This is a genomic window from Campylobacteraceae bacterium, from assembly GCA_013215945.1.
Lineage (GTDB): Bacteria > Campylobacterota > Campylobacteria > Campylobacterales > Arcobacteraceae > NORP36.
Window position 1 is genome coordinate 57,672 of record JABSOM010000005.1, and the last position, 115,343, is coordinate 173,014.

At 28.7% G+C, this 115,343-nt stretch carries 120 protein-coding genes (1 of these 120 only partly in view); 73 read left to right on the forward strand and 47 right to left on the reverse strand.

Translation table 11 applies throughout. The features are described 5' to 3' along the window. Positions 1-982 carry the 5' portion of a PQQ-dependent sugar dehydrogenase gene (locus tag HRT41_06530; GenBank protein NQY23671.1) on the reverse strand. 110 nt of this gene lie to the left of the window's left edge, so 982 of the gene's 1,092 nt are visible here — the first part of the coding sequence; it begins with the start codon at positions 980-982; the stop codon falls past the left edge of the window. A gap of 118 nt (positions 983-1,100) precedes the next feature. On the opposite strand from HRT41_06530, the gene HRT41_06535 reads away from it, so the two are divergent. Both HRT41_06535 and udk read left to right on the forward strand, forming a co-directional pair. Then, positions 1,101-1,286 (forward strand): hypothetical protein, encoded by a 186-nt coding sequence (locus tag HRT41_06535; GenBank protein NQY23672.1) that lies wholly within the window; start codon positions 1,101-1,103, stop codon positions 1,284-1,286. Positions 1,287-1,467: 181 nt separating this feature from the next. Further along, positions 1,468-2,103, forward strand: coding sequence for a uridine kinase (udk, locus tag HRT41_06540; GenBank protein ID NQY23673.1), 636 nt, complete (start codon positions 1,468-1,470; stop codon positions 2,101-2,103). Positions 2,104-2,124: 21 nt separating this feature from the next. Here the strand turns inward: udk and HRT41_06545 are convergent, their stop codons facing one another. Beyond that, positions 2,125-2,718, reverse strand: a complete 594-nt coding sequence (locus HRT41_06545) for an HD domain-containing protein (GenBank protein NQY23674.1) — start codon at positions 2,716-2,718, stop codon at positions 2,125-2,127. Positions 2,719-2,826: 108 nt separating this feature from the next. On the opposite strand from HRT41_06545, the gene mmuM reads away from it, so the two are divergent. Beyond that, positions 2,827-3,753 carry a homocysteine S-methyltransferase gene (gene mmuM, locus HRT41_06550; protein ID NQY23675.1) on the forward strand — a complete coding sequence of 309 codons (927 nt, stop codon included), beginning with the start codon at positions 2,827-2,829 and terminating at the stop codon, positions 3,751-3,753. Here mmuM and HRT41_06555 read toward each other — a convergent pair whose 3' ends face one another. Further along, positions 3,754-4,221: a hypothetical protein gene (locus tag HRT41_06555; protein NQY23676.1), complete on the reverse strand. Its 468-nt coding sequence runs from the start codon at positions 4,219-4,221 to the stop codon at positions 3,754-3,756. 249 nt (positions 4,222-4,470) lie between these two features. Continuing rightward, on the reverse strand, positions 4,471-5,883 hold the full coding sequence (locus HRT41_06560) for a DASS family sodium-coupled anion symporter (GenBank protein ID NQY23677.1): 1,413 nt from the start codon (positions 5,881-5,883) through the stop codon (positions 4,471-4,473). Between the two features lie 188 nt (positions 5,884-6,071). On the opposite strand from HRT41_06560, the gene HRT41_06565 reads away from it, so the two are divergent. Continuing rightward, positions 6,072-7,013: a malate dehydrogenase gene (locus HRT41_06565; protein ID NQY23678.1), complete on the forward strand. Its 942-nt coding sequence runs from the start codon at positions 6,072-6,074 to the stop codon at positions 7,011-7,013. A 147-nt stretch (positions 7,014-7,160) separates the two neighbouring features. On the opposite strand, the gene acs is transcribed toward HRT41_06565, so the two are convergent. The 5 genes from acs to HRT41_06590 form a co-directional block, all read right to left on the reverse strand. After that, positions 7,161-9,107 (reverse strand): acetate--CoA ligase, encoded by a 1,947-nt coding sequence (acs, locus tag HRT41_06570; GenBank protein ID NQY23679.1) that lies wholly within the window; start codon positions 9,105-9,107, stop codon positions 7,161-7,163. Positions 9,108-9,221: 114 nt separating this feature from the next. Next, positions 9,222-10,160 (reverse strand): 23S rRNA (adenine(1618)-N(6))-methyltransferase RlmF, encoded by a 939-nt coding sequence (rlmF, locus tag HRT41_06575; GenBank protein NQY23680.1) that lies wholly within the window; start codon positions 10,158-10,160, stop codon positions 9,222-9,224. Positions 10,161-10,195: 35 nt separating this feature from the next. Next, positions 10,196-11,968: an ABC transporter ATP-binding protein gene (locus HRT41_06580; GenBank protein ID NQY23681.1), complete on the reverse strand. Its 1,773-nt coding sequence runs from the start codon at positions 11,966-11,968 to the stop codon at positions 10,196-10,198. Between the two features lie 11 nt (positions 11,969-11,979). After that, a complete protein-coding gene (locus HRT41_06585) occupies positions 11,980-12,258 on the reverse strand; it encodes a hypothetical protein (GenBank protein ID NQY23682.1) in 279 nt (92 codons plus the stop codon). 98 nt (positions 12,259-12,356) lie between these two features. Continuing rightward, positions 12,357-12,587 (reverse strand): transcriptional regulator, encoded by a 231-nt coding sequence (locus HRT41_06590; GenBank protein ID NQY23683.1) that lies wholly within the window; start codon positions 12,585-12,587, stop codon positions 12,357-12,359. Between the two features lie 737 nt (positions 12,588-13,324). Here HRT41_06590 and HRT41_06595 point away from each other — a divergent pair. The 5 genes from HRT41_06595 to HRT41_06615 are packed head-to-tail and all read left to right on the forward strand — an operon-like array spanning position 13,325 to position 17,103. Then, positions 13,325-14,704 carry a dihydrolipoyl dehydrogenase gene (locus HRT41_06595; GenBank protein ID NQY23684.1) on the forward strand — a complete coding sequence of 460 codons (1,380 nt, stop codon included), beginning with the start codon at positions 13,325-13,327 and terminating at the stop codon, positions 14,702-14,704. 51 nt (positions 14,705-14,755) lie between these two features. Next, a complete protein-coding gene (locus HRT41_06600) occupies positions 14,756-14,965 on the forward strand; it encodes a DUF1104 domain-containing protein (GenBank protein ID NQY23685.1) in 210 nt (69 codons plus the stop codon). Further along, positions 14,965-15,636 carry a response regulator transcription factor gene (locus tag HRT41_06605; protein ID NQY23686.1) on the forward strand — a complete coding sequence of 224 codons (672 nt, stop codon included), beginning with the start codon at positions 14,965-14,967 and terminating at the stop codon, positions 15,634-15,636. Before HRT41_06600 ends, HRT41_06605 begins: the two co-directional genes overlap by 1 nt. Continuing rightward, positions 15,599-16,780: a HAMP domain-containing histidine kinase gene (locus tag HRT41_06610; GenBank protein NQY23687.1), complete on the forward strand. Its 1,182-nt coding sequence runs from the start codon at positions 15,599-15,601 to the stop codon at positions 16,778-16,780. The genes HRT41_06605 and HRT41_06610 overlap by 38 nt, the downstream gene beginning before the upstream one ends. Beyond that, positions 16,774-17,103 (forward strand): hypothetical protein, encoded by a 330-nt coding sequence (locus tag HRT41_06615; protein ID NQY23688.1) that lies wholly within the window; start codon positions 16,774-16,776, stop codon positions 17,101-17,103. The genes HRT41_06610 and HRT41_06615 overlap by 7 nt, the downstream gene beginning before the upstream one ends. Positions 17,104-17,119: 16 nt before the next feature. Here HRT41_06615 and HRT41_06620 read toward each other — a convergent pair whose 3' ends face one another. The 3 genes from HRT41_06620 to HRT41_06630 all read right to left on the reverse strand — a co-directional run bounded on the left by HRT41_06620 (position 17,120) and on the right by HRT41_06630 (position 19,149). Then, positions 17,120-17,950, reverse strand: a complete 831-nt coding sequence (locus tag HRT41_06620) for a flagellin (GenBank protein ID NQY23689.1) — start codon at positions 17,948-17,950, stop codon at positions 17,120-17,122. A gap of 226 nt (positions 17,951-18,176) precedes the next feature. After that, positions 18,177-18,458, reverse strand: a complete 282-nt coding sequence (locus tag HRT41_06625; GenBank protein NQY23690.1) for an HU family DNA-binding protein — start codon at positions 18,456-18,458, stop codon at positions 18,177-18,179. 115 nt (positions 18,459-18,573) lie between these two features. Further along, the gene (locus tag HRT41_06630; GenBank protein ID NQY23691.1) at positions 18,574-19,149 is read right to left on the reverse strand and encodes a class II aldolase/adducin family protein; all 576 of its coding nucleotides are present in this window, start codon (positions 19,147-19,149) and stop codon (positions 18,574-18,576) included. Between the two features lie 61 nt (positions 19,150-19,210). On the opposite strand from HRT41_06630, the gene rsmH reads away from it, so the two are divergent. The 3 genes from rsmH to HRT41_06645 are packed head-to-tail and all read left to right on the forward strand — an operon-like array spanning position 19,211 to position 23,437. Then, positions 19,211-20,113, forward strand: coding sequence for a 16S rRNA (cytosine(1402)-N(4))-methyltransferase RsmH (gene rsmH / locus HRT41_06635; GenBank protein ID NQY23692.1), 903 nt, complete (start codon positions 19,211-19,213; stop codon positions 20,111-20,113). Then, on the forward strand, positions 20,106-20,357 hold the full coding sequence (locus HRT41_06640; protein NQY23693.1) for a hypothetical protein: 252 nt from the start codon (positions 20,106-20,108) through the stop codon (positions 20,355-20,357). Before rsmH ends, HRT41_06640 begins: the two co-directional genes overlap by 8 nt. Continuing rightward, the gene (locus HRT41_06645) at positions 20,354-23,437 is read left to right on the forward strand and encodes an efflux RND transporter permease subunit (protein NQY23694.1); all 3,084 of its coding nucleotides are present in this window, start codon (positions 20,354-20,356) and stop codon (positions 23,435-23,437) included. The genes HRT41_06640 and HRT41_06645 overlap by 4 nt, the downstream gene beginning before the upstream one ends. A gap of 12 nt (positions 23,438-23,449) precedes the next feature. On the opposite strand, the gene HRT41_06650 is transcribed toward HRT41_06645, so the two are convergent. Beyond that, positions 23,450-24,766: an SH3 domain-containing protein gene (locus tag HRT41_06650; protein NQY23695.1), complete on the reverse strand. Its 1,317-nt coding sequence runs from the start codon at positions 24,764-24,766 to the stop codon at positions 23,450-23,452. A gap of 156 nt (positions 24,767-24,922) precedes the next feature. On the opposite strand from HRT41_06650, the gene HRT41_06655 reads away from it, so the two are divergent. Continuing rightward, entirely contained in the window at positions 24,923-25,765 is an 843-nt protein-coding gene (locus tag HRT41_06655; GenBank protein ID NQY23696.1) for a GGDEF domain-containing protein, read from the forward strand. Positions 25,766-25,792: 27 nt separating this feature from the next. Here the strand turns inward: HRT41_06655 and HRT41_06660 are convergent, their stop codons facing one another. After that, positions 25,793-26,071 (reverse strand): c-type cytochrome, encoded by a 279-nt coding sequence (locus HRT41_06660; protein NQY23697.1) that lies wholly within the window; start codon positions 26,069-26,071, stop codon positions 25,793-25,795. Between the two features lie 416 nt (positions 26,072-26,487). On the opposite strand from HRT41_06660, the gene ovoA reads away from it, so the two are divergent. Then, the gene (gene ovoA / locus HRT41_06665; protein ID NQY23698.1) at positions 26,488-28,578 is read left to right on the forward strand and encodes a 5-histidylcysteine sulfoxide synthase; all 2,091 of its coding nucleotides are present in this window, start codon (positions 26,488-26,490) and stop codon (positions 28,576-28,578) included. Between the two features lie 36 nt (positions 28,579-28,614). Beyond that, on the forward strand, positions 28,615-29,859 hold the full coding sequence (locus HRT41_06670) for a ComEC/Rec2 family competence protein (protein NQY23699.1): 1,245 nt from the start codon (positions 28,615-28,617) through the stop codon (positions 29,857-29,859). 47 nt (positions 29,860-29,906) lie between these two features. Here the strand turns inward: HRT41_06670 and HRT41_06675 are convergent, their stop codons facing one another. The 5 genes from HRT41_06675 to tatB are packed head-to-tail and all read right to left on the reverse strand — an operon-like array spanning position 29,907 to position 34,175. After that, positions 29,907-31,241, reverse strand: coding sequence for a sodium-dependent transporter (locus tag HRT41_06675; protein NQY23700.1), 1,335 nt, complete (start codon positions 31,239-31,241; stop codon positions 29,907-29,909). 8 nt (positions 31,242-31,249) lie between these two features. Further along, entirely contained in the window at positions 31,250-31,999 is a 750-nt protein-coding gene (locus tag HRT41_06680; protein ID NQY23701.1) for a 3'-5' exonuclease, read from the reverse strand. A 13-nt stretch (positions 32,000-32,012) separates the two neighbouring features. Beyond that, entirely contained in the window at positions 32,013-33,035 is a 1,023-nt protein-coding gene (gene queA / locus HRT41_06685) for a tRNA preQ1(34) S-adenosylmethionine ribosyltransferase-isomerase QueA (protein ID NQY23702.1), read from the reverse strand. A 1-nt stretch (position 33,036) separates the two neighbouring features. Next, positions 33,037-33,765 carry a twin-arginine translocase subunit TatC gene (gene tatC, locus HRT41_06690; GenBank protein NQY23703.1) on the reverse strand — a complete coding sequence of 243 codons (729 nt, stop codon included), beginning with the start codon at positions 33,763-33,765 and terminating at the stop codon, positions 33,037-33,039. Further along, on the reverse strand, positions 33,765-34,175 hold the full coding sequence (gene tatB / locus HRT41_06695) for a Sec-independent protein translocase subunit TatB (GenBank protein ID NQY23704.1): 411 nt from the start codon (positions 34,173-34,175) through the stop codon (positions 33,765-33,767). The genes tatC and tatB overlap by 1 nt, the downstream gene beginning before the upstream one ends. 142 nt (positions 34,176-34,317) lie before the next feature. Between tatB and HRT41_06700 the strand changes: the two genes are divergently transcribed. The 6 genes from HRT41_06700 to HRT41_06725 all read left to right on the forward strand — a co-directional run bounded on the left by HRT41_06700 (position 34,318) and on the right by HRT41_06725 (position 38,454). Further along, positions 34,318-35,070, forward strand: a complete 753-nt coding sequence (locus HRT41_06700) for a TerB family tellurite resistance protein (GenBank protein ID NQY23705.1) — start codon at positions 34,318-34,320, stop codon at positions 35,068-35,070. A gap of 62 nt (positions 35,071-35,132) precedes the next feature. Continuing rightward, positions 35,133-35,363 (forward strand): (2Fe-2S)-binding protein, encoded by a 231-nt coding sequence (locus HRT41_06705; GenBank protein NQY23706.1) that lies wholly within the window; start codon positions 35,133-35,135, stop codon positions 35,361-35,363. A gap of 7 nt (positions 35,364-35,370) precedes the next feature. Then, on the forward strand, positions 35,371-35,586 hold the full coding sequence (locus HRT41_06710; protein NQY23707.1) for a hypothetical protein: 216 nt from the start codon (positions 35,371-35,373) through the stop codon (positions 35,584-35,586). A 22-nt stretch (positions 35,587-35,608) separates the two neighbouring features. Beyond that, positions 35,609-36,367 carry an NAD+ synthase gene (locus HRT41_06715; protein NQY23708.1) on the forward strand — a complete coding sequence of 253 codons (759 nt, stop codon included), beginning with the start codon at positions 35,609-35,611 and terminating at the stop codon, positions 36,365-36,367. A gap of 1 nt (position 36,368) precedes the next feature. Continuing rightward, on the forward strand, positions 36,369-37,505 hold the full coding sequence (locus tag HRT41_06720) for a DegT/DnrJ/EryC1/StrS aminotransferase family protein (protein ID NQY23709.1): 1,137 nt from the start codon (positions 36,369-36,371) through the stop codon (positions 37,503-37,505). Position 37,506: 1 nt separating this feature from the next. Continuing rightward, positions 37,507-38,454 carry a tetraacyldisaccharide 4'-kinase gene (locus HRT41_06725; GenBank protein NQY23710.1) on the forward strand — a complete coding sequence of 316 codons (948 nt, stop codon included), beginning with the start codon at positions 37,507-37,509 and terminating at the stop codon, positions 38,452-38,454. 2 nt (positions 38,455-38,456) lie between these two features. On the opposite strand, the gene HRT41_06730 is transcribed toward HRT41_06725, so the two are convergent. From HRT41_06730 to HRT41_06745, 4 genes are all read right to left on the reverse strand, one after another. Continuing rightward, positions 38,457-41,231, reverse strand: a complete 2,775-nt coding sequence (locus tag HRT41_06730; protein NQY23711.1) for an EAL domain-containing protein — start codon at positions 41,229-41,231, stop codon at positions 38,457-38,459. A gap of 87 nt (positions 41,232-41,318) precedes the next feature. After that, positions 41,319-42,500, reverse strand: a complete 1,182-nt coding sequence (locus tag HRT41_06735) for a glutathionylspermidine synthase family protein (protein NQY23712.1) — start codon at positions 42,498-42,500, stop codon at positions 41,319-41,321. A 2-nt stretch (positions 42,501-42,502) separates the two neighbouring features. After that, positions 42,503-43,117, reverse strand: coding sequence for a hypothetical protein (locus tag HRT41_06740; GenBank protein ID NQY23713.1), 615 nt, complete (start codon positions 43,115-43,117; stop codon positions 42,503-42,505). Continuing rightward, positions 43,104-43,913: a shikimate dehydrogenase gene (locus tag HRT41_06745; protein NQY23714.1), complete on the reverse strand. Its 810-nt coding sequence runs from the start codon at positions 43,911-43,913 to the stop codon at positions 43,104-43,106. Before HRT41_06745 ends, HRT41_06740 begins: the two co-directional genes overlap by 14 nt. A gap of 83 nt (positions 43,914-43,996) precedes the next feature. Here HRT41_06745 and pgeF point away from each other — a divergent pair, with 83 nt between their 5' ends. The 6 genes from pgeF (at position 43,997) to HRT41_06775 (ending at position 49,057) form a co-directional block, all read left to right on the forward strand. Beyond that, complete coding sequence (pgeF, locus tag HRT41_06750; protein NQY23715.1) at positions 43,997-44,668, forward strand: peptidoglycan editing factor PgeF; 672 nt, start codon at positions 43,997-43,999, stop codon at positions 44,666-44,668. Between the two features lie 186 nt (positions 44,669-44,854). Further along, entirely contained in the window at positions 44,855-46,114 is a 1,260-nt protein-coding gene (locus tag HRT41_06755; protein ID NQY23716.1) for a malate dehydrogenase, read from the forward strand. 138 nt (positions 46,115-46,252) lie between these two features. Next, complete coding sequence (gene purU / locus HRT41_06760) at positions 46,253-47,086, forward strand: formyltetrahydrofolate deformylase (GenBank protein NQY23717.1); 834 nt, start codon at positions 46,253-46,255, stop codon at positions 47,084-47,086. Further along, positions 47,086-47,556, forward strand: coding sequence for a tRNA (cytidine(34)-2'-O)-methyltransferase (locus tag HRT41_06765; GenBank protein ID NQY23718.1), 471 nt, complete (start codon positions 47,086-47,088; stop codon positions 47,554-47,556). The genes purU and HRT41_06765 overlap by 1 nt, the downstream gene beginning before the upstream one ends. Next, positions 47,557-48,216 carry a response regulator transcription factor gene (locus HRT41_06770; GenBank protein ID NQY23719.1) on the forward strand — a complete coding sequence of 220 codons (660 nt, stop codon included), beginning with the start codon at positions 47,557-47,559 and terminating at the stop codon, positions 48,214-48,216. After that, on the forward strand, positions 48,206-49,057 hold the full coding sequence (locus HRT41_06775) for a HAMP domain-containing histidine kinase (GenBank protein ID NQY23720.1): 852 nt from the start codon (positions 48,206-48,208) through the stop codon (positions 49,055-49,057). Before HRT41_06770 ends, HRT41_06775 begins: the two co-directional genes overlap by 11 nt. Here HRT41_06775 and HRT41_06780 read toward each other — a convergent pair. Beyond that, entirely contained in the window at positions 49,017-49,835 is an 819-nt protein-coding gene (locus HRT41_06780; GenBank protein ID NQY23721.1) for a glycosyltransferase family 2 protein, read from the reverse strand. The genes HRT41_06775 and HRT41_06780 overlap by 41 nt on opposite strands. Positions 49,836-49,949: 114 nt before the next feature. On the opposite strand from HRT41_06780, the gene HRT41_06785 reads away from it, so the two are divergent. After that, a complete protein-coding gene (locus HRT41_06785; GenBank protein NQY23722.1) occupies positions 49,950-51,863 on the forward strand; it encodes a cache domain-containing protein in 1,914 nt (637 codons plus the stop codon). Between the two features lie 4 nt (positions 51,864-51,867). Here the strand turns inward: HRT41_06785 and HRT41_06790 are convergent, their stop codons facing one another. After that, the gene (locus HRT41_06790) at positions 51,868-52,494 is read right to left on the reverse strand and encodes an HAD family hydrolase (protein NQY23723.1); all 627 of its coding nucleotides are present in this window, start codon (positions 52,492-52,494) and stop codon (positions 51,868-51,870) included. 212 nt (positions 52,495-52,706) lie between these two features. Between HRT41_06790 and HRT41_06795 the strand changes: the two genes are divergently transcribed. The 7 genes from HRT41_06795 (at position 52,707) to HRT41_06825 (ending at position 59,356) form a co-directional block, all read left to right on the forward strand. Beyond that, positions 52,707-53,384, forward strand: coding sequence for a sulfite exporter TauE/SafE family protein (locus HRT41_06795; GenBank protein ID NQY23724.1), 678 nt, complete (start codon positions 52,707-52,709; stop codon positions 53,382-53,384). 85 nt (positions 53,385-53,469) lie between these two features. Next, positions 53,470-53,652, forward strand: a complete 183-nt coding sequence (locus HRT41_06800) for a hypothetical protein (GenBank protein ID NQY23725.1) — start codon at positions 53,470-53,472, stop codon at positions 53,650-53,652. 69 nt (positions 53,653-53,721) lie between these two features. Next, a complete protein-coding gene (locus HRT41_06805) occupies positions 53,722-55,623 on the forward strand; it encodes a TonB-dependent receptor (protein NQY23726.1) in 1,902 nt (633 codons plus the stop codon). Beyond that, positions 55,623-56,456: an ABC transporter substrate-binding protein gene (locus HRT41_06810; protein ID NQY23727.1), complete on the forward strand. Its 834-nt coding sequence runs from the start codon at positions 55,623-55,625 to the stop codon at positions 56,454-56,456. The genes HRT41_06805 and HRT41_06810 overlap by 1 nt, the downstream gene beginning before the upstream one ends. Beyond that, on the forward strand, positions 56,440-57,138 hold the full coding sequence (locus HRT41_06815) for an ABC transporter ATP-binding protein (protein NQY23728.1): 699 nt from the start codon (positions 56,440-56,442) through the stop codon (positions 57,136-57,138). Before HRT41_06810 ends, HRT41_06815 begins: the two co-directional genes overlap by 17 nt. Then, positions 57,135-58,091, forward strand: a complete 957-nt coding sequence (locus HRT41_06820; GenBank protein NQY23729.1) for an iron ABC transporter permease — start codon at positions 57,135-57,137, stop codon at positions 58,089-58,091. Before HRT41_06815 ends, HRT41_06820 begins: the two co-directional genes overlap by 4 nt. Further along, positions 58,091-59,356 (forward strand): cobyrinate a,c-diamide synthase, encoded by a 1,266-nt coding sequence (locus tag HRT41_06825; protein ID NQY23730.1) that lies wholly within the window; start codon positions 58,091-58,093, stop codon positions 59,354-59,356. The genes HRT41_06820 and HRT41_06825 overlap by 1 nt, the downstream gene beginning before the upstream one ends. Positions 59,357-59,372: 16 nt before the next feature. Here the strand turns inward: HRT41_06825 and HRT41_06830 are convergent, their stop codons facing one another. Next, positions 59,373-59,567, reverse strand: coding sequence for a malate dehydrogenase (locus HRT41_06830; GenBank protein ID NQY23731.1), 195 nt, complete (start codon positions 59,565-59,567; stop codon positions 59,373-59,375). 95 nt (positions 59,568-59,662) lie between these two features. Here HRT41_06830 and HRT41_06835 point away from each other — a divergent pair, with 95 nt between their 5' ends. From HRT41_06835 to HRT41_06875, 9 genes are all read left to right on the forward strand, one after another. After that, positions 59,663-60,682, forward strand: coding sequence for an aldo/keto reductase (locus HRT41_06835; protein ID NQY23732.1), 1,020 nt, complete (start codon positions 59,663-59,665; stop codon positions 60,680-60,682). 398 nt (positions 60,683-61,080) lie between these two features. Further along, the gene (locus HRT41_06840; protein NQY23733.1) at positions 61,081-61,221 is read left to right on the forward strand and encodes a hypothetical protein; all 141 of its coding nucleotides are present in this window, start codon (positions 61,081-61,083) and stop codon (positions 61,219-61,221) included. 48 nt (positions 61,222-61,269) lie between these two features. Continuing rightward, a complete protein-coding gene (locus tag HRT41_06845; GenBank protein NQY23734.1) occupies positions 61,270-62,043 on the forward strand; it encodes an SDR family NAD(P)-dependent oxidoreductase in 774 nt (257 codons plus the stop codon). A gap of 8 nt (positions 62,044-62,051) precedes the next feature. Further along, on the forward strand, positions 62,052-62,480 hold the full coding sequence (locus tag HRT41_06850) for a gamma-glutamylcyclotransferase (protein NQY23735.1): 429 nt from the start codon (positions 62,052-62,054) through the stop codon (positions 62,478-62,480). 2 nt (positions 62,481-62,482) lie between these two features. Beyond that, positions 62,483-63,214 carry an SDR family oxidoreductase gene (locus tag HRT41_06855; GenBank protein NQY23736.1) on the forward strand — a complete coding sequence of 244 codons (732 nt, stop codon included), beginning with the start codon at positions 62,483-62,485 and terminating at the stop codon, positions 63,212-63,214. A gap of 24 nt (positions 63,215-63,238) precedes the next feature. Next, entirely contained in the window at positions 63,239-63,673 is a 435-nt protein-coding gene (locus tag HRT41_06860) for a GNAT family N-acetyltransferase (protein NQY23737.1), read from the forward strand. 37 nt (positions 63,674-63,710) lie between these two features. After that, on the forward strand, positions 63,711-64,082 hold the full coding sequence (locus HRT41_06865) for an MmcQ/YjbR family DNA-binding protein (GenBank protein NQY23738.1): 372 nt from the start codon (positions 63,711-63,713) through the stop codon (positions 64,080-64,082). Then, positions 64,072-65,301 carry a DUF711 family protein gene (locus HRT41_06870; GenBank protein ID NQY23739.1) on the forward strand — a complete coding sequence of 410 codons (1,230 nt, stop codon included), beginning with the start codon at positions 64,072-64,074 and terminating at the stop codon, positions 65,299-65,301. The genes HRT41_06865 and HRT41_06870 overlap by 11 nt, the downstream gene beginning before the upstream one ends. Before the next feature lie 22 nt (positions 65,302-65,323). Further along, the gene (locus tag HRT41_06875; protein NQY23740.1) at positions 65,324-66,073 is read left to right on the forward strand and encodes a metallophosphoesterase family protein; all 750 of its coding nucleotides are present in this window, start codon (positions 65,324-65,326) and stop codon (positions 66,071-66,073) included. 16 nt (positions 66,074-66,089) lie between these two features. Here HRT41_06875 and HRT41_06880 read toward each other — a convergent pair whose 3' ends face one another. Then, positions 66,090-67,310 (reverse strand): molybdopterin molybdotransferase MoeA, encoded by a 1,221-nt coding sequence (locus tag HRT41_06880; protein ID NQY23741.1) that lies wholly within the window; start codon positions 67,308-67,310, stop codon positions 66,090-66,092. A 102-nt stretch (positions 67,311-67,412) separates the two neighbouring features. Continuing rightward, positions 67,413-67,658: a hypothetical protein gene (locus HRT41_06885; protein NQY23742.1), complete on the reverse strand. Its 246-nt coding sequence runs from the start codon at positions 67,656-67,658 to the stop codon at positions 67,413-67,415. A 249-nt stretch (positions 67,659-67,907) separates the two neighbouring features. Between HRT41_06885 and HRT41_06890 the strand changes: the two genes are divergently transcribed. Further along, the gene (locus HRT41_06890) at positions 67,908-68,849 is read left to right on the forward strand and encodes a hypothetical protein (protein NQY23743.1); all 942 of its coding nucleotides are present in this window, start codon (positions 67,908-67,910) and stop codon (positions 68,847-68,849) included. A gap of 22 nt (positions 68,850-68,871) precedes the next feature. On the opposite strand, the gene HRT41_06895 is transcribed toward HRT41_06890, so the two are convergent. Then, positions 68,872-69,720 (reverse strand): universal stress protein, encoded by an 849-nt coding sequence (locus tag HRT41_06895; GenBank protein NQY23744.1) that lies wholly within the window; start codon positions 69,718-69,720, stop codon positions 68,872-68,874. A 224-nt stretch (positions 69,721-69,944) separates the two neighbouring features. On the opposite strand from HRT41_06895, the gene HRT41_06900 reads away from it, so the two are divergent. Together HRT41_06900 and HRT41_06905 are read left to right on the forward strand one after the other, a co-directional pair. Continuing rightward, positions 69,945-70,850 (forward strand): DMT family transporter, encoded by a 906-nt coding sequence (locus HRT41_06900; GenBank protein ID NQY23745.1) that lies wholly within the window; start codon positions 69,945-69,947, stop codon positions 70,848-70,850. A 73-nt stretch (positions 70,851-70,923) separates the two neighbouring features. Continuing rightward, on the forward strand, positions 70,924-71,715 hold the full coding sequence (locus HRT41_06905; protein ID NQY23746.1) for an ATP-binding cassette domain-containing protein: 792 nt from the start codon (positions 70,924-70,926) through the stop codon (positions 71,713-71,715). Here HRT41_06905 and HRT41_06910 read toward each other — a convergent pair. Further along, the gene (locus HRT41_06910; protein NQY23747.1) at positions 71,710-72,591 is read right to left on the reverse strand and encodes a DMT family transporter; all 882 of its coding nucleotides are present in this window, start codon (positions 72,589-72,591) and stop codon (positions 71,710-71,712) included. The genes HRT41_06905 and HRT41_06910 overlap by 6 nt on opposite strands. Positions 72,592-72,911: 320 nt before the next feature. Between HRT41_06910 and HRT41_06915 the strand changes: the two genes are divergently transcribed. The 14 genes from HRT41_06915 to HRT41_06980 all read left to right on the forward strand — a co-directional run bounded on the left by HRT41_06915 (position 72,912) and on the right by HRT41_06980 (position 88,969). Beyond that, on the forward strand, positions 72,912-74,495 hold the full coding sequence (locus HRT41_06915; protein ID NQY23748.1) for an aldehyde dehydrogenase (NADP(+)): 1,584 nt from the start codon (positions 72,912-72,914) through the stop codon (positions 74,493-74,495). Further along, positions 74,492-75,436, forward strand: a complete 945-nt coding sequence (locus HRT41_06920; GenBank protein ID NQY23749.1) for an ornithine cyclodeaminase family protein — start codon at positions 74,492-74,494, stop codon at positions 75,434-75,436. Before HRT41_06915 ends, HRT41_06920 begins: the two co-directional genes overlap by 4 nt. A 26-nt stretch (positions 75,437-75,462) precedes the next feature. Beyond that, positions 75,463-76,467, forward strand: coding sequence for a 4-hydroxyproline epimerase (locus HRT41_06925; protein ID NQY23750.1), 1,005 nt, complete (start codon positions 75,463-75,465; stop codon positions 76,465-76,467). Between the two features lies 1 nt (position 76,468). Continuing rightward, entirely contained in the window at positions 76,469-77,716 is a 1,248-nt protein-coding gene (locus HRT41_06930) for an FAD-dependent oxidoreductase (protein NQY23751.1), read from the forward strand. Positions 77,717-77,957: 241 nt separating this feature from the next. Continuing rightward, positions 77,958-78,779 carry a transporter substrate-binding domain-containing protein gene (locus tag HRT41_06935; protein ID NQY23752.1) on the forward strand — a complete coding sequence of 274 codons (822 nt, stop codon included), beginning with the start codon at positions 77,958-77,960 and terminating at the stop codon, positions 78,777-78,779. A 47-nt stretch (positions 78,780-78,826) separates the two neighbouring features. Further along, the gene (locus HRT41_06940) at positions 78,827-79,501 is read left to right on the forward strand and encodes an amino acid ABC transporter permease (protein ID NQY23753.1); all 675 of its coding nucleotides are present in this window, start codon (positions 78,827-78,829) and stop codon (positions 79,499-79,501) included. Continuing rightward, positions 79,501-80,223: an amino acid ABC transporter permease gene (locus tag HRT41_06945; GenBank protein ID NQY23754.1), complete on the forward strand. Its 723-nt coding sequence runs from the start codon at positions 79,501-79,503 to the stop codon at positions 80,221-80,223. The genes HRT41_06940 and HRT41_06945 overlap by 1 nt, the downstream gene beginning before the upstream one ends. Continuing rightward, the gene (locus HRT41_06950) at positions 80,220-80,945 is read left to right on the forward strand and encodes an amino acid ABC transporter ATP-binding protein (GenBank protein NQY23755.1); all 726 of its coding nucleotides are present in this window, start codon (positions 80,220-80,222) and stop codon (positions 80,943-80,945) included. The genes HRT41_06945 and HRT41_06950 overlap by 4 nt, the downstream gene beginning before the upstream one ends. Positions 80,946-81,041: 96 nt before the next feature. Continuing rightward, on the forward strand, positions 81,042-82,148 hold the full coding sequence (locus tag HRT41_06955) for a mandelate racemase/muconate lactonizing enzyme family protein (protein NQY23756.1): 1,107 nt from the start codon (positions 81,042-81,044) through the stop codon (positions 82,146-82,148). Between the two features lie 153 nt (positions 82,149-82,301). Then, positions 82,302-83,348, forward strand: coding sequence for a proline racemase family protein (locus HRT41_06960; protein ID NQY23757.1), 1,047 nt, complete (start codon positions 82,302-82,304; stop codon positions 83,346-83,348). A gap of 9 nt (positions 83,349-83,357) precedes the next feature. Next, on the forward strand, positions 83,358-83,996 hold the full coding sequence (locus HRT41_06965) for a GntR family transcriptional regulator (GenBank protein NQY23758.1): 639 nt from the start codon (positions 83,358-83,360) through the stop codon (positions 83,994-83,996). Positions 83,997-84,166: 170 nt separating this feature from the next. Further along, positions 84,167-84,394 (forward strand): hypothetical protein, encoded by a 228-nt coding sequence (locus HRT41_06970; GenBank protein NQY23759.1) that lies wholly within the window; start codon positions 84,167-84,169, stop codon positions 84,392-84,394. Further along, a complete protein-coding gene (locus tag HRT41_06975) occupies positions 84,384-85,055 on the forward strand; it encodes a hypothetical protein (protein NQY23760.1) in 672 nt (223 codons plus the stop codon). Before HRT41_06970 ends, HRT41_06975 begins: the two co-directional genes overlap by 11 nt. Before the next feature lie 341 nt (positions 85,056-85,396). Next, positions 85,397-88,969, forward strand: a complete 3,573-nt coding sequence (locus tag HRT41_06980; GenBank protein NQY23761.1) for a bifunctional proline dehydrogenase/L-glutamate gamma-semialdehyde dehydrogenase — start codon at positions 85,397-85,399, stop codon at positions 88,967-88,969. A 90-nt stretch (positions 88,970-89,059) separates the two neighbouring features. On the opposite strand, the gene HRT41_06985 is transcribed toward HRT41_06980, so the two are convergent. Then, on the reverse strand, positions 89,060-89,248 hold the full coding sequence (locus tag HRT41_06985) for a hypothetical protein (protein ID NQY23762.1): 189 nt from the start codon (positions 89,246-89,248) through the stop codon (positions 89,060-89,062). Positions 89,249-89,349: 101 nt separating this feature from the next. Beyond that, a complete protein-coding gene (locus tag HRT41_06990; protein NQY23763.1) occupies positions 89,350-90,066 on the reverse strand; it encodes a DUF1223 domain-containing protein in 717 nt (238 codons plus the stop codon). 101 nt (positions 90,067-90,167) lie between these two features. Between HRT41_06990 and HRT41_06995 the strand changes: the two genes are divergently transcribed. Together HRT41_06995 and HRT41_07000 are read left to right on the forward strand one after the other, a co-directional pair. Beyond that, the gene (locus HRT41_06995) at positions 90,168-90,920 is read left to right on the forward strand and encodes a 7-cyano-7-deazaguanine synthase (protein ID NQY23764.1); all 753 of its coding nucleotides are present in this window, start codon (positions 90,168-90,170) and stop codon (positions 90,918-90,920) included. Beyond that, positions 90,920-91,381: a DUF523 domain-containing protein gene (locus HRT41_07000; protein NQY23765.1), complete on the forward strand. Its 462-nt coding sequence runs from the start codon at positions 90,920-90,922 to the stop codon at positions 91,379-91,381. The genes HRT41_06995 and HRT41_07000 overlap by 1 nt, the downstream gene beginning before the upstream one ends. On the opposite strand, the gene trxC is transcribed toward HRT41_07000, so the two are convergent. The 4 genes from trxC to HRT41_07020 all read right to left on the reverse strand — a co-directional run bounded on the left by trxC (position 91,356) and on the right by HRT41_07020 (position 93,956). Next, positions 91,356-91,787 (reverse strand): thioredoxin TrxC, encoded by a 432-nt coding sequence (gene trxC, locus HRT41_07005; protein NQY23766.1) that lies wholly within the window; start codon positions 91,785-91,787, stop codon positions 91,356-91,358. The genes HRT41_07000 and trxC overlap by 26 nt on opposite strands. A gap of 1 nt (position 91,788) precedes the next feature. Continuing rightward, positions 91,789-92,028 carry a hypothetical protein gene (locus HRT41_07010; protein NQY23767.1) on the reverse strand — a complete coding sequence of 80 codons (240 nt, stop codon included), beginning with the start codon at positions 92,026-92,028 and terminating at the stop codon, positions 91,789-91,791. A 2-nt stretch (positions 92,029-92,030) separates the two neighbouring features. Beyond that, on the reverse strand, positions 92,031-92,282 hold the full coding sequence (locus tag HRT41_07015; GenBank protein NQY23768.1) for a hypothetical protein: 252 nt from the start codon (positions 92,280-92,282) through the stop codon (positions 92,031-92,033). A 129-nt stretch (positions 92,283-92,411) separates the two neighbouring features. Continuing rightward, a complete protein-coding gene (locus HRT41_07020) occupies positions 92,412-93,956 on the reverse strand; it encodes a SulP family inorganic anion transporter (GenBank protein NQY23769.1) in 1,545 nt (514 codons plus the stop codon). A gap of 108 nt (positions 93,957-94,064) precedes the next feature. Here HRT41_07020 and HRT41_07025 point away from each other — a divergent pair, with 108 nt between their 5' ends. From HRT41_07025 to HRT41_07035, 3 genes are read left to right on the forward strand one after another with little or no spacing between them, the layout of a single operon-like run. Then, the gene (locus HRT41_07025; protein ID NQY23770.1) at positions 94,065-95,162 is read left to right on the forward strand and encodes a GGDEF domain-containing protein; all 1,098 of its coding nucleotides are present in this window, start codon (positions 94,065-94,067) and stop codon (positions 95,160-95,162) included. A gap of 10 nt (positions 95,163-95,172) precedes the next feature. Next, complete coding sequence (locus tag HRT41_07030) at positions 95,173-95,724, forward strand: CDP-alcohol phosphatidyltransferase family protein (GenBank protein NQY23771.1); 552 nt, start codon at positions 95,173-95,175, stop codon at positions 95,722-95,724. Further along, positions 95,724-96,638: an exopolyphosphatase gene (locus HRT41_07035; protein NQY23772.1), complete on the forward strand. Its 915-nt coding sequence runs from the start codon at positions 95,724-95,726 to the stop codon at positions 96,636-96,638. The genes HRT41_07030 and HRT41_07035 overlap by 1 nt, the downstream gene beginning before the upstream one ends. A 35-nt stretch (positions 96,639-96,673) precedes the next feature. On the opposite strand, the gene HRT41_07040 is transcribed toward HRT41_07035, so the two are convergent. The 7 genes from HRT41_07040 to HRT41_07070 all read right to left on the reverse strand — a co-directional run bounded on the left by HRT41_07040 (position 96,674) and on the right by HRT41_07070 (position 101,331). Beyond that, a complete protein-coding gene (locus tag HRT41_07040) occupies positions 96,674-97,720 on the reverse strand; it encodes a site-specific integrase (protein ID NQY23773.1) in 1,047 nt (348 codons plus the stop codon). Further along, positions 97,717-98,013, reverse strand: coding sequence for a hypothetical protein (locus HRT41_07045; protein ID NQY23774.1), 297 nt, complete (start codon positions 98,011-98,013; stop codon positions 97,717-97,719). Before HRT41_07045 ends, HRT41_07040 begins: the two co-directional genes overlap by 4 nt. Positions 98,014-98,167: 154 nt before the next feature. Further along, positions 98,168-98,968, reverse strand: a complete 801-nt coding sequence (locus HRT41_07050) for a hypothetical protein (protein NQY23775.1) — start codon at positions 98,966-98,968, stop codon at positions 98,168-98,170. 25 nt (positions 98,969-98,993) lie between these two features. Next, the gene (locus tag HRT41_07055; protein NQY23776.1) at positions 98,994-99,650 is read right to left on the reverse strand and encodes a hypothetical protein; all 657 of its coding nucleotides are present in this window, start codon (positions 99,648-99,650) and stop codon (positions 98,994-98,996) included. A gap of 23 nt (positions 99,651-99,673) precedes the next feature. After that, positions 99,674-100,276 carry a hypothetical protein gene (locus HRT41_07060; protein ID NQY23777.1) on the reverse strand — a complete coding sequence of 201 codons (603 nt, stop codon included), beginning with the start codon at positions 100,274-100,276 and terminating at the stop codon, positions 99,674-99,676. A gap of 367 nt (positions 100,277-100,643) precedes the next feature. After that, entirely contained in the window at positions 100,644-101,054 is a 411-nt protein-coding gene (locus HRT41_07065; GenBank protein ID NQY23778.1) for a hypothetical protein, read from the reverse strand. 70 nt (positions 101,055-101,124) lie between these two features. Next, complete coding sequence (locus HRT41_07070) at positions 101,125-101,331, reverse strand: hypothetical protein (protein NQY23779.1); 207 nt, start codon at positions 101,329-101,331, stop codon at positions 101,125-101,127. A 342-nt stretch (positions 101,332-101,673) separates the two neighbouring features. Here HRT41_07070 and HRT41_07075 point away from each other — a divergent pair, with 342 nt between their 5' ends. Together HRT41_07075 and HRT41_07080 are read left to right on the forward strand one after the other, a co-directional pair. Next, positions 101,674-102,636, forward strand: a complete 963-nt coding sequence (locus HRT41_07075) for a hypothetical protein (protein ID NQY23780.1) — start codon at positions 101,674-101,676, stop codon at positions 102,634-102,636. 99 nt (positions 102,637-102,735) lie between these two features. Beyond that, positions 102,736-103,755: a pentapeptide repeat-containing protein gene (locus tag HRT41_07080; GenBank protein NQY23781.1), complete on the forward strand. Its 1,020-nt coding sequence runs from the start codon at positions 102,736-102,738 to the stop codon at positions 103,753-103,755. Between the two features lie 43 nt (positions 103,756-103,798). Here the strand turns inward: HRT41_07080 and HRT41_07085 are convergent, their stop codons facing one another. Then, positions 103,799-104,875 (reverse strand): toll/interleukin-1 receptor domain-containing protein, encoded by a 1,077-nt coding sequence (locus tag HRT41_07085; protein ID NQY23782.1) that lies wholly within the window; start codon positions 104,873-104,875, stop codon positions 103,799-103,801. A gap of 2 nt (positions 104,876-104,877) precedes the next feature. Beyond that, a complete protein-coding gene (locus tag HRT41_07090) occupies positions 104,878-105,705 on the reverse strand; it encodes a hypothetical protein (protein NQY23783.1) in 828 nt (275 codons plus the stop codon). Positions 105,706-106,283: 578 nt separating this feature from the next. Between HRT41_07090 and HRT41_07095 the strand changes: the two genes are divergently transcribed. Next, positions 106,284-107,387 (forward strand): hypothetical protein, encoded by a 1,104-nt coding sequence (locus HRT41_07095; GenBank protein ID NQY23784.1) that lies wholly within the window; start codon positions 106,284-106,286, stop codon positions 107,385-107,387. A 248-nt stretch (positions 107,388-107,635) separates the two neighbouring features. Here the strand turns inward: HRT41_07095 and HRT41_07100 are convergent, their stop codons facing one another. Together HRT41_07100 and HRT41_07105 are read right to left on the reverse strand one after the other, a co-directional pair. Next, on the reverse strand, positions 107,636-107,812 hold the full coding sequence (locus HRT41_07100; GenBank protein NQY23785.1) for a hypothetical protein: 177 nt from the start codon (positions 107,810-107,812) through the stop codon (positions 107,636-107,638). Positions 107,813-108,891: 1,079 nt separating this feature from the next. Then, positions 108,892-109,674 carry a hypothetical protein gene (locus tag HRT41_07105; protein NQY23786.1) on the reverse strand — a complete coding sequence of 261 codons (783 nt, stop codon included), beginning with the start codon at positions 109,672-109,674 and terminating at the stop codon, positions 108,892-108,894. Between the two features lie 143 nt (positions 109,675-109,817). Between HRT41_07105 and HRT41_07110 the strand changes: the two genes are divergently transcribed. The 4 genes from HRT41_07110 to HRT41_07125 all read left to right on the forward strand — a co-directional run bounded on the left by HRT41_07110 (position 109,818) and on the right by HRT41_07125 (position 115,098). After that, positions 109,818-111,512 (forward strand): acetolactate synthase large subunit, encoded by a 1,695-nt coding sequence (locus HRT41_07110; protein ID NQY23787.1) that lies wholly within the window; start codon positions 109,818-109,820, stop codon positions 111,510-111,512. Next, positions 111,505-112,002: an acetolactate synthase small subunit gene (gene ilvN, locus HRT41_07115; GenBank protein ID NQY23788.1), complete on the forward strand. Its 498-nt coding sequence runs from the start codon at positions 111,505-111,507 to the stop codon at positions 112,000-112,002. Before HRT41_07110 ends, ilvN begins: the two co-directional genes overlap by 8 nt. Positions 112,003-112,011: 9 nt before the next feature. Continuing rightward, on the forward strand, positions 112,012-112,959 hold the full coding sequence (gene lpxD / locus HRT41_07120) for a UDP-3-O-(3-hydroxymyristoyl)glucosamine N-acyltransferase (GenBank protein NQY23789.1): 948 nt from the start codon (positions 112,012-112,014) through the stop codon (positions 112,957-112,959). A 78-nt stretch (positions 112,960-113,037) separates the two neighbouring features. Beyond that, positions 113,038-115,098, forward strand: coding sequence for a DNA translocase FtsK 4TM domain-containing protein (locus tag HRT41_07125; GenBank protein ID NQY23790.1), 2,061 nt, complete (start codon positions 113,038-113,040; stop codon positions 115,096-115,098). Positions 115,099-115,343: the final 245 nt, after the last annotated feature.

Here is a 115,343-nt window from a genome sequence, read left to right on the forward strand (position 1 = left end):
GTTCTTCTTGAAGAACTTTCATTTCTTTATTTAAAACAATACGGTTAATATGTTTTAAAACAAGCGCACTTGAAAATAAATTATTTTTCCATTCTTTGTATATTTTTCCAGAATAAAGTAATAAAGAAGAGGGTGCAATTGATGGGATATATACTTTGATTGCATCTTCCATGCCTTTTTTTCTTCTTGTTTCTCCTACAAAAGATAAAGAATAATATTCTTTTCCATACGAGACCAGAGGCCAGCCATAGTTTTTTGCTTTTTTTATTATATTAATTTCGTCTCCTCCTCTTGGCCCATGTTCATTTGAAAATAAGAGTTTTCTTTTTTTATCATAAAAAAGTCCTTGAGGGTTTCTGTGTCCATAAGAATAGATTTCATCTAAAACATTCTTGTTGTTTACAAAAGGATTATCAGAAGGAATACTTCCGTCTAAATTAAGACGAATAATACTTCCTGCATGATTTAATAAATTTTGTGCATTTTTTCTTTCTCCTCTGTCTCCTAAACTAATAAAAATATGATTGTTTTCATCAAAAGCGATACGTGAACCAAAATGTCTGTTTGTATTACTTTTTGTAGTGCTAATAAAAATATCATGAAAAATAAGAGGGCTGTTCTCTTTATATTTGGCTCTAGCAAGGCTTAAAAAAGAAGTATTTTTTTGCACATAAGTAAGATAAAGGTAAGAATCTTTTTTGAAAAAAGGAGATTTTTTCAAGTCCAAGAGTCCTCCTTGGCCCCTTGAATCAATTTGTAAATTATGTTTAATGTTTTTTCTTTTTTTTGTTTTTAAATCTACAAGTAACATTTCACCATTTTTTTGATTGATTAAAATTTTGTTCTTGGATATAAATACAAAAGACCAGGGTTTATTCAAAGAACTTATAATTAACTCAAGAGTGTAGTTTGTATTATTTTGGGCAAAAGAAGTGCTTGCAAATAAAAATAGTAAAAAAAGTGTTAAAAAAGTATTTTTCATAATAAAAGCCTTTGTTATAGTTTATTACAAAATGTTTTAAAGTAAAAACTAATTAAAAAAACACTTCTGTTTTTTTAAGAATTTTTGTTAAACTTAATAATGAATGAAAGGATATATTATGAAATATCTTTCTGATATAACACTGGCATATGTTTTTGTGCTTGCTTTAATGCTTCCCGTAATTGTGGTATTGTTTAATGCTTATGGTTTTTTTATTGCATTGTTTTTTGTGGTAATACCTCTTTTTTGGTTTGTAATGGATTCAGAAGTAAACCATTATGACGTGGATAAATATTTGTTATAAAGTATAAATTTAGAAGTCTGTTTATCTATACATGAAGGAATTCTTTTGTTTTTTTTCCGTATTTTTTAATAAATGTTACTGATTATTAAGAGCATGCTTATTATCTAATTTAGACTTAAGTTTTAAAAACAAACATATGTAATTTTAGATATAATGCGAAAAATACATATAAGGATAGAATATGAAAGACTGCATTTTTGTGGGTGTTGCTGGTGGAAGTGGCTCTGGAAAGACTACTGTTGCCCACAATTTAGTAAAAGCATTTAGAGGTGGAGATGCAGCTTTAGTAGAGCAGGATGCATATTATCAAGAACTAAAGAATACAACAATAAAACAAAGAGCTAAGGTGAATTTTGATCATCCTGATTCTATTGAGTTTTCTTTATTGGTTAAACATTTAAAAGCCTTAAAAAAAGGCAAGTCCATAAAAAGACCTATTTATGATTTTACGACACATTTAAGAAAAGAAGAAAGTGTTAGTATTTCTCCTAAAAAAATCATTATTATTGAGGGAATTTTAATTTTATCAATTCCTGAAGTAAGAGAACTCTTAGATGTAAAAATATTTGTTGATACAGATGCGGATGAGATGCTTTTAAGAAGAATTGAACGTGATATCAATGAAAGAGATAGAACCTTTGAATGTGTACGTGATCAGTACTTAACTACGGTTAAACCAATGTACTTAGAATTTTGCGAACCCTCTAAACGATATGCTGATATTATTATTCCACGTGGTGGGGAAAATAAAATAGCTGTTGATATGATAATTGCTAAATTAAAACGTTACTTAAAAAAAGGTACTTTAAATAAATAGATAAATAAATCTTTTAAAGATTTATTTATCTTCTAACCAGCTGTTTTTTACCGCTTCTTGTACTTCTTCTTGTACATAATCCCACAATTTAGGCGAAGCTTCTTTTAAATAAAGATTTCTTTTTAAGACCTGAGATTTAGAAATACGGTGTTTAACCCACGATCCTCCCTCATTTCTCATATTAATAAATAATGGTAAGATTCTATCAATGGCTTTTGCAAAACAGGCATCGGCGCTAATACAGTCTTCAAATTCAAACCATAAATCTTTAAATTCTTTTGCTTGATTTTGTGGCAGTAGAGAAAATAAACGCTCTGCTGCTTTTTTTTCTTTTATTTCTTGTTCTTCTTGATTTTTTTGATCTTCAAAAGCGAATAAATCTCCTGCATCTATTTCTATAACATCATGAATTAATAACATTTGAATAACACGTGAAATATCTATTGTTTTGCCTGCATATTCTTGAAGAATTATGGCTGCTAGTGCTATATGCCAAGAGTGTTCTGCTGAGTTTTCTTGTCTGTTATTATCTTCTTTTACCGTAGTTTGACGATAAACTGCTTTGAGTTTATCTATTTCCATTATAAAATTTATTTGTTGCGTTAAAGCCTTCATATTTGTCCTATACTTAAGTTCATTATTCTATAATTATAACCAAAGAAACTGTTTTAAACTAAGACTTTATATGCAGTTTAAAATAAATTTTAAAAAAGCGAATATTATATGAACCTACTTAAAACCCTCTTGGAAAAACAAAAAATTATAGTGCTTGATGGGGCATCTGGAACAGAACTTCAACGCAAGGGTTATGATGTAAACGATGAGCTTTGGGCTGCAATGTTTTTAATTTCTAATCCAAAAGCCATTAAAGAAGTACATGAGGATTATTTGCAAGCAGGGGCTAATTGTATAACAAGCTTAAGTTACCAAGCCACATATGAAGGATTTTATAAAAAAGGACTTAATGAAAACGAAGCTAAAAAAATGCTTTTATTATCTGTTTCTTTGGCTAAAGAAGCAAGAGATGAATACTTCAATAAAAACAGTGAACATACAAATAAAGCTCTTGTTGCTGCATCAATTGGTCCTTATGGTGCATTTTTAGCAGATGGTTCTGAGTTTAGGGGAGATTATTCTTTAAATCAAAAAGAACTGGAAGAATTTCATAAAAAAAGGCTGAATACTTTACTTGAAGCCAAACCTGACCTTCTTGCATTTGAAACCGTTCCTTGTTTAAAAGAAGCAAAAGCTTATGTTAATTTATTAAAAAACAAAAAGAATATAAATGCTTGGATTAGTTTTAGTGCTAAAGATTCTTTACATATAAACAGTGGAGAAACAATAAAAGAATGTGCACAATATCTTGAAGAATATTCTTTTATTACTGCTATTGGAATTAATTGTACCTCTCCTAAATATGCCCAATCCCTTATAAAAGAGATCAAAAAAGTCTCAAGTAAAATAATCCTTGTTTATGCAAACAGTGGAGATATTTACGATGCAAATGATAAATCATGGAAAGTAAGTAAAAATAGTCAAAGTTATGCCAAAATGTCAGATCTTTGGTATAAAGAAGGGGCTCGATTTATTGGAGGATGTTGTCAAACTACGCCAAAAGATATAAAAGAAATAGTTTCTATGTATAAATAACTATTTATATTCCAGACTTTTTATAAGCAGTTTTTTGTTTTTAAAAGGATCTATAATGGCTTCTATTTCATCAAAATTATATTTAAATCTAAAACCTATTTTCGAATTTGTAGCTGTGCTTTCTAGAATATAAAAAGCTTTTTTATTTACATAAAGCGCTTTTTTATTTTTAAGTTTATTTTTTAAATGTACAATAACAAAGATATGTTTGGGTACTAAAACAAAATACGCTTCATAGTTTTTTGCTTTTAGAAGTGAGATTAAAAGATTGCTTTTATCATCACAATCGCCATAATTTTGTTTGATAACATGTTTTGAACTTCTTGCAATACTTTCATTTATTTTATAAGGAATATTTGTAACTAAATCAAGAAAACTTTGTACTTCACATAATTCATTTTTTTTGCAGCCTTTGCTTAGATGAAAACTTAATCTTTTTGTATAATCATCCATTCTTACTTGATTCACATAAGTAGAATCTCCTAAATCAAGGAATTGGTTTTTAACTATAAAAAATGACAGATAAATCATATACAGCAAATAAGATATAAAGATAAAACAAAAAACAATTGAAAAATATTTTAGGAATTTGTTTTGTATTAACATGGTATTTCTTTATATATATAATTTAAATATTATTGCATAAGTAGCATTAATACTTAAAAAACATAAAAAAATAAACGAAAAGAGTTTTCTTTTCGTTTATTATAGACTTACTTAAAGAATGAAAAAACCTAAGGAAATTAAAGCACCTAAATAAATAGCTCCAAAGATTGCTCCTAATCTCCACCATGTTGCTTGTGGAATATAACCAGCCCCATACCAAATAGGAGAAGGTCCTGTTGCATAAGGTGTAATTATTCCCATAAGTCCAAGGGAACCTACAAATAAGATTGAAAGAGGTTGCAGCATCTCACTTGGTAATAAACTTGAAGCTACTGCTAAAAACAGTGGCAATAAAGCAACCGTATGTGCAGTAACACTTGCAAAAAAATAATGAAAGATAAAAAACAAAAATAATAAAATCAAAGCAATACTAAGCGGTTCAAAACCTTCAAGACCTGTAGAAATTAAGCCTGTTGCCCAAGCTAAAAAACCAACTTTTTTAAGTCCAGCTGCCATAGTAACTAAAGTAGCAAACCAAATGAATACATTAAAAGCATTTTTATTAGTAATGACATCATTCCAGGTAATTACATTTGTTAAAACCAATAAACACAAAACCAATAAAGCGGCCGTTGTTCCATTAATAGAGAATTGTTTACCAAAAATCCATAATACTAAAGCTAAGGTACCAAGACCTAACATTAAGAGTTCATTTTTAGTGATTTTTCCCATTTTATCTAACTCTTTAGCTGCCCATGCAGGAGCTTCGGGAGATTTTTTTTGTGTAGGAGGGTAGATTATATATGCCAACAAAGGTACAGCTAAAAACAAAGGAATCATAATGATTGCTAAAGTAGAAAACCACTCTCCCCATTCAATAATAATACCTGCATTTTTTTCAACTAAAGAAACGGCTAAAAGATTGGGTGCAAGTGCTGTTAAAAACATAGAACTGGTAACACAAGTAGCAGCTATTGCTACCCACGAGATATAAGCACCCAGTTTTCTTGGTTCATGCTCAGGTGTTGAATCAAACATTTGTGGAATATTAATAGCTATTGGGAAAATGGTTCCTGCACTTCTTGCTGTATTTGAAGGCATAAAAGGAGCTAAAATTCCATCTGCAAAGGCTACTGCATAACCAAGACCTAAAGATGTTTTTCCTAAAGCTTTAACCAATAAAAGAGAAATTCTTTTTCCTAAACCACTTTTTTGATAACCAAGGGCAAACATAAATGCTGCAAAAATCAGCCAAATTACACCATTTGAGAAACCACTTAAAGCCCAATCTCTGTTGGCTTTAGCTGTCGTTTCAACAAGCCCAAAAGATGCTGAAAATATAACACCAACAAGTCCAATGAGAGCAGCTGGAATAGGTTCTAGAATTAAGGCAATAATTACAGCTAAAAATACTGCAAAAAACTGATGGGCATTTGTGCTTAGGCCTTCAGGCGTTGGTAATAAAACAACAAAAATTCCGATTAATATAGGTATTAAAAGCCTAATTTTTTTACTTTCTAACATAATAATTCTCCATAAAGTGTGTGGGTTTAAATAAATTGTTTGATAAAACAAAAGAAAAAATACTTCTTACGTTAAAATTTTACTCCAAAGAAAAAGTACTTACCTTGTTTCAAATCAATTCATTATATTAAAAATAACTTTAAAATATAATATAATTTAATAAATTAAAATTTACAAAAGGATAGGCAATGATTAAAAAAGTAGGAATAGTAGGTGTTGGTAATGTAGGTGCTACTTTGGCTTTTATTTTAGCCAGTAAAAATATTTGCGATGAAATTGTTTTAAAAGATATAAGAGAAAATATTCTTGAAGCAATGACTTTAGATATCTCTCAAGCAAGCGCTGCTAGTAATTCAAAAACAAAAGTTAGCTCTGCAAAAGAAGCAAAAGAATTTAACACTTGTGATATCGTTGTAATAACAGCTGGAATTCCAAGAAAACCTGGAATGAGCAGAGATGATTTATTAATAACCAATGCAAATATAATGATATCAGTAATAAAAGAAACAATAGCGTTTAACCCTAATGCTGTAATAATTATTGTTTCAAATCCTTTAGATGCTATGGTTTATACTGCTCTAAAAGCTTCTTCTTTTAAAAGAGAGAAAATAATAGGAATGGCAGGCATTTTAGATTCTTCAAGAATGGCACATTTTATTTCAAAAAAACTCAATATTCCTTGTAATGAAATTGAAACATCTGTTATGGGAGGGCATGGAGATGCTATGGTTCCTTTAGTTAATTATACAAAAGTACAAAATAAAAAGTTAAGTGAATTTTTAAATGATGTTGAAATTCTAGAAATCATGGATAAAACAAGAAAAGGTGGGGCTCAAATTGTAGCTGCTTTAGGAAATGGAAGTGCTTATTATGCCCCTGCTTATTCTACATATTTAATGATTAATGCTATTTTAAATGATACAAAAGAGATCTATCCTTGTGCGGTACTCTTAGAAGGTGAATATGATTATAGTAATATTGTTGCAGGTGTTCCTATTGTTTTAGGAAAAAAAGGTTTAGAAGAAATTGTTGAATTGAATTTAAGTGTGGAACAAAAAGAACAATTTAAACACTCTGTTTTAGGGGTGAAAGAATTAACAAGTATTTTAGATAAAGAAATTTTTAATTAAAAATCTCTTTATAGTTTTAGGCATTACCTGTAATAACAAGCAAAAAAGTAAGAATTAATCCTGTAAAAAGAATAATTGCCAAGGCTATAAATAATCCAAGTTTCATAAAAGTATGCCTTTAATTTTTTAGAATTATACACGAAAATCTTAAAGGTTTTCTTTTTTATAAACATTAATGATATCTTCTACCACAGAAGAATCGGCAAGTGTGGAGATATCTCCTAAGTTTTCAAAGTTTTTATTGGCAATTTCTCTTAAAATTCTTCTCATGATTTTTCCTGAGCGTGTTTTTGGAAGAGCAGGGCTTATTTGTATTATTTCTGGTTTAGCATGACTTCCTATTTGTTCTTTTACCCAAGATTTTAACTCTTCTTTTAAATCCTTTTTTATGTTAACATTCTTCATTAAACTTACATAAGCAAAAATGGCTTCGCCTTTTATAGGATGAGCATAAGAAACAACGGCTGCTTCTGCCACCGCTTCGTGCGCAACGAGTGCTGATTCTAATTCGGCGGTTGATATTCTATGTCCTGAGATATTCATAACATCATCTACTCTTCCTCTTATCCAATAAAATCCATCTTCATCCCTATATGCACGATCTCCTGAAAAATACTTATTTTCATGTGTTTTAAAATAGGTTTCATAAAATCTTTTTTTGTTTCCATATATGCCTCTCATTTGCCCAGGCCATGAATTATTTATACATAAATCACCTTCTGCCCTGCCTGTTAAAATCTTAGAATTTTCATCTAATAATAAGGGTTTTATTCCAAAAAAAGGTACGCTTGCACAGCCTGGTTTTAATTTTGTAGCATAAGCTTGCGGGCTTATTAAAATACCACCTGTTTCTGTTTGCCACCAGGTGTCAACAATAGGGCAATTTTGTTTGCCTATGTAATTATAATACCAATGCCAGGTTTTTGGATTAATAGGTTCTCCTACGCTTCCTAGAACGCGTAAAGAGGATAAATTGTAGGGTTTAACATACTCATCACCTTCTTTCATTAAGGTTCTAAGAACTGTGGGTGCTGTATATAAAATATTTACCTTATGTTCTTCTACAATTTTCCAGAATCTTGATGGGTTTGGATACGTAGGCATACCTGCAAAAATGACTGTAGTAGCCCCATTTGCAAGAGGGCCATATACAATATAAGAATGTCCTGTAATCCAACCCACATCAGCAGTACACCAGTAAATGTCTTTTTCTTTATAATCAAAAATCATTTCATGGGTAAAAGAAGCATACACCATATAACCACCAGTAGTATGTAAAATACCTTTGGGTGTTCCTGTTGAGCCTGAGGTATATAAAATAAATAAAGGGTCTTCTGCTTTCATTTGTTCTGGTTCACAAATTTTTTCATACTTGTGTTTAATTTCATGATAATAGATATCTCTTTCTTTATTCATAAATACGTTTGTATTTTTGTGTTTTATGACTAAAACTGTTTTTACTTTGACACCTTTTATTTTTAGGGCTTCATCTACAATATTTTTATATTCAATCTTTTTTCCACCTCTTTGTCCTTCATTTACAGTAATTACAAAGTGTGATTTACAATCTTTTAAGCGTTTTGCAATAGCTAAAGAAGAAAATCCTCCAAAAATAACAGAATGCACAGCCCCAATTCTTGCACAAGCAAGCATGGCAAAAACAGTTTCTTTTATCATGGGCAAATAAATAGTAACTCTGTGGCCTTTTTTTACGCCTAAGTCTTTGAGTGCATTGGCTAAAACACATACTTCTTCATACAGTTGTTTATAACTTATGTGTTCTGCTTGGTTCTCTTCATCTGCTTCACAAATCAGCGCGGTTTGAGAAGCTCTTTTTTGCAAGTGCCTGTCAATACAATTCACACTGGCATTTAAAACTCCTTCTTTAAACCAAGAAATATGTAAATCTTCTTTTTTAAAAGAAACATCTTTTATAGTATTAAAATCATGATACCAAGAAATTCTTTTGGCTATTTTTTTCCAAAAATTTTCATTGTTTAGGAGGGATTCGTTATAAATTTTGGAATAGTTTTTATTATTAAGGTGATGTTTATGTAATAACATCTCTTTGGGTTCAAGTAGAAACTTGTTCATTATAAATCCTTCTTGTTATTGGGTAATAATAAATATTATTAATGATAACGAAGAAGTGATTAGTAGTAAAAAAAGAATTTAATGTAAATTAAAAATTAAACTTTTCTTAAGATTTTAAAGATGTTTTTCTAGCCATGCTTGTTTTTCTTTTTTACTTAAAAAACTCCAAACTAAAATTCTAGATATTTTTTGACCTTGTTTCATTTCAAGAATTTTAATATCAATGGCTTTTAAGTTCTTAAGTTTTCGCTCGAAAATACTTAAGTGCTCTTTTTTAGAAACCAAAGTAGAGAAACAAAAGAAATTCTTTTTATAAAGTGTACTTTGAGAAATAAGTTTAGATATAAACTCTACTTCTCCACCTTGACACCAAAGTTCACTTGCAGTTCCTGAGAAATTAAGTACCGTTTTAGCATATTCATCTTTTTTTAGGTTCTTTATTTTTCTGCTTGAAGCAGCACTGGCATCTTCTTGTGATTTATGAAACGGAGGGTTACAAATACTTGCCATGAAATATTCATCGTTTGAAACAATGTTTTTTAATACATCACTTTGTTTATTTTGGAACCTAAATTCTACTTTATTGTTCAAAGATATATTGGATGCTACAATATTTTTTGCAATGTCTAAAGACTCTTGTGAGCTATCACTTGCTACAAGGTCCCAATCATAAGCAGAACTTGCAATAATAGGATAAATACAGTTAGCACCTGTTCCTATGTCTAAAATCTTTACGTCTTTTCCTCTTGGAATTGTATTGTTATTGTTTTGCATTAAATATTGTGCTAAATAGTGTATATAATCTGCACGTCCAGGAATAGGAGGAATTAAATGCTGCTGTGGTAAATCATAATTCTCTATTTTATAATAGTGTTTTAAGAGCGCTTTATTAAGGGCAAGTACTGCTTTTGTATTAAAAAAATCTATGGATTCATTATTGTATTTATTTATTAATACATATTCTTTTAAAGCAGGGTAAGAAGTACAAAGTTCATCAAAATTGTATTCTTGATTGTGCGGATTGTTTTTATGGAGTGTTTTTGTTTTTTTCATTGTTTATCTTAATGTTTTTTTGTATTATAACCTAATTATATGAGTTGAGAGTGAACAAAACTATTGTAATGCCCCTCTTCTAAAGACAAAGTCTCATGATTTCCTTCTTGTACAATATTCCCTTCATGTAAAACATAAATTTTATTGGCATTTTTTACTGTACTTAAACGATGCGCAATAGTAATAACGGTTTTGTTTTTTAATACTTTTTCTAAATCTGCAAAAAGTCTGGTTTCTGTATGTACATCCAAAGCAGAAGTTGATTCATCGAATATTACAACAGCAGGATCAGCAATAATCATTCGTGCAATGGATAAGCGTTGGCGTTGTCCTCCGCTTAAACGAATTCCATTTTTCCCAACAATGGTATTTAAACCCTCTTTCATGTCATTTATAAGTTCTGTCATTTGAGCTATTTCAAGGGCTTCTTTAATTTTATTATCGCAGATTTCATCATTTCCCATAGTAATATTAAATCTAAGAGTATTATTAAATAAAATAGGCATTTGAAGTACTAAAAATATATTTTCTCTTAAAGAAGATTTTTTAATATCATGAATGGAGATATCATTGTAAAAAATATTCCCACCTTTTAGGGTATAAAAAGAAGATATTATTTGAGCAAGGGTCGTTTTACCTGAACCACTAGCGCCTATAAAAGCCACTTTTTCACCGGCTTTAATAGAAAAAGAAATATCATCTAAAACAATTTTATCTGTATTGTAAAAAAATCGTAGTTTTTTAACATGTATGTCTAAAGCATTGTTTTTAAGTTTTAATATTTCATGGCTGTCTTCTTCTAAATGCAAATCAAGAATTTTATTAATTCTTTTAATGGCTGCTTTTGCAGATGCATAAGAGTACTGCATGGATAAGATATCTTGAATGGGAGTTATTATAAACCAAATATAACCAAACATTGCAAACATTAAACCAATAGATAAATCACTGTAAGCCACCATAATTAAACCAGAGGCTCGTAATACTTCAAAAGCAACTAAAAAAATAGTAAAAGAAAAACGCTCATAAGCCAAACTTTTATAGGCGTATTCATTTGATGTTATTTGCACGTTTTTGGCTTTGTTAATGGCATTTTGAAAAAAGTTCTCTTCTTTATTTGATGCTTTTATTTGTGAAAAAAGTTCTAAAACTTCTGAAATATTGTTTTGAAAATCTTCTACTGCTTCATTTTCTTCTTTTTTTAATACAGAAACATTTTTTGAGATTCTCTTGGATAAGAGCATGATTATTGGTTGTATGGTTAAAATCATAAGTCCAAGCATGGGATGAATAATAATCATTACAACAGAAACGGCGAGAAGTGTTAAAACAGAGGAAATTAATTTTGAACTGCTGGTTATAATAAATGCATCCAAGGTATTAACATCGGTAATTAAATTAGCAGATACAGCGCCAGATCCTAAGGTTTCATATTCATTGATACAAACACGTTTTAAATGCGTAAGAAGTTTTTCTCTTATTTTAAACGTAACATGTTTGGAAATTTTTGTAAAAATTTTAGTAATAATTACTGAGAGAATAAAATATACTATACGCAATATTATGACAGACAAAGTTACAATGCTTATATAATAAAAAGCATCCCCAGATCCTATGATTGTATCAATACTAGCTAAAATTGAACTGGGTTTATCTAAAAGAACTTCGTCCACTAACATAGGCAATAACAAAGGAATGGGAATAGAAATCATTATTGCAAGCACAGTAACAATTTGACCAATTATAAGCGCTTTCTTTTTTTCTAGAACGCTTTGGAAGATGAATTTAAAAGTAATATTTCTTGACATAAGATATTAGACTAGTTCATTTCTTCACAAATATTGGATTTTAATTTTTCATTGTATACACAGTGTAATCCACATTTATAAGTAGCTAAATCTAAGTTTTCTTTTATTAAATAAGATTTTGCAAGTTCTTGACATTTTTTTAAGTCTTTTGTTGTATCTTCCAAAATTAAAAAACGTTTGGTATTGCTAGGATCTGGATAAATAAACGCACTCCACTTGTCTTCTACTTCTTCAAAACATCCTTGAAATAGAACTGCTGTACAAAGTACTAATAAAATATTTTTAATCATAATGCTCACTTTTGTGTTTTTTAAGTCAAAAATAAAAAATAATTAAATTTTATGTATTTTTAACGGGCTTTTGTTAAAGGATTCTAATGAAATATTTCTTAAGATAGGATTTTATTAAGGGTATTCTTCATAATAGTGAACTCTTTAAGTTCTTCTTTTAATCGTAAGTTCTCTAAATACATTTCAATGGCTTTGTTTAATTGTTCAGATATTTTTCCTGTAGATGCTGATTTATTAATCGTATCTGGTTTATATCCAATTTCACTTGCCAGTCTTTTATACGTTAATTGTAAGTCTTTACACACTTGTTTGATAATATTTGGATGCAATTCTTTATAAAGTTCTGTAAAAGAAATATCAAATTCTTCACAAACCTCTTCTAAAATACTTTTTTTATTTAATAAAGAAAGTCTGTGCAGATTTGCAGGAGAATTGGGTTTATAAATATTAAATTTATCTTTTGATACAGATATAAACAGTTTGTTACCATCACATCCAATCATATATTCAAAAGAATCAACTAACGCATTGTTTTCTCTGTGTTTAAATTCTTCTATGAACATCAAAGAGTTAATTGTTTTTGCTTTTGTTTTAGCTTCTTTGTATTCTTCAAAAGTGATTTCAAAATTATGATGTTTATAATCAACATAAATCGAATCTTTTGGCATGTTTCCATTTACTTTTATATGGAAATTTGTTTGTGTATCTCTGTTATTTGAAAATACATTTACTAAATTGTCTATTTTTAGCATATAATTTGATAGAAAATCGTTTATAACTTCTTCTACTTCAGGGATGTCAGTATAACCACATTCTTGGTCTCTTACAATATAAGGGACAGAATTGAATAATTTTCCTACTTGGGGCATTTTAGGTCCTATTATTTTAATATGTGCATTATATGATTTATTTTATTATTAAATGCTTATTTTAGTATAATTATTAAACAATTAAAATATTGATAATATAACTAATTATTTTAATTGCTTAAATGTCTTTTGTTTTTACCAAAAAATTAAAAATATAGACTAAAATATGTTTAACAATATTTAAAAGGTTGGTATTTATGAAAAATTACGATTTGATAATTATAGGAGCTGGACGAGCAAGTAATTTAGCAGTAAAAGCTTCAAAATTGGGAAAAAAAGTTGCATTGATAGAAAAAAGTGCTTTAGGAGGTACTTGTCCCAATAGAGGATGTGTTCCATCAAAGTTATTAATTGGATATGCCCATGTTGCACGTGCTATAAAAGAATCAAAAAAACATTTTATTGAAGCAAGTATTCAAAATATTGATCTTGAGAAAATTTTTGAAGAAAGTAATGCTTATGTTAATGGTATAGATAGTGTATATAAAAATAAATTTAATGAAAATGTTACTGTTTATAAAGGAAATGCAAGTTTTCTTAATAATACTACGGTTAAAGTAAACAATGAAGAATTAAGTGCAAAAATTATTGTTATAGCAACAGGTACAAGACCTATTGCGCCAGAACATCAAAAAGCCTGGAGCAGTGATGATTTATTTCCCTTAAAAACACGTGTTCCTAAATCTATTACTATTGTAGGTTCTGGGTTCATAGCTTGTGAACTTGCGAATTTTTTTGATGCGGTGGGTATTAAAACCAAATTGTTAGTGCGTTCAAATACTTTATTGAAAAATGAAGATGCTTATATTTCTGATATTTTTAAAAAAGAGTTTTCTAAAAATATAGATATTGATTTTGAAACAACACTGGAAGACGTGCAGTATAGTAAGAATGAATTTACAATGAAATTAAAACATAAAAATAAAACAAGTACGCTTCATAAAAGTGAAGCTTTATTATATGCAACAGGAAGAATAGCTAATACGGATACGCTGGAACTAGAAAATACGGACATAAAAATCAAAGCAAATGGTTTTATTAAAAGAGATGCATTTTTCCAAAGTTCTGTAAAAGGAGTTTATGTTGTAGGAGATGCAAGTGGAGAACATATGTTACAACATGCGGCTGCTTATGAAGTGAATTATTTGTACAAAATTTTATTTGCGAATGAAAAAAAACCCTTGGCTTTTAAATATATGCCTCATGCTGTTTTTACTGATCCTGAAATTGCAAGTGTTGGATATACACAAGAAGAATTGGACTCTAATAAGAGAGTTTATGTAAGCTCAACAACAAACTGGTTAGCAAGTGCAAAAGCAATGTCTACCAAACGTACTTATCCCCGTACGAAATTATTAGTAGATCCTGCTTCTTATGAAATATTAGGATGTCATTTAATAGGACCAGAAAGTTCAACCTTGATGCATCAAATTTTGGCAGTAATGCATATAAATAATGATGTAAGGCATTTAAAAGATATGTTGTATATTCATCCTGCATTAAGTGAAGCTATCTTACCAGCAGCCGTAAAAGTAATGGAGGCTGTAAATAATTATAAAGAAAAGAGTCAAGCTTAGTATATGATTTTACACTATTATTATGATATTATTAACAAAAAAAGTGATTAAATGAAAAAATTATTATTAATGCTTCTTTGTTTTTCTTTTGTGTATTGCGAAAACTTTTCAGAAATGAGTACACAGGAGCTTATTGCAATAATGGGCTATGTAAAACCTGCTAAAATAAATAATTTTAAGCGAGAACTTAACTCTAGGCTTTCTACTATGAATGCTTCAGAAAAAAAAGAGTATTTAAAAAATGTTAAAAAGATGAAATAATGAAAAAGAAAATATTTTTATTAGAAGATGATATTACCTTGAATGAAACGATTTCTGAGTATTTAAGTGAAAATGATTATGAGGTCGTATCTATGTTTGATGGTTATGAAGCTTATACTCACTTGTATGAAAACTCTTATGATTTGATTTTACTGGATGTTAATGTTCCTTCATTAAATGGTTTTGAGCTTTTGAAAAACCTACGCAATCATAATATTTTAGTACCTGCTATTTTTTTAACGTCTTTAAATTCAATGGATGATTTTGAAAAAGGCTATGAGAGTGGCTGTGATGATTTTTTACGTAAACCTTTTGAATTAAAAGAACTTCTTTTGCGTATTAAAACCATTATAAAAAACGGTTATTTTCATAATATAAATGAAAGAATAGAAATAGATACAGGTATTTTTTACGATGTTAATAACAATACTTTATATAAAAATGATGAAAAAATAGTTTTAAATCATAAAGAATGTTTGTTATTAAAGTTTTTTTTACAAAAACAAAATACTTTAATTTCTCATGAAGAAATACACCAAGCTCTTTGGGATTATGACGAAGTGTTTAGTGATAATTCTTTGCGAACCTATATTAAAAACTTACGAAAAATATTCGGTAAAGACAGGATAATCAGTGTTAAAAAATTTGGGTATAGATTTACATCAAAGTGAAAAAAAGACTTTATATTCTTTTTTAAGCCTTTATACTTTCCTTTGCCTTGTAATTATCTTTTTTGTCTCTTTTTTATATTTTACTTTTCAAAAAGACTTAATGCTTCAAAATAAAAGAGAAGTATTACAAGCTTATTCCAAAGACTTTATCTTACGTTTAAAAGACTTACATATTAATTTTGACAAATACAAATATTATCCCAGAGATGAAAAATTCAATTCAGCTATTTATGACAGTGAGCAAACGCTTATTTTTTCAACCCTAGAAGCCAAAAATGTTTCTTTAAATGAAGTTATTTATACCAATACTTCTCATATTCATTTTATAGAAGAACCTGAATCTTATTATTTAGGGGCTAAGTATATTGTTATTGAGATAATAGACAAAAATGATTGGTTTTTTAGTGTAAAAAAAGAGATAGCACTTTTTTCAAGTATTGCTTTTATTTTTATGTTTTTAATGGGATTTTTTTTATTAAGATTATTTTTAAAACCAATGAGAGACTCTTTTTTCCTTTTGGATAATTTTATAAAAGATACAACGCATGAGTTAAATACGCCCTTAATGGTTATTACTTCAAATGTTGAAATGCTTAAAAACCATAGTTTTGATGAAAAAATTCAAAAAAAGATAAACAGAATAGAAATTGCAGCACGCACGGTTTCAAATATTTATGATGATTTGACGTATTTAACGCTTAATAATAAAATTATTTCAAAGAATGAGAATATAAACCTAAGTATTTTGTTTCTTCAACGCATTGAATATTTTAAATCCTTATCAAAAAGTAAAAAAATAACAATGCACTCACAGATAAACAAAGATATTTTTATTTATTGCGATAATAAGAAGATTTCTAAAATAATCGATAATTTAATTTCCAATGCTATTAAATATAATAAAATAAAAGGAAGTATACATTTTATTTTAAAAGAGTCTTATCTTTGCATAGAAGATACGGGTATTGGGATTAAAGAAGAAGATATAAAATATCTGTTTCAGCGTTACTCTCGTTTTTCTTATCAAGTTGGGGGTTTTGGGATTGGACTTAATATAGTTAAACTTATTTGTGATGAGTATGATATAAATATTACGGCTTCTTCTCTTATTAAGAAAGGAACAAAAATGGAGCTTAGATGGTAAAAGTTTTAATGATAGGGTTTTGTTTAATAATACAAATGCAAGCTTCTGTGTACAAGCAGAACTGTTTATCTTGCCATAACAAACTTCCTGTTTCAATTGATAAGTTTTTTTATAGGTATTTGCTTACGTATTCTTCACAAGGTGAGCTTAAAAAACAAATGCTCTCTTATCTGCAAAATCCCAAGGAAAAAAATACCATAATGCCAGAAGCTTTTATTAGTCGTTTTGGAATAAAAGAAAAAACATATTTAAGCAAAGAAGAATTAAAAAGTGCTTTAGATGAGTACTGGGAAGAATATAAAGTATTTGGGAAGTTAGAGTAAAACAGTAATAAGATTGTTAGGAAAGCAATCTTATTACGGCATCTTGTTTAATATTATTACTTTGGGCAAGGGCATAAATACCTGCTTGTGTTAATACATTGTTTTTATTAAAGTTTGCTATTTCTTCTGCAATATTGGCTGAACTTAGAACAGATTGCGCTTCTTGTGTTTGAGTATAAGCAGAAATCAATGATCTTCCAGAGCTTTCTAATTGGTTTTGTGAGCTTCCTAATTCTGAACGAAAGCTGCTTAAGGTGCTAATAGCAGAATCAACAGTCTCTAAATATTCTCTTGCTGTACTTGAATCAAAAGTAGCTGCATCTTGATTTAATAAGTTTTCAAGACCAAGTCCTAGCGTATTTGCTTGAATTCCTTGTGTTTCAATGGTATCAGAACTTGAATTCCCTGCTTGAAAACTTAAATTTGCACTTGTTTCTTGTGAAGTGGCATTTTCTTGTAAGAGATAATTGCCATTATAATTAGTAGAGCTTGCAATATTGTTTAATTGCTCACTCAAAGCTTGAATATCTTTTAAAATATTTGCTCTTCCATCATCTGAAGTTGTATCGGTTGAGGCTTGTAAAAGTTTTTCTTTAATGGTATCTAGGATATTACTTTGTTCATTAATAGCCTGATCTGCAATTTGTGTTAAAGCAACACCAGAATTAACATTTGAAATAGATTGTGCATAACCACTGCTTTGTTTTTGTAGTTGGGCAGATATAGCTAAAGAGGAAGCATCATCACTGGCAGAGTTTAATTTTGAGCCACTTGAAATTCGCTCTAATGCTTTATTTCCATTTAAATAAGAACTCTGATTGTACGATATTCCTGAATTAATTTCCATAAGAACTCCTTGATGTATACAAATTGTATACTTAAAGACTTTAAAATAGAATTAAAGGCATAAACTAGTTATTTGTGAATTTAAATTTATTTGTTTGGGTGTTTAGAAAAGGATAGAATTTATAGTAAATTTTGTAAAAATAACAAAAGTGTTCTTTAGTAGTAGGATTAAAATTTTACATAAAAAAAGGCTTGTGAAAACACAAGCCTTTTAAAAAAAAATAGAATTATTTTTTTCCAGATACTGCTTCTTTTAAAGATTTTCCAACTTTAAATTTAGCTACAGTAGTTGCAGGTACATTAACTGTTCTGTCTGTTCCTGGTACTTTCGCTGTTCTAGCAGCTCTGTCAGCTGTAGAAAAAGTTCCAAAACCAATAAAACTAACGTTTTCTCTTTTTACTAATGTTTCAGTAATTGTTTCAAGTACTGCATCAACTGCACCCTTAGCGTCTTTTTTAGATAATCCAGCTTTTGCTGCAATTGCGTCGATAAATTCTGCTTTATTCATAGAAAAATCCCTTTGTTTAAATTTAAGATAGGCAAACTTTATACTATCTAAGCTTACAAATACCTAAAAGTAGGCTCATTACTTAAATAATTGTATTTTTCTTATATATCTCCCATTAAAAAGATGATTTTAGACTAAGTAATCTACAACTATTTTCTAAGATTGCAATTTTTTTTAATAAAGAATTAATATCTCTGTCGTAAACATAAGTACCTACACCTTTGATTATCATGACATGATTATGGGATTCTTTTAAATATTTTGTAATCTCCAAACCATTTCTGTTATACCAAGTTGAGAAATCCCCTGGATCATAAATAGGAAGTTCATTAAACGCTGTTTTGCCAAAGTAGTCTTCAAAAACAATTTTATCGTGCGTTAAAGAATATGCTGTTGTATAAAGAGGCACTCCAAAAGCAATATATTTTGCTTCATGAATGTTATTATAAATATTGGCATGAATATGAGAATCCATACTTGCTGTATTCCATCTGTAATCTTGTGTAATAATACTTAAGTCACAATATGCATTTTCATCCATTTTATCAAACATTGAGTCCGATTTATTGATTAAGAACCTGTGCTGGTCAGTCTTTGCTGAAATCGCACCATGGTAAATACCAAAAAAATTCTTTCTAAACATTATAGAACAAATGCTGGATAATAAATTTATTGTTTTTTTATCAGTCATTTTAAAAAGCCTTAAATTAAAGTTTTGTTATGATATCAAAAATAAAATAAGGATGTATTTAATGACTGCACCACATATACCTGTACTATACAATGAAACGCTAAAGGCTTTTGAAGATATAGAAGAAGGTTATATCATTGATTGTACTACTGGTTATGCAGGACATTCCAAGGGTTTATTACTTCAAAACGATGATATTAAGCTTATTTGTAATGATCAAGATGATGAAGCTTTAGATTTTTCAAAAATTGCTTTAGAAGAATTTTCTCCCAGAGTTAGGTTTAACAAAGGGAATTTTGAGCATATTTTTGAACAATTTAAAGATTTTGAAATCAGAGGAATTTTGGCTGATATTGGCGTTTCTTCTTTACAATTGGATAAAAAAAGCAGAGGTTTTTCTTTTGAGAGTGAAACTCTTGATATGAGAATGGATGATAAACAAGAACTGGATGCTTCTTTTGTTGTCAATAATTATTCCCAAGATGAATTAGAACGAGTATTTGATGAATGTGGAGAAGTAAGAGAATATAAAAAAATGGCCTCACTTATTGTTAATAACAGGCCTTTTACATCTGCAAAAAACCTAGCCGCTTGTATATCAAAAAACATGCATAAAGGGCGAATTCACCCAGCAACTCTTCCTTTTCAAGGAATTAGAATAGAAGTAAATGATGAGCTTGGTGTGTTAAAGCGATTATTTGATTCTCTTGCTTTGTTTAAACCCAAAAATTGTATTGTGGCTATTATTTCTTTTCATTCGTTGGAAGATCGAATAGTAAAACAATATTTTAAACAATGGAGTAAAAAATGTATTTGTCCAAGTGATGCGTTTAGATGTACTTGTGGAAATAATAACTCTTTGGGAAAAATTCTTAGTAAAAAACCAATTACTCCTAGCGCGCTTGAGATTAAAGTGAACCCACGCTCACGTTCTTCCAAATTAAGGATTTTTAAGTTTGATTAAACTAAATGCAAAAAATTCAATTATTATTGCTCTGTCTGCTTTAGGCATTGCATTATTATTGTATTTCCCAAAAATATATATAAAAAACAATATCTATTATACTTCTAAAGATATTAATAAACTTTTTGGGCATTATATTTCTTTGAAAGAAGAAAACAGATTTTTAGTTCAACAATTAGAAGATATGAAGTTTAAAAATCAAATTATTGATTCTTTGATTATAAATACCTTGGATAAACAATGATAAAATATATTATCTCTTTTGCTTTAAATAAACCCATTCTAAACCATCTTCTCTTGTTGTTTTTACTGCTTTTGTCTGTATTTTCTTATTTTAATATTCCTAAAGAAATATTTCCACCTTCAAAAATGCAAGCCATTTCTATACTTGGAAGTTATGCAGGCGCTAGTTCTGAACTCTTGGATAAAATAGTTGTTGAAGACTTAGAAGATGATTTAGGTCAGGTATCTGATGTATCAAAAATTTCTTCTACTATTAAAAATGGATTTTTTACTATTGTTTTGGAATTAAAAAAAGACGTAAATGTAAATGATGTTATTTTTGAAGTAAAAGACATTGTAAGTAAAAGTAAAAAAAATCTTCCTTCTGATATGGATGAACCTACTATTAGTGAAGTTATTTATAAAATACCTCTTATCACTGTAGTACTTAGTTCAGCACTAAAAAAAGAAAAACTCTTAGTTATTGCAAAAGATGTAAAAAGAGACATTATTAAACTAAAAGATTTATCCGAAGTTGAAATTTGGGGCGATTCTTCTAAAGAACTAGAGATTGTTTTTAATGAAAAAAAAATAGATGCGTATGGCTTAAATGTAAATGATGTAATAACAGCGGTACAAAATCAAAGCAGTATTTTTCCCTTGGGCGTTATAAAAGACAGTAAAAGGCATTATTATTTAAGTACGTATAATGGTGAAAAAGAACTAAAAACATTAGAAAACTCTTTACTTACTGTGAATAATTTAAGTCTGCGTCTTAAAGATATAGCAAAACTTGATTTTACACTGGATGATAATTCTTTTGTCTCCCATTTTAATGGGGTAAGAGATATTTCTATTGGTATTAATAAAAGTGCCTCAGGCGACGCTATTTATTTAGCCCAAGAAATAAAAAAGATTTTAAAAAACTATGGACAAAAATACCCAGATATTGTTTTTGATACGCATACGGATACGTCTGTTTGGATAAAAAACAGATTAAATACGGTGGTGTCTAATATTTTATTTGGTTTGTGTTTATTGTTTATTGCTTTACTGTTTTTTATTAATGCAAGAATTGCAATTGTAATAGCTATTGGTATTCCTACTTCTTTTATGATTGCTTTAATTGTTATTAATGCTTATGGCTATTCTATTAATATGCTGTCTTTATTAGGTGCTTTACTTGCGCTTGGAATGTTGGTTGATGAAGCTATTGTAGTAGGAGAGAATATCTATAGGCATTTAGAAATGGGAAAAAACAGATTTGATGCAGCACTTGATGGGGCGCTGGAAGTTTATCCTGCTGTATTAACTGCAACGGCTACAACTATTTGTGCTTTTTTACCTATTTTACTAATGACAGGTGAAACAGGCAAGTTTATGAAGATACTACCTGTCATTATTAGTATTTTATTATTGGCTTCTCTTTTAGAAGCCTTCTTTTTTCTTCCTTTGCATGCAAAAGAGTTATTTAAAGTACATACAAAAACTAAAAAATCAGATATTTTTTGGATAAAAAGTAAAATATTTTATAAAAAAGTGTTAAATTATTTATTGAAAAAGCGTTTTTTTGGGCTTATCTCTATGGTATTAATAATATTATCGTTGATTGTTGTTTCTGCTTTTAACTCAAAATTTACCTTAATGCCAGAATTTGACAATACTCAAATATTTATTAATGGTTCAGTTGGCGTGGGGGCGAAACTTTCCCAAACAGAAGAATTAGTGAGTCAAATTGAACAAAAGATTCTGAAAGAATATGATTTCTCAAATAATGTGGCTTCCATTTCATCTGTTATTGGTTTAAAACTAGATGGGCAGAATCAAGCCCAGTTTGAAGAATTTTATTTCCAGATTTTTGTTAATTTAAATGAACATGTTCCTGCTAATGTTTTTGATAAGTATATAAATCCTTATTTATCTCCTAAATATGATGATAGCAATATGTTAAGAACGACTACGGCCCAAAACATACAAATTGAGCTCTTAGCTCTTCTAAAAGAGTTTACGCTCTCACCTTCATTTAAGGACTTAAATATTTTTGTACCACAAGCAGGTATTATTAAAAATGATTTTGAACTTTCTTTAAGTGGAAACAGTGAAGAAGTAAAAAAAGCCCTTGTTTTACTTAAAAACAAACTTTCTTCTTTAGACGGTGTTACTAATATATCCGATGATGTTTTAGAAGGAAATTTAGAAATAAAATTACGTCTTAATAATTATGGGAAAAGTCTTGCTATTAGTGAGAGTTATTTAAGTACACAATTAAAACCTCTTTATTTAAATGCAACGTATTCTAAAATGTTTGATAAAGAAGGTTTGGTTGATATTGTTTTTAAAGGAAAAAACAAAGATATTTTTTCTTCTTTAGAAAGTTTTGAAATAAAAGTACCTTTTGACAATAAAAAAGTTTTATTAAAAGAAATAGTATCTTTTCACAGTAATACCTCTTATTCTCAAATTTTTAAAGAAAATTCTTTGCGTATTATTTCTCTTACGGCTTCTTTATCAAAAATAACATCATCCGAAGTTTATTCGCACTTAGAAGATTTATTAGAAGACGTAGGACATAATGTAAGCATTAAAATCAAAGGAGAAGAAGAAGAAAATATAAAAGTAATTGAAGAAATGATTCAATCTGTACTTATTGCTGTTACTTTGATTTTTATTTCTTTGGTTTGGATGTTTAATTCTTTGATTAAACCTCTTATTATTATTTCAACCATTCCTTTATCTCTTTTAGGGGTTATTGTAGGACATAATCTTTTAGGAATGAACATTACCATGCCTTCTTTAATTGGAGTGGTTGGTCTTGCTGGAGTGATTGTTAATGACGGTATTATTATGATGGATTTTATAAAAAAAGCAAAAACGCTTGAAGAGTTGGAAGAATTAGCCCTTACTAGGTTACGACCTATTTTATTAACCTCACTTACTACTATTTTGGGTTTATCTACTTTGATATTCTTTGCTTCTGGACAGGCTTTAATTTTACAGCCTATGGCAGTTTCTTTAGGTTTTGGAGTATTATGGGCTACGGTGTTAAATTTGTATTATGTACCTATGTTATATCGTTTGGTCTATTTAAGAAAAGCAGTATAACAAATACTGCTTTTAATTGTTTAATAAAACAAGTCCTTTTATTTTGGATAATAAAGAATCTTTATTGTCTTGATTTCTTGCAGTAAAAGGTTCTAGTGAGGAAATAACTGCTTTCCCAATAATATTTTTATTTTTTACACCTTCTTCATTTTGTCCTACAATACTCCAAAGATTATGAAAAATAATAGGTTCATTGTTTTTATGCCCAATATATAACATAATATGACCTTGTTTATAAAGAAGGGTTAAAAAAGGAACTCCATGTTTTATCAAAAACGCTTTTTTCTCTTTATTGTTTAATTTCTCCATACTTAGGTATTTGCCATTTTTACTTTGAGATCTTGAATTTCTGTCCAAATAAATACCAAAAGGAGATAAAAAATCTCTGGTTAACTCAGAACAATCTCTTGCATGAAAGGTACCACCCCAACCATAAGGCTCATTAATAAGCTCATTGGTTAAAGAGGTAAGATTAGAGGTATTAAAAGCTATGGGTGCTTTTTTTACATTGTCAGAAGAAATATGTATATAAGAAATAAGACCTTTTAACGATCCATGTTTTCTTACTATGAAAAATTCATCGCTTTTTTTGCCTCTTTTATAAGGAAAAATAGTTCCAACTTTTACATTTTCAATAAACATATTGTGTTTATAAATCGCAAAATTATCTTTTGTTGCAATGAAATAATCTTTTGTTTTAAAAAGTTTTATTAGTTTAGCACTTACATAAGCTAAATCTTTCATTTTCAACCATCCAGAAGTATAGGCTGTTTGTGCATAAGCCCAGGCTTTATCTTTTGAGAGATGAGAAATTACAATAGGGGTGTTTATTTTAATACTAGAAGCTTGATTATAATCAAAAGCTAAAGCAGAAGCATTGTCTTTAAAATTGTAAAATATTTTTCCATCACTTGGAAATACTCTTAAGTTTGAGTTATTAACAGTAATAGCATTTTTCATCAAAGTATTGTACTTTTTAAAGTTTGAATTGTATGTTTGTTTTTTAAACCAAGAAGAAGGAATTTTTTGAAAATTTGAGCTGTAAACGTCTCTTTTAGCATACATTAAACCCCATTGCGCTTCTTCTTTTGAAAAAGAAAACTTTCTAATTTCCCAGGGTTTAAAATGTTTCCTTATTAAGTGTTTGAATTTTTTATCTTGTTTATTTATACTTGATTCTATCTTTTGTGCATAAAACAAAGGGTTTTGTGAAACGTTTAAAGAGACTTGTTTCTCTTGCTGTGTGTTTTGTACTTGTACCTGTGGTTTTGTAGAAGAACAAGCAATAAATAAAAAGCTTAAACTTATTAATAGAATGTGTGTTTTCAATGTTTTACCTTTTAATAATATATTGTATAAAACAATGCTTCTTTTTTATTAAACAAAGAAAGCAGTATTGAAAAATTGTATCATAATAATAAAAAAAATGCCTTAGCTCTTAAACAAAGATAAGATACACTTCTTTAAATAAAAAAAGGCAAATAAATGCTACAACTTAGTGTCGATCAAAAAGTTTTTGAAGATATTTTAAATGCACAACAAAAAATATTAAGAAAAGACTTTTCCAAATATTGGCAAAAAGAGCTTTTAGAACCTAAAATACTAAATGATAAAATCAGCTATTCCATTAAAAACATACAGAAACTAAAAATAGTAAATGGTTTGGGCTCTTTAAAACCTCAGCTTATTATTGAATGTACTTCCTTAAAATACAATACTAAAGAACAATGTTTTGAATTTCACTTAGGTATTATATTAGAACAAAAGAATACAACTTCTATTGATTTAAGAGATGAGATAATAAAAAAGCTTTTAAAAGAAAAAGAAGACATGGCAGATATTATGTTTAGGGATTATTTAACAGGTTTATATAACAGGTATAAAATGAAAGATGATTTAAATGCTTATGTTAAACGCTTGGATTCAAACAAACTCTCTGCTGTTTTTGTAGATGCAGATAGGTTTAAAGGTATTAATGATAAGTTTGGTCATGATGCAGGGGATGAAGCTTTAAAATACTTAAGTTCGAAACTACAAGATTATTGTTTGCTTTTAAATGCACAGGTATATAGGTTTGGAGGAGAAGAGTTTATTCTTTTATGTTTTAAAGAAGAAGAAGAATTGTTAAAAATTCTAAACAGACTAAGAATTGAAATTAAAAGTCAAAAAGTACCAAATGTAAAAGAAAGTATTAGTCTTACTGTATCAATGGGTGTTGCATTTTGGAAAAATGCCAGTTCTAAAGATGATTTAATTAAAAGAGCAGATTTAGCTGTATATGAAGCCAAAGAACAAGGACGAAATAAAGTTTTAGTTCATCAAACCTAGAAAATCTAGATTTGATAATAAAATGTCTTATTTACCGATTTTATCAGCAATTGCTTGAATATCAGCAGCGCTTAATTTAGCAACTTGACCTTTCATAAGACCTTTCATTGGTCCACCGTAAGATCCATCTTTATAACCGTTTAGTGCAGCTACAATTTCAGACTTAGTCATATCTTTCATTACTTTTGATTTACCTAATGCTTTTTTCTCTCCGTTTGCTCCATGACATCCAGCACATTTTGCATAAGGTGCAGAGAATGCTGCAGTTGCAGCAAGAATACAGGCCATTATTACTAATTTTTTCATTTTGTTTCCTTTTAATGTTTGTAAATGTAGTTATTTTAAACTAAACTAAATTAAAATTACTTGATTACTATCAAAGCTTAGATTAAAATTGTAAATTTTTTGTGTATTGCTACTTTTTTTCTCTGATTTTGATTATTTTATTTATTAAAAAACCTGAGAATGGGGAGTTATTGATATTGAATATTATTATTAAATAATATTGTTCCTCTTTTTACTCTAAAATAATTAAATATAATCCCTTATAAGTAAACGAAGAATACACATAAAATGACTAAAGTGCGGAAATTTATAAAAGAGAATTTACCATAAATTCTCTTTACTTTATTAAAGGTAAGTTATGGTTATAATGTACCCTACAATTTTACCCATAGTAATTATTACTATAAAACACTCAAAAAATCACTAAGAGAGATAAAATGAATTATATAAAAGATACCATTGTTTTAGATACTGGCAGTATAGAAGAGAAAAGAAAAGAAATTAAAGAATATTTTTTGCAAACCTTTGAACTGGATGAAAAACTTTTTGATTTATTAAAAGATAAAAAAGATATCTTAAAACAACCCAATAGACTAAGACATCCTTTGGTTTTTTATTTTGGACATACTGCAACATTTTTTGTTAATAAACTAATGGTAGCTAATATCATTAAAGAACGTGTAAATAAGACCTTTGAAGCAACATTTGCTATAGGGGTAGATGAAATGACTTGGGATGATTTAAATGCAAGCAGTTATGCCTGGCCTAGTTATGAAGAAACAAAAATCTATAGAGATGAAGTTAAAGCTATGGTATTAGGACTAATTGATAATATAGAATTTACTATGCCTATTAATTGGGATTCTCCTATGTGGATTATACTTATGGGTATTGAACATGAAAACATTCATATAGAAACATCTTCTGTATTGTTAAGAGAATTAGATCTAGAGTATTTAAGCTCTAAAGCTTTGTTTACTTATAACAATGAAGCTTCTTCAACCTATCCTAAAAATGAGCTCATAAAAGTTCTTGGTTCTACAGTGGTTTTACAAAAAGACAGAGAAGATCCTAAAGCTTATGGATGGGACAATGAATTCTCTTACCATAAAGCAAGTATCAAAGATTTTGAAGCTTCTAAGTACTTAGTATCTAATGGAGAGTTTTTAGAGTTTATTGAAGCAGGGGGCTATTCTAAACTGCATTACTTTAGTGAAGAGGGTATTCAATGGTTAGATCATTCAGAAGCCTGTTATCCAAAGTTTTGGGTAAAACGAGACAATGCGTATTATTTAAGAGAAATCAATAGAGAAGTTGAGCTTCCTTTAAATTATCCTGTAGATGTAAATGCACATGAAGCAGAAGCATTTTGTAAATACAAAAGTGAGCTTTTAGGCTATGAAGTAAGACTGGCCAGTGAAGATGAGTTTTATGCTTTAAATGATTATGTTAAGGCACAAGACAAAGAAGCCAATATTGCACTTAAATATTTTAATCAAACGCCTGTAGATAAATATGCTTTTGATGATTTTTATGATGTTGTTGGGAATGTATGGCAATGGAGTACTACTCCTATGTATCCTTTTGATGATTTTTTAGAACATAAATCTTATGATGATTTTACTACTCCTACTTTTGATGATAAACACTGTTTAATGAAAGGGGGCTCTTTTATGTCTTTAGGAAATGAAGTTTTACGTTCTGCTAGATATGCTTTTAGAAAAGATTTTTATCAACATGCTGGCTTTAGATATGTTAAATCAAGTAATGAGTACAGAACAAAATTAAATGACAATGTATATGAAACCGATGAATCCATTTCTCAATACTGTGAATTTCATTATGGAGCTGAGAACTTTGGCGTAAAAAACTTTTGTGTGAATGCGGTTGAAATTGTAAAAGATTTTATTCCTAAAAACAAAACCATAAAAGCTTTGGATTTAGGTTGTTCAGTAGGACGATCTACTTTTGAACTTGCTAAACATTATGATGAGGTATTAGGAATTGATTTTTCTGCTAATTTTATTAATGTTGGAATAAAACTGGTTAAATACGATACTTTGACGTATAAAGATAAAAGAGAAGGTGAAATCTTTGATAATAAAGTTATTTCATTAAAAGACTTAGGACTAGATGAGTATAAAAATAAGGTAAGTTTTATGCAAGGAGATGCGTGTAATTTAAAAGACAATTATACGGCTTATGATTTGATTTTTTGTTCAAATTTAATTGATAGATTGTATTCTCCCCAAAAATTCTTAGAAGATATTCCAACACGTGTAAATAAAGAGGGTCTTTTAGTGATATTAAGTCCTTATACGTGGTTAGAAGAATACACACCAAGAGAAAACTGGTTGGGTGGATATATTAAAGACAATAAAGAAATATCTACCTTGCAGACATTAAAAGAGTCTTTAAGCGACTTTGAATTGCTTCATACAACAGATGTACCTTTTGTTATTAAAGAGAGTAAACGAAAATATCAACATACTTTATCTGAAATGTCAATTTGGAAAAAAATCAAATAGTTTAATAATTTAAATCATTATTTCATATAATGGTTTATGAAATTAAAAAAACTAAAACTACTTAAAAACAAACAAGAATATATCAAGGCTTGTTTGTTTTTAGCTTTAATACTTTTATTAAGTACTTTGTATGAATATACTTCTTATAAAAACGTTAAAAAGAATGTATTGTACGAAGACTCTTTTACTATTTTGTTCTTTTATAAAAAAGACGATTTTTATATTAGTAAATTAACAAACAATGATTTCACGTTTTACAGTAAAATACCCAAAGACTATAATTTAAATGAAATAAAAAACATTCAATTATTACTTTTAACAAAAAATATTACTTTTTATTCTTATCTTAAGGGTTTTTATACCAACAGTATTGTTTTATATGCCAACAGTTCTATACCTACTACAAAAAGCAGACTTTCTTCTTTAATTAAACAGCAGCATGAGAATATATTAATGCAGCACTTATATCAAGCCTTGTTTTTAGGACAAAGTATGGCAAAAAGTTTACGAAAAGCTATTAATACTTATGGCGTATCGCATTTATTTGCCATTTCTGGTTTTCACCTAGGAGTGATTGTTCTTGTTTTATATTTTATTTTGCATCTTTTGTATAAAAATATACATCAGCAGTTTTTTCCTTATAGAAATAAAAGAATGGATATTTTATTGGCTATTTTTTGTTTCTTGTTTTTTTATTTGTATTTGATTGGCTTTTTAGCATCGTTTTTAAGAGCCTTTATAATGTTTTGTATTGCTTTAGTCCTATTACGTTCCCATATCAAACTTTTCTCTTTTACAAGCCTCTTATTAACCTTTATGCTTATTATATGTTTTTTTCCTAAGTATATATTTTCTTTATCTTTGTATTTTTCTTTAGCAGGTGTATTTTATATATTTTTGTATTTTGTACATTTGAAAAATTTAAATAAAAAAATATCATTTTTATTTTTTAATATTTGGATTTTTGCTGCTTTAAATCCTATTATTCACTATTTTTTCCCTCTTACTTCTTTGTATCAGCTTTTTTCACCCCTCTTGTCTTTATTGTTCATTCTTTTTTACCCTTTTGTTTTGTTTTTGCATCTTATTAATGAAGGTTCTTTTTTTGATGAATATTTACTTTGGATTTTATCTTATGAGGTGAGTACTTATAATTATGATACGAATATTTATTTTTTGTTTATATATATTGTTTTTTCTTTTTTAAGTATTAAATCAAGAAAAGCATTTATTGTTTTAAATATTTTATTGTTTGTATTTAATATAAAAGTTTTTGTTTAAGAGTGGTACTTACAGGTAAGAAGTAAAAATACTTCTTACCTGTAATGTTAAGAGATTAGTCCCAGTTTGTTTACTAATAAAATAGTAATAGCTAAAGGTACAAGATATTTAACTAAAATATACCAAAGATTAAATACTAAAATAGAAGTGTGTTTTTCAAAGCTTGTTTGTAATAATTTTTTATCTACAAAATAACCTAAAAATACGCAGGTTAAAATAGCAGCAAGTGGCATCATAACAGAGGATGTAATAAAATCCATCCAATCAAAAGCGTTTTTACCAGAAAAACTTAATAAAGAACCGTATTCATCTGACATTGATAATAAAGCTATTATTCCAAGTATATAAAATACAGCACCACATAATACTGTTGCACTTCGTCGTGTCATTTTGAAACGTTCAATAAAAAACATTAAAGCAGGCTCAATCATAGAAACAGCAGAAGTAATTCCAGCAAATACTAAAGCCAGAAAAAATGAGATAGCAATAACTTGTCCTAATATTCCCCAAGAAGAAAATATTACAGGAAGAGATATAAATACTAAACCAGGTCCAGAAGCACTTGGTGCTCCTGCTTCAAACAAGAAAGTGAAGATAATTAAACCCGAAATAAGTGCAATAGATGTATCTATAATTGCTACATACAACGAAGATTTAATAAAATTAGACCCTTTAGGAAGCGCGGCTGAGTAGGTAAGAATAGTACCAATTCCTAAAGACAAGGTGAAAAAAGCTTGCCCTAGTGCTGCTAAAAGTGCATCTTCGTTGATTTTTGAAAAATCAGGGATAAACATAAAACTCATGGCTTTTGAAAAAGAATCCAAAGACAAAGCATATAAAAGTAGGCCAAATAAAATAAGTGCTAATAAAGGCATCAAAATTAAGTTTACTTTTTCAATTCCCTCTTTTATTCCTTTTAGAACAATGTAAATTACGGTAATAGATATCAAGGTATGATAAAATATTTGTGTATTAATATCTTTTGTTAATGCGCCAAAACTAGCCCCTGCTATTGAAGCTTCACTGGGTAAAGATGAAAATGAACTTACTACATAATGCAAAATCCAACCCAAAACGACAGAATAAAATGCCAAAATAATAAGACCTGTAAAGACCATAAATCCCGTATATTTCCATAAAGGATTTTTTTTACTTGATGTTTTAACAAAAGCGCTTGCTACATTACTTTCTGCATATTGACCTATAAATGATTCTGCTATAAATACAGATAATCCAATAAGCAAAATACAAAGAAGGTAAATAAGAACAAAAGCTCCTCCTCCAAATTCCCCTGTAATATAAGGGAACTTCCATATATTTCCTAGTCCAACAGCTGAGCCTGCAGCCGCTAGAATAAAACCTATTCTTGAAAACTTATTCAATTTTTTCCTTAATAATTATTTGTATTTAATACTTTGTCTAAAGTATATTTTAAATCTTCATCTAAATCCATATTTGATTTCATCCAGTTAAGGTATGAAGCATCCTCTTTTGCTACTTGTGCAATTTCTTTACCCTTATGTTTTCCAAATTTAAAGGTTTTAATTAAAACAGGTGTTCGTGTTAAATCTACTAAACGCTCAATTGGGTTATAATCTGGATAAAGTTCTCTTGCTTTTGTTATTAATTTTGATAAAAAGAGTTTCATTACTAAAACATCTCCCAACGCATCATGGGCTTTAATTACAATATTAAGTTTTGCTGCTTCTTCTTTTTCTGTTTTATACAATTCAAGTGCATATCTCAAATATTGTAAACGATGATAAGGAAGATCTGGAAAAAGATGTTTTGCACATCTTAGCGTATCAATTAACTGTAAATTATTTTCAAAACCTTCTTTTTTTATCATTCCTAAATCAAAAGAAATATTATGAGCTATTAAATAGTTCTCATTAGTATTTAACTCTAATAATTTTTTATAAAAGTTTGTTTCAGTAGCTTTTGGTTTTCCTTCAAACATATCAGGTGTTAGGTTATGAACTTCCATTGCTTCAATTTTAATTTTTTCTTCACTGGAACACAATTCATCAAATACTTCTAAAGAAGAGTCTTGATTAATAATCATAGCACCAAACTGTATGATTCTGTCTTCGTCTTTATTTCCTGTAGTTTCTGTATCAAATAATATATATTTTGCCATATTTTTTCCTTCTTTATATAATCAACATACCGTCACCATAAGAAAAAAATCGATATTCTTCTTTTATGGCTTCTTGGTAAATTTCCATGGTTTTTTCTAAACCAACAAAACTAGCAATTAACATAATCAAAGTAGATTTTGGTAAATGAAAGTTGGTTAGTAAATGGTCTACTTTAATGGGTTTGTTTGAGGTATTTAAAAATAAATCACACTCTCCTTGTATCATATTTGTACGTGCATAATATTCTACTGTTCGTGTAACGGTTGTTCCAACAGCAAGAATCTTTTTAGCAGTATCAATGGCTTCTTTTGCATCTATTCCTATATGAAAATATTCACTGTGCATAGGATGATCTAAAATATTTTCAGCATCAACGGGTTTAAACGTACCTGCTCCTACATGCAAAGTAAGGTAATTCACTTTATACTTCTCATTTATTTTTTCAAGTAAGTCTTTTGTAAAATGCAGTGATGCTGTAGGAGCTGCTACTGCTCCATAGTTTTTAGCAAAAAGTGTTTGATAATCTTCATTGTCTTTTTGTACATCTTCTCTGTTCATATAATGAGGCAAAGGCAAATGCCCAATACTGTTTAATAAATCAATAAGTTCTAAAAAATCCAATTGTTTTTCATTTTGAAAGAATTTTACAACACGTGTGCCATCTTCATTGATTTCTAGAACTTCAACTCTAAGGTTTTGTTCAAAATATAATACAGAACCAATATTTACTTTGCCTTTAATCATTACTAAAAAACGGTTCATAAATAAAGCTTTATTAAACAAAAGCTCAATTTTTCCACCTGTGTCTTTTTTTCCATAAATACGGGCTTTTATAACTTTTGTATCGTTTAAAAATACAGACAGGTTTGCTGGTAAATAGTCCATTAGATGTTCAAAAGTAGAATGTATGATTTCATTCTTTTCTCTGTTATATACTAAGAGTTTTGCTTTATCAGCTGGATACAGTGGTTTGTTTGCTATGAGTTCTTGTGGTAACAAATAGTCATAACTTGAGGTTTTAAGTGGGTCTTTAATTTTATTCTTCATCTTCATCTTTACTACTTGGATTAAATACTTTTGCTATATAAATGGATACACCGTATAATAATATTAGTGGACCTGCCATTAAAAATTGTGTGATTACATCAGGAGGAGTTAATAGTGCTGAAAATATAAAAATGATAACAACAGCATATTTAAAAAAATCTTTTAACATTTGATCATCAACTAAACCAATTTTTGCTAAAAAGAAAGTAATTACAGGTAATTCAAACGATACCCCAAAACCAAATAATAATTTGGTGAAAAAACCGACATATTTTCCAATACTTGGTAAAATAGTTACAACAGTAGAACCAAAAGCAATTAAAAATTCAAAACCAAAAGGTACTACTACATAATAAGCAAAAGCTGCACCTGATACAAACATTAATGTTGCAAAAAAAACAAAAGGAAATACCAGTTTTTTTTCATGATCATAAAGACCAGGTGCCATAAATAACCATAACTGCCAAAATATGACAGGTAAAGAAAGAAAAAAAGCAGAAAAGAAAGAAACTTTTAAAGCAGTGAAAAATGTTTCTTGTATTTCAATTGCAACCATTTGAGAACCCTCAGGTAAAACCGCTTTAACAGGTTGCATCATCCATTCTAAAATAGGTTCGTAAAATGAAAAACAAATAAAGAACATAACTATTAGCGTAAGAATACTAATAACCAAACGTTTTCGTAAGTCAGCAATATGAGGTTTTAGTTCTTCAAACATTATTGATTATCCTCATCTTTTTTTACTTTAAATTTATCGCTTGCTTTTACTGTTTCTTTTTTACTCGTAGTATTTTCTTCTGTTGTAATTTCTTGATTTTGTTTTTTTTCTTTTTTGGAAGGAGCACTTAGGGGCTCATCATCCTCTACATCAAAGGATTTTGATAAATTATCTAAAGAAACACTGTTTTTAGCATTTTCAATTTGTGCTTTGAATTTACTGGCTTCTGCTTTCATATCAGAAATATTAAGTTCACTGTCCAATGTTGATTTTGCATCATCAATGCCTGATTTGAATTTTTTTAAAAATTTTGCAATTTCTACCATGGCCGTTGGTAGTTTATCTGGCCCCAAAGCAATAATAGCAATAATAGCTACTAATAGTATTTCCATAAAACCCATTCCGAACATATAATCTCCATTATTTATACAATATTTACTTGCATTTATTAACAAAAGTATAGTATTTAACAATATACTTTTTTTTTAAGCTTTAAAAGATGTGATTTTACCTAATTTTTGATAAAATTACACAAAATTATGAAGGTTACCTATGAAATTCTTAGTATTATTACTTGTTGGTTTTGTTTTGTATTTAATATCACGTTCGTATAAAACAGAAAAATTTGTTAATATTAATCTAAATGTTAAAGACAGATACACGGGTGATTTAATGCACCATGAAGCAGGTTTGTTAGTTGCCTTAATGGCAAAAGTAGCAAAAGCAGATGGACAAGTTTCTGAATTAGAAGCACAAGTATTAAAACACACCTTTTCTGATATTTCTTCTCATTTTGAAAACCAAGAAGAAATTAGAGAAAAATTAAAAGAAATATTTAGCAAAGAAAAAGACAGTTTTGATAATACAGTTGATGTGTGTAATAAACTGTATAAGTTAACATCAAACGATTATGCTAAACGTGTTAAAGTACTAGAATACCTACTGAACCTTGCTTTCATTGATAAAGACTTTTCAAAAACGGAAGAAATGATTGTTGAAGACATAGCAAGTGCTTTAAAAATCAAACAAAGTGATTATGAAAATATAGTACAAAACTTTAAGAATTTTTATGCAAATGCAGCACAAAATGCAAGTAAAACCTTAGAGGAAGCTTATGAGATATTGGGGATTAATGAACAAAGTGATGATAAAACTATCAAAAATGCTTATCGTGCTTTGGTTAAAAAATATCATCCTGATATCATTACAGGGCAGGGTGCTGCTCAAAATATTATTGATGAAGCTACTTCTAAATTACAAGAAATTAACGAAGCCTATCAAATGATTAAAGAAAGTAAAAAATAATTACTGTATACTTAAATTTAAGAATTAGTATAAGAATTAAAATAATAGAATAAAGGCTAGTTTTGGCACAAAAGTTTTTACATTCATATATTGTTTGTAGCTGCAAAAATGTAAGTTTATCAGAAATACTATTTGCAATAAAAGAAAAAAATGCCAAAAACTTAAAAGATATTGCTTTTTATACCGATGCCGGAAGTGCTTGTGGCTCTTGTACCTGTAAAGAAAAGGATGTTGGTGAAAAAAAAATGGATTTATATTTAAGTCAAATTCTGGATAAATACAATAAAAAATGAAGAGAAAATGATAAAACAAACATTAATAGATGATATAAAAGAACTTATTAAAACGAATAAAGAGGATGTAATAGAGATTAATCCAAAGTTTTTGGATTATTTCACTCAAGAAGAGTTAGAAAGCATAAGAGATAATTTAGTTATTAAAAAATTGACACAAAAAGAAAACAATTCATTATTTCTTGATGAAATTTATGAAAAAACAAAAAAAGATAAGATATAATAATTTTTACGAGGGTTTTATAATGAATTTTGAAGATATAAAAAAACAATTAATTGAATTTTTAAAAACAGAAGTGTCAAAAACAGGACTTCAAAAAGTAACTGTAGGTATTTCAGGTGGATTAGATTCTGCAATTGTTGCCGTTTTATGTAAAGAAGCCTTTGGTGATAATTTTTCAGGGGTATTAATGCCTTCTCAATTTTCATCTGATTCATCTATTAAAGATGCAGTAAAATTATGTGAAGAGTTTGATATCTCTTATGAAGTTGTTGAAATAAAACCAATGTTAGAAGCATATATTAAAAATATGAATGAAGATAAACTACGCATTGGAAATTATTCAGCAAGAATAAGAATGTCTGTTTTATATGATATTTCAGCACGTGATAAGTCTTTAGTTATAGGAACTTCTAATAAGAGTGAAATTTTATTAGGTTATGGAACCATTTTTGGAGATATTGCTTGTGCTATTAACCCAATTGGGCAGATGTATAAGAGTGATGAATTTGAGTTTGCTAAGTATTTAGGCGTTGTTGCTGCTATAATTGAGAAAAAACCAAGTGCAGATTTATGGGAAGGCCAAAGTGATGAAGATGATCTTGGTTATTCTTATAGTGTAATGGATCAGGTTTTAAAACAATTAGTTGATGAGAATAAAAGCAAAGAACAATTAATTAAAGACGGCGTAGAAAAAGAGTTAATAGAAATGTGTGAATATCGAATAAAGAGTAATGCGTTTAAAGGGAAGTTACCAATAATTGCAAATATTAAAGGATATTAGTATGAAAGAAATTGCATTTTACAGAGCCAGTGTTGATCAAGAAGAAATAAAACAACTTGAATCCGCTTTGACATATACCAAAGATGGTTCTAAGGTTGAAAAGTTTGAAGAGAGTATTGCACAGTTTGTTGGATCAAAACATGCTGTTGCTACGTGTAATGCAACAGCTGCAATTCATCTAGCACTTAGCTCAATTAAACTAAAACGTGGAGATAAGATTCTAATGTCTGTTAATTCTTTTGTAAATGTTCCCGAAGTAGTTAGACATTTTGATGCGGAACCTATTTTTATTGATATGAATATGGAAGATATGAATATTGATTTAAATAAATTCGAAAAAGTTTTAGAAGAAAATAAGTCAAAAAAATTAAGAGGGGCTATTATCTCTTTTGTGGCTGGGCAAACGCCTGATTTAGACAGATTATATGCTATTTGTAAAAAATACAATATTATTTTAATTGAAGATGCAACGTGTGCTTTAGGTGTTACTTATAAAAATGAAACAATTGGTTCATTAAAAGCAGATATGACAATATTCTCAACCAATCCCTCTAATGGAAAACATGCCGTTTCACGCTGTGGAATTTTGGTTACAAATAATGAAGAAATTGCTGCTCGTGCAAGATTATTACGAACACATGCATTAACTACTACATATGATGATTATGGAAACTTAGATTATATTTATGATATTGTTGATATTGGACATAAATACGATATGAGTGAATTAGATGCTGCTTTTTCTTTGGCTCAATTGCAAAAAACCAATAAATTTATTAAAAGAAGAAAAGAAATTGCAAAAATGTATGAAGATCGTTTGGCGGGTGTAAAACACATAACAACTCCTGCTCATAAAGATGAACATATTTTTACTCAGTATATTATTAAAGTATCACGAAACAGAGATGCTTTTGCTAGAGCATTAAAAGAAAAAGGAATAGCAACAGGTCTTAATTATATTCCTTTACATCTTTTATCGTATTATAAAAATAAATACTCTATTAAAATTACCGCTTATGGAACCGCTTTAACTTCTTACCAGCAAATTCTTTCAATTCCAATGTATCCTGGATTAAGTGATGAAGAAGTGAATTATATTTGTGACCAAATTATTGACATAGCGTCTTCTTGGATTTAATTTGCGACAAAAAATAATTTTATGGATAGAAGATTATCTTTTCTATCCAGATTTTTTTCAAAAACTGCTTTCTTTTTTTTTACTGCCTTTAACTTTCATATATATATTAATTATTACCTTTAAAAAAGTAGGGGTAAAAAAAACAGATTTTGGCCTTCCTATTATTTCTATTGGAAATTTAATTGTAGGTGGAAGTGGTAAAACTCCTTTTGTTTTAGAATTGGCAAAAAATAAAGAAAATGTAGCTGTAATTTTAAGAGGTTACGGGCGAAGCAGCAAGGGTTTACATATTGTATCGTATAGAGGGGATATCAAAGTAGATATTAATACTTCTGGGGATGAAGCTATGTTACTTGCAAATAGTTTGCCAAAAGCTAGTATTATTGTTGCCGAAAATAGAAAAGAAGCTATTTTAAAAGCGAAAACACTGGGATGTAGCCTTATTTTTTTAGATGATGGTTTTTCTAAATATGATATCAAAAAATTTGACATTTTATTAAAACCAAAACGTGAACCTGAAAATGTCTTTTGTTTGCCTTCTGGTGGCTATAGAGAACCTAAAATGATGTATGCTAGTGCTGATATCGTTTTACAAGAAGGTATCGATTTTGAGAGAATGGTTAGTTATAAATTAAACAATGAGGTAATATCTTCTTTGCCATTAAAACTCGTACTCTTAACAGCAATTTCAAAACCCAAACGCTTATTGGATTTTTTACCAAGTTATACTATTCTTGAAGCTTATGCAGATCATCATAGTTTTAAAAAAGAAGAAATTGATGAATTATTACTTAAGTATAAAGGATATTCTTTTATCACTACTTCAAAAGACTTGGTTAAATTAGAACAGTTTGATATAAAAGATATTTGTTTAATGTCTTTAGAGTTAAGAATATTAAAAAATATGGATAAAATGCAAGAATATATTTCTAATTATTATAAAAATTAGTTTTAGAGATCTTTTTGTGGTTTAGAAAAATAATAACCTTGAGAATAATCAAGATCTAATTCTTTTAGAACATTAAAGATTTCTTCATTTTCTACAAACTCTGCAACTGTTTTTAAGCCTTGTTTTTTTGTAAACAATAAAATACTTTCTACAATGTTTTTTTGATTTTCATCTTTATGGATATTTTTAATTAAAGAACCGTCAATTTTTATAAAGTCAACTTTTAATTTAGCCAAATAAGAAAAATTAGAATAACCGCTACCAAAATCATCAATAGCAACTTTACAGCCATAACGTTTTACTTTATTGATAAAAGAAATAATATCTTCAAAGTTTTCAATTCCCTCTGATTCAACAATTTCTAAAATAAGTCTGGAGCCACACTTATATTCTTCTAATTTATCATAAAGGTATTTACGCGTAGTATAAGATAAAATATCTTGAATGGTTAAATTAATTGAGAATTCAAAATCAAGATCTTTAAACTTTTTAAAGGTTTTTTCAATCATAATTTTGGTGAGTTCCCCATATAATTTTGCTTTTTTAGCATGCTCTAAAAATAAATAAGGAGACAGAACTTTACCATCACGATCAATTAGTCTTATTAAGGCTTCATATTTACTTACTTTTTTTGTTTTATTATCAACTATAGCTTGATAATACGGAACAATCCTATCTTCTGTGATAGCTTGTTTTATTTTCTCTATCATAATAATATTGTTTCTGATTTTTTCTTTTAGGGATGTCTCTGCATTAAAAAATACAATTTTTTTCCTTTGTTCTTTTGCTTCTTTTAACGCAATATGTGCAAGCGTATAAATATTTTTTCCTTTTGCAAATGCCATACCAGAAGTAGTATTAATAGAAATATCATATTTAGCAATTTTATAATGAAGATTTTCAAGCTCAAGAATTTTAAAATTGATACTTTTTAATAAAGATTCCCACTCTTTAGGGCGTTTACTAACAATCGCAAATTCATCCCCTGTAATTCTAAAAATATTATTTCCAAAAATTTCTTTTAAATTTTTCGTAAAAAGTTTAAGTACATTATCTCCAATATTGTATCCGAAGTAGTTATTAATTTCTGAAAATCTGTCTAAGTTAATTAAAATAAGAAGATATTTTTTTTCTTTCTTTTCAAAAAGTTTTAATAAAGCCTCTCGATTATTTACTTGTGTTAATTTATCAATTAAACCTTCTTTAATAATCTTATCTTTTAAAAATATTTCACTTACATCGGTACGTATGCTTATGTACTCAATGATTTTTCCTTTTTTATCAAAAATAGGAATCATCACTGCTTTTACATAATATTCTTCCCCTTTTTTATTTTTATTTTTAAAAGTATTTTGCCAAACCTTACCTTTTATGAGGGCATTCCACATGTTTACAAATAAGGAAGTAGGGGTATCTGGATGTCTAATTATATTATGGTTTTGTCCCATAAGCTCTTCTCTTGTATATCCAGAAGTTTGACAAAACTTATCATTAACATAAATAATTTGACCTTGTGCATCTGTTTTAGAAACAATAGCACTCTCATCTAGGGCTATTTTGTATTGGTTTAATAAGTCCTGACTTGAGGTTAATTCTTCTTGAATAGTATCAATTAAGTGTGTTTGCGCAGAAATCTTTTTTGATAAAACTTCTTGTTCTTTATTTGTTTCAATTTTTTTATTGATATTATTTTCTGAAAGAGAAAGTGTAGTACTAGTATTGTTTAATAAATACGTTTTTCCATTGTTATTGAAAAACTCTCCATAAGTAAAAAATCCACTGTTTTTTCCAACTTTATTTAAGATAGTAAATTCATTGTGTGTTTCATCATAAATAAAATGTTTTCTTGCACTACAGGAATAAACAAAAAGTACTTCAATGGGATTTTGAAGTATTCTTTCTTGGTGTTTATAGGTATCGTTTAAACTGTCTGTTTCGTGCGTAACAGAAAACTTTACCCTGTCCCCTTCTTGAATTTTTCCTGAAAATAAATAAGCATTGTCTTGTGTTTTTTCTCTAATTGAGAGTGCAACATTCATTGTTTTTTCAGTTTTTATAAGAGGAAATTCGTAGTCAAAATTGGGTAGCTGAGCTGCTATTTGTTTTCCTAAATAATGCGAATAAACCTCTTGTATAGGTTTATTATCAAGCTCATATATAATGTTATTTTCACATCTACTTACAAGCATTTCTTTTCCTACTGTACTCCAAGTAAGTGAATAATCAGAATAAACATTTAATTCTGTTGAATTTAATGAAAGTAAAACAATACCTTCTTTATAAATAGTATTGTCTTTGATAATGAAATTTTCTTTTCCATGATCTTCTCCACTTGCGCAACCTCCAGCTATAACAAGCGATTTATTATTCTTAGTAAAAGCATCAAGAAAACCTTCCGAATCATTTTTAAAAGTTTCTGAAAAAATAATGCAGACTTTTGTATCCCTTTTAATAATATTTTTTGCTGCTTTTAAGCCTTGAGAATAATTGGCTTTTGGGTAATAATATGCTTTTACGCGGGTATGTTCGAAAAAACAAAAGGAGATAAGAATTCTATCATTACATAGTTTCCCATTATTTATTCCTCCTGCACTGGAAGCGCCAATAAGAACTGCATGTGGAAGGCTTTCCTGTAGGTGTAACAGAATTTTTTGTATTATCTTTGTATTAAAATCAGCACAAAAAAGTTGTATCATAATAGTCTTAGAAGAAGGAAAATTTAATATTTCTTCTTCTAATTTTGTATGCGTATAAAATATGTGGTTAACTAAGTGCATAATCTTTTGTCTTTATTTAATAATTTTAACTATTATAACAAAAGAAGCTTATTACTAGCTATGTAAAAAGAAAAATAACAATTTATTTTAGTCTTCAATTATATGTCCAACAAATTTGGACATATTATCAAGAATTTTTCCGCCTTTTCTAAAACCTAAAGCGCAGGCTTCATAAGCATAAAAAACACCTGCTTGATAATACGCTCCATCTTCATCTTGATTAAATTCATAAAACTCTTGATAAATAGCCTTGTAACCTTCGTATTCTCCATCTGTTTTCATATCTAAAGAATTATCTGCATTTACAATTGCTATATTTGCACCTTCTCTTCCAAAACATCTTTTTTCAACTTGTTTGGTATTCACAAGTGGCTCATAAGATGTTTCTAACAATAAAGGATGATTCGGATACATGTCCCATAATATTTTCATCATGGCTTTTGATTGGAACATTAAAGTATAGGCTGGATTAAAAATAATACATTTTTTACTTTTAATAATTTCATTAATAATCAATGCCAATTCATTTTCATCGATTGCTATGTCTTCCCAAGGAATGAGTTTAAACCAAAATTCAAAATTCACATCATCTTTATGAATTCCTTCATCCGAAAATTGTACATTTTCAATATATTCATACTCAGTATTAAAGCCTGCTTCATTAGCAATATGCTGTAATAATTTTGTCGTATTTTCATCTTCAGAGGAAGAAGAAATAGAAGAAAATAGTATTTTCCATCCTAAATCTTTGTAGTACTCTTCAAATTTTTCTACATCAGAGTCAAGGGTAATCAAACGTTTAAAGTTATCTTTGATGGCTTCATATAAATTATTAAATTGTTTTGCTTCATCCAGACCGTTCTTTTTTAGAAGTGCCCATTGTATAATAGCTGTTTCAAAAAGTGAGGTAGGAGTATCTGCATTAAACTCTATTAGTTTTATCGCTTTTCCATCCATTCCTCCTGCTAAATCAAAGCGTGAATATAAATGCCAGTGTACATCTTCTTCCCATGATTCTTTAATTATTTCTACTAAATTAAAAGGAATATTGATATCATGAAATAAATCATTATCTATAACATATTGTCCTGCTTCACAAAACATATCATAAAGCTCATTTGTTGCTTCATAATAAGCGTTGGCTTCATCTTCACTCAAAACTACAACATCATTTGAAATATAAGAGCTTTTATCAAGATCTGTATGCCAAGAAAATCCTATAGATTCTAAGTATTCATTACTTAAAGGTTCAAGTTGTTTTAATTTCATCTTTAACCTCCAAAAAATGAAGAACGTTTTTTACTGCTGTTAGAAGAACCAAAAAAACCACTTTTTTTAGAGCTTGAACTTGATCTTGACGCACTTGATTTAGCTTTAGAAAAACTACTTTTTGATTTTGAATACGTAGATGGAGATTTATATTGAGTTCTTCTTTGACTTTGGTAGTTTGAATTATTGAATAATTTATTTCCAATGTAAGAGCCAATCATTGCTCCAGCAACAGAAGATAATAATACTCCCCCTAATCCCATACCACCATTACCTGATGACATTTCTGGGTTGGTTAAAGCAGACGTTCCATTTTGAATTTTTACATCTTCTTCTCGAACCAGTGCATCAATTTCTGCTTTAGATAAGATACGTTCAGTTCCATCTGGTTTTCGTAAAACAATAGTAGTATTTGCGCTTGGAAATTCATCAACAATTGCATAAGAACCATTTATTTCTTCTTGTATGATTACAAAAGCACCTTGTTTTTGGCTGGCATTCGTAAAAGCATCATTTTTTTGGGAATTTTTGTCTTCACAACCTACTAAACCCATAACTAATATAGCGCCAAGTCCACCAACCATTGCATAATTCGATATTTTCTTAATGTGTTTCATTATTTTCCTTTAAAGCTTGTCTCATAATTTCAATTGTTTTTGTATCTATTGTTTCTTTTAAAAAATATTCTAAGGCCAATACTCCTTGGTATAAAAGCATATCTTCCCCATCTTTTACTGGTAACTTTTCTTTTTTTGCTAAAGCTAAAAAAGGTGTTTCTTTTCCATAAATACAGTCAAATGCATAATGTGCATTTAAAAACACATTTTCTAGTTTCTGCATTGGTAAGGGATATTTTTGGTCTTTCAATCCAGCGCTGGTCGCATTAACAACTAAATCATAAGCATTTAATCTAAAATCATCCCAAGTAAAGGTTTTTATATCATTTTCTTTAAAAAAAGCAAGTTTTTCAGGAGAGCGGTTAACTACAGTTACATCATAATTTTTTTCCTGTAAACTTAAAGCAATGGCTTTTGCCGTTCCTCCCGCTCCTAAAATAAGAACCTTTTTAACATTATTGAATACTTGTATGGCTTTTATAAAACCTGCTCCATCTGTATTATAAGCAATGATTTTATCATTTTCTTTTACATAAGTATTAACTGCTTGTATTTTTTGCGCAATTCCTCTTACTTCATCTGCTTCTAAATAAGCCGTTTCTTTATGTGGAACTGTTATATTAGCTCCTTTAAACCCTTCTTTATTAAATACATCTTTAATAGTACTTGCATTTGTTAATAAATATTTTTCATATTTATTATCATAATTTAAATGCTTAAATGCAGCATTGTGCATTTGAGGGGATTTTGAGTGTTCAACAGGGTTGCCAAAGATAACGAATCTATTTTTTTGCATTGTTTTCCTTTTAAAAAAGGATTTTAACACAAAATCAACTAAGAAGATATTAAAATATACAAAAGAATTTTAAAGGTTAATATATGTATCGTATTGAAAGTTTTTTTAGCGATAAAAATGATGGCAATATAGCTTACCATGTGGGCGATATTGTAAAGAATGTTAATGAAAATAGAAATGAGCTCTCTTTAAAACACAGTTTTAATGTAAATAATATAATGTATATGAATCAAGTACATGGAGATAAAATCCAAATAGTACATAATGGCTCTTCTAGACACAGTCTTGATTGTGATGCTTTAATAACACAGGAAAAAGGTCTGTATTTGATGGTTATGGTTGCTGATTGTATTCCTATACTTATTAAAGATTCAAAAAAAGGTGTTGTAGCAGCTGTTCATGCGGGGAGGAAATCAAGTTTTTTAAAAATTGTTGAAAAGGTAGTATTGAGAATGAAAAAAGAGTTCTCTTCTAAGGCGTGTGATATTGAAGTAGAATTTGGGCCTTCTATACAAGTTTGTTGTTATGAAGTTGATGAAGAAATGCAAGATTTTGTAAAAAATAACTTTGGAGCGGAATTTTGTAAAGGTAAAAATATAAATTTACAAGAAATAAATAAAAAAATGCTAAATGATTTGGGTGTAAATAAAATCATTCTTTCAAATCATTGCACAAAATGTGGAGAAAAAAAATATTTCTCATATAGAAACAATTCAAAATGTGGTCGTTTTGCTGGTTTTATAGGTATAAAATAATAATTAATTTTATTTATTACATAATTATGTAAATATTATGTAGATATCATGTAATTATCATGTATCTTAAGCTTAAAGAAAACTTTTTATGTGAAGTAATACCATGTTTTTATTATAATTAAGTTACATTTTGTTACAATTCTTTCAAATAACATATAGGGTTATAAAAATATCAAGGATTATTAAATGAGCAAAACAGTAACAAAAGAAGAAGCATTAGATTATCACCAGTATCCAAAACCTGGTAAATTAGCGATATCAACAACAACAAACCTAAGTACACAAAGAGATCTTTCTTTAGCATATACTCCTGGTGTTGCTCATCCTTGTTTAGCTATTCAAGATGATCCACAAAATGCATATAAATATACAGCGAAAAGAAATCTTGTTGCTGTTATCTCAAATGGTACTGCTGTTTTAGGTCTTGGTGACATTGGTGCACTTGCTTCAAAACCAGTTATGGAAGGGAAATCAGTTTTATTTAAAGCTTTTGCTGCTGTTGATTCTTTTGATATTGAAGTGGATGAAAAAGATGTTGATGAGTTTTGTAAAGTTGTAAAAGCAATCGCTCCTACTTTTGGTGGAATCAATTTAGAAGATATTTCTGCACCTTCTTGTTTTGAAATTGAGAGAAGATTAGTAGAAGATTTAGATATCCCTGTAATGCATGATGATCAACACGGAACGGCTATTATTACAACTGCTGGTTTAATTAATGCCTGTGAATTATTAGGTAAAAAATTAGAGCATTTAAAAGTAGTAGTAATTGGAGCTGGTGCGGCTGCAATATCTTGTTCACGAATGTATAAACATGTTGGAGTTACAAATATTATTATGTGTGATTCTAAAGGTGTTATACATAAAGGAAGAACAGATTTAAATCAATACAAAGAAGAATTTGCAATTGATGAAGAAATGAGTTTTGATGATGCATTTAGAGGAGCTGATGTTGTTTTAGGTTTATCAAAACCAGGTTCATTTGGAATTGAGCACATTGCTTTATTATCTGATAAACCTATTGTTTTTGCTTTATCTAATCCTACTCCTGAAGTATTTCCAGTTGATATTTTAAAAGTTAGACCAGATGCTATTGTTGGTACTGGACGAAGTGATTTTAATAATCAAGTAAATAACGTAATTGGATTTCCTTTTATTTTTAGAGGTGCATTGGATGTTCAAGCAAGAAAAATTAATATGGAAATGAAAACAGCTGCTGCTCATGCTATTGCAAATTTAGCTAAAGAAGAAGTTCCAAAAGAAGTACAAGATATTTTTGGAGGAAATGTAAAATTTTCAACTGATTATATTATTCCAAAAGCTTTTGATAAACGTTTAATTGTTGAAGTTTCTTCAGCTGTTGCACAAGCTGCTTTTGAATCAGGAGTTGCAAGAGTTACTGAATTTAATCTTGAAGCTTACAGAAAAGAACTTGCTACTCTAATCTAAAAAGTCTTCTTCGTAAGTAAATTACGAATAGATTTTATTTTTAATTTTCTTTAAAATTAATCAATATAATGGTATTATTTCAAAAATAATTTTGGAGTAATACCATTATATATAGGTTTACTTTTTTATAGGAAAAGAATGAAAGAATTTATACTTCTAATAAATACAAGCGATGAAATAGGGCTTGTTTATAATGTCTCTAAAGTTTTATATGCTAATAACTTAAATATAATACAAAACTCAGAATATGTTGATCAAAATACAAACAAATTTTTTATGCGTACCATTATCTCTGGATCTGTAGAGAAAGAACTTCTCTTAAAAGAACTAAAAAAAGTACTTCCTCTAACATCCAGCATTTCTTTAAATATGCAAAACAAAAAAGATATTGTAATAATGGTTACAAAAGAAGCTCATGTATTAGGGGATTTATTAATCAGATATATTGATGGCGAATTAAATGCAAATATAAAAGCAGTTATTTCTAACCATTCTCACTTAAAATCTTTGGTTGAAAAATTTGATATTCCTTATTTTCATATTTCTAGTAATGAAATATCAAGAGAAGAACATGAAAAAAAAATTATTGCTAAAATAGATGAGTTTGAACCTTCTTTAATTGTATTAGCAAAATATATGAGAATTTTAACACCTTCTTTTGTAGAGAATTATTCTGAAAAAATATTAAATATTCATCACAGTTTTCTTCCTGCTTTTATTGGGGCAAATCCTTATAAACAAGCACATGAAAGAGGTGTTAAAATTATTGGTGCTACGGCACATTATGTTACAAATGATTTGGATGAGGGTCCTATTATTTCACAAAATATTGTAAGAGTTGACCATAATTATACATGGCAAGATATGAGAAAGGCTGGAATTAACGTGGAAAAAGTGACTTTAAGTAGTGCATTGGAATTATTATTAGACGAAAAGGTGTTCATACATGGAAATAAAACGGTGATACTATAATGTTTAATATTGTATTACATGAACCAAGAATGCCTGGAAATGTAGGTACGATTGGTAGAACCGCTTTTGCATTGGATTGTACACTTCATTTAATTAAACCTTATGGGTTTGGAGAAATCACTGCAAAAGAAGTAAGACGCGCAGGACTTGATTATTGGTTTGATTTAGATGTAAGAGAATATGAAAATATAGAAGAGTTTTGGAAAAAAAATCCTTTTTCTTCACGTCATTTTTTTGCAACAACTAAAACAAAAAAGAATTATTTTGAGGCAAAGTTTGAAGAGGGTGATTATATTTATTTTGGAAGAGAGGATGCAGGTTTGCCACAAAGTATATTGGATAAAAATAAAGAGACGTGTATTACTATTCCAATGGCTAATAACGCACGTTCTTTAAACCTCTCAAACTCTGTATCAATTATTGCTTATGAAGCTTTAAAACAGAACTATAGCTCATTTAAACAATCTTAAATGTTTAAAATACTAATTCTTGAAGACGATTTACTTTTTGCTCAAAGTTTAGAAGATTGTTTAGAAGAAGAAGGCTATGAAATTCATCTGGCAAAAGATTCAGAAACTATGATGGAATTCTCTTATACGAACAATTATGATGTATATTTACTTGATATAAATGTTCCAGGAATTAGTGGTTTGGATTTACTTAAAGATTTAAGAGAAGCAGGAGATAATACTCCTAGTATTTTTCTAAGCTCCTACAAAGATCAAGAAACACTAAAAAATGCTTTTATAAATGGAGCAGATGATTTTTTACGTAAACCTATTGATTTAGAGGAACTGTTTTTAAGAATTTCTTCTTTGTTAAAACGATCTGGAAAACGCATAGAATCTCTTGTTTTAAAAAATGGTCTTTCTTATGATGCCCAAAAAAGCAGATTGTTCTTAAATACACAAGACTTAAATGTGCCCATTAAAGTTATGCACTTATTTGAATTATGTTTGGAAAATAGAAAGTCTATAATTACTAAAGAAATGATAGTCTCTAAACTGTGGACGCTTAATGAAGATTATAGTGAAGGCTCAATTAGGGTATATGTAAATAATTTGAAAAAGATATTGGGAAAAGAAAGTATTATTAATATCAAAGGCATAGGATATAAAATTGAATTCTAAAAAAAAGATATTTTATATTTCTCAAAGTATTGTACTTGTATTTATTTTATTAATATCTCTTAGTTTTAACTATTTTTTGTATGATACTTTTGGTTTTTTTTTAGAAAATATGATTTTGGTTACTTTATTTTCTTTATGTTTTGCTTTATTTTTGTATTTTATTTTATCAAAATCTATTTTGGATCCTTTGTTTAAAAGTGATGATAATTTGCAAAAAGCCCTTAATGAAACACTGCATGAATTAAATATTCCTGTTTCAACCATTGAATTAAATGTAAAAATGCTTGAAAAAAACATACATGATGAAAAAAACATTAAACGATTAAACAGAATAAAGATGGCTTCAAAAAACTTATTAAAACTCTATGAAGATATGGAATACTCAATTAAAAAAGAAATTGATAAAATTGAAAACAAAGAGTTTTCTCTAAAAGAATGTATTAATGAGTCTTTATTAAAGTTTGATGATATTAAAAAAGATATTAATATTAAAATAAATATAGAAGAAGTAGTTCTTAATGCTGACTACAATGGCTTTTGCACACTTTTAGATAATTTATTATCAAATGCTATAAAATACAATAACGCTGAAAAACGAATAGAAATAAATTATAAGAATGATATTTTAAGCATTTTTAATACAGGTGTGTCTATTGATGCACAAAATTTAAAAAATGTATTCGATATGTATTATCAAGAAGACAGATCCTTAGATGGTTTTGGTTTAGGTCTGAACATTGTCAAAGAATTTTGTGACAATAATAAAATTTTTATTTCTATTAAACCAGAAGAAAAAGGAACTATAGTTTACTTGAATTTAAAAAATCTTCGTAAAACCTAAGTTTTTTTCCATATTTTTCTAAGATAGTATTATTTTTATGTTTTTTCGCACCTTTTAATAAAATAGTAGTTTTTATTAAAAGTTCTTCCAATACTTCTTTTTTATATTGGGAATTTATGTGCTTTTCTAGGGCAAAAATTCTATAAATGTCAATTAATTTTGTATTGAATGAGAGTTGGTTTTCATGTCCTGCATATTTATTTATTAATTCTTCATTTATTAAGTGTATGTTATATTTTTGCAAAATTCTTAACCATAAATCATAATCTTCACAAGCAGGTAAAGATTCATCAAAATACAAATCATCCTCAAATACTTTTTTATGCGCGAAAAAACTTGAAGAACCTATTTTACATAAATCTAAAGAGTTTATAAATGTAGGCTGGGCTTTTTGTTGGTATTTTTTAAGAGAAATAACTTTTCCATTACGTATCCATTTTTCATTTGAATAAGAAGCATAAATATTTTTGTTATTTTGGTGAAAATCTATGTGTTTTTCTATTTTATTATTATTCCAGGTATCATCCGAATCTAAAAATGCAAGCCAGGGATTTTTTGCTTTTTTTATACCTAAGTTTCGTGCTGCTGCTACACCTTTATTTTCTTGATAATAATATTGTATATTTTGATCTTTGAGTAGGTTTTTTGTTTCATCTCTTGAACCATCATCAATGACTATTATTTCATCAACTAAAATACTTTGTTCTTGTATGCTAGTAATGGCTCTTAAGATAAAATTGGCTCTGTTATAAGTAGGTATAATGACGGATATTTTCATGCGCCATTATAACGTATTCTAAAATATATAAGTATTTTCTACTGTATTTAATTAAATAATAAATAAAACGAAGAATTTATGATTAATTTAATCTTTAAAACAATAGAATAATCCATGAAAAAATATAATGAGAATCAAATACTATTTATTATCAGATGGGCTCCTATATCTTTTATTGTTATTATTTCTATTATTATCACTTATTTAAGATTAAATGACAATAATATATTACACAATAATGAAATTCTTGAGCTTAAGAAAAATTTTATTCAAACAAAAAATAATCTTATTAAAAATGATGTATATGCTCTTGAGAAATACTTACAGTATTCTAAAGCAAAAAGTGAAAATGAACTTAGGGTTTTATTAAAAGACAAAGTTTACAGAGCCCATAATATTGCAAGTCGTATTTATTTTGAAAATAAAGATAAAAATAAAGACGAAATACTTAACTTAATAAAAGATGCTTTGCGTTATATGCGTTTTAATGATAACAGAGCCTATTATTTTATTCATAACATAAAAGGAAAATCTTTATTATATCCCTTAAATAAAAGTCTAGAAGGTAAAAATTACGCTTCTTTGCATGATATTAATGGATATTATTTTGTACAAACAATAATGAAAAAAGTTGAAAATAAAACAGAAGGATATGATGAATATTATTGGGTAAAAGAAAAGAATTTGTCATCAAAAGCCTATAAAAAAATCATTTTTACTAAATATTTTGAACCCCTAAATATTGTAATTAGTACAGGAGATTATATTATTGATTATGAAAATAATATTAAAATACAAGTACTCAAATATATTAATACTTTATCAATTCAAAAACATTCATCTTTATTTATTATAAATAAGGATAAAAAGATTTTAAGTCATTCCAATGTTAATCTTTTAAACAAAGAGTTCGGTGAACTTCCTCTAAATGTACAAAATACAATTTTAGATATAAGTGAAAAAATTCCTCGAAAAGAAGGTTTTATTAATTATATAAATACCTTTGATGCTAAAATTAATTTAAAAGATGAAAAACAAACAACATTTATAAAAGTATTTAATCCCTGGAAATGGAGAATTGGCTCTGCTTATTACGATAAAGAGTTGGAAACTTTAATTTTTAATGAGAAAGAAAAATTAAATAAAAGAATAGATGATGATTTTCTTTTTACTTTAAAAGCGAGTATTTTTTCAACGCTTGCTTTTTTATTGGTTTCTTTTTTCCTGTCTTCTTTAGTAAGCAAACGTTTTATTTCGTATAAGAATGAGTTATTAAAAGAAGTTGAAAAAAACAGATTAAAAGATTCCCTTTTAGCTCAGCAATCAAAAATGGCGGCCATGGGTGAAATGTTGGCAAATATTGCACATCAATGGAGACAGCCCTTATCTGTGATATCTACGGCATCAAGTGGGATACGTTTAAAAAGTGAGTTTTCAAGTCTTGAAGAAGAAGATTTATACCATTCTTTAGAAACAATTGATAACAGCACTATTTATTTATCAAAAACAATTGATGATTTTTCTAATTTTTTCAAAACAAGTAAAGAATTAACACGAACAAATACAAAAAAAATATGGAAAAATGTTGAGTCTTTAATTTTCGCACAATTTAAAACTTTAAATATTTCTTTTGTTCTAAATATTGAGGATGAAGAAGTATACCTTTTAAAGAATGAGTTAATTCAAGTACTTTTAAATCTTTTAAGTAATGCAAAAGATCAATTTGTTTTAAACAAACAAGGTGGATGTTTTATTTTTGTAAACATGTATATAAAAGATGAGAATTTGCATATAAAAATAAAAGACAATGCTGGGGGAATTGACAATCACATCATTTCTCGTATCTTTGAGCCTTATTTTACTACAAAATATAGAGCTCAAGGAACAGGTATTGGTTTATATATGAGTGAACAAATAGTCACAAGAAGTTTAAAAGGAAGCATAAGTGCAACAAATAGAAAATACAAACACAATGAAGTAGATTATGAAGGTGCTTTAATTACAATTATAATCCCAACAAACATCTAAAAGTTTAAAGCATGAATTTTTTTTGTATTTTCTCTTCTAATTGACTAACGGTATCAATAGCATCTTCTTTGTGATTTGAAAAACCCCAGTTCACAAGAACCCAATCTACTCCTGCATTTTTTGCAGCCAAAGTATCTTTATGTGAATCTCCTATCATTTGGGCATTTTCTTTTAAGATATCGTGTTTATCTAAAATTTTATGTAACATCTCCGGATGGGGTTTTGCTTGTGTCACATCGTTGTAACCTAAAACAGTATCAAAATAATGATCAAGACCCAAATGAGCTAACATCTTTTTTGCATAAATAGAATTGGCATTGGTTGCTACACTTAAGGTAAAATCATTTTTTAAATTTTCTAATAAATCTTTAATACCATCATAAATAACTAAATCGTTTAAGCAATGTTTTTCATAATAATCACCAAAAAGTTTACTTTGTAAAGGAGTGAATTCTGTAGTTCCATAAAAAAACTCAGAAGAATTGATCTCTGGTTTGTTAATATTTTCTAAAATATAGTCTTTTTCAAGTCTTTCTAAATTTAAATTTTCTCGTACATAATTTACAGTATTGCTAATAGCATATCCACTGTTTATAAGTGTTCCATCCATATCAAACATTAAAAGTTTCATTGTTTTCCTTATAATAAATATTAATTTTAAGATTATAGTATCTTCTTATTAAAAATGAAGACTTTCCAAAATTTAACACATAATTAACACATCAAAGATAAACTATTTTTGTTAAAAGATTTTCTCCCTTTCTTTTAATAGGCATTGGTTCGGCAACTAATGCTTTTATATTTTTTTTGCTATTATACTCATAAACTAAAAGACGGATACTTATGGAATCTTTTTCACTTCTTACAATTATTACTATTGCTTTTTTAGGATCTTTTGGTCACTGTGTAGGAATGTGTGGAGGAATCGTTGTTGCTTATACTTCTACAAAAGTCAATAATTCTTGGAGCAAACAAAAACAAAGTATTTCTCACTTATTGTATTCTTTTGGCCGAGTGACTTCTTATACTATTTTAGGCGCAATTTTTGGAGCGCTTGGTAGTTTAAGTACTTTTTCTAAAGAAACAAATGGGTACTTTTTGATTTTTGTGGGAATACTTATGTTTCTTGTTGGAATATCTATTTCGGGTCAATTTAAGTTTTTAACACTTATTGAGCACTCTTTATCAAAACAATCTTGGTATAAAACAAGTTTTAAAAAACTATTGTCTGATTCTTCTTTAAAAAGTTTTTATTTCCTTGGTCTATTAAATGGTCTCTTACCTTGTGGTTTTGTTTATGTTTTTATTATCATGGCTTTAGGAACTGCTAGTATTTTCTGGGGTGCGATTGTGATGTTTATTTTTGGAGTCAGTACTATTCCCGCACTTTTTTCTTTGGGTTTTTTCATTGGTTTGTTTAAACAAAATACCTACAGAGCCTTGTTTATTAAAATAGCTTCTATTTTAGTCATACTTTTTTCTTTCTCAACTATGTATAAAGGATATTTGTTTCTTTCTTAAAAGAAATAAACAATTAACTAGTAATAGCCATTCTTGAGTATCTTAGTCTAATATTTTTATCTTTTTTTTTAGCTATAATGCGCCCATGAAGAATCTTAGAGGTTATAAAAAATCATATTTTAAATTAGCTGTTATTGCTATGTTCTCAACGCTTTGTAAATTATCAAAGATTGAAATTAATATGATGTACCACAAAAGAGCCTACGAAGACAGTATTAAATGCCTAGACCCTCCTTTTTCCATTTTTTCTCACAACAAAACATACTAAAATAAAATACAATAATACCTATTAAATAAATAATAGGCATTTAAATGATGAAAGAAAAAAAGGAAAAAATTGAATAATAAAATTACAATAAGTTTAATCACCTGTGCACTTTTAAGCACAAATTTGTTCTCGCTAGAAACATTGGGAAATATTGAAGTAACATCAAGTTTAATTCATACAGATGAAATAAATGCTACGTATGCCACTGAAATCTATTCTAAAGAAGATATCGCAAAAACAAAATCAAAAGATATATTTGAATTTTTAAATACTCAAACATCTGTTAATATAGCTCCTAATTATGGAAACCCTTTTGCACAGCTTATAGATTTAAGAGGATATGGATTAACAAATGGTTATCAAAATTTAGTTATTTCTATTGACGGAAGAAGATTAAATAATATTGATATGGCGCCACAATTGTTATCTTCTATTGCAATTGATTCAATTGAAAGAATTGAAATAATTAAAGGAAGCGGTTCTGTTGCATATGGAGATGGTGCAAATGCAGGTGTTATTAATATAATAACAAATGGCAAGAACAGCAACTATATAAAAACATATTATGGAAGTAATGGTAATAAAAATGCGACTCTTAGCCTAGGCTACAGTACTGACAATTTTATTATAAATGCTTTTACAGATAATACCTCTTCTGATGGAAGTAGAAATAATTCTAGCGGAGATAAAGATGAAAATTTTAATAAAAATAAAAATATAAATGTATTATTTTTCCCTAATGATTCTTTGGAATTAAGAGTTGGAAGGTTATTTTCAAATACAAGTGTTTATTATGGAAAGGGATTAAGTTTAGATGAATATAAAAACAATCCCAATCAGTCAAGTACCTTTACAAAAGGTTTGAATGATACCTATACAACGACACTAGGAGCATCTTATTTTATTAATAAAGACTATACTTTAGATATTGATTATTCTGATACAGATAAAAGAAGTCAATTCCTTTATTCCTCAGGATTTTTATCTGTTTACAGTACGGAAGCGGAAACACTAAATACTAAATTAAATATTAAAAAAGATAAATTTAAAATTGCACTTGGTATCGATATTTTTGAAGCCGAACGAACGGCTACAACAAACAAAACTACTAAAAATAATAAAGCAGTTTTTTTAAGTGTTAACTACATGTTAAACAATAACATCTCTTTATCTTCAGGAATTAGAAAAGAAAAAGTGGAATATATTTATGCCTTAAATACAGGAAGTAGTATAGACAGTGATTCAAATTTACATGCCTTTGATCTGGGAATAAATTATAAAATAAATAATAACTCATCTATTTTCGCAAATTATAATAAATCTTTTCAAGCACCTGATATTGACAGATTTTTTAAATCAGGAACATTTAATGCTTTTATCGAACCAGCAAAGGTTCAAACCGCAACTCTTGGATACACAAACATTCAAGAAAAGAACAAGTTAAAGCTTTCTATCTTTCGAAGTAATTTAGAAAATGAGATTTACTACTACAAACCTGAATTTATTAATACAAACATAGATAAATCGCATAAATATGGTTTTGAATTTTTTGATAAATATTTGTTATCGAAAAATTATTTTACTTCCCTTAATTATTCTTATATTATTGCTAAAATAGACAATGAAGATAAAGGTAATGGTACTTTTAATGGTAAAGATTTACCAGGTGTTCCAAAACACAATGTTACGCTTAATGTAGGTTATCAAAGTAAGAATTTTTCTTCAAATATATCTCATACTTATAGAAGTTCAACGTATTCCGCCAATGATTTTGAAAATTCTTTTACTCAGAAACAAGAATCTTATAATTCAACCGATGTAAATATTTCTTATACATATAAAACAGTAGAATTTTTTGGAAAAATAGAGAATTTATTTGCTGAAAAAAATGGCTTTTGGACAAAAGATGACAATATTTATCCTTTTAATTTTGAAAGAACATATTTAGCTGGAATTAAATATAATTTCTAATGAAAATTTTATTACTATTCGTTTTTTACGGTTTATTTAATATTACATTATTAGGGCAGAGTCGTATTATTACGCTCTCTCCTTCTTTAAATGAAATTGTTTTTGCTTTGGGAATGGGCGATAAGATTGTTGCTAATACTTTATATTCTAATTATCCAAAAGAGGCTCAAGATATTCCTAAAGTAGGTGGTTATTCTAGTATTTCTGTTGAAAAAATATTGGCTTTTAAACCTACTGTCGTGCTCTCTCAAAACTATGATCAAAATTTCTTAAGAATTTTAAAAGAACTTAAAATCAATACCAAAGTTTTTAATACTTCTTCTTTAAGTGATATCAAAAATACTATTGAAAATTTGGGTATTTATTTTAAAAAAGAAAAAAAAGCACAAGAAATTAATGCGGCCATTGATTTACAGTTAAAACTAATTAAGAATATTGTAAAAAATAAAAAAATACTTATTGTTATCTCTGCAAGAAAAGGCTTGTCTCAAGCTATTTATGTCACAAACAATCATATTTATTTTGAAGATATAATAAACGCATCAAATAATAAAAATGCCTTTTATTCGAAGAGTACAGCACAGCCTATGGTAAATGTAGAAAAAGTGATCAATATGAATCCTGATATAATAATACTCTTAACGCCTTTTTTATCTAAAAATAAAGAAAAACAAGAAGAACTTATTGCTTCATGGAGTACTTTACCAATAAGCGCAAGTGCTAATAAAAATATTTATACTATCTCTGAATTTTATGCAGGAATACCTTCTCATAGAGTTCAGTATTTTATAGAAGACTTTAGGAAAATACTTGAAAATGTTAGAAATAAATAATTACAACAGTACACTGTTAAAGAATATTTCATTTTCATTACAAAAAAATGAAAACTTACTTATATTAGGAGAAAATGGAGCAGGGAAGAGTACTCTTGCTAAAGTATTGTGTTATTTGATAAGTAGCAATAATGTAAAACTTTTTGGTGAAGATTTAGCTACGTTAAGCTCACTTAAACGTGCTTCTTTGATTAATTATATTCCTCCTAAACTTGATATATTTGATGAATATATCACCCTTAGAGAATTTTTTGCTCTGAGTTTTATAGATGAAAGTAATGAAAAAAAAATTGATGAAATAATCAAACTTCTTTCTTTAGAACATCTGGAGAATAAAAGTTGTCTTCACTTTTCTTCAGGAGAAAAACAACTTTTATTATTGGGTTCTGCTTTATTACACAATGCGAAACTTACTATTTTTGATGAATTAAGTGCCAATTTAGACATTAATCGTTTGAAAGAAGTTTTTAATGTTTTTAAATCTAACGCCTTAGAACAAAAAATCATTATTACTCACAATCTTGATTTAGCTTATGCCTTAAAATATAAAATTCTGTATCTAAAAGAGGGTGAGATTGTTTTTTTTGGAGAACATGAGGAGTTTTTTTCTAGTGCAAATTTAGAGAAGTTTTACAAAAATACTTTGATTAAAATACAAAACCATTTGGTTGTGAATCTATGAAAACAAATTTGTTTATATTTTGTATTATTTTAATATTTTTTTCACCTTTTATAGGTGAAATTAGCATGGTCTTTGAAGATATTTTTAAAACTTCAAGTGTGACGTATAAAGTTTTTTGGGAGTTACGTATTCCACGTGTTATTTTAGCTTTTTTCATAGGAGGTATTTTGGCATTATCTGGTTTGATTTTTCAAATCATTTTTAAAAATGCACTTATTACTCCTTATACTCTTGGAATTGCAAGTGGAACAACTTTATTTACGGCTATTTCTATTTTGTTTTTTCCTTTTGTTCCTTTATATATTCCAGGTATTTTCGGTTCTTTTTTTACTATTATGGTTTTATATTTTATTTCAAGAAAAATGAGTGAAAGAGAAATTAGTGTTTCTACGAATTCTATTTTATTAATCGGAATTGCTTTGTCTTATTTTTATTCTTCTGCTTTAATGCTGGTATTTTATATGAGTAATTTAGAAGAAAATTATTCTATTATCCGTTTTACTCTTGGTAGTTTAGATACGATTGGATATAAAAACGTAAGTATTATTGCTCTCGTAGCCAGCTTGTTTTATATGGGAATTTATAAATACAAAAATAAAATAAAGCTTTTACTTCTTTCAAATGATACGGCTTTTTTAAAAGGTCTTGATGTTCATAAAACTAATTTATTTTTATTGGTTTTGATCTCTTTATGTGTGGGAATCTCTATCTCTTTTGTAGGCCCTATTGGTTTTATAGGTTTGATTATTCCTCATGTCATGAAATTATTGTATAAACAAAGTGCGGATAAATTAATTTTCCCTGTTTTCTTTTTTGGGGGTGTGTTTTTGGTTTTTGCAGATTTGATTTCCCGAAATTTAAATACGGCATCTACGTTACCAATTGGCGTTGTAACTGCTTTTATAGGCGCTCCATTTTTTGTGTATTTGCTTATTAAAAGGAATAAAAACTAATGCATGCTCTTTGTATTTCTGCTTGTGCTTCCAATCAAGGAAAAACGATATTAAGTACTGCTTTGTTGTACCACTACAAAAATAAGGTACGTCCTTTTAAAATTGGTCCTGATTTTATTGACCCTTTATTTCATGAAAAAATATCAAAAGAAAAAAGCATAAATTTAGATACTCATATTATGAACCAAAACCAAGTTAAGTGGATGTTTGATAAATATGCAAATAAAGATTTTAATATTCTAGAAGGGGTTATGGGGTTTTATGATGGTATGGATAAAAATGCTTCTGCTTATGATGTATCTTCTTTACTTAAAATACCAAGCCTAATTATTTTAGATGCCAGTGCATCTTATATAACACTAGCAGCTGTTCTGCAGGGTTTATGTAACTTTAGAGATGATAATACTATAAAAGCTGTTGTTTTTAATAAAGTGGCTTCACAATCTCATTATGATTTGATTCTTACTTGCATAGAGAAAGAATGTCCCAATATTGTTTCTCTTGGTTTTATTAAAAAAGATTTGGATGTACTTGATTCTGTTCATTTGGGTTTGAATTTGCATGAAAATAATTATGAAGCATTGGAAAAAATATCCAAAGAGGTATTAAAACATATAAATTTAGAAAAACTAGAAAAAATTTCTGTTTATAAAAAAGCAGCTACTATAGCTTATCCATTTATTAAACAAAAAAAAGTGCTAAAGTCTATAGCTATTGTAAATGATGATAATTTTTGTTTTTTATATCATGACAATGTTGTATTTTTAAAAGAAGTATTTCAAAACGTATATTTTGTCTCTGCTATTAAAGATGAAATAATTCCTGATGTAGATGTTGTTTATATTCCAGGTGGTTATGTTGAAACAAAAGTGGCCTACGATAAAATAAAAGATTCTAATAATTTTAGGAAGTCTTTAATCAAACATGGAAAAAATAAAGCTATTTATGCTGAATGTGCGGGTTTATTGTATTTAGGGAAAAATGTGGATGATAAAAAAATGTCTGCTTTACTTCCTTTAGAATTTACTCTTCTTAAAAAAGCAGCAAGAATGGGATATTATAAAAATGACTTAAATATCACAGGACATGCTTTTCATTACACCCAAGTGAAAAATGAAATAAAAGGTGAATATACCTTATATAAATCATCTTCTTCAAAAGCTACTTACGCTGCTTTTAAACATAACAAGGTTTTTGGAACCTACTTACATACAATGTTTAGAAACAACTTTCATCTTATAAAGAGAGAGTTTAGTATAGAATAATACTTAGCGCAGATAATTATTTTGGGTTTAAGAGGGCTTTTATTTTTTTAGGTAGATGGGCAAAAACCAATTGTTCGTTTTTTTGTAAAACACCATTTTCTTTTACTTCTAATTCTACACACATTTTATCTTTTCTAAATGTTAGAATTTTATATTCTTTTGTTTCTTTTGTAAAACAAATATTTTTATTTATTAAATTTATTATTTTCATAAGAAATTATAATCAAATAGTCTTATTTTTTGTTTACTTTAAACTTTAAGTGATAAAATTATTCAGATTATAATTTACAATATAAAGGTTAAAGAATGACACACAGATATATTGGAAAAACAGGACTACGAGTTAGTCCTATTTGTTTAGGAACTATGACCTTTGGTTCATGGACTTCTAAAAAAGAAGCTTTTAAAATAATGGATAAAGCCTATGATGAGGGTATTAATTTTTTTGATACTGCAGAACTATACCCTGTACCTCCCAAAGCAGAAATGCAAGGCGTAACAGAAGAAATTGTAGGAGAGTGGTTAAAAACAAAACCCAGAGATTCTATTATTTTAGCATCAAAAGTAGCAGGAGCAGCTTCAGGATGGTTTGTTCCACCTACAAGACATGGTCTTACTGCCATTGATTCTTTTCATATTAAAAAAGGTATTGAAACATCTCTAAAAAAACTTGATACTCCTTATTTAGATTTATATTATATGCATTGGCCTGATGCTATTGTGCCTATTGAAGAGAGCTTAAAAGCCTTTGATGCTTTAGTAAAAGAAGGAAAAGTTAGATACATAGCTTCTTCAAATGATACAGCTTATGGTTTAAGCAAAGCCACTGAAACATCAAAACACAGAAATTTAGCACGTTTTGAAGGGATTCAAAATAATTTTTCTTTGGTTAATCCACGTGCATTAGATGAAATAGCTGAAGTTTGTAAAAAAGAACAAATTTCACTTCTTCCTTATTCTCCCATGGGTGGAGGAATGTTAAGTGGAAAGTATAATAATGGATTATATTCAAAAGATTCTAGGTTTGGTGAATATTTAGCAAATAAAAACCCTCGTGTTCAGGAGATGGCTAAACGTTTTGTAAATGAGAAGTCTATCGCTGCTTGTAAAGAATATGTTATTTTAGCAAAAGAGCTTGGAATCTCGCCTGTTACATTAGCTATTGCTTGGTCAAAAAACTTTGATTTTGTAGCTTCTACTATTATAGGTGCAAGAAGGATTGAGCAATTAGATGAATCCTTAGCAGCCATGAGTTTGGAACTTTCGGCTGAAACTATGGCTAAAATTGCAACAATACAAAATAAAATTATGTACCCCCTAGGTTAAAATTTTTAAAAGTGAATCTATAAACAAAAAATAATAACTTAAAAAATAAGAAGTAATCAAAGCATATAGAGAAAAATAAGGTAAATTTTAGGAATTAATCTGAAATGCTACCTTTATGCTATTTTTACTTGTTACACTTATTTGTCAACGGATAATTAAAGGATTGACCAAAAACTTACGAAACAAAAATTTTAGAATATTTTATGTGTCATTATTTTGTTTCAACAACGAATTTTTGAATATTTTGGCTGGTATTCAAATCTTCATTCCCTACTAAACTCTTAATTATAAACAAAAATCATTTTTTATTTATTGTTACTTATTCACTTATGTATATTTCATAGCTATTTCTAAAGATGTTTTAAGTATTATAACTCTTAGAAAAACAAGGATAATATATGATAACAAGAGTGTTTTTAACGAAAGAACAATACGATAAAGAAGTAAAAAAAGGCGATATGCCTCATAAAACATACGAAGAATATTTAAAAGCAGCTAATGAACTATTTGATGAATTAGATTTAGATACTGAAGATTAAAATATAACATAGATTATTAGGTGTACTGTATATATAAAAAGGAAAAACATGACAAATTATATTAAAAATAAAACAGCTCTAATTACAGGGGCAAGTGCAGGAATGGGAAAACAATTTGCCATAGATTTAGCAAACTTAGGACTTAACTTGGTACTTGTTGGACGTAATGAAAGTAAACTAGAAGAAGTTAAAAATGAAATAAATAAAACTTGTGATGTGCTTATTACTTTAATTACTTTTGATGTAAGAAATAAAGAAGATGTGAATGCTTCTTTAGAAAACTTACTTAAAAATACCACTGTTGATATTTTAATTAATAATGCAGGTTTAGCTTTAGGGTTAGACCCCTTAGATCAAGGTGATTTAGATCAATGGGAAAATATGATTGATACTAATATCAAGGGTTTATTATATGTAAGTAGAGCTATTATTCCACAAATGAGAAAGCTTGAAACAGCTCATATTGTAAATATAGGTTCAGTAGCTGGAAAAATATCTTATCCTAATGGAAATGTATATTGTGCTACTAAAGCAGCTGTTCACTCACTTGGGGATTCTATGAATATTGATTTATATGGAACAAATGTTAAAGTTACCACGCTAGCACCAGGAGCTGTTAAAACAAACTTTTCAAAGGTGCGTTTTGAGGGAGATGAAGATAAGAGCGATACTGTTTATGAAGGTTTTACGCCTTTAAGTGCAGAAGATGTCTCTTCTGTACTAATAAGTATTTTAAACACACCTAAACACGTAAATATTCAATACCTAGATTTAATGCCAACAGCACAAAGAAACCCGTATATGTTATACAGAGATAAATAAGGCTTAAAATGGATAATTCAGAAAATAGATTAGTAGATGTATTTTTTTATGGTTTGTATATGGATGAAGAAATTCTTCTAAAAAAAGGTGTGAAAATAAGAAATCAACGAAAAGCATATGTAAAAGACTTTGTTTTAAGAGTTGGTAAAATGGCTACATTATTAAGAGCTGAACAAAAAGAAGCTCATGGTTTAGTATATGAACTTACACATAAAGAAATTGATATTTTATACAAAGATTCTGGATTAATTGAGTATGTAGGTGAAGCCATTTTATTGCACGTTGAAAACAAAAGTATTACTGCTTTAGTATGTAACTTACTTGTTCCACCTTTAAAAGATGATAAAAATGAGCAATATGTAGAAAAACTTCTTGTTTGTATGAATAAATATAAATTACCTTTACCAACAGAGTACCAGTTAAACAAAAAAGGCTAATTATGAATAAAATTGTTTTAGTAACAGGTGGAAGTAGGGGCATTGGAGCTGCTACATCACGGCACTTAGCGCAAGAAGGGTATTGGGTTTGTATTAATTATTTGCAAAATGAAGAAGCTGCTTTGGAATTAGTAGCTCTTATTGGAAGTGAAGGCGGTGAAGCCATTGCTGTTCAAGCAGATGTTTCTATAGAAGAAGAGGTAAAACGTTTATTTGAAACGATTGATGAAATATATGGTCCCATAACACACTTAGTTAATAATGCAGGTATTATTATGCCTCAAGCTAAACTATTGGATATGGATGCCACAAGAATTAATAAAGTTCTTAATACAAATGTCACTTCTTGTTTTTTATGTTGCAAAGAAGCCTTAAAACGTATGAAAGAAGGATGTGCAATTGTAAATGTCTCTTCAATGGCAGCCAAACTAGGTTCTGCTAATGAATACATAGATTATGCTGCTTCAAAAGGTGCAATTGATAGTTTAACTATAGGTTTAGCAAAAGAAGTAGCCCACTTGAATATCAGAGTAAATGCAGTACGACCAGGACTTATTTATACCGATATTCATAAAAGTGCAGGAGAAGAAAACAGAGTCGAGCGCTTAAAAGATTCTGTTCCCTTAAAACGAGGGGGAGAACCTTACGAAGTAGCTAGTGCAATTGCTTATTTATTAAGTGAAGAAGCTTCATACAGTACAGGAATATTTATTGATGTTTCTGGTGGAAGATAAAACTATATATCAAAGGATGAGTATATGAAAATAAGAGAAGCTAAACAAAAAGATGCAAAAATCATTGAACAAATTTTAAAATCCAATGCTTTACCTTCCGAAGATTTTGAAGCACACTTAAATAATTTTTATCTATATGAAGATAAAAATAAGATTGTAGGACTTGCTGGTTATGAGTTATGTGGTTCATATGCTTTGTTGCGCTCTTTTGCTGTACTTGATGAGTACAAAGGTTTAGGCTTAGCAAGAAAATTATATGAGGCCTTAAAAAACAAAGCCAAAAAAGAAGAAATAAATAGCTTCTATTTATTAACAGAAACAGCAAGTAAATATTTTGAAAAACTTGGTTTTGAGTATTTAGATAGAGAAAAAGCTCCCCTAAGTATAGAAAATACAGAACAATTTAAATCTATTTGCCCAAATAGTGCGCAATTAATGTATCTTGATTTACTAAGATAATCAATGTACGTAAATTGGCTAAAACAAAAGCTTGAAAATGCTTAAAAAACTTGAATCTTTTATCTTAAATAAAAAAGCAGTTACTCTTTCTTATCCTTTTGGGGAACAGGCAATGGTATTTAAACTTAATGGAAAAATGTTTGCCCTTATTGCTAAAAAAGAAAAGCCTTTACATCTAAGTTTAAAATGTGATCCTTTTGATGCGCTTTCTTATAGAGAAATATATGAAAGTGTTATTCCTGGCTATCATTTAAATAAAAAACATTGGAATACTATTTATGTTAATGGAGAAGTAAAAGAAGATATACTCTTTGAGATGATAAATGATTCATATGAACTAGTACTTCAAAAGTTTTCTAAAAAAATACAAAATGAAATAGAAAATAACAAGGATAATAATGTCTTATAAAAAAACGAAATATTGTAAAGTTAGAACGGTCACTACTTTTTTGACTTTATCTAAAGATAAAAAAACCTGGGAAAAAGAAATACAAAAAGCCTGTAATTTTTGTAAAGATTTAACAAAAAAGTTTGAAGCTAAAAATTATGAAGTACAATCAATAAGAATAGTTACGAATGCTTTTGGGGAGTATTTAGATACTTCTTCTTTAAAAAATGCGTCAAAAGACTTGCAAAGCATTAAAGATATTATTGATAAGATTTCTTTTGATGGTTTACGAATACGTTTTGCTATTGGGGAGGCTAAAACCTATGAAGAAATTGCTTTATTGCCCGAGCTTATAAGAGATTATGGGGATTTATGTAATGCTTGCGTGAATGTACCATCTAATGATTTGGGTATTTTAGACAATGAATTAATTGAGCATTGTGCAATTGCTGTTAACCGCATTTCAAAAATTACGCCAAGAGGGGAAGGAAATTTTAATTTTACGGTTAATTTTAATTGTGAAGAATTTATTCCTTATTTTCCAGCGTCTTATTTTAATTCTTCTTCAAAAAACTCCTATGTTATTGGTTTAGAAACACCTGATTTATTGGTAAAAGTTCTTAAAAATCTTGCTAAAAAACATTCTCATGTTTCTCATGCAGAATTTTTTGAAGAAGCCTATGCACGAATGTGTGAAGCTTTGCAATATCATGTAGATGAATTAAAAACAATTCTTGACACAAATACCAATGATGATTTTATTTTTGCAGGACTAGATTCTTCAGCAGCTCCTTCTAAAAATTGTTCTTCAATGGTTAAGGTATATAAATTGTTAGGGGTTAAACACTTTGGAATATCTGGAAGTATTGAAGTATCTTCTTTATTAACAAAAGTTTTTAAAAGTATTAAAAATATGCCACTTTTAGGCTTTTCTGGCTTAATGTTGGCTGTTATTGAAGATGAAGGTTTAGCAAAAGATATTACAAACAAAAAATATGACATCAGATCTTTATTGGCAAATTCAGCCGTTTGTGGAATAGGGCTTGATACTGTACCTATTCCAGGAGATACGCCTTTAGGAAAAATTTCTGCTTTAATGAGAGATACGGGAACCTTGGCTTTTAGATTAAACAAACCTTTAACCGTGCGACTTTTTCCTTATCCTACATTAAATGCAGGGGATATGACTGCGTATGAAAGTGATGATTTATGCAATTGTGCTGTTTTAGCAGTTCCCTAAAAAAAATAAAAAGAGAAAATAAATGAAAATTGCTATTTTATCCGATATTCATTCCAATGTATTCGCACTTGAAGCAGTTCTTGCAGATGCAAAAAGTAAAAATGTTGATATTTTAATTAATTTAGGAGATATTTTATATGGTCCTATTGCTCCCAAAGCTACGTATGAGCTTTTGAAAAAAAACAGATTTATTACAATAAGTGGCAATCAAGACAGACAAATAGTAGAAGCCTCACAAGAAGAAATAAAAGAGAATGCTACCTTAGCTTATATTTTAGAAGACTTGGGTTCTGAGGGCTTTAAATGGCTAAAGGAACTGCCTTTTGATACACAATTTAATGAAGATATTTACTTATGCCATGCTACTCCGAAAGATGATTTGACGTATTTGTTAGAAGATACACAAAGCGGTTATAATATTTTAAAAAACGATAAAGAAATTTTAAAATTACTTGGAAATAACAGCTCAAAGGTTATTTTGTGTGGACATACTCATATTCCAAGAAAGATATATTTAAGCACGGGTCAGCTTATCATTAATCCAGGAAGTGTCGGTTTGCAAGCATATAAAGACGATGAGCCATGGGTTCACTGCATGCAAAGAAAAACTCCTGAAGCTTCTTATGCTATTTTAGAGTATAAAAACAATACATATACAGCTGCTTTAATTAATGTTGTTTATAATTATTCTTTAGCAATAAACGAAGCTAAAAAAAGAAAAAGAGAAGATTGGATGCATTATTTAAAAACGGGAAAAGAGTACTTTGTATAAGTACTCTTAATAAAATTTATTTCAGCTCATTTAATAAAAGTATATCTACTAAATCATCTTTTTTAATATCATTCGAATCTTCATCTTGTATTAATAAAGCAGGATTTTGTAGCATATTGGTTAAAATTGCTGACGTTCCTGCTTTTTTCCCTTCAAAATCAATACTGTATTCATTGTTTTCATAATATACATTACACGCCGTAAAAATGGTTTTTTTCATTTTCATTTTATAATCTTCTTTAATTCGTGCTTTTACAAGAGGAAGTTTTTTATTTGATCCCAATAATTTATAAATCATAGGTAAAACATATAAAATAGCACAAACAGTTGAAGAATAAGCAAAGCCAGGCAAAGCAATGATTAACTTTTCATCTTTTACAGCAATTAATATATGCATACCTGGTTTAATAATCACTCCATGAAATAAAACTTTTGCATTTAATTTATCTTTAATAACATCTTGTACAAAATCATAATCTCCAACAGAAACTCCTCCTGTTGTTACTATGATATCTGCTTTTTTTAATCCCTCAAGCATTAAATTAGTAATTGAAGAAATATCGTCTTTTACAATTCCTAATTGTAATGTAGAAGCCCCTGCTGTCTGACATAAAGCTTCTATTGTTAAATGATTAGAGCTTCTAATTTGCGAATCATTTGTTTGTTTTTCCCCCAGGTCCAAAATTTCACTTCCCGTACTTGCAATCGCAACAATGGGCTTAGAAAAAACGCAAACCAAAGGAATATTTAAAGAAGCCATAACGCCAATTTCAGCAAAAGAAATAATGCTTCCTTTTTTAATTAAAATTTCATTCTTTTTATAGTTTTCTCCAATGTCTCTGTTTGCAAAACCTTTGGGTACTTTTTTATTAATAATAATAGTATTGTTTAGAACTTCTACATTTTCAATTGGAATTAAGGTATCTGCTCCTTGTGGCATAAGTGAGCCCGTAAAAGTTTTAATACAAAGACCTTCTTCAACGCTTGATTTACTAATGCTTCCAGCAGGTGTTTTATCAATAATTATAATACTTTGTTTATCTTGGTCACTGTATTTAATCGCATAACCATCCATTGCAGATGTTGGAAATTCTGGACTGTTATGATCTGCAATTATATCTTGAGCTAAAACGCGGCCTCTGGCATCTGAAATAAATAGTTTTTCAATTAAATTGTTTTTTAATGTAAGTGTATTTAAAATCTCTAAAGATTTTTTGTACGTTATAAAATCTCTCATTTTTATCCTTAAAGTATTTTGCATCAATAATAGGGCGAAATATGAAATATATTAGCACATAATTGTAAAATAAATAATTAAAAAATGAGTTTTTTTCTTTTCTTAGTTCGCGTTTTGCAGAATATAATCTTTATATTTACTGGCGGTATTATAAGATACTTTTGCATCTTTAGCAACTGAATAAACAGTGATTTTTGCATTTAAAAGTCTCATCATATTAATACTGTTTTCAATTTTCCTTTTAGCCGTCTCTTGCCTTGTTTTAGTAGCTTTTTTAGTAGCTTTTGTTTTTTTAAGTGTTTTACTGTTGTTTGCTTTTTCTTCTTCAATATGAAGTTTTTTATACAATTCTGCTTGGCCTTGGTTTTTACATAATTCTTGTAAAATTTTTAATTCAATGAGTGTAAGTGTAATTCTGATAATCTTTCCTTTAAAATGGACGCGAATTATAACACTTAAGGTTTAATTTTAAATAAATTTTGTTAAATAAATCAATCGTAACTAAGAAAATTATTAAAATGTTTTTTTAATATAAATTAATAATTAATATATAAATATAGAATGACTATTATTAGATACAAATAAAAAGGATCACTTATGTTTACTCATGATTTAAAAATAAGTATAAATGGTTTTGAAAAGAAAGAAGCGAAGGAATTGATTGATTCCTTGTTAGAAATTTTTGCATTATTTGTCAATTTAGACCTTCGACGGTTTTCAACATTAATTGTAAGCGATACTTTTGATGATGAAATAAGAAAAATTACTACAAGAAGCACTTTTGTAATGAAAAATACGTTTCTCCTAAATAACAATACTCATGCAATGGTATTAACGCTTGTCAAAGATGATACCTATGAGATGCTTCTTGTATTAAAAAGTTGTTTTGCTCTTAATTTAATAAGAAATGAAAAAAATCCTATTCGATACAAAGATGCAATTCATATTGTTCATCATGAATTTGCGCACATTCATGATATAAATAAAAAAATCGATGCAAAAAAAGATTTTTCTTTTTCAAAAAGTGTTGGTATTAAAAAAGTTTTTTATCCCATTGCAGAATTATGTTGGAGTGAGTATATTGCCAATTATATTTCTTCTAAATCTGCAACAAAATCTAAATACCCTTTAATAATGGCTCAAAAATTAATTAAACTTATTAAAAACAATAATTTGGAACTTTTACTTAAAAAAGGAAAAAAAGACCTTAATGATGAAGTTCTTCAAAAGATTTCGGAAGAAGTAAATGCTTTATTAAAAACATCTTCATATTTATTAGGATATTTACATGGCTTTAAAATTTCTTTATCTGAATTAGATCATAATCTTGCATTTGATTTAGAAAATTCATATTTCAAGGATACTTGGGATATTTTATCTTACGAATTTTATGCTATTAGAAAAAACTATCCAAAGTGTTTTTTTAAAGACAATACTTATGACTCTTTGTGTTTGGCAATAGAAAGTGCTTATAACAAAACAGGAATTCTTTTTTATGAAAAAGAAAACAAAAAGTATGAAGTCAAAGTATTGTATTAAAAGATAGTTTTTAAACTGTCTTTTAATGTGCCATAAAAATAGGAATAGTGGTATGCTCTAAAATATATTTAGTTGCTCCTCCAAACATTAGTTCTTTTAAACCTTTTCTTCCAAAAGCACCAGCAACTATTATGTCGAAGTTTCCTTCATTTGCATGGTTTAGTAAGGCTTGTCCAGGTATTCTTGTTGTTTCAATAATATTTGAAGTACTTTTAATACCATGGCATAATAAATAATCTTGAAGTTTTTCCATTTGATTAGAGTTTTTAATATATTCAATAGAAGTAACAATATGCACTTCTTTTGCATTTTTAAGTAAAGGAATACTTTGAGTTAAAGCTCTTGATGCTTCTGCTGAATTATTCCATCCAATTAATATTTTTTCATTTTTAAAACTTTTCATTACTCTTGGAAACATTAATACAGGTTTACCACTTTTTGTAATAGTTGTTTCAAATGTTGCAGTAATATTTCCATTAGGAGGAGAAGCAGCAATTACTAAATCACAAAACTTTGATTCTTCTTCTATTAATTTACTTCTGTATCCATTTCTAGCTATGAAAGAAGCACTTGCTTCATTGTCTAAAGCTTTTTCTGAGATACTTACTCCTATCTCTTCAGCAAGGGTTTTAACCAAATTTTGATGAATATGCAAACTTTCTTCTAATCTATTATGTGCAACGGCATTAAGTTCTTTTAAAAGTGTCTCCGGAAGATTTTCATCAAATTGCATAATTTCACTGGGTTTTGCAATGGATTGAAATATTTCTACATGAGCATTTAATTTTTTAGCAATTAATAAAGCACCATTGATTCGTGATTCTAATTCGTCTCCACCACCAATTGGGAAAAATAGTTTGTTGTAGTTCATAATATATCCTTAGTTTAGTCATAATGTTATAATGTTATGAAAGTGTATCTAAAACATTTTTAAAATAACAAGTCTTTACCTTGCATTGTTATGGAAAGTATTGTTCTGAACAAAAAAGTATTAAAATGAATATAATAAATTTTCTACGATAACTTAAGAATATTTATAACAATATTTAAGCAGTTTTAATAAAAAAAGTATTATGATAAGCAAAAAACATATATTTGATTTATGAGATAAGTGAGAAAGAATTGCAAAAATTAATTGAGAATAAAGTATTTATTTTAGGCTGTGTACTGTTGGTAGTTGTTTTGTGGGCAATGAATTTTGTTTTTATAAAGTTTGTTCTTCTGGAGTTTGATGTTTATACCGCTTTGTTTCTACGTCTGACACTGGTAGCCCTTGTACTGCTTCCTTTTGTAAAAGCCCCTAAGTTAGATGATTTACTAATGATATTTTTAACAGCTCTTGTACTTGTACCTGGGCATTATGGTTTATTGTTTTTATCTCTTAAACTTACGACTAATGTAGGGGTGATTTCTGTAGTGATGCAACTAGCCATTCCTTTTTCAATTTTATTGTCATGGTTTATTTTTAAAGATTCTCCAGGAAAGATGAAATTAACAGGTCTTTTTATTGCTTTTTCTGGAATTATTGTTTTGTTTTATGAACCAAGCATGTTTGATAATATCTGGGCATTATTAATTGGAACCGCTTCTGCTTTTTTTCTGGGTCTGTATTTTATCTTAGTAAAAAAAATTAAGCATTTATCTCCTTTTGGAATTATTGCATACACCTCTTTATTAGGACTACCTTTTTTATATATATTAATGCTAATGAATAATGAAAATTTTTCTTCTGTTTTAGCTATTGAAAATAATATTACATGGTTTTCTTTGTTGTTTACTGTTATTGGAAGTAGTATTATGGGTCATGGTTTATGGGCATGGTTGATTAAGTATCAAGATATTTCTTTTATTACACCTTTTTTATTATTAGTACCCGTCTTAGCTGTGATGATATCTTCAGTGGTTTTTAATGAAATACTTACTTTTGAATTTTTATTGATTTCTTCCGTGATAATCTTTGGAATATTTCTGGTTTTTATTGCAAAAAAAGAAAAAAAATAAATATTTAAAGATGAGTTTTATACTTTTTAAGAATAATTAACAAAAAAGTATTAGTATAAATTGAAGGATTAAAATGAATATTATAAATTTTGAAAATGTAAATATTGGGTATGACTATAGGTATTTAATTTTAAAAAACTTAAATTTAAAAATACAAGAGGGTGAACATTGGGTTATTTTAGGAGGCAATGGTTCAGGAAAAACAACCTTACTGAAACTTATGTCTAATGATTTGTACCCCAATACGTATACTGCTTTTAAAAAAGAAGTTTTTGATCAAGAGCGTTGGGAAATTAGTAAATTGAAAAATCATTTAGGAATAGTAAGCACTAATTTACAAAATGATTTTATCTATAATGCGAGAAATTCAAGTGCTTTTGAGATTATTATGTCTGGTTTTTATTCAAGTTTAGGGAAAATGCTTCATCATATATATACAAAAGAACAAATACAAAAAACAAATGATATTTTAAAAGAATTGTCTATTGAAAACTTGAAAGATAAAAAAGCCTATGAAATGTCAACGGGAGAGTTACGTAAGTGTTTAATTGCAAGAGCGTTAATACATCAACCAAAAGCTTTGATATTAGATGAACCAAGTACAGGCTTAGATATTAAAGCACAACATGAGTTTACTAAGCTTTTACGAAAATTAAGTAAAAAATTAAGCATTATTATTATTACACATCATTTGGAAGAAATATTTGAAGAAATCACACATGTAGCACTTTTAGCCAAGAATCAAATATATAAACAAGGAAAAAAAGAAGACTTACTTAACTCTAGTAATATTTCCAAGGTATTTGATATGAAACTTGAACTTGGAAAGAACAATCAAAGATACTTTATAAAAAATATTTTATGATTTTTTCTTAATCTGCTGTAATAATAGTCCCATTATTATTAAGCATAGACCTATTAGCGTTGAAAAAAGAATTTTTTCATCTAATATTAAATAAATAAGAAGTAATGAAATAAAGGGTGCTATGAAGATCAAATTAGCAATTTTTGACGTTGAAATTGTTTCTTTCATCGCTTTTAGCCAAAATAAGAATGTAATACTCATTTCAAATAAACCTACATAAAAAGCCCCTAGTAAACCTTTTATTTCTGGAAGAATAAAACCCTCATCAAAATAAATATAAAGTAAAATAAAAGGAAAAGAGAGTAAAAAATTACAAAATAGACCTACAACTGGGTCTACAGTGATTTTTGTATTATAAATCCAATACAAGGCCCAAAATACAGTTGAACTTAAAGCCAAAATTATTCCTAGCGTACTTGTAAACTCTAAAGAAAAAGGACTGCCTTTGGTGGCAATAATTAATACTCCAAAATAACAAATAATTCCAGCTATAAAATCTCTTAGATGTAATTTTTGTTTTAATAATGGAATGGATAAATAACTTAAAGTTAATGCCCACGTATAGTTTATTGTTTGTGCTTCTTGAACAGGTAATAAATCATAGGCTTTAAACAATACAAGATAAAATAAAAAAGGATTTAAAATAGCTAAAAATACTATCATTAAAAAGTTATTTTTAATATGTATAAGTATAAGAGCTGTTTTGTTCTGATATATTAATATTGAAAACAAGGTGAGAATCGAAAAAAGTGCTGCATAAAACAGTAGTTGAGAGGGGTTTAAATATTCCAATGATATTTTAAATGCACTTGCTACTGTGGACCATAGAAATACAGCTATTAATGCATAAATATACGCAAGCCTTTGATTCTTCATTTATTGCCTTTTTAATTATTTCAGGATTCTTTAAGTTAAAAGTAAAATTCTATATGATATACTTCTGATATATCAGTTGATATATCAGACATATATTACATCCGACATAATATTACTATATTAATTAAATACAAATAAAAGGATTAATATGACTTGTGATTTTATTGGAGTATATCAAGCAGTAACAACAAAGTTCACTTCTAATGATGAAGTAGATATGGAGAAGAAAGAAAAGCAGTTTAAGCTATAATTGATACTGGTTTAAAAAACAGACCAAATTACCAACACTATAAAAAAAGACAAAAATAAAAGGATTTAATTTGAGTATACATGGCAAAAACTTTATTGGAAATGATTTATCAGCACAAGGCGATAAAAGTAATAAAATATATGATATTAACAGCAATATTGCATTAGAAGGTGATTTTAGTCATGCAACTTCTAATGAAGTTTCTAAAGCTTTAGATTTAGCATCTAGTGCTTTTGTTGTGTATAAACAAAAATCACAAATACAAAGAGCCGTTTTTTTAGAAACAATTGCGGAAGAAATAATGAATTTGGGTGATGAGTTAATACTTAGAGTAATGAGTGAATCTAATCTTCCAAGACCAAGACTTGAAGGTGAGAGAGGCCGTACAATAGGACAACTTAAAATGTTCGCAAATTTATTAAGAGAGGGTTCTTGGGTTGAAGCTACAATAGATACAGCCTTGCCAAATAGAGCTCCCCTTCCTAGAAATGATTTAAGAAAAATGCTTAGACCTTTGGGTGTAGTATCTGTTTTTGAAGCTAGTAATTTTCCTTTGGCTTTTTCTTGTGCAGGAGGAGATACAGCATCTGCATTAGCAGCAGGATGTCCAGTAATTGTAAAAGCACATAGCTCACATTCAGGAACTTCTGAATTAGTAGCAGGTGCTATTATTAAAGCAGTAATAAAATGTGATATGCCTTCTGGTACTTTTTCTATGTTACATGGTAGCGGACGTGTGGTAGGACAGCAAATTGTAATGCATGATGCTGTTTGTGCTGTAGGGTTTACGGGATCTACTTATGCAGGAATGGAACTGTATAAATTGGCAAATACACGAAAACACCCCATTCCAGTTTTCGCAGAAATGGGAAGTATTAATCCGTGTTTATTTTTACCATCAGCTTTAAATGATACAAAAAAATTAGCAGCTTCTTATGCTTTTTCTATTACTTTGGGTGCAGGACAGTTTTGTACGAACCCTGGACTTATTATTGCACTAAAAGATGAAAAACTAGAAGAATTTAAGAAAGATTTAGCGCAAGAAATAGAAAAAGTAAAACCTGCAACTATGCTTTCAAGCTCAATTGCTAAAGCCTATAAAGAAAATAAAGACAAAGCAATAGCTCAACATGGAACAACAGTAATTGCACAGGCTTTAGAAGATGGAATGATTAGTGAAGGAAAAGCTATTGTTGCAAGTGTAGCAGGAAGCGAGTTTATTAAAAATCCTACTTTACAAGAAGAAGTATTCGGACCTTATTCACTCTTAGTTGAATGTGAAAATAAAGAAGAGTTAATGAACGTTATTACGTCTTTAGAAGGGCAATTAACTGCTACTGTTATGGGTGAAGATCATGAAATGGATGAGTTTTCGTCTTTTATTTATGCGCTTGAAAACAAAGCGGGAAGAATATTATTTAATTCTGTTCCCACAGGTGTTGAAGTATGTCATTCTATGCAACATGGAGGTCCTTTCCCAGCTGCAACAGATGCAAGATTTACCTCTGTAGGTACTGGAGCAATTAAACGATTTGTTAGACCTGTTTGTTTTCAAGATTGCCCAGTTTCACTTTTACCTCTAGAATTAAGAGATGAAAATGAATTAAAAATTTTAAGAATGGTAGATGATTCTTATTCAAATGAAAGTCTATGAGATTTTATACTAAAGAAGAAATAGATGGTGTTTTAAACTATCCTTCTTTAATAGAAGCACTAAAGGGTGCTTTTATTGGAGATAGTATTGTGCCTCCAAGACATCATCATGATTTCAAAAACCCAAAAGAAGGTATTGACTCTACACTTTTATTAATGCCTGCGTGGAAAGAAAGTGAAAGTCTAGGCGTAAAGGTTGTAACCGTTAGTCCAAATAATGCAAAATACGATATGCCTTCAATTCAAGGAATTTATCTTTTATTTAATGCCCAAAATGGGAAATTAGATGCTCTTTTAGATGGTAAAGCGCTTACAGCTAAACGAACTGCTGCTTCTTCTGCTTTAGGATCTTCTTTTTTATCAAGAAAAGATTCTTCTTCTTTATTAATGATAGGTACTGGTGCTTTAAGCATTGAACTTATACGTGCACATGCAAGTGTAAGACCTATAAAAGATGTTTTTGTTTGGGGAAGAGATATTAACAAAGCAAAAAAAATAGCAAATGAATTAAAAAATGAATTTAACATTATAGCCGTTGAAACAATTTTGGAAGTTATTTCAAAAGTAGATATTATTTCTTGTGCGACCTTAAGTAAAACAGCTCTTGTTTTAGGTGAAAACCTAGTGGAAGGGCAACATATAGATTTAGTTGGGGCTTATAAACCAGATATGAGAGAAGCCAACGATGCTTTGATCAAAAAAGTTGATATTTTTATTGATACACCTATGGCTTTAAAAGAAACAGGTGATCTTAAAATTCCTTTAGAACAAGGTACTATTAATAAAAATGACATACAAGCTGATTTATTTGACTTAAGCAGAAAAAAACACTTAGGTAGAAACAATAATAAACAAATTACTTTATTTAAATCTGTTGGCCATGCGCTGGAAGATTTAGCAGCGGCAATATTAGTAAAAGAAAAATTAATAGATAAAAATTAAATATTATAAATTATGTAGGAGAAACTATGTCATGTAAAACATTTTTTTGCGTAGATGCACATACTTGTGGAAACCCTGTTAGAGTTATTTTAGGAGGAGCACCTTTATTAAAAGGTGCTAATATGAGTGAAAAAAGGCAGCACTTTTTAAAAGAATTTGATTGGATTAGAACAGGGCTTATGTTTGAACCACGTGGTCATGATATGATGAGTGGAACAATAATATTTGAGCCAAGCAGCGATGATTTTGATGTATCTATTCTATTTATTGAAACAAGTGGGTGTTTACCTATGTGTGGACATGGAACAATTGGAACGGTTACTGTATTAATTGAAAAAGAAATAATTACTCCTAAAACACAAGGAGTATTGAGAATAGAAACTCCTGCTGGTTTGGTAATTGCAACATATAAAAAAGATGAAATGAACAGAGTTAAATCTGTAAAAATCGTTAATGTTCCTTCTTTTTTGCACTCACAGAACTTAAGTATAGAGTGTGAAGAACTGGGTGAGCTAAAATTTGATGTAGCTTATGGTGGAAACTTTTACGCCATTATTGATCCTCAAAAAAACTTTTCAGGTATTGAAAATTTTACAGCAGCAGCTTTAATTTCAATGAGTAAAAAATTAAGAGATAAAATCAATGAAAAATATACTTTTATTCATCCTCTTAATGAAACCATTAATGGACTGTCTCATCTTGAATGGACAGGAAAAACAATAGATTCTAGCTCAAGTGCACGTAATGCTGTTTTTTATGGAGACAAAGCTATTGACAGATCACCTTGTGGAACAGGAACATCTGCACGAATGGCGCAGTTATACGCAAAAGGAGAACTAAAACAAGGGGATGAATTTATTCATGAAAGTTTTATTGGTTCTAAATTTATAGGTCGCATTGAAGAAGAAATAAAATTAGGTAAATTTAATGCAATCATTCCTTCTGTTGAGGGATGGGCAAAAATCACAGGTCTAAATACTATTACTATTGATGATGATGATCCTTATGCTCACGGTTTTGTGGTAATTTAAGATGAGCAGTGTTGTAATTGTAGGAGCTGGAATTTCTGGACTTTGTTGTGCTTATTATTTGCATAAAAGTGGACATGAAGTAAGTATTTATGATAGTTCTGATCTTGGAAGAGAATGTTCTTATGGAAATGCAGGACTTATTGTTCCCAGTCATTTTGAAACCCTTGCAAATCCAGGAATTTTAAAAAAAGGATTTAAATGGATGTTAAATCCTAATTCTCCCTTTTTTTTGAAACCTCGTTTTGATATGGATTTAGTAAAATGGCTTATTAAATTTAATATGTTTTGTACTAAAAAACATGTAAATGATAATAAGTATTTTTTACGAGATATAAATTTGTACTCTTTGTCTTTATATAAAGACTTGGAAAAAAGTGATGATTTGAATTTTTCTTTAAAACAAAATGGTTTGTTAATGTTGTGTAAAGAAGAAAAAACTCTAGAAGAAGAAAGAAAGTTAGTAAGTGAAGCAAAAGAGCTTTCATTAGATGCGCAAATTTTAAGTTTGGATGAGATAAAAAAACTTGAACCTAATGTTTCTTTTAATGCCCTTGGTGCTAGTTACTTTAAAAGTGATGCCATTTTACAGCCTTATGATTTTATGATGAGTATTAAAAAATATTTAGAAGATAATAATGTCAAAATATATGAAAACTGTGAAATTGAAGATGTTAATATTCAAAACAATAAAATCGTCTCTATTTCTTCTAAAGATGAATCTATTTCTGCTGATAATTTTGTTTTTACAGCGGGAATTGCTACTTTTAAATTTGCAAAAAAACTCAATTTAAATCTAAGTATGGAAGCAGGAAAGGGATTTTCTTTTAAAGTTGATAAAAACCCTTCTTTAAACTTTTCAACACCTTTAATATTAGCGGAGCAAAAAGTTGCGGTTAGCCCTTATGACTCTTATGTGAGATTTGGTGGTACTATGATGTTAGCAGGAGTTGATTTGTCTTTAAATGATAGAAGAATCACAAATATAACAAAAGCTGCGAATTCTTATATTAATAATTTAGATATTAAAAAAGAAGACAGAAAAGATTTGTGGGCAGGATTAAGACCTTGTTCCCCTGATGGTTTACCTTATATTGGAAAAGATAAAAACATCAAAAATCTTTTTGTAGCTACTGGTCATGCGATGATGGGAGTTTCTTTAGGCCCAGCAACTGGAAAAATTATTTGTGATTTAATTAATAACACAGCCTGTGATTTAGATATATCTAAAATGGATATCAATAGGTTTTAAATTTAATTTTAAAATAAAAAAGGAATAAATAATTGATTATTATGGAGATATATATTGAAGTGAAAGGAACACTATTTTGCAGTTCTTCAGCTTAATATAAGTCTTACTATGAGATAATTTTTATTAGGTAGTACTAAAAGTAGTACTTATTTTTTTAAATAAATATTAATCTTAAAATAAAGGAGATGGAACAACATCGTTAAATTAGGACTAAACATATTACACAAATAAAGGAAAAATGATGAATATAGTAAAAAAATTGGCGTTTTTAGCAGTATCGGTTTTAGCATTTGGGGCTACAAGTGCAAGTGCAGACAAGTTGGATAAAATTCTTTCTAAGGGTACAATTAGATGTGGAGTTGTTCTTGATTTCCCACCAATGGGATACAGAGATGCGAAAAATAATCCAGCAGGGTTTGATGTTGAATATTGTAAAGATTTAGCAAAAGCTTTGGGTGTTAAATTAGAGCTTAAATCTATGTCTTTTGCTCAAAGACTTCCAGCATTAAATGCAGGAAAAGTGGATGTTGTAATTGGATCAACGTCTGATACATTACAAAGAGCTAAATCAGCTGGTTTCACAATGCCTTATTTTGTATTTAAATTACAAGCTATGGTTAAAAAAGATTCTGGAATTAAAGAATTTAAAGACTTAAAAGGTAAAAAAATTACTGCTGCTTTAAGTACAACTCCTGAAACTGAATTTTTGAAAAATGCTAAAGCAAATGGTTGGGATTCATCAAACTATTTTTCTTCTAAAAAAGAAAGTGATACTCACTTAGCACTTTTACAAGGTAAAGCAGATGCAATTATTACAACAGATACTACTATTGTTGAATTATTAAAACTTCCTAAGTACAAAGATTATAAAGCAGGTCCTTTTGTTCCTGGATTTGATGATTTTGTATCAATTATTGTAAAAAGAACAGAATATGGAATGATTAATTACATGAACTTATTTATTCACCAACAAGTAAGATCTGGAAGATATAAAGAACTTAACAAAATGTTTTACGGAAATAGTCCTGTTAGAAAATTAACTGTTGATGGTATTTATTACTAAAAATTAAGAGCTTTTGCTCTTGATTTTTAAACAAAGAAGGATTAGTAATGTTTGATTTTGATTACACATTTCACTGGATAACCGTCTGGAACGTTTTTCCCGAGATGTTAAGTGCTGCAATGGTTACAATAGAAGTTGCAGTTATATCTATGATTGTTGGTTTGTTTTTCGCTGTTTTTTTATCCTTAGGAAAAGACAGTTCAAATGAATTATATAGAACACCCAGTATTATTTGGATTGAGATTGCAAGAAATACACCTGCATTGTTTCAAATATACATGGCATATTTTGGTTTAGGAGCATTTGGTATTCATTTAAGTCCTTATTTGGCAGTAATGATGGCGCTTATTTTTAATAACGCAGGTTATTTAGCTGAAACATTAAGAGGAGGATTTGCATCAATACCACATACTCAAATGGCATCATCAAGATCTTTAGGTATGACTACTTTTCAAGCCTATAGATATATTATTTTACCTCAGGTTTTTAAAGTGGTATATCATCCAATGACAAATCAAATGATTTGGTCAATATTAATGACATCTTTAGGTACTTTGGTTGGAATGTTAGAACTTACAGGGAAAACTGATCAATTACAATCTCTGTCTTTTAGAACCTTTGAATTTTATTTAGTAGCAGCTGTAATGTATTTTGTTATTGCAAAAGGTACACTGCTTTTAGCAAAATTATTAGCACATAAAATATTTAAAGGAGATGCATAATGACTAATAAACAAATAAAATATCTTATTTATAGTTCAATTTTTTTATATGCTGTTTATCAAACTGTAGTATCAGTAAAAGCATCGTCTTTAACATATTATGATTTAGTATTTTTATTAGAAGGATTAGAGCGAACGATTTACATTTCTTTTGTTTCTATTGTAATTGGAACATTTTTTGGAATAATATTTGGTTGGATGAAGGTTAATATGGGAACCTTTGGAAATATAATATTAAGTGGTTTTTTGGATATTTTACGTTCAGTTCCCTTAATTATTCAACTTATTTTATTTTATTCTTTTATGGGAATTTTAGAAATTGAAATATCTGTTTTTTGGGTAGGAGCTATTATTTTATCTGCTTATACTTCTGCTTTTGTAACAGAAGTAGTACGTGCAGGAATTGAATGTGTCCCTGAAACAACAAGAAGAGCGGCCAGATCCTTAGGAATGACGTATTGGCAAGATTACAGATATATTGTTTTTCCCTTAGGTCTTAGAGCAGTATTCCCTTCATGGATATCAATTGTTTTATCTGTTATTAAAGATTCAGCATTGATTTCTGTTATTGGGTACTTAGAGTTGTTGAAAACAACAGAAGAATTAATAGCAAAAACAAATGAAGCACTGTTATTATTATTAGGAATTGGTTTGTTTTATTTTATTATTTCATATCCTATTTCATTGTATGCAGCTAAGTTAGAAAGGAAATTAAAAGTATGATTGAATTAAAGAAAGTACATAAGTCTTATGGAGATTTAGAAGTGTTAAAAGGTATTGATTTAACAGTTAAAAAAGGAGAAGTTCTTTCCGTTATTGGAGGTTCTGGTTCTGGAAAATCTACAATGCTTTATTGTATAAACGCTATTGAAAGTATTCAAAAAGGCGAAGTTTTAGTCGATGGAATTTCTGTTCACGATAAAAGTACTAATATTAATACCTTAAGACAAAAGATTGGAATGGTTTTTCAACAATGGAATTCTTTTCCTCATTTGACTGTATTAGAAAATGCGGCACTTTCTCCACAAATTGTATTGGGAAAAAGCAAAGCAGAAGCAGAAAAAATTGCAAAAGAACAGCTTGATCATGTGGGATTAGGAGATAAGTTTAATGTTTATCCTGGTCGTATGTCAGGTGGGCAACAACAGCGTCTTGCTATTGCGCGTGCTTTAGCTATGGAGCCTGAATACATGCTCTTTGATGAAATTACATCTGCTTTAGATCCTGAATTAGTAGGAGAAGTACTAGATACCTTAAGACTTTTAAGAAAAGAAGGAATGACAATGATATGTGTTACTCACGAAATTGCATTTGCAAGAGAAGTATCAGATAATGTTGCTTTTTTCCATAAGGGTGTTATTGAAGAATTTGGACCTCCTTCTCAGGTTATTTCAAATCCACAAAAAGAAAGAACACAACAATTCTTATCAAAAGTACTACAATAATATATATCGAATTTATACGAAACACTCAAGGTTTCGTATAAATATATTTCATTCTTTTTTTAAAAAGAGTGAAATATGTTTATACAAAGGAAAACTATGAAAATTACAAATATTTTAGTATATCAAGTAGATTTACCCTTACATGAAGGTAGATACTCTTGGGCCAGTGGTAAGTATGTTGATGTTTTTGATTCAACTATTGTATGTATACAAACAGATACATCTTATATGGGGTGGGGAGAAAATTGTCCTTTAGGGCCATTTTATTTACCTGCTCATGCAAAAGGTTGTAGAGCTGCAATAGAAGAAATAGCACCTCATTTAATTGGTCTTGATCCCAGTAATTACGGTTTAATTAATAAAGTAATGGATGAAGCATTAATAGGACACAACTATGCCAAATCAGCTATTGATATGGCATGTTGGGATTTATTGGGTAAAAAAGCTAATTTAAGTATTTGTGATTTAATGGGTGGTAAACATGGTGATGAAATAGAATTATACAGAGCTATTTCTCAAGAAAGTCCCGAAAAAATGGCAGCAAAAGTATCTGGATATAGAAAAGAAGGATATAGAAAGTTTCAGTTAAAAGTAGGTGGCGATCCTGTTGAAGATATCAAACGAATTAAAGCTGTTTCAGAAGTATTAAAAGAGGGTGAGACTTTGGTAGCTGATGCTAATACTGGCTGGAAAGCACATGAAGCAATACGCGTTGTTAATGCAGTTAAAGATATTGATGTTTATATTGAGCAACCTTGTTTGTCTTATGAAGAATCTATTAAAGTTAGAAACAATACTACACTTCCTTTTATTCTGGATGAAAATATCAATGACATGTTAACGCTTTTACGTGCAGAAAATGACAGTGCAATGGATTGTATTAATCTTAAGATTTCAAAAGTAGGGGGACTTACTAAAGCCAGACAAATAAGAGATTTGTGTGTGAACTTAGGCCTTCCTATGACTATTGAGGATTCTTGGGGTGGAGATATTGTAACCGCAGCTATTTCTCAATTAGCGCATTCAACGCCTGAGCGTTTTAGATTTTCATCAACAGATTTTAATTCTTATACCCCGGTAACATTTGCAACAGGAGCTCCTAAAAGAGTAAATGGAAAAATGTCTGCTTCTTCTAAACCTGGACTTGGAATTGAACCTATTATGGATGTTTTGGGAAAAGCTGTATATACATGTATTAAATAAAAGCGATTCTCGCTTTTGTTTGTATCTAATTATATTACAGATATATTCTAGGATAAGTATTTTTACTGTTTTACTTAACAGTAAAATATCCTTTTATACGTGTTATTTTTATAATAAATCAAGCTTTAAAATACTTCTTTAAAAAGAGAGAAAATGAATATATTAAATAAAATAAAACAAAGTAAATTGTCTTATAACAATGCATTAAGCATTAAAACAATTGATATGCACACAGGAGGCGAGCCTTTACGTGTTATTATTGATGGTTATCCTACGCTTAAAGGTAAGAGTATTCTAGAAAAAAGAAACTATACCAAAGAACATCTTGATCATTTACGAAAAGCTTTGATGTTTGAACCACGTGGCCATGCAGATATGTATGGAGTAATTTTAACTGAAGCTTGTACTAAGGGCTGTGATTTTGGGGTTATTTTTATGCACAATGAAGGGTACAGTACTATGTGTGGACATGCAACTATTGCCATTACTAAATTAGCAGTACTTCAAAACTGGGTTGAAGTAACTGCTCCAATAACACATATTACAATAGATGCGCCTTGCGGGGTTTTACATGCCAGTGCTTATATTAATGATGAAGGAGAAGTAACAAAAGTAAGCTTTAAATGCGTACCTTCTTTTGTTCTTGCTTTAAATGAAAAAATCGAAGTTACAGATTTAGGTGAAATTACTTATGATTTGGCATATGGAGGGGCTTTCTATGCTTATATAGATGCGGACGAAATAGGCCTTAGTTTAGATAAGAATAATTATGATAAAATTATCACTTATGGGAAAAAAATTAAAAAAAGTATAGTAGAAACAAAAGACAATATAAAACATCCTTTTGAAGAAGATTTAAGTTTTTTATATGGAACTATTTTTATCTCAAACAAATCAGACGTACATTCTAAAAATGTTTGTGTATTTGCAAATGGTGAAGTAGATAGAAGTCCCACGGGTTCTGGTGTATCTGGACGTGCAGCAATACACTATAAAAAAAATGAATTAGAAAAAAATCACTCAATTATTATTGAAAGTATTTTAAATACGAGTTTTGAAGTAAAAGTCCTGGAAGCATTAAAATATGGACAGTTTGATGCTATTATTCCAGAAGTAAGTGGGAATGCATATATTACAGGCGAGCATAACTTTTTAATAGATGAAGACGATGAATTGAAATATGGATTTTTTTTAAGATAAAGGACTGAAATGCCAGAAAATAAGTTATCAAATAAAGCGTATATAATACTAGAAGAATTTTTAGTAACACTTAAATTAGAACCAGGAAAGACCTATTCAGAGAAAGAGTTGATGTCTTTAACTGGAGTCTCTCGTACACCTTTACGAGAAGCTTTACTAAAATTATCTTATGAAAGTTTAATAAATATAATTCCACGCCGTGGTATAGAAATATCAGATATTAATATGACAAACCAATTGGCTATTTTAGAAACCAGAAGAGTTTTAGACAGTTTATTAATTTCACGAGCGACTAAATATGCTACTACTTTTGAAAAAGAACATATTCAGGAATTTAAAAACCATATGCAAGAAGCCGTTGATGCAAATGATGTGGAAGCATTTTTACGTATTGACAAAGAAATGGATAATCTTATTTTTAAAACCGCAAGAAATGAATTTGCAAGTAAGGCTACAAGCCCATTACATGTGAGGTCTAGACGCTTTTGGTATTATTTTAAAGGCATAGAAGATTTACAAAAATCGGCAAATACTCATATGAAATTAATTGATGCGATAATAGAAGGTAATGAAAAAGAAGCCTTACAAATTTCAGATCAGATCATAAATGGTTTGGTAGATGTTGTAAAAAAATATATTAATCTGTAACAAAATATTGCCTTAATCACGAATACACTGTTTCTGCATATTCTGCTTTAATTGTTACTACTTTCAAATGAGTATTTTTTTGTAATAAGTTTTAATTAAGTTTAAATGTGAAATAATTACTATATTAAAAGTAGTTTAAAAAGTACTACTTAAATTATCTTAGGATTAAAATGGCAAAACTTAAAAACTCTAGAAATATTATTAAAAATGTTATTCAAAAACACGCAAGTGAAAATAAAAAAGAAATTTCACAAATAACTATTAAAATTGATAAGCGCTTGGATAAAGCCTTGATTATTTTGTCAAAAGAGCTAAACGTGTCTAAGAATAGGCTTATTGAAGATATTTTATTTGAGAGTGGAATTATTGACGAAGTGGATGAAAATTATGTTGACTAAAAACAATATTTTTCCTGAAAAAAAGGATGTAGTAGATGCTGTACTAAGAGGTATTCTTTGTTCTAAAGAAAATTACACTTCTTGGACTTGTGATGAACTCTACCTTTCAACTGCTCCTAATAATTTTTTAAGAGTGCATATTGCACAAGAAATTGCCAAATTAGAAGATAAACCAGAGATATTTATGGATGCAACGCTTGCAGATATCTTACGTTGTTCTTTAAGCTCACGTACTTCGTATAAAGCTTTTATGAAAGATAATAATTTGGCACAAGGAACATTTTGTTTAACTCTTGATGAACGATTTACACATCTTAGTGATAATGATTCTGTATCGCGGGTTATAATGAGTATTCAAAATGGGGTTAGAAATGCTCAAGATGAATATAAAAATCAAATTAAAAGAATTTGTATTATGTTAGAGCGAGAAAAAAAAGAAGATTCAAGTTTGGATTACGGAATATTCGCTTTTTATCTAGATATCTCAAATCTTGCACGAAAAAAAACCCAAAAACGATTGGATGAAATTATTTCCAGTTTTGATGCTATTGTTTCTTCTCATAATGGACTTACCTCTACATTTAAAAGAGGAGATATTAATATAATTGAAGGTACTGGTGAATGGTGTATCGCTTGTTATCTAATAGAACCAACTTTCTAATAAATCTTTTTTCCGTATAATTTTAGGCTTTCATATTTTTTAATTTGAAGCTTCTAAAATTTTTCTACTATATCTATAAATACTTTTCCCATATATTTATCTAAGCCCAAAATATTCTTATTTGATTAAAACATGACTTTTATCTAAGCATTTCTAAGAAATTTTACTTTATTTCCACTGTCCAAGATACTTCCTTATTAACATATTTCTTTAACTAGAAAATATAGCTTAAAATTATCATTAAGGAATACTCTTATAAGCTTATTATAAGTATTACTGTGAGATAATTATTAAAAGGTAGTACTAAAAGTAGTACTGATAAATAACTAAGGAATAATAATATGGAAAAAAATATTGAGCTTATCAATTCGGCAATAAAACTTGCAGCTAAATGGCAAAACAGAGCTACAGAACTTGTAAGTGATTTTGACAGAGTATTTTATATTAAAATGAATAAGATGTTAGAACAGCCAAAAGACAAGGCTTTGTTAATAGAGTTGATGGATCAATGTTTTAGAGCTGAATCTAATGCTAGAGTTGCTAATCAAATTTGTTTTTTGTTAAAAAAACATGGAATGGCACATTTTTTTACAACAAAAGATAAAACATTATTATATCTTTTCCAAAACATAGGGAAATACTTACCCAATATCTCTGTTCCTTTATTTGTGAATCAAATAAGAGAAGATACTAAAACAGTTGTAATTAAAGGCGAGGAAAAATTTCTTTCTGCTCATTTACAAAAAAGAAAAAAAGAAGGTACAAGAGTTAATATTAATCTTATTGGGGAAGTAGTTCTTGGAGAAGAAGAAGCGGGCGAGCGAATGGATAAGTATATTAAAGCTTTAAAAAACCCTGATGTAGATTATTTATCAATTAAAATTTCTACTATTTTTTCTCAAATTAATCCTTTAGATTTTGATAATACAGTAGATATATTGGTTGAAAAATTAACAAAAATTTATAGAGTGGCTAAAGAAAACACTTTTATTAATTTTAATGGAAAAAAAGAGTATAAATTTGTAAATCTTGATATGGAAGAGTACAGAGATTTAGCAATTACAGTGGCTGTATTTAAAAAGACTCTTGAAAAAGAAGAATTCAAAGATTTGTATGCTGGAATTGTATTACAAGCTTATTTACCTGATTCTTACCTTTGGCAACAAGATTTATGTGACTGGGCAAGAAACAGAGTTCAAAATGGTGGTTCTGCTATTAAGTTCAGATTGGTTAAAGGTGCTAACATGGAAATGGAAGAAACCGAAGCCTCTCAAAAACATTGGGAAATGGTTACTTATATAGATAAAGCGGATACAGATTCAAATTACAAACGAATGGTAAATTATGCACTTGATAAAAACAATGCTCAATATATGCATATAGGAACAGCTTCTCATAACTTATTTGAATTGGCTTATGCAACTGTATTAGCTGACGATAATAATACGGGGGAATTTCATAGCTTAGAAATGCTTGAGGGTATGAGTGAATCTGCACGACTTGCTATAAAAGAGATTTCAAAAGAAGTGATTTTATATGCACCTACTGCTTCTAAAGAACAGTTTACCAATGCTATTGCTTATTTAGTTAGAAGATTGGATGAAAATACAGGACCTGATAACTTTATAAGATATTCTTTTGGTTTAACAGTGGATTCAAGTGATTGGAAAATGCAAGAAAAACTTTTTGTAGAAAGTTTTGAAGTAGAAAAAACATCTTTTGTAGGTAGTAAAAGAACACAAAACAGATTAGAAGAAAAATGGAATAAATTTTCAAATTCTTCTTATGATACAAATTCTTATCATGCTGAAGCAGATACGGATTTTATTTTAAGTAAAAATCATGAGTGGGCACAAAATATTGTTAAAAAATGGAAAAAATCTAACGCTAGTAAACATGAAATTGCTCCTGTTGTTGTTGGAGGAGAAGATTTAGTAGGTGATCGTAAAATTTATGAGGCTATTGACAAATCACAATTTGAAGAAGGTGTTCTTGCTGGTAAATTTGCATTAGCAACAGAAGCTGATATTAAAAAAGCCGTTGACGTTGCAAGAGCAGATAAAGATGGGTGGAGAGATTTATCTCATGAACAAAGACATGAAGCTTTAAAAAAAGTGGCTATAAAAGTACGTGAGAGAAGAGATGATTTAATTGGGGTTGCAGCTGCTGAAGTTGGTAAAGTATTTACTGAAACTGATGTAGAAGTATCTGAAGCGATTGATTTTATTGAATTTTATACTCATGCTATAAGACATTTTGATGCTTATGAAAACTTAGAGTTAAAAGCAAAAGGAGTAGGTGTTGTTGTACCACCTTGGAATTTCCCTATTGCTATTCCTATGGGTGGGGTTGCTGCTTCATTAGCTGCTGGAAATACGGTTATTATTAAACCTGCTTCTGTTGCTGCTTTATGTTCTTATGAGATGTGTAAGTGTTTTTGGGATGCTGGAATTTCTAAGAATGTATTACAATTTTTGCCTTGTCCAGGTGCACTTGCAGGAGAATTTTTAATTCCTAATAAAGATATTGATTTCTTGATTTTAACAGGGGGAGAAGATACGGCTGCTTCTATGTTAGAAACAAGAAACGATTTGTTTTTATCTGCTGAAACAGGTGGAAAAGATGCGACTATAGTTACTAATATGGCAGATCGAGAACAAGCGGTTAAAAATGTGTGTTTATCTGCTTTTAAAAACTCAGGGCAAAAATGTAGCGCAACTTCTCTTTTAGTATTAGAAGAAGAAGTTTATAATGATAAAAATTTTAGAAAAGCGCTAATAGATACTGCAAAATCACTAAATGTAGGATCAATTTGGGATTTTAAAAATGCAATTGGAACCTTGGCTAATAAAGTAAGTGGAAATTTAGAAAAAGCAATTTCTTCATTAGAAGGCGAAGAAGAATGGGCACTAGAGCCTAAATATGTAAATGATAATCCTTATATGTTAAGTCCAGGAATTAAATGGGGAGTAAGTGAAGGTAGTTTTATTCATATGAATGAATTATTCGGACCTGTACTAGCTGTTATAAAAGCGTCTGATTTAAAACATGCTGTAAAGATTGTAAATGCTACAGGTTATGGCTTAACATCTGGAATTGAGTCTTTAGATGAAAGAGAAGTATCGTACTGGAGAGAAAATTTAAAAGCGGGGAATCTTTATATTAATAGAGGAACTACGGGTGCTATTGTTTTACGTCAGCCTTTTGGTGGAATGGGAAAATCTGCTATAGGAGCTGGGCGTAAGGCTGGTTTTTATAACTATATTACACAATTCGTTGATATTGCTGAAAAAACGCTTCCTAAGGCTAAAAAAGAATATAAAAGTGATTTGAGTTCTTTTCTAAAAAGATGTGCTTCAATATCTTCAAATAAAAGTGATTTTAATAAATTAGAAGCTGCTTATCAATCGTATGAAGAAAATTATGAAAATGAGTTTTCTCTTGAAAAAGATTATGCGAAAGTTAGAGGAGAAGACAATCACTTTAGATACTTACCTTTAAATAAGGTTGTTATTAGAGTAAGTAAAGAAGACAGTATTTTTGAAATAGTATCTAGAATACTAGCTTCTAGAGTAGCTAAGGTAAGTTTTACAGTTTCAATGAGTGAGGATGCAAATATAAAAGTATTTTTAGAAAATTCTTTAGAACTTTTTTCAAGTTCTGATACTCTTGTTATTGAAAATGAAGAATCATTCATTAAAACGATAAAACAATATGAAAGAGTTATTTACTCTAATATTAAAAAAGTATCTTCTGCTGTATTTAAAGAAAGTGTTAAAACCTTGGTTTTTATCATAAGACAAGAGCCTTTAATGGAGGGTAGATTAGAATTATTGAATTATTTTTCTGAACAAAGTATTTCTCATTCATATCACAGATATGGGAATATTGGGGCAAGAGAAGCAAGTAAATAAACGTATACACAAACAGTATGAAATAAGTTTACTTATTTCATACTTCTTCTTAACTTTAAAACTCTCACTTACTTTCTTAATTTATATTTTTTATACTGAATCTTTTAGTGCAATAATTTGTTCAAATAACATATTTCCAAAACCAAAAGGAAGCTCTTCATTGTTTTTTTGAGCCATTTCAATTATTTGTAAAATTTGTTCATTATTCATATATTTAGCATGGGGTAAAATAGTTTCTATAACGGTATTTTTAAATGTTTCTATTTCTTCAATAGTCATTAAATCTTCTTTTTATTAAATTTATAGAATTATAGTTATTTTTTACAAAATAAGAAATAAAAAACCTTCTCTTTTCCAATATTTTAAGAAAACAGTCTAAATTATAGATAAGAAGCACTTGCTTGTATTTGTTTTCCATTTTTATCTGAAATAAAAACTACTAAAACTTTATTTTTTCTTGTGTTTATTTTATATTTATACGTTTGTGTAAATCTTCCATTTATAATGTTTGATTTATGTGATTCAAGACTTTGAACAACAAAATCGTGTTCCAGATTTTTGTTTTTATTTTCGCCATTTTTTATATATATATTAAAGTCATTTTCTAATAAAGCGATATTAATAATCACGTTTTTATTTAAATTCTTATTTTTATGTGTGAAGTTTATATCTATTGTATTCTTTTCTAGATTTATACTTAGTACTCCTGCATAAGATGATTTTAAAGGGGGAAATACTTGACTTGTAAACCATTGTTTATATTCTTTTGCATCAATAATGAATTGTGGGGTATATACAGAATTCTTTTTCCATACATTTGATGAATAATATCTTTGTCTATTGTTAAATTTTTCTTTTGCAAATGTATCTTTCCATCCCAAAAAATCCCAATAGGTAATATGAAAAGCCATAGGAATGAAGGTTTTAAATAAATCTTCTTTATTTTTAAGACTTGATAACCATTTATCAGCAGGAGGGCAGGATGAACAGCCTTGAGAGGTATATAATTCAATAAGTGTTACTTTGTTTTCACTGCTTTTAAATTCAAGAGAGAAAAGAAGAGAGCTTAATAAACTTAAGATAAACAGTATTTTCATGATAAATCCTTTTACTATGATTTACAGTATAAAACCTTTTTGTGTAGTAAATATTTAGATATTTGGATATAATTGCAAAAAAATATTAGGACAGTTTGAAAGTGATAGAATTAAGTAAAAAAATAACTTCTCTTGTAGGTAAAACAAATGCCGAGTATGGGCTTATTAAAGAAGGAGATAAGATACTTGTTGGTTTTTCTGGTGGAAAAGACTCAACAACGCTTATTCATGCTTTAAATCATATAAAAAGAGTTGCTCCTTTTAATTTTGAGTTTAAAGCTATAACTATTACATATGGAATGGGAGAAGAAGTAGAATTCTTAACTAAACATTGTAATGAACATGGAATTGAACATGAAATCATTGATACTAAAATATATGAATTAGCAGGGGATAAAATTAGAAAAAATTCTTCTTTTTGTTCTTTTTTCTCAAGAATGAGAAGAGGATATTTATATTCAGCTGCACTTGACCAAGGATATAATAAATTAGCGCTTGGACATCATTTAGATGATGCAATGGAGAGTTTTTTTATGAACTTTATGTACAGCGGAGCTTTACGATCTATGCCTCCTAAATATACAGCTGAAAATGGCTTGGAAATAATACGGCCTTTGATTTTTTGTAGAGAAGGGCAATTACGTGCTTTTGCTTTAAAAAATGAAATATCTGTTATTGGAGATGAAGCCTGTCCTGCTATGAGATTTGATATTAAAATGCCTCATACAAGAGAAAAGACGAAAAAAATGTTAGCAAAACTTGAAGAAGAAAATCCTCAAATTTTTGTTTCTATGAAAGCAGCTTTTCAAAATGTACAAACATCAACCTTTTTTGATAAAGATATGTTGGTTTAGTGAAACTGCTTGTTTCTTCTTGCCTCTTAGGTGAGAAAGTACGATACGATGCCAAAGGAAATAAAATAGATTCAAAACTTTTTGAATCTATTCTAAATACGCACCAAATTTTCTCTTTTTGTCCTGAAGTAGAAGGGGGATTACCCATTCCAAGGCCTGCTGCTGAGATTCATAATAAAAGGGTTCTTAGTTCTACCAATATTGATTTTACAAAAGAATTTGAAGAAGGTGCTTTAAAAGCGCTTACTTTATGCATGAAAGAAAACATCATTTTTGCTTTATTAAAATCTAAATCCCCTTCTTGTGGCAACAAACAGATTTATGATGGAAGTTTTTCTGGTAGATTAATTGATGGCATGGGCTTATGTGTTAAAAAACTACAAGCGCATAATATTATGGTGTTTAATGAAAATGAGCTTGAAGAATTATTAGAAGCTATAAATGATCTTGAACTAAAATAGAGAGTTTTGTTGGATCAATAAGTCCAGAAACTCTTTTAATTTCTTCTGCATTTTTAAATATAACTAAAGTGGGAATGGATTGAATCCCATATTTTTGTGCAATATTTTGTTCTTCTTGTGTATTGATTTTTATAAACAGTGCTTTTAAAACAAAAGATTTTGATGTTTCTTCAAAGATAGGAGAAAAAGACTTACATGGTCCACACCAGGGTGCCCAAAAATCGATAATAACTGGTATATCAGAATTCATTAATATATGATCTAAATTGTATTCGTTTACATCCAGAATATTTTTTTCCAAAAGAGAATTTTTACATTCTCCACATAAGGCTTTTTTATAAGAATCTTTTTTGGGAATCTTATTTATTTTCAAGCATGTTGCACATACTACATTTATTTTTTGCATTTTAGGCTTTTATATTTAATAATATATCTTGAACCGCATTTTGTGTTGATATTACACCCGCATTTGCTTCATAAGAAATTTGCAAAGGTATTTGTTCTGTAATTTCTTCTAATAATGATGATGAAACTTCTTGTAAACCTGGATCACCAAGAGCAGAAGCAATTTTTGATATATTCACGGCATTTTGTGCTAATTCTTGTTGAGTAGCTAACATTGAGCTTATGTTACTGTTAATTTCCATATTTATCCTTTATACGATAGGGATTCCAATAATGCTTTGTTTAAATAAGCAGTGGAATTAAGTTGTGCTTTGATGTTATTTGTTTCATCTTTATATTCATCTTGCGATGAAAAAGAGTTTGTGGCATTTGTATTATCGCTGCGCTCAAAGGTAGATTTATTTTCTTCTTTTTTATCAATTTGATCAATTTGTAATTTTGAATCTTGTCTTTGAATATAAAGAGTGGAGGGGGATGTTATGTTATTTATGTCCATAAAATATCCTTTGTTATATTAAGTATAGCGGATAATTTTTTTTTATGCAAAATTAATGAATTTTTGATTTGTATTTGAGGCTTTCTAAATAAAGGTTATGTTTTTTGAATGACATAACCTTTAATTTTATTAATAATCTATTGCAACTTTATATTTAGGGTCATTTTCTTCATACGTACAAAAAGGACCAGCATCTTTTAAAATCTTTTTACAATCTTCACTTAAATGTCTAATGGTTAATTTTTTTCCAGCATTAGCATATTTTTTAGTAATAGTATCAATAGCTTCAACGCCTGATATATCCATAACTCTTGCATCTTTAAAATCAAGAATTACTTCAATTGGATCATGTTTTAAGTCAAAAAGTTCAAAAAATGATGTTGTAGAACCAAAAAACAAAGGACCATCAAATTCATAAATCTTTTTACCATCATCATCTAAAAATGTTCGTGAGCTAACTTTTGAATGATTCCAAGCAAATACTAAAGCAGAAATAATAATACCTGTAATAACAGCAATTGCCAAATCTGCATACACTGTAATTGCTGTAACAATTATTAAAACAAATCTGTCTGAATTAGGCATATATCTGAATCTGTTTCCACTTTCCCATTCAAAAGTACCAATAGATACCATAAACATGATACCAACTAATACAGCAACAGGAATAAGTGCAATAAAATCAGGTAAAATAACAACAAAAGAAATCAATAATAATGCAGCGGTAATTGCTGATAATCTACCCCAACCATTGTTTGAAAAGTTAATTATACTTTGACCAATCATTGCACAACCAGCCATTCCACCAAAGAAACCACAAGTAACATTTCCAATTCCTTGTGCAATACATTCTTGGTTTCCGCTTCCTCTTTTTCCACCCATTTCATCTAACACAGAAAGTGTTAATAAAGATTCAATTAAACCAACTAAAGCTACTAAAATTGAATAAGGAAGAACAAGTAAAATTGATTCCATATTAATATGTAAAGTAGGCAGTGCAAAAGAAGGAAGAGAGCCTGAAATATTAGCTAAATCTCCCACTCGTTTTGTATCTAAATCCATAGTAATAACCAAAACAGAAATAACAACAATAGCTACAAGTCCTGAAGGAATTGCCGATGATATTTTTGGGAAATACTTAACAATAATCATGGTTGCAGCTACAAGTGCATACATAATCCAGTTTTCACCTTCAAAAAGCGGAAATTGTGCCATAGCAATTACTATTGCCAAACCATTTACAAAACCGTACATAGCTGGTTGAGGAACCAAACGAATAAGTTTCCCCAGTTTTAATAAACCAATTATTATTTGAATACTTCCTGATATTAAAGTGGCCAATAATATATACTGTAAAATATAGGTTGAAAGTTCACCGTTGTTTACTAAAGTATCGTAGGCCTCTTTAGGAAGTGCATCTTTTACTTTTATGCTTAATCCTACTAATACTACTGCAACTGCCCCTGTTGCACCTGAAATCATTCCTGCTTTACCACCAATTAATGCGGTAATTATTCCAAGAATAAAAGCAGTGTATAGTCCTACTAAAGGAGAAACTCCTGCAATAATAGAGAATGCAATAGCCTCTGGTACTAAAGCAACTGCAACAACAATTCCAGAAAGGATATCACTTTTTGCACTTTGCCCAATTAATGTGTCTTTTATATTTAACAAAATATTAGCCTTTTATTTAAAACGCGATTATAGCGAAATGTTATTAAATATACACAGTTTATTTTCTTTTGTAATTAGTCTTTAAAGCTTTTTTGCTATAATCACTTAATGAAAAATGACTTTGTAAAAACACTTGGTTTTAAATTAATTTTATTATTAGTAACCATAATTCTGACGTTCTTTACTACTATATATATGTTTAATACCCAAATAGATAAACTTAAACTTCAAATTGATAGTATTTTTTTTGCTAATCTTGTACCTGTTCTTAAGCTTCAAAAAGTAGAGAATTCCTATAAAGATTTAATTATATGCATCAAAGAAAACAATAATTGTGACAGAAGCCTCTTTATTGATGAAATACACAAAAACTGGCAGTACTACAATAAATCCTACAAAACTATTGAAGAAAAAATGGTTGTAGTGCGTGTTGATAAAGCAATGAAAAATGCACTAAAAGTGAATGCTTCTATAAAAAATTATAAATTAATGCTTCAAAAAATAAATTTTTTAATTGCTTATGAAATTGATGGTGCCTACAAAGAAAGGAAAAACTTCCTAAATGATTATTTGAGTATGAAAAACTATTTGTTGTATAGTTTGATTGTTCTTGTTTTTATTGCTTTAGCCATTATTTCTTTTATAATAGTTTCAATTATTAAAAAAGACAAAGATCTAAATTATTTGAATAAAAAATATAAAAATGACTCAATTACAGATGCTATGACTAAATTATACAATAGAAAACACTTTGATACTTTGTTTGATCATTTGCCTAAAATTTCTAAAGAAAATCATTGGAAAAGTGCATTTATTATGTGTGATATTGATCATTTTAAACAATACAATGATACTTATGGACATGATATGGGGGATACCACCTTAAAAGAAGTATCAAAAGTATTAAAAGAATATTTTAATAAAGAATACGAATATGTTTTTCGTTTAGGTGGAGAAGAGTTTGGAGTATTACTATTTGACACAGACCTGAGTATTTTAGAGCAATGTTTAGATGATATTAATAAAAATATAGTAAGATTACAAATTGAACACAAAAACTCTTCTTGTTTGGCTTTTGTTAGTATTTCTATGGGGGCTGTTATGTATACGAGTAAAAATGAATATTCATCCAATCAATTATACAAACTGGCTGACCAAAAACTCTATAAATCGAAAAACTCTGGAAGAAATAAATACACACTTTAAAGGATAGAATTTGGATTTTTTATTTAATAAAAATCATCATTTTAATTTAGCTAATTTAACAACATTTATGAATATTGCATCGGGTATTATAGCAATATATTTTTTAACCCATCAAGACTTTATATTTGCAGCTGTTTTTGCATGGCTGGGTGGTGCTTTTGATATAATTGATGGTAAAATCGCAAGGAAATATAAACTTTCTACTGAATTTGGTATTCAACTTGATTCTTATGCTGATTTTTTATCCTTTGTTATTGTTCCTGTAATGTATATATACTTTGCTATTTTTGAAAGCTCAATGATTAATAAAGCACTGCTTGCTGTAGTTTTTATATTTTATGTTATTTCGGGACTAAGACGTTTAATTCAATTTAATATAGATGCTCAAGAAGGTGAAGTTACAAAATACTTTACAGGAATACCTACGCCTCTAGGCGCTATTTTATTATTCGCTTCTTATTTAGCATGGACTAGTGGTTATGTGCCAGAAGAGTTAATTTTAGTATTTATGATTCTTGTAGCTTATATGTTAAACTCAAAAATTAAAATCCCTCACCCTTAATGAGTATTATAACAGCTATAGATTTAGGCTCTAATTCTTTTAGAGTTTTAATATACGATTGTAAAAAAGAACTTATACTGGCTTCTCACAATGAAGTTGTTGGCATGGCAGATGGTCTTACTCATACGGGATGTATTTCTAAAGAAGCACAAGAAAGAGTAATAAATGCAATTAATACAACATCCGAAGAAATGAAGTATGATACAAGTAGGGCTATTTGTGTAACAACAGCGGCCATGCGAATGGCATCAAATGCAAAAGAGGTTCTTTGTTATTTTAAAGAAAAAACAGGCGCAAGTTTTGAAATAATTGATGGCAAGGAAGAAGCAAGGTTAACGCTTTTAGCTGTTAAATATGCATTAAAAAGAGAAAAAATTGTCTCAGATAATTTCATTTTATTAGATATTGGTGGAGGCTCACTTGAACTTATTGTTAATACAAAAGATAAATACATTGCTCATAGTTTTAACTTTGGAATTGTTACATTAACGCAAAAACATTATAAACAAACAGAACTTGAAAATTTTCTAGAAAAAAGAAAAAAAGAAATAAACAATTTTTTAAGTACTATGGATATTGATTATACGAAATATTCTTTTGTAGCTACTGCGGGAACTCCTACAACAATTGCAGCCATGAAACTGGGTCAAGACTTTTTTAATTATAATAAAAATGATGTTAATGGAAGTATTGTAAATTTGGATGATTTAGACAAATCTTTAGATATTTTAAAAAATTCTTCTAAAAGTGAAATAAGAAACTTAGTGGGTGAAGGAAGAGTTGATTTTATTGAAATTGGTATTTATATTTACAGAGCCATTTTTGAAGTATTAAATAAAAAAGAATCAATAGTTTTAGATGATGGGTTAAGAGAAGGAGTAGCTCTTAATTATGCTTTGAAGAAGACTATTTAGACAATAGCCGACTTACTCGATAAATAGGGCTCTATTTAAGAGGTGTGTCGATTTTGTGCGTTTTCTATATCTAAAACAACTCTTTTTGAGTCTTCTTTCGGAATATATCTATAATATCTTTCAAGTGTTATTCTTGGGTTTTTATGTCTTAACATAAAAGATACCCATTCTAATTTTTCTCCTGCTATTAATTTTAAACTAGCAAAAGTATGTCTTGTTTGATAAATATTTCTTATTACCATATCTAAACTTTTCAACAGTTTCTTAAATTTAATATTCAAACTATCACTTGATTTATATATTTTATTTCTCTGCTCAGAATAAAAGATATTTTTTCTTAGTCCTGTTTTTAATTGTTCATTCTTAAAATACTTAAGTGCCTCAATTGGTAAGTCAATTTCTGCTAGAGAATTTTTTGTTTTAGGCTTTTGTAGAAAACCATTTGTCATTGTTTTATTTATGGAAATAGTATTTCTATTAAAATCAATATCTTCCCATGAAAGAGCTATTAATTCTCCTGGTCTTATTCCTGTAAAAAACGAGATTGCTAAAAAGTTTCCAAATGAATTAGATTTTGCACTCGTAATGAGTACCATCACTTCTTCTAAAGTAAATGGGATAACCTTATAATCACTTTTTAATGATGGTTTTTTAAGCACAAAAGGGGTTGCAGAAATATGCTCACATAATATGGCATTTTCTACTGCAGCCTTTAAAAGCGTTTCACAACCTTTCAATGTGCTAAGATCAGTAAATGTTTTATACCATTCCTTTACATCAATTGGCTTTAGTTCTGTAATTAGCTTTTTATCGAAATATGGAACAATTCTACTATTGAAAAAGCCTAAGTATGTTACGCATGTAGTAGATTTTAAAGTCTTTTCTTTTTCATTCAACACTTCTACACATAGTTCAATAATGGTAGGTATTTTTTTATTAACATTAAATTTGTTAAAGAACTCGTCATTTTTAGCATAGCTTTTAAATAACTTCCTGTTTGCTTTTGTATCTTCTAATTTAGTAGATACTCTTTTCCCATTGATACGAGCATACAGCGTACCATTTCTATGATAAAAGGTCATTTTGTGTTCTCCTTGAACTCCAAAATACCACTCTCTATAAAAGTGATTTTAGTTTTATTCCCCTTAATCTCTCTTATAAAGTGAATATTGATTTTTAACCTACCATCTTTCATCATTACTTTTAATTTACTTTCACTTATATGTAAGAACTGTAAAACTCCTACTCTTTTTGTTAAATCAAGTTCTGGTACTAATGCAGTTTTTAAAACAGGTACTTCACTTCTTAGCCTTTTTAATTCATCAAGAAGTTCTGGTATTAGTTCTAACAATTCAAAATCTATTATTTTACTCATTGTTTTATCCCTCCTTTTAATTTAAATAGCTATCTGACATTTTTATGACAAATATTTGTTATACTTTTCAGCGATACAAACCCTATACTTAAGACTGCATAACGTATGTGTGTGCTTAGGGTTTGTTTATTTTTATTAAGTTTCTGAAATTTAACTATAATATTGTATTTTCGATTGCTCTTGTAGAATATTTTTTGTTTTCGTCAATTAATATCGTTAGATAGTTAGCAGCATGTTTTTTTACCATAATCATTCCACCTTCTCTTCTCCATTTTTCTAATGCAATAGAAGAATCAAGAATCATACTGTCATCTAGTGGATCATTGAAATCCTTTGGATATTCTACAAAACTAAATAAAGTAATAATACTACTTTCTGCTAGCCTAAAATTTGCGCTATTACTGAATATATTAGCCATTACAAGGTCTTCATTTTCATTCTCCTCATAAGGTAAACCTGCAAAAAAAGACAAACACTGATACTCTTTAGATTCGAACAAAGTACTTAGCTTGTGTTTTAGTTGGAACTCTTGTATTTCATATACATCTTTGTGAGAACTTTTCTCAATATTTTTAGATAATTTAATTGCATCGATTAAAACTCTTGCAGCTAAGATCCATGTTACTCTATCATTATTTTTGTCTTTTAATAAATCATATACATTTTTGATTTCTTCAAGTGATTTTTCTAGATAAAAGTTAGAAGTCTCATTTACTTCTTTCTTATCTTCATTTGTATTGGTATTAAGAATTGATTGCATTATTGTTGTAGATGCCAATAATGCAGATAGTCCAATTAATAGACCACTTATTAAAAAAGCGTTGCCTTCATTTATATTAGAAGAATGACCAATCAAGTTCAATATTACCATTCCAATAAAGTATATTATGAGTGTCCATAATATCCACATAGTAATAGCAAGTTTATTTTTTGTTAATGAGTATAATTCCGACACTTTAATCCTTTTATTATTGGTGTAATTAAATTAGTTTTAAATCAACTTTAATTAGTTCTAAGGCTTTTACACATTTTTCTGATATTACATCTATTTCATTATAGTTTATTTCCATAAAGCATCTACGAATATATTGTTCATCTTCCTCTTCCTGTACTGAACCACCATATTTTTGTGCGAACTTTCTTTTCGCTATATTTTCATGTTCAGATTTAAATGGTTCAAGCTTGATTTGATACTCAATATAATAAAGTCTTATATGTCGTGAAGTATTTTCAATTTCTTCATAGGTATTTTTTGTGAAAATAAATTCACTAGAAGATAATATTCTAATTATTTCGTTAAATCTTGATTCATTGTTTAAATAAAACACATCTGTTTTATCGCGCATTAACTCCTGTAGCGTATAGTACACAATTAATCGTCTATCATATAAGTCTCTTTTTTCTTTTTCTTCCTCAATTCTATTTGTATTTAATATTGATTGAGTAATCGTTGCAGAAGCTAATAATGCAGATAATCCAATTAGTGCACCACTAATTAGAAATACGTTATCTTTGTCGATACTTTGGGCATAACCAATGACATTAATAAATATCATTAGAAGTAGCCATGCTATTAAAATTACTAAGAAGAACATTACAACATTAAGTTTTTTCTTAAAATTTGGTATTTCTGTCATTTAAATCCTTTTAAATTTATATATTACCTTAACAAATTCTGTAAAAATGGGAAATATAGATATGCCACTTCACCTATTGATAACCAAAATATAAACCAAAAATCAGTTAAATATTGTAGATATATTTTTATAATAGCAATTCTTGCTATTATATGACGATAGTGAACGATTTTGTTTATTATATTTATGTCAACTAAATCCATATCTTGAAGCTTTTTTTCTATTATTATATCCTGTGTTCTTGCTGATTTTATCGTGTACGTATTATCAACTAAGACTGCTTCTAGCCTTTCATCATTTTTTTCTTTTTTAATTCTTTGATAAAAAAATGTTGATGCAAGTATTTTTTTTACGTAAATATTTTCTTGAGCTTTAATTTCATCATTGATCTGCATATACAATTTACAATCATCATTTATATATAAGATATATCTAAAAAGCAAATATGCCCAAATAATTAATAGTAAATTCTTTAATTGTGACAATAATGTATTCTCAGTTGTAAATATAAATTTTAACCCAAGTAGATTTATTTCCGTTATTGAACCACCTGCTGTAAATGTAAGCAGTATTACAAATGATATTATTATTAAATTTCTTCTTTGTCTTAAAAATGCCTCTGACATTGAATCCCTTTTGTTTGATTTATGTGTTCTTTTTAGTCTTAGATGTTATTGTTTATTTTTATTTTCTCTAAAATGGATATATACAGTGCTGATAATTGCTAATGTTCCTGGAGCTAAATAAAATATATATTCCATATTTATTCCTTTTAAATTTAGACAAAATGTTATCTAAATCATATTAAAACAACATTATTAAATGAAATAATAAGAATAATCATTTCATATTTTTTTTGCCTTTCAATAGCTTTTACAAAAGTAACTTTATATTTGGAGTTTTATTTTTTTGATAATATCAATAGTTTTATTTAGGCATAAAAAAAGGCAGATGGGGGTAGTATCTGCCTATTCAATTTACTTTAAAATATACTTATACTGATCTTCTTGTCGCTTCTCTTTCTTTCCTGCCTAATGCGTATTTTATTCTGCTGTCTCTCACTTCTATATAATGAATTGTTTCTGTAATTTTTACATTGCAGCCTGAATAAGGCACTGATCCGCCTTCATAATTTATCATTGATTCATTTTTTTCAATTATTTTAAGTGGTTCAGTTGTTCCATTTAAGTAAACAGTATCTCCAACTTCTAAAGAATTGTATATGACACTAGTTAACTGTTGTAGAGTACTTTCTTGTGTATAGTCTTCTTTTCTTTTTTTAAATGCACTTGGAAGATAAATATATTCACAATTTGAACATTTGTAATCTCCTGTACTATGACCACTACCTACTTCCTTTCCTATGTTTTCAGAATCACATTTTGGACACATTCCTTTTGACATATTCTCTCCTAATTTATTATTTAATAATTATATTAACAGTAAACAAAGTTTTTGTTTGTCTTTGTTATGATTAATTACTGTTTAGGAAATCACATAATTCATCAAGTGTTCCATAATCTTTCTCAAGTACTGTAAAGCGGCTACCATCAGATACAGTAATTTCATATATATTGATTTCATTGTTATTACTATCATAATATGAACTTGTATCAATAGAAGATATTTGGGTAGTATTTACAAGCTTTCTTTCACTACGTGTTTTTATCATCTTAAACATTCTAATCCTTTTTAAAGTTTAACAAAATTGTATCTAAATTTTATTAAAGTTTTATTCTTTCTCACTTTCATTTATTTTTCATTTAAAAATACTAACCTCAAATTTTTAAAAATTTGTAAATTCTTTTTTAAACTTCCCTCCATGTAAATATATTCTGAGAACAGAATATAAATAAACTAAAAGGAGATCAAAATGAAAGAGTTTACAAAAATTATTATAAAGTTAATTATTAAAATTATTATCTATTCACTATCCTAAAATTACCCTCCAACCGCTTCTTCCAAAGCAACATCAATACTCGCAGGGTCATCTAAAAACGTTTGTAATACTTCGCCTTTACCTTTGCACCAATTACTAGCTTGTCTTGCTGTCGCACCTCTATCTGTTAGTTCTTTAATCATCTTATCTTTTGCTGTTGGTTCAGTTGGAATGGTAATCTTAACTGCTGTTGAATCTATGACAACAGGAGCACGTTTTGACAGCTCTACTTTTTCATTAAAAAACTTTCTTGGTAGCTCTTTAAAAACTTCTGTAATAAATCAATTTTCTAATCAAGTTACAAAAGGAATAATAAATACGTTTGGAGTTACGAGTTTTGTTTCAATGAGAATTATTACAGTAAGTGTAGGTACTTTATTTGATGAATTGTTTGAAATGGCTGCTGGTTTAGATAATCACTTTGGCTTTGGTGGAGATTATGCAGGAACTAATAAGGATGGTGTTGCAAGTGATAGAGAAAAAATAGGAATAGGGCAAGGAGCATGGGATACAATTAAAGAAATTGCTACCTTGGGACAAATGAATACTTCAACATATAATGGAACTGAATTTAGAACAGTTGATTACGATGGGAATTATAATGGATGGAGCATTGATGGAAACTTAGGTGCTACGTATACAGAAGCTTGGGATTTTGAAGGTAGATGTGGATTACCTGATTATTCATATGACGATTACACTTCTGATTATGGTGGAGATTTAAACTGGGAAAGTCCTTCAGAAGAAGCACAATTTGAAGAAGAATACAGAGAGCTTGATGAAGAGATACTTGAAGAAATAATAGGTATTACAAGAGATAGTTTTGGCGGTGTGTCTTACAATGGCCATTATTATGGAAAAGGTTCATATTCTAAGGAACAAGCTGCACATGATGAAATGGTTGATGATGCATTAAAAGACTATGAAGACAGTGGAGGAGATGCAGCACATAACAATAATAATGATGATTGGGATGGTGATGGAGATAGTAATAATGGTGTAAATGATGGCTCAGATAGAATGAATGATGATGAAGAGGAAGGGTAAATTAACAATGAACGTAATTAAAAGATAAAATAACTTTTTCCTAAGTTTCTTTTCTATAATATAGAGTCAAGAATGATGAAACTTTTTAAAAGGCATTAAATGGCAGAACCGATATTTGAATTTATAGATAATATACTTGGTCAAGAAAGGTGTAAATTTAAAGGAACAGTGTATAAAATTATTCGAGAAGAATTCACTGATAATCGATTTATAAGATATGGTAATCAAAAGTATGCTCTAATAGATAATAAAAAACAAATAGAAAGTAGAATTAAAACTGCTAAATTGAGTCTTAATTTTCAGAATTGTATTTTTACAGAATATGCAGATTTTGGATTTCAATTATTTTCAAAACATGTAAACTTCATAGGCGCAACATTTACGAAGAATGCAGATTTTAGGAAAACAGTTTTTGAAGAAGATGCAAGTTTTAGGTTTGCAACATTTATGAAAGACGCTTATTTTAGAGACTCGGTATTTGAAAAAGAGGCATATTTTGATTCCACTATATTTCTACAAGAAACATATTTTGGTCATGCAGATTTTTTTAACTATACATCTTTTAAAGGTGCAATAATAAACACTTTTAATCTTTCGAACCTAATTACACACGAAAAATTTAGGCTTGATTTATCTTTCTCACAAATTGGGATGATGTATTATCAAAATACAAACTTTAAAAAAACAGATACAAAAGAAACTTTTCTAATTTTAAAACAAGCTGCATTAAAACAACATGATCAAATAAATGCATTAGATTTTTATAAAAAAGAAATGCAAGCACATAAAGATAGTTTGGAGTGGTGTAGTAGAGATTGTTTGGATAAGTTAGTTCTTAGTTTTGAACGACTGTCTAGTAACTATGGAACAAATGGAATTATATCAATACTGTGGGTTTTTGCAATAACCTTTTTATTTTCAGGATTGATGGTTGGGACATACTCATTGGAAGTTTTTCTGCACATAATTAATCCTCTTACTAAGTTTAATGATATTGCAGATACCCTCGTATGTAATACAACATTAAATCATACACTATTCATATTTCACAAACTATCTCTGGCTGTTTTAATCTACGAAACAATCAAATCTTTTAGAAAGTTTTCAAGAAAATTATAGTCATAAAGCATGGATACTTATATTATCATTCATTTGATTGCGGTTATACAAGATTATTTTGAATAAGATATTCCTTTCCTTTGTACTCTAATGAATAAAGGTAATCTAATTGGTCATTGTAATGGCGACTAAGAAAATTATTTTTCACTAAAGTATCAATATAGAATTCAGTTTTAAAATGACTTTCTTTTATGATATTTTTAATATATTCCAGTTCTGATGGTGTTTGATTATAAGAATAAGTTAATAGTATTTTTTGTTCAATTTCATGAATGAAGTTATTATCTTTTTCTTCTTTAATCTCTACTTTTTTAACTACAGTTTTTTCTAAAGCTTTATTCATTTCGTTTAACATATCTTGGTAGCTAATTCTAGGTGTCTTTGAAACATCTAGGTGTTTTGCTATACCTTTAAAAAGTTTTTCCAAAGATTCTTTTCTATCTAAATTAATTCCTTGAAAAGATGATACAGGTGAAGGAAGGGAGCTTTTTGTCATGCCATTGTAGCAAATTGGGATAATAGGTATTTGTTTCGTCCATGCACAGCCAATTTCGAAGTTTATCCATGGTCTTGGCATCGATGATTGACTACAAAGAACTATAAATACTATAGATTCATTTAATGCATTATTTATTTGTGTTAACCATTTTGACCCTACCGGAATATCTTCATTATCATTACTCACAAATACACTGAATTGTCCTGTGAAAGTACTTTCAATCCAGTCTTTTAAAACTAATGCTACTTCTTTTTCTTCTGTAATATGACTGATAAATATATTTTTAATTTTATGCTCTCTTGTTGTATCTGGTTCCCAAAATTCGTTAATTTCTTCAAGATATGACTCTAGTAATATTTTTGCTTTTTTTACACCTAAAATGTATGTGGCAACGGATAATGAAGAATTATCGCTTATTAGAGAGATAGTTTCTGGATGATAAATTATATTTTTAAATTTAGTCGTGTACTCTGCATCGTCAAAAATATGAAAAATAGTTTTTTCTGTATTAACTTTCCAGTTAGAAAACTCAAAGTTATCTCCATTATAAATATAATCTGGAAGCTTTGTTAACTCATAAATCTTTTTTTTTAATTTTTTAATTGCGTCTTGTTTAATCATATTTATTTACCGTTATTCTTAAATAGATTAGGAACAGCCTTAATAATGCTTTTAACACTTTCGGACTCTGATTTTGCACGTTCAAGTTCTACAGTTGTTTCTCCTTTTTTCATTATGAAGTTTCTTTCCGTTGCTAACAAACTTTCAAGGGCTATTTTCAATATTTTTTTATTATCTTGAATTAAAGCTATTTCTACTGCAATTAGTTTGGACTCTATATTCGTAAGTTCATTTTGAAAATATTTCATTTCACTTAGACCTTCTCTATACAATCTAAGAAAAAAATATGCAAATAATTCGATAAATAAAACAAGTGAAAATGTAGGAATAAGGCTTATAACATTATCTGTTGTTAAAAATTTATTTGTTACGTTTATCGTTAATTTTGTAGGTACAACTTTGATATTTGTTTTTTCAATTGACTGTCTAATAAGTTCTGCTGGAATATTATTTTTAAGATTGACAATTGAATCAGAAAGTATTCCTACTCCTAAAAGTGTAATGGAAACTCCGATAAGTAAATTATACATGGAACGTTTATTAATTAATGTTATTTCTGATTTTAATCGATCTGTCATTGAGTCAAATGAATCTTTAAAATATTTTTTTTCTAACTCACTACCAATTTTTTTTTCTAATAAATAAGACTCTTGTTTAAAGATATTACTGACAGTTACTTCTGTTAGTGAAGCAACTACTCTATCTTTAATTTCTTTTTTTTCATTTTCAGATATTTCCTTATCTGTATTGAAATATTTAATTTTGTCATATATCTGTTTTAATTCATCTTTGATACTATCTTTGTATTTATCATTTATATTTGTATCCACTGTTTTGGTCTTTTCTTCCTCTCTCAAAAAAGCATAAGAAAAGAACATAAATGATAAGAATACAGTTGATGTTAAAAGAAGAACATAAGTACTCTCAGAGAATGTGTAGATACTATAACGGGTAAGATAATAATCAATAAACAAAATTATCCCGGCTGATAGTCCAAAAACAAAAGAAAAATAATAGAGAACTCTAGTTTTTTTACTTAATATATTAATATTTATCTTCTTCGAAGTAGTTGTGAAACTCATGTTTTAACACCTTTTAAATAATTATTCATTTTTTTATTTCATAAAATAGCAACATTATATACAAATAATAATTATTCTTTCTTCAAATCAGCCAAGTAATTCTGAATATCATACAAAGCCAAAGCAACAGCACTTTTAAACCCTTTTCATCTTGGATTAGCCCCATTAATATTATTCCTTTGAACTTTCACATAATCATTAAAAATAATCTAATTATTCTTTTAAGTCACAATTAAGTGTATTTTAAAAATTAATAGATGCTTTTATCATTTATTAATGAAATAACAACTATCATTAATTAGAAACTATACTTTAAAGGATTTATCATGTTACGAGTACAAAACCTTACTATTATGTCCGCAATCGTCCTGCTAGTATCAGGATGTGGGAACACGGCAAAAATATTAGTCCCAAGTAATTCTGCAAAAGTTTTAACCTTTGATGGAAGTAAACAAGTAGCTTTAGGTTTTGAAACAACATCATTTAGTAAAACAGATGATACGATAATAGAAAAGAAAGTTTTTTATTGCTTGGGTAAGAGCCCTGAAATAGTCAAAAACAAAGCAAAAGAGGCAAAACTAATTGGAGAAATTTTAAAAAAAGGTTCTTTAACTTTATCTGGAGCTTCTTCGGAGGGGAGCGCTTCTGTTGCTTTTAGAACACAAACTCTGGAGCTATTAAGAGATCAAAGTCTTATGAATTGTATTAGTTATGGAGCAGGTGGGTTATCTAAATTTGGTTTCGAAGCACTAAATAGAAAAGTATATAATGTTATTCCTCTTTTGGCTGCGATTGATGGCTTAACAGGAAGTATAACTAGTGCACCAGTCTCTCTAGTCTCTTCCTCTAATGTAGGTTCTGCAGAACAATTAGCGAAAGTTTCAACTCTTATTGTCGATGAAACAAAAGAAGTAAATAAAATAAAAGACACAATTAATAACCTTTCAAAAGAAATTGAAACATTAAAAGAAAACTTGGATACAAAACATGATCCTGCAGATATAAAATCTATAATGAATAAAAAAGTAGAAAAAAGAGAAAAAACGGAAATTATAAAGTATTCTGAATATTTAGCTGATAAAAAACCATACGATGTAAAGTTAAAAGAACTAAGTAGGTTAAATGAAATTTTAACACTAAGAGAAGAAACACTCAATGACATTAAGGAATCAAGAAAATCAATTAAGGCAACAGGGGCCACATCAACAAGTAGTAACTTTGGCACATTTCTAAATACAAGAGTTTCAGACGAGACAATTAAAGAGGTATCCGGTGATATTGTTAGAATGCTTAGATCATATTACCAATTAGGAAGCTTGAGTGATACTTGTGCAATGATAGTTGTTGAAAAAGGAAATGAAGTACCTGCAGAGGGATCTATGCTAAGTTTATGTATTAGTAAATATAACAATGGAATGAAAGCTAGATAAAGTAAAAAATTGAATAGATATTTAAAAAAGGATGTTCTGAATGCCATATGAAAATATAATTGAAGTAAAGAATAGAAAATACAAAATTTTAGCATATGATAATAAAAAAATGATGTTACGGTGTGTGATGTACAATAAACATTAATTGTCAATATGGACATCATAAAAGTATTATAGAAATATTTCCATTTAAGATTATTAAAGAGGGGAAATTGATTCAAGGGATAATGGATGAATATCCAGAATACTTAGTTATGTAAATCAGCCAAGTAGTTCTGAATATCATACAAAGCCAAAGCAAGACCACTTTTAAAACCTTCTTGTCTTGGATTCGTCCCATTAATATTATTTCTTTGAACTTTTACATGATTATAAAGTGAAACAGAATTTAAATGCTCTTTGTGCGATATTAAATAGTTACACATTTTTTTCCCAAATAAGTAGCCTTTATATTTTCCTCTGTAAATTCCGGGGACACAATACCAAATTATTTTATATTTAAGAGCTCATACAAAGTAACCTTTGCGCTTTTTTCTTTTTCTTAATTGTCAGAAAAAGAAACAAAAAGAAGCAACTGACGAAATGATAAAGCCCTTCGGGTGCCTAAATATTTTTATTGTTTAACTAGGCTGTGGAACCTACTAAAATGTGCTAAAGAGCACATTTCTTTACGCTCGATTAGTCCTCGCCTTTTTCCGTTAAAAAATAAAAAGATTTAGCTTTCTCAAAGTCAGGGGAAGAGCCTTCTGAATGATTATTTTACTTATGACCACTTCTTTATACTTCTAGCTTTTAAAAAAAATCAATTATTTAGAAAAATGTGGAGCGTGGTTCTGACTTTGTTGAAGCCGAGCGTTTATTTTTTGTTTCGAAACAGCCTGAGGACTGCTTGACCGTAAAAAAGGTACTTTAATGCACGTTTTAGGGAGTTCCACAAGGCAGAAACACAAAATAATAAGTGAGGGAAGCTCCGCCTTCAACAACTGTCAGTTGCTTTCTTGTTTCTTCTTTTCAAGAAAAGAAGAAAAAAAACGAATGCGATAGCTTTCACGAGCTCTTAAAATCAAATTATTAAGAAATAATCTGTATTATGCTTTAATCATAGTTTAAATACAATTAAATATATTTAAAGGAAAAAGAATTGAAATTCCAGGGGCACAATACCAAATTATAGTAGTCATTTGAAAATTTATATTGCACTAGTTACTTGAAGTTACAATTTATTCCTTTAAATTTAATGCTCTTATTTGTCTTTTAATTTGGCAGTATTTTTTTAAATCTTCCAATTCTCTTTTATATAAAGTAATCATTTTTTATTTTAGGAGAATTATTTTAAGTAGGGTGATTGTCTTTCATTTTGTTATGATGTTTTGATAGTTAATTGAATATTTAATAAGGTGTGTCAATTTTTGACACACTTAAAACCCCGTTTCCAAGGTTTAAAGATGATAATGATGTTAAGGGGTTTATGTAGTTATTTAATAGCTTAAAACCTATCGTCGCATTATTTTGACAATAGCCTTACACTTTGTTCTTGAACGATATTGGCTTGTGATGCTATAAGTCCAGCATTTGCAATAATATTTGTTCTTGAAAAGTCTTTTACTTCATTGGAAAAATTAATTTCTTTATATTTACTGTTTTCTACTCTTACCGTATCTTCTTGAGTAATATTCTCTTTTGCAGACAATTCAATATTTTTCTCTATTCCTTTAAAATCACTAGAAGCTGTGTTTATTATCTCTTTTGCTTGTGTTAACACTTCTAGAAACTCTGCTTCTTCTAATGGAAGTTTATTTGCTTGTATATTTAAATTTTGTGTAATTTCTTTTAAGTCTACTTTATCAATTTGTAAAGAATTGTTATCAACAGACAAAGTAATCGTTTTTTCTTCGTATTGTGCGGCAAAAAGATTTTTATTGTCAAATTTACTGTTTTGTGTTTCTACTGCAAAGTCTTTTAACAAAGATTTTACTTCTAAAACATCTTCGTTGTTTAATTGTTGATCTTCACTTTTCTCAAATTTATTTTCAATTTTATCTAAGATTTTGCTTTGTTCTTCTAGGGTATTTTGTGCAATTTTAGTAATAGCTAAACCTTGATTAGATTGTTCCAAGCCAAGAGCTAAATTACTTCTATCATGGGTTAATAGTGCTGATATACTTAAGTTATAGGAATCTTCTTCTTCGTTTTTTACTTGTGAGGAAGCATGGGTTCTGTCTAAATTTACTTGGGGATTAAGACCTTGTAAATTATCAATATTGGGGTTTATATTATTAACATCCATAAAAAATCCTTTTCTATATTAATGGATTATAAGATAAGTACTATTAAAATTGCATAAAACTATTAAGATAGTCCTCTTTTCTTAACGCACTTTTAATGTATTTTTTTGTACAATAATGCCTATTTTATTAGGGAGAAAGTATTATGAAAATGACCGGCGCGAAAATGGTTACAGAATCATTACATGAAGAAGGGGTAGACGTAGTTTTTGGTTATCCTGGAGGCGCTATTATGAACGTCTATGATGAAATTTATAAACAAGATAATTTTCAACATATCTTAACAAGACACGAACAAGCTGCAATTCATGCGGCTGAAGGTTATGCTAAGTCAACTGGTAAAGTTGGAGTTGCTATTGTAACATCAGGTCCTGGTTTTACAAATGCAGTTACTGGTTTGGCAGATGCATATATGGATTCAATTCCTTTGGTTGTTATTTCGGGACAAGTTCCTACAACAATAATTGGAACAGATGGTTTTCAAGAGATTGATGCTATTGGAATTTCAAGACCATGTACAAAACACAATTATTTAATTAATCATATTGATGATATTGCACGCGTTATGAAAGAAGCTTTTCATATTGCTTCAACAGGCAGACCTGGTCCTGTGCATGTTGATATTCCAAAAGATATTACTGCACAAATGGGTATTTTTGATTATTCAAAACCGGTTGATTTACCAACGTATAAACCTACCGTTAATTATAATAAACGGCAATTAAAAAAAGCAATGGAAGCTATTAGTAAAGCTAAAAAACCATTATTATATGTAGGTGGAGGGGCTGTTCTTGCTAATTGTAGTGAAGAAATAAGGGAGTTTTCAAAACTTACTAATATTCCTGCTGTTGAAACATTAATGGCAAGAGGTGTTATGGGACATGATAATAAAATGTTTTTTGGAATGCTTGGTATGCATGGTGAATATGCTGCTAATATGGCGGCTCATGAAACTGATTTACTTATTTCCTTGGGAGCAAGATTTGATGATAGAGTTACTGGGCGTTTAGATCAGTTTGCAAAAAAAGCAAAAGTAATTCATATTGATATTGATCCTACTTCTATTGATAAATTAGTAGATACAAACTTTCCAATAGTGGGAGATTTAAAAGTTACTTTAAAAGGTATGCTTGAAGCAGCTGCTGAGATGAAATTTAATGACTATTCTAATTGGAATGATTTATTATTAGAATACAGAGAAAAACAACCTTTACGCTTCATTGATTCTACTGAAACTATTAAACCTCAATGGCCAATAGTTAGAATTGGTGAATTATTAGGAGATAAAGCTATTGTATCAACCGATGTTGGACAACATCAAATGTGGGCTGCACAATTTTATCCATTTTCACGTCCAAGACAATTTGTAACTTCTGGTGGATTGGGAACTATGGGCTTTGGTCTTCCAGCTGCAATGGGTGTGGCACGTGGTAATCCAGATAAAATTTCAATAAATATTACAGGTGATGGTTCAATTTTAATGAACATTCAAGAGTTAATGACTTGTGTTGAAAGTAATCTTCCTGTAATTAATGTAATTTTAAATAATAATTACCTAGGAATGGTAAGACAATGGCAAACCATGTTTTATGGTAACAGATTATCTGAAACAGTATTAGATGCTCAACCTAATTTTCAAATGTTAGTAGAAGCATTTGGTGGTGTTGGTTATAAAGTTAAAACAAAAGAAGAATTTGATGCTGCATTAAAAGATGCTGTTAAACAAAAGAAAGTTGCAATGATTGAAGTTATTGTTGATAGAAATGAAGATGTTTTACCAATGGTTCCCAATGGGCATGCTTTAAATGAAATGACACTTATAGGAGATACAGATGCATAGTGATAATCACTACTACGACAAAGAAATCACAAGACAGGTTATTTCTGTAGTTGTTCTAAATGAAAACAATGCTTTGTCAAGAATTGTAGGTTTATTTTCAGCGCGTGGTTACAATATTGATTCTTTGACTGTTGCACCTGTAGAAGGAAGTGATTATTCACGTATGACTATTGTTACAACAGGAGATAAAAGAGTTATCTCTCAAATTGTTAAACAATTAAATAAACTTATTCCTATTTTAAAAGTAAACGAACATAAAGATGTAATTGAAAAAGATACAGTATTAATGAAATTTTCTATTGATAATAATTTAGCAGATATTGACGTTATTGCAAAAACCTATCATGGTAGTATTCAAGATGTAACAGATGATGCAATTATAGTTTCAGCTACTGATTCAGCAGCAAGAATTGCTAATTTTATTTCTGTAATGCAAAAATATAAACCCTTAGAAATCGTACGATCTGGAATTGTAGCAATTGAGAGATAAGGATTAGAAATGAAATTAAATGACTTGTGTAAAAATCTGGATATTGAGTGTTCTAGTAATCAAAAAATTATAGGCCTTAATACCCTAAAAGACGCAAATGCGAAAGAAGTCACTTTTTTAGAAAACAAAAAATATCTGAAAGATTTGGAGAATACTAAAGCTGCAGCTGTTTTTATTAAAAAAGAGTTTGCATCTTTACTTCCTTTAAATACACTTGCTCTTATTTGTGAAGAACCTTATATTGAACTTGCGAGAGCAAGTAAGTATTTTTCTTCTCAGCTTGTAGATGTGGATGGAAAAGAGCCTTTAATTGGAAAAAATACAGTAATTATGCCAGGGGCAAATCTTGGAAAAAATGTAATTATTGGTAACAATTGTACGGTTTTCCCTGGGGCGTATATTGGAGATAATGTACGTATTGGAGACAATACTATTATTCAAGCCAATGTTGTAATATATCGTGATTGTACAGTAGGAGATGATTGTTTAATTCATTCTGGTGCTATTATAGGTGCTGATGGTTTTGGTTTTGCTAATAATAAAGGCAAATACATTAAAATATACCAAAATGGAAATGTAATGATTGGAAACGATGTTGAAATTGGTGCAAATACTACAATTGACAGAGCTGCCTTTAAATCTACTATTATCCATGATGGTGTAAGAATTGATAATTTAATTCAAATTGCGCATAATTGTATAGTAGGACCTGGCTGTATTTTAACAGCACAAATTGGTTTAGCAGGCTCAACTGTTTTAAATGAATATGTAATTATGGGTGCACAAAGTGGTACAGCTGGGCATTTAGAAATCGCACCTTTTACTACAATATCAGCACGTGCTGGTGTTACAAAAAGTATTAAAGTAAGTAAAAAACAATGGGCTGGTTTTCCTTTAATGGAGCACAGATCGTGGTTACGTTTACAAGGCAAAATTTCTAAATTATTAAAAGGATAAACCATAACTAAAAAAATACTTTCTTTAATTTCTTTATTTATAATACTGTTTTTACAATATTCAATCTTTATCTCTGATATGCAAACCGTAGGCGTTATAGGCTCTAGTTTTGCAGACTTTTCACATAATTATTTTGGATATCTTTCTTACGCATATTTACTTTTTTTATTATATCCCTTGTATATACTTAATTTTATTGATTATGAAAAAGAGAAACTCTTAATGAAATCCTTGATTTTAGTAATTTTTATTTTTGCAGTGTTAATCTTTCAAGCTTTAGTAATTAAAGACAATTTAAGTGGTGAAATTGGCAGTATTATTGTATTAAGTTTGAATCCCTTTATCGGAAAAGCAGGCTTATGGATTTTTATTTTAATTTGTTTTGTCATTACTTTACTTGTATTTCTTGAAGATAAAAATATTTCATTAAAAGAAAAACTAGCAGCAGTTAAAATAAAAAAACCTTCTTTTGATTTTAAACAAATCGAAAAAATACCGCAGTCCAGTAAAAAACGTGTAAAAAGAAAAGTCGAAAAAGTCTCTGTTAAAGAAGTAGGAGATACTGCTGAGATAATTCTTGAAGAAACACTTCTTCAAGAAGAAAAAATTCAAGAAGCAGTAATTATAGAAGAAAAAGTAAATGAAGTAGAGTCCTCTCATTCAGTAATTGTAGAAGAATTAGAAGAAAACAAAATTTTACAAGATCAAATTGAATTAGGTGAGAATATTAAACCAAAAGATTTTAAATTACCTTTAAATAAATTTTTTCAAGATGCTCCTAAAATGAAAAAATCAAAAATGGATGAAGATTTAATAGATAAAAAAATTGGTGATTTATTGGATAAACTTTCAAAGTTTAAAATTGAAGGAGATGTTGTCCGTACGTATACAGGTCCGGTTGTAACAACGTTTGAATTTAAACCAGCTGCTCATATTAAAGTATCTAAAATATTAAATTTACAAGATGATTTAGCTATGGCTTTAAAAGCTCAAACCATTAGAATTCAAGCTCCCATTCCTGGAAAAGATGTAGTTGGTATTGAAGTTCCTAATGAAGAGTCACAAATTATATATTTTAAAGATTTATTGGACTCAGAAATTTTTCAAAAATCAACTTCTCCTTTGACTATGATTTTAGGAAAAGATATTGTAGGTAAACCTTTTGTAACAGATCTTAAAAAACTTCCTCACTTATTAATTGCAGGAACTACAGGTTCTGGTAAATCTGTGGGAATTAATTCAATGATTTTATCTTTATTGTATAAAAACTCTCCCGATGATTTAAAACTGGTGATGATTGATCCTAAAATGCTTGAATTTACAATGTATGAAGATATTCCTCATTTATTAACGCCTATTATTACAAAACCCAGTGAAGCGGTAACTGCTTTAGCTAATATGGTGTTAGAGATGGAGAGAAGATATACTCTGATGGCTAAATCACGTACAAAAAATATTGAAAACTATAATGAAAAGTCAAAAACAGCTGATTATGATGCTTTTCCATATATTGTTGTGATTATTGATGAGTTAGGAGATTTAATGATGACTTCTGGAAAAGAAGTTGAAATTTCCATTGCAAGGCTTGCTCAAATGGCTAGGGCTTCTGGAATACATCTAATAGTGGCAACGCAACGACCTTCTGTTGATGTTGTAACGGGTCTTATTAAAGCCAATCTTCCAAGTAGAATTGCTTATAAAGTAGGGCAGAGAATTGATTCCAAAATCATTTTAGATGCTATGGGCGCTGAATCTTTATTAGGGCGTGGAGATATGTTATTTACTCCTCCTGGTATGTCTGGACTTGTAAGGCTTCATGCTCCTTGGTCAAAAGAAAGTGAAATTGAAGAAGTAGTTGAGTTTTTAAAAGCGCAGCGAGAAGTGCAATATGATATGAATTTTATTAAAGCAAAAGAGGGCTCAGCTATGAGCTCCAATCCATCTGATGAAAGCGCATTTGATGAATTGTACGAAAGTGCGAAAATGATTGTGATTAATGATAAAAAAACATCTATTTCTTATATACAAAGAAAATTAAGAATTGGTTATAACCGTGCTGCTACTATTGTTGAACAATTACAATTAGCAGGAGTTTTATCTGAGCCCAATGTAAAAGGTAACAGAGAAATACTTATTTAAGTTAGATAATCTATTCTTATAGAAATACTTAAGATATAAATAATTACAAAGAATAGTAATTATTTTATATCTTTTTATTCAAAATGTTAGATAAAACATGATTTAGAATAAAAAACTTAATATTACTATTCTTTTATTCTCTCACTTTTATCTCTAATATATATATTCCCTTCTTTTTTAATTTTATAATTATTATTATAATTTACTAAATTATAAAATTAAGCCATACCTTATAAAATATTAAT

Bases quoted from the DNA above. Each gene is read 5' to 3' on its own strand.
- HRT41_06535 (NQY23672.1), top strand. From the start codon at position 1,101: ATGAAATATCTTTCTGATATAACACTGGCATATGTTTTTGTGCTTGCT.
- udk (NQY23673.1), top strand. From the start codon at position 1,468: ATGAAAGACTGCATTTTTGTGGGTGTTGCTGGTGGAAGTGGCTCTGGA.
- HRT41_06545 (NQY23674.1), bottom strand. From the start codon at position 2,718: ATGAAGGCTTTAACGCAACAAATAAATTTTATAATGGAAATAGATAAA.
- mmuM (NQY23675.1), top strand. From the start codon at position 2,827: ATGAACCTACTTAAAACCCTCTTGGAAAAACAAAAAATTATAGTGCTT.
- HRT41_06560 (NQY23677.1), bottom strand. From the start codon at position 5,883: ATGTTAGAAAGTAAAAAAATTAGGCTTTTAATACCTATATTAATCGGA.
- HRT41_06565 (NQY23678.1), top strand. From the start codon at position 6,072: ATGATTAAAAAAGTAGGAATAGTAGGTGTTGGTAATGTAGGTGCTACT.
- acs (NQY23679.1), bottom strand. From the start codon at position 9,107: ATGAACAAGTTTCTACTTGAACCCAAAGAGATGTTATTACATAAACAT.
- rlmF (NQY23680.1), bottom strand. From the start codon at position 10,160: ATGAAAAAAACAAAAACACTCCATAAAAACAATCCGCACAATCAAGAA.
- HRT41_06580 (NQY23681.1), bottom strand. From the start codon at position 11,968: ATGTCAAGAAATATTACTTTTAAATTCATCTTCCAAAGCGTTCTAGAA.
- HRT41_06585 (NQY23682.1), bottom strand. From the start codon at position 12,258: ATGATTAAAAATATTTTATTAGTACTTTGTACAGCAGTTCTATTTCAA.
- HRT41_06595 (NQY23684.1), top strand. From the start codon at position 13,325: ATGAAAAATTACGATTTGATAATTATAGGAGCTGGACGAGCAAGTAAT.
- HRT41_06600 (NQY23685.1), top strand. From the start codon at position 14,756: ATGAAAAAATTATTATTAATGCTTCTTTGTTTTTCTTTTGTGTATTGC.
- HRT41_06605 (NQY23686.1), top strand. From the start codon at position 14,965: ATGAAAAAGAAAATATTTTTATTAGAAGATGATATTACCTTGAATGAA.
- HRT41_06615 (NQY23688.1), top strand. From the start codon at position 16,774: ATGGTAAAAGTTTTAATGATAGGGTTTTGTTTAATAATACAAATGCAA.
- HRT41_06620 (NQY23689.1), bottom strand. From the start codon at position 17,950: ATGGAAATTAATTCAGGAATATCGTACAATCAGAGTTCTTATTTAAAT.
- HRT41_06625 (NQY23690.1), bottom strand. From the start codon at position 18,458: ATGAATAAAGCAGAATTTATCGACGCAATTGCAGCAAAAGCTGGATTA.
- HRT41_06630 (NQY23691.1), bottom strand. From the start codon at position 19,149: ATGACTGATAAAAAAACAATAAATTTATTATCCAGCATTTGTTCTATA.
- rsmH (NQY23692.1), top strand. From the start codon at position 19,211: ATGACTGCACCACATATACCTGTACTATACAATGAAACGCTAAAGGCT.
- HRT41_06645 (NQY23694.1), top strand. From the start codon at position 20,354: ATGATAAAATATATTATCTCTTTTGCTTTAAATAAACCCATTCTAAAC.
- HRT41_06655 (NQY23696.1), top strand. From the start codon at position 24,923: ATGCTACAACTTAGTGTCGATCAAAAAGTTTTTGAAGATATTTTAAAT.
- HRT41_06660 (NQY23697.1), bottom strand. From the start codon at position 26,071: ATGAAAAAATTAGTAATAATGGCCTGTATTCTTGCTGCAACTGCAGCA.
- ovoA (NQY23698.1), top strand. From the start codon at position 26,488: ATGAATTATATAAAAGATACCATTGTTTTAGATACTGGCAGTATAGAA.
- HRT41_06670 (NQY23699.1), top strand. From the start codon at position 28,615: ATGAAATTAAAAAAACTAAAACTACTTAAAAACAAACAAGAATATATC.
- HRT41_06680 (NQY23701.1), bottom strand. From the start codon at position 31,999: ATGGCAAAATATATATTATTTGATACAGAAACTACAGGAAATAAAGAC.
- tatC (NQY23703.1), bottom strand. From the start codon at position 33,765: ATGTTTGAAGAACTAAAACCTCATATTGCTGACTTACGAAAACGTTTG.
- tatB (NQY23704.1), bottom strand. From the start codon at position 34,175: ATGTTCGGAATGGGTTTTATGGAAATACTATTAGTAGCTATTATTGCT.
- HRT41_06700 (NQY23705.1), top strand. From the start codon at position 34,318: ATGAAATTCTTAGTATTATTACTTGTTGGTTTTGTTTTGTATTTAATA.
- HRT41_06710 (NQY23707.1), top strand. From the start codon at position 35,371: ATGATAAAACAAACATTAATAGATGATATAAAAGAACTTATTAAAACG.
- HRT41_06715 (NQY23708.1), top strand. From the start codon at position 35,609: ATGAATTTTGAAGATATAAAAAAACAATTAATTGAATTTTTAAAAACA.
- HRT41_06720 (NQY23709.1), top strand. From the start codon at position 36,369: ATGAAAGAAATTGCATTTTACAGAGCCAGTGTTGATCAAGAAGAAATA.
- HRT41_06730 (NQY23711.1), bottom strand. From the start codon at position 41,231: ATGCACTTAGTTAACCACATATTTTATACGCATACAAAATTAGAAGAA.
- HRT41_06735 (NQY23712.1), bottom strand. From the start codon at position 42,500: ATGAAATTAAAACAACTTGAACCTTTAAGTAATGAATACTTAGAATCT.
- HRT41_06740 (NQY23713.1), bottom strand. From the start codon at position 43,117: ATGAAACACATTAAGAAAATATCGAATTATGCAATGGTTGGTGGACTT.
- HRT41_06745 (NQY23714.1), bottom strand. From the start codon at position 43,913: ATGCAAAAAAATAGATTCGTTATCTTTGGCAACCCTGTTGAACACTCA.
- pgeF (NQY23715.1), top strand. From the start codon at position 43,997: ATGTATCGTATTGAAAGTTTTTTTAGCGATAAAAATGATGGCAATATA.
- HRT41_06755 (NQY23716.1), top strand. From the start codon at position 44,855: ATGAGCAAAACAGTAACAAAAGAAGAAGCATTAGATTATCACCAGTAT.
- purU (NQY23717.1), top strand. From the start codon at position 46,253: ATGAAAGAATTTATACTTCTAATAAATACAAGCGATGAAATAGGGCTT.
- HRT41_06765 (NQY23718.1), top strand. From the start codon at position 47,086: ATGTTTAATATTGTATTACATGAACCAAGAATGCCTGGAAATGTAGGT.
- HRT41_06770 (NQY23719.1), top strand. From the start codon at position 47,557: ATGTTTAAAATACTAATTCTTGAAGACGATTTACTTTTTGCTCAAAGT.
- HRT41_06780 (NQY23721.1), bottom strand. From the start codon at position 49,835: ATGAAAATATCCGTCATTATACCTACTTATAACAGAGCCAATTTTATC.
- HRT41_06785 (NQY23722.1), top strand. From the start codon at position 49,950: ATGAAAAAATATAATGAGAATCAAATACTATTTATTATCAGATGGGCT.
- HRT41_06790 (NQY23723.1), bottom strand. From the start codon at position 52,494: ATGAAACTTTTAATGTTTGATATGGATGGAACACTTATAAACAGTGGA.
- HRT41_06795 (NQY23724.1), top strand. From the start codon at position 52,707: ATGGAATCTTTTTCACTTCTTACAATTATTACTATTGCTTTTTTAGGA.
- HRT41_06800 (NQY23725.1), top strand. From the start codon at position 53,470: ATGAAGAATCTTAGAGGTTATAAAAAATCATATTTTAAATTAGCTGTT.
- HRT41_06810 (NQY23727.1), top strand. From the start codon at position 55,623: ATGAAAATTTTATTACTATTCGTTTTTTACGGTTTATTTAATATTACA.
- HRT41_06815 (NQY23728.1), top strand. From the start codon at position 56,440: ATGTTAGAAATAAATAATTACAACAGTACACTGTTAAAGAATATTTCA.
- HRT41_06820 (NQY23729.1), top strand. From the start codon at position 57,135: ATGAAAACAAATTTGTTTATATTTTGTATTATTTTAATATTTTTTTCA.
- HRT41_06825 (NQY23730.1), top strand. From the start codon at position 58,091: ATGCATGCTCTTTGTATTTCTGCTTGTGCTTCCAATCAAGGAAAAACG.
- HRT41_06830 (NQY23731.1), bottom strand. From the start codon at position 59,567: ATGAAAATAATAAATTTAATAAATAAAAATATTTGTTTTACAAAAGAA.
- HRT41_06835 (NQY23732.1), top strand. From the start codon at position 59,663: ATGACACACAGATATATTGGAAAAACAGGACTACGAGTTAGTCCTATT.
- HRT41_06840 (NQY23733.1), top strand. From the start codon at position 61,081: ATGATAACAAGAGTGTTTTTAACGAAAGAACAATACGATAAAGAAGTA.
- HRT41_06845 (NQY23734.1), top strand. From the start codon at position 61,270: ATGACAAATTATATTAAAAATAAAACAGCTCTAATTACAGGGGCAAGT.
- HRT41_06850 (NQY23735.1), top strand. From the start codon at position 62,052: ATGGATAATTCAGAAAATAGATTAGTAGATGTATTTTTTTATGGTTTG.
- HRT41_06855 (NQY23736.1), top strand. From the start codon at position 62,483: ATGAATAAAATTGTTTTAGTAACAGGTGGAAGTAGGGGCATTGGAGCT.
- HRT41_06860 (NQY23737.1), top strand. From the start codon at position 63,239: ATGAAAATAAGAGAAGCTAAACAAAAAGATGCAAAAATCATTGAACAA.
- HRT41_06865 (NQY23738.1), top strand. From the start codon at position 63,711: ATGCTTAAAAAACTTGAATCTTTTATCTTAAATAAAAAAGCAGTTACT.
- HRT41_06870 (NQY23739.1), top strand. From the start codon at position 64,072: ATGTCTTATAAAAAAACGAAATATTGTAAAGTTAGAACGGTCACTACT.
- HRT41_06875 (NQY23740.1), top strand. From the start codon at position 65,324: ATGAAAATTGCTATTTTATCCGATATTCATTCCAATGTATTCGCACTT.
- HRT41_06880 (NQY23741.1), bottom strand. From the start codon at position 67,310: ATGAGAGATTTTATAACGTACAAAAAATCTTTAGAGATTTTAAATACA.
- HRT41_06890 (NQY23743.1), top strand. From the start codon at position 67,908: ATGTTTACTCATGATTTAAAAATAAGTATAAATGGTTTTGAAAAGAAA.
- HRT41_06895 (NQY23744.1), bottom strand. From the start codon at position 69,720: ATGAACTACAACAAACTATTTTTCCCAATTGGTGGTGGAGACGAATTA.
- HRT41_06905 (NQY23746.1), top strand. From the start codon at position 70,924: ATGAATATTATAAATTTTGAAAATGTAAATATTGGGTATGACTATAGG.
- HRT41_06910 (NQY23747.1), bottom strand. From the start codon at position 72,591: ATGAAGAATCAAAGGCTTGCGTATATTTATGCATTAATAGCTGTATTT.
- HRT41_06920 (NQY23749.1), top strand. From the start codon at position 74,492: ATGAGATTTTATACTAAAGAAGAAATAGATGGTGTTTTAAACTATCCT.
- HRT41_06925 (NQY23750.1), top strand. From the start codon at position 75,463: ATGTCATGTAAAACATTTTTTTGCGTAGATGCACATACTTGTGGAAAC.
- HRT41_06930 (NQY23751.1), top strand. From the start codon at position 76,469: ATGAGCAGTGTTGTAATTGTAGGAGCTGGAATTTCTGGACTTTGTTGT.
- HRT41_06935 (NQY23752.1), top strand. From the start codon at position 77,958: ATGAATATAGTAAAAAAATTGGCGTTTTTAGCAGTATCGGTTTTAGCA.
- HRT41_06940 (NQY23753.1), top strand. From the start codon at position 78,827: ATGTTTGATTTTGATTACACATTTCACTGGATAACCGTCTGGAACGTT.
- HRT41_06945 (NQY23754.1), top strand. From the start codon at position 79,501: ATGACTAATAAACAAATAAAATATCTTATTTATAGTTCAATTTTTTTA.
- HRT41_06950 (NQY23755.1), top strand. From the start codon at position 80,220: ATGATTGAATTAAAGAAAGTACATAAGTCTTATGGAGATTTAGAAGTG.
- HRT41_06955 (NQY23756.1), top strand. From the start codon at position 81,042: ATGAAAATTACAAATATTTTAGTATATCAAGTAGATTTACCCTTACAT.
- HRT41_06960 (NQY23757.1), top strand. From the start codon at position 82,302: ATGAATATATTAAATAAAATAAAACAAAGTAAATTGTCTTATAACAAT.
- HRT41_06965 (NQY23758.1), top strand. From the start codon at position 83,358: ATGCCAGAAAATAAGTTATCAAATAAAGCGTATATAATACTAGAAGAA.
- HRT41_06970 (NQY23759.1), top strand. From the start codon at position 84,167: ATGGCAAAACTTAAAAACTCTAGAAATATTATTAAAAATGTTATTCAA.
- HRT41_06975 (NQY23760.1), top strand. From the start codon at position 84,384: ATGTTGACTAAAAACAATATTTTTCCTGAAAAAAAGGATGTAGTAGAT.
- HRT41_06980 (NQY23761.1), top strand. From the start codon at position 85,397: ATGGAAAAAAATATTGAGCTTATCAATTCGGCAATAAAACTTGCAGCT.
- HRT41_06985 (NQY23762.1), bottom strand. From the start codon at position 89,248: ATGACTATTGAAGAAATAGAAACATTTAAAAATACCGTTATAGAAACT.
- HRT41_06990 (NQY23763.1), bottom strand. From the start codon at position 90,066: ATGAAAATACTGTTTATCTTAAGTTTATTAAGCTCTCTTCTTTTCTCT.
- trxC (NQY23766.1), bottom strand. From the start codon at position 91,787: ATGCAAAAAATAAATGTAGTATGTGCAACATGCTTGAAAATAAATAAG.
- HRT41_07010 (NQY23767.1), bottom strand. From the start codon at position 92,028: ATGGAAATTAACAGTAACATAAGCTCAATGTTAGCTACTCAACAAGAA.
- HRT41_07015 (NQY23768.1), bottom strand. From the start codon at position 92,282: ATGGACATAAATAACATAACATCCCCCTCCACTCTTTATATTCAAAGA.
- HRT41_07025 (NQY23770.1), top strand. From the start codon at position 94,065: ATGAAAAATGACTTTGTAAAAACACTTGGTTTTAAATTAATTTTATTA.
- HRT41_07035 (NQY23772.1), top strand. From the start codon at position 95,724: ATGAGTATTATAACAGCTATAGATTTAGGCTCTAATTCTTTTAGAGTT.
- HRT41_07040 (NQY23773.1), bottom strand. From the start codon at position 97,720: ATGACCTTTTATCATAGAAATGGTACGCTGTATGCTCGTATCAATGGG.
- HRT41_07045 (NQY23774.1), bottom strand. From the start codon at position 98,013: ATGAGTAAAATAATAGATTTTGAATTGTTAGAACTAATACCAGAACTT.
- HRT41_07055 (NQY23776.1), bottom strand. From the start codon at position 99,650: ATGACAGAAATACCAAATTTTAAGAAAAAACTTAATGTTGTAATGTTC.
- HRT41_07060 (NQY23777.1), bottom strand. From the start codon at position 100,276: ATGTCAGAGGCATTTTTAAGACAAAGAAGAAATTTAATAATAATATCA.
- HRT41_07065 (NQY23778.1), bottom strand. From the start codon at position 101,054: ATGTCAAAAGGAATGTGTCCAAAATGTGATTCTGAAAACATAGGAAAG.
- HRT41_07070 (NQY23779.1), bottom strand. From the start codon at position 101,331: ATGTTTAAGATGATAAAAACACGTAGTGAAAGAAAGCTTGTAAATACT.
- HRT41_07080 (NQY23781.1), top strand. From the start codon at position 102,736: ATGGCAGAACCGATATTTGAATTTATAGATAATATACTTGGTCAAGAA.
- HRT41_07085 (NQY23782.1), bottom strand. From the start codon at position 104,875: ATGATTAAACAAGACGCAATTAAAAAATTAAAAAAAAAGATTTATGAG.
- HRT41_07095 (NQY23784.1), top strand. From the start codon at position 106,284: ATGTTACGAGTACAAAACCTTACTATTATGTCCGCAATCGTCCTGCTA.
- HRT41_07100 (NQY23785.1), bottom strand. From the start codon at position 107,812: ATGTGTAACTATTTAATATCGCACAAAGAGCATTTAAATTCTGTTTCA.
- HRT41_07105 (NQY23786.1), bottom strand. From the start codon at position 109,674: ATGGATGTTAATAATATAAACCCCAATATTGATAATTTACAAGGTCTT.
- HRT41_07110 (NQY23787.1), top strand. From the start codon at position 109,818: ATGAAAATGACCGGCGCGAAAATGGTTACAGAATCATTACATGAAGAA.
- ilvN (NQY23788.1), top strand. From the start codon at position 111,505: ATGCATAGTGATAATCACTACTACGACAAAGAAATCACAAGACAGGTT.
- lpxD (NQY23789.1), top strand. From the start codon at position 112,012: ATGAAATTAAATGACTTGTGTAAAAATCTGGATATTGAGTGTTCTAGT.
- HRT41_07125 (NQY23790.1), top strand. From the start codon at position 113,038: ATGCAAACCGTAGGCGTTATAGGCTCTAGTTTTGCAGACTTTTCACAT.